General features: G+C 61.3%; 96 protein-coding genes and 1 pseudogene (1 of these 97 running past the window's edge). 38 read left to right on the top strand and 59 right to left on the bottom strand.

Features of this window, described 5'->3' with window-relative positions:
* Positions 1-191, bottom strand: a pseudogene (locus tag DK870_RS13865) (ribonucleotide-diphosphate reductase subunit beta); the annotation flags it as partial.
* 301 nt (positions 192-492) lie between these two features.
* Here DK870_RS13865 and fae point away from each other — a divergent pair.
* The 4 genes from fae to DK870_RS13885 all read left to right on the top strand — a co-directional run bounded on the left by fae (position 493) and on the right by DK870_RS13885 (position 4923).
* Positions 493-1005, top strand: coding sequence for a formaldehyde-activating enzyme (fae, locus tag DK870_RS13870; protein WP_060752763.1), 513 nt, complete (start codon positions 493-495; stop codon positions 1003-1005).
* 10 nt (positions 1006-1015) lie between these two features.
* A complete protein-coding gene (locus DK870_RS13875) occupies positions 1016-2050 on the top strand; it encodes an aldo/keto reductase (RefSeq protein WP_060752764.1) in 1035 nt (344 codons plus the stop codon).
* Positions 2047-3480 (top strand): NAD-dependent succinate-semialdehyde dehydrogenase, encoded by a 1434-nt coding sequence (locus DK870_RS13880; RefSeq protein ID WP_090371327.1) that lies wholly within the window; start codon positions 2047-2049, stop codon positions 3478-3480. Before DK870_RS13875 ends, DK870_RS13880 begins: the two co-directional genes overlap by 4 nt.
* Positions 3481-3552: 72 nt before the next feature.
* Positions 3553-4923, top strand: a complete 1371-nt coding sequence (locus tag DK870_RS13885; RefSeq protein WP_161548885.1) for an MFS transporter — start codon at positions 3553-3555, stop codon at positions 4921-4923.
* A gap of 26 nt (positions 4924-4949) precedes the next feature.
* Here the strand turns inward: DK870_RS13885 and DK870_RS13890 are convergent, their stop codons facing one another.
* The 8 genes from DK870_RS13890 to DK870_RS13925 all read right to left on the bottom strand — a co-directional run bounded on the left by DK870_RS13890 (position 4950) and on the right by DK870_RS13925 (position 14791).
* A complete protein-coding gene (locus DK870_RS13890; protein WP_161548886.1) occupies positions 4950-5825 on the bottom strand; it encodes a LysR substrate-binding domain-containing protein in 876 nt (291 codons plus the stop codon).
* 140 nt (positions 5826-5965) lie between these two features.
* Positions 5966-7135 carry a hypothetical protein gene (locus tag DK870_RS13895; RefSeq protein ID WP_161548887.1) on the bottom strand — a complete coding sequence of 390 codons (1170 nt, stop codon included), beginning with the start codon at positions 7133-7135 and terminating at the stop codon, positions 5966-5968.
* An 85-nt stretch (positions 7136-7220) separates the two neighbouring features.
* Positions 7221-8858, bottom strand: coding sequence for an ABC transporter ATP-binding protein (locus tag DK870_RS13900; RefSeq protein WP_161548888.1), 1638 nt, complete (start codon positions 8856-8858; stop codon positions 7221-7223).
* 2 nt (positions 8859-8860) lie between these two features.
* On the bottom strand, positions 8861-9697 hold the full coding sequence (locus DK870_RS13905; RefSeq protein WP_104993526.1) for an ABC transporter permease: 837 nt from the start codon (positions 9695-9697) through the stop codon (positions 8861-8863).
* Positions 9694-10647, bottom strand: coding sequence for an ABC transporter permease (locus DK870_RS13910; protein ID WP_161548889.1), 954 nt, complete (start codon positions 10645-10647; stop codon positions 9694-9696). The genes DK870_RS13905 and DK870_RS13910 overlap by 4 nt, the downstream gene beginning before the upstream one ends.
* 57 nt (positions 10648-10704) lie before the next feature.
* Positions 10705-12339 carry an ABC transporter substrate-binding protein gene (locus DK870_RS13915; protein ID WP_161548890.1) on the bottom strand — a complete coding sequence of 545 codons (1635 nt, stop codon included), beginning with the start codon at positions 12337-12339 and terminating at the stop codon, positions 10705-10707.
* A gap of 293 nt (positions 12340-12632) precedes the next feature.
* Positions 12633-13859 (bottom strand): Xaa-Pro peptidase family protein, encoded by a 1227-nt coding sequence (locus tag DK870_RS13920; RefSeq protein WP_090371311.1) that lies wholly within the window; start codon positions 13857-13859, stop codon positions 12633-12635.
* 50 nt (positions 13860-13909) lie between these two features.
* Positions 13910-14791 carry a phytanoyl-CoA dioxygenase family protein gene (locus DK870_RS13925; RefSeq protein WP_161548891.1) on the bottom strand — a complete coding sequence of 294 codons (882 nt, stop codon included), beginning with the start codon at positions 14789-14791 and terminating at the stop codon, positions 13910-13912.
* Positions 14792-14896: 105 nt separating this feature from the next.
* Between DK870_RS13925 and DK870_RS13930 the strand changes: the two genes are divergently transcribed.
* The gene (locus DK870_RS13930) at positions 14897-15811 is read left to right on the top strand and encodes a LysR family transcriptional regulator (protein WP_090371308.1); all 915 of its coding nucleotides are present in this window, start codon (positions 14897-14899) and stop codon (positions 15809-15811) included.
* Here DK870_RS13930 and DK870_RS13935 read toward each other — a convergent pair.
* Positions 15749-16981 (bottom strand): MFS transporter, encoded by a 1233-nt coding sequence (locus DK870_RS13935; protein ID WP_161548892.1) that lies wholly within the window; start codon positions 16979-16981, stop codon positions 15749-15751. The two genes, DK870_RS13930 and DK870_RS13935, sit on opposite strands and share 63 nt — an antisense overlap.
* Before the next feature lie 284 nt (positions 16982-17265).
* Between DK870_RS13935 and DK870_RS13940 the strand changes: the two genes are divergently transcribed.
* The 5 genes from DK870_RS13940 (at position 17266) to DK870_RS13960 (ending at position 23976) form a co-directional block, all read left to right on the top strand.
* On the top strand, positions 17266-18195 hold the full coding sequence (locus tag DK870_RS13940) for a LysR substrate-binding domain-containing protein (RefSeq protein WP_161548893.1): 930 nt from the start codon (positions 17266-17268) through the stop codon (positions 18193-18195).
* 115 nt (positions 18196-18310) lie between these two features.
* A complete protein-coding gene (gene aldA, locus DK870_RS13945) occupies positions 18311-19735 on the top strand; it encodes an aldehyde dehydrogenase (RefSeq protein ID WP_161549041.1) in 1425 nt (474 codons plus the stop codon).
* Between the two features lie 75 nt (positions 19736-19810).
* Positions 19811-21121, top strand: coding sequence for a nitrate/nitrite transporter (locus tag DK870_RS13950; protein WP_104993530.1), 1311 nt, complete (start codon positions 19811-19813; stop codon positions 21119-21121).
* 1 nt (position 21122) lies between these two features.
* Entirely contained in the window at positions 21123-22340 is a 1218-nt protein-coding gene (locus DK870_RS13955) for a mandelate racemase/muconate lactonizing enzyme family protein (RefSeq protein WP_161548894.1), read from the top strand.
* Between the two features lie 25 nt (positions 22341-22365).
* A complete protein-coding gene (locus DK870_RS13960) occupies positions 22366-23976 on the top strand; it encodes a GMC family oxidoreductase (protein ID WP_161548895.1) in 1611 nt (536 codons plus the stop codon).
* A 98-nt stretch (positions 23977-24074) separates the two neighbouring features.
* On the opposite strand, the gene DK870_RS13965 is transcribed toward DK870_RS13960, so the two are convergent.
* The 3 genes from DK870_RS13965 to DK870_RS13975 are packed head-to-tail and all read right to left on the bottom strand — an operon-like array spanning position 24075 to position 26582.
* A complete protein-coding gene (locus tag DK870_RS13965; protein ID WP_218580522.1) occupies positions 24075-24767 on the bottom strand; it encodes an ABC transporter ATP-binding protein in 693 nt (230 codons plus the stop codon).
* A 20-nt stretch (positions 24768-24787) separates the two neighbouring features.
* Positions 24788-25615 carry an ABC transporter permease gene (locus DK870_RS13970; protein WP_090371297.1) on the bottom strand — a complete coding sequence of 276 codons (828 nt, stop codon included), beginning with the start codon at positions 25613-25615 and terminating at the stop codon, positions 24788-24790.
* A gap of 10 nt (positions 25616-25625) precedes the next feature.
* Positions 25626-26582: an aliphatic sulfonate ABC transporter substrate-binding protein gene (locus DK870_RS13975; RefSeq protein ID WP_161548896.1), complete on the bottom strand. Its 957-nt coding sequence runs from the start codon at positions 26580-26582 to the stop codon at positions 25626-25628.
* 317 nt (positions 26583-26899) lie between these two features.
* On the opposite strand from DK870_RS13975, the gene DK870_RS13980 reads away from it, so the two are divergent.
* Positions 26900-27115, top strand: coding sequence for a molybdopterin-binding protein (locus DK870_RS13980; protein WP_060752785.1), 216 nt, complete (start codon positions 26900-26902; stop codon positions 27113-27115).
* Between the two features lie 50 nt (positions 27116-27165).
* Here DK870_RS13980 and DK870_RS13985 read toward each other — a convergent pair whose 3' ends face one another.
* Genes DK870_RS13985 through DK870_RS14000 form a run of 4 tightly spaced genes read right to left on the bottom strand, consistent with a single transcriptional unit; the run spans position 27166 to position 29869 of the window.
* A complete protein-coding gene (locus DK870_RS13985; protein WP_161548897.1) occupies positions 27166-28311 on the bottom strand; it encodes a MalY/PatB family protein in 1146 nt (381 codons plus the stop codon).
* Between the two features lie 58 nt (positions 28312-28369).
* Positions 28370-28963, bottom strand: coding sequence for an FMN-dependent NADH-azoreductase (locus DK870_RS13990; RefSeq protein WP_104993536.1), 594 nt, complete (start codon positions 28961-28963; stop codon positions 28370-28372).
* A complete protein-coding gene (locus DK870_RS13995; RefSeq protein WP_161548898.1) occupies positions 28960-29400 on the bottom strand; it encodes a GNAT family N-acetyltransferase in 441 nt (146 codons plus the stop codon). Before DK870_RS13995 ends, DK870_RS13990 begins: the two co-directional genes overlap by 4 nt.
* Positions 29393-29869 (bottom strand): carboxymuconolactone decarboxylase family protein, encoded by a 477-nt coding sequence (locus DK870_RS14000; RefSeq protein ID WP_060752789.1) that lies wholly within the window; start codon positions 29867-29869, stop codon positions 29393-29395. The genes DK870_RS13995 and DK870_RS14000 overlap by 8 nt, the downstream gene beginning before the upstream one ends.
* Positions 29870-30000: 131 nt before the next feature.
* On the opposite strand from DK870_RS14000, the gene DK870_RS14005 reads away from it, so the two are divergent.
* Positions 30001-31386, top strand: coding sequence for a PLP-dependent aminotransferase family protein (locus DK870_RS14005; RefSeq protein WP_161549042.1), 1386 nt, complete (start codon positions 30001-30003; stop codon positions 31384-31386).
* Between the two features lie 76 nt (positions 31387-31462).
* Entirely contained in the window at positions 31463-33187 is a 1725-nt protein-coding gene (gene ggt, locus DK870_RS14010; RefSeq protein ID WP_161548899.1) for a gamma-glutamyltransferase, read from the top strand.
* A gap of 193 nt (positions 33188-33380) precedes the next feature.
* On the opposite strand, the gene DK870_RS14015 is transcribed toward ggt, so the two are convergent.
* The 3 genes from DK870_RS14015 to DK870_RS14025 all read right to left on the bottom strand — a co-directional run bounded on the left by DK870_RS14015 (position 33381) and on the right by DK870_RS14025 (position 36254).
* Positions 33381-33899, bottom strand: a complete 519-nt coding sequence (locus DK870_RS14015; protein ID WP_161549043.1) for an AAA family ATPase — start codon at positions 33897-33899, stop codon at positions 33381-33383.
* The gene (pnuC, locus tag DK870_RS14020; protein ID WP_060752793.1) at positions 33896-34459 is read right to left on the bottom strand and encodes a nicotinamide riboside transporter PnuC; all 564 of its coding nucleotides are present in this window, start codon (positions 34457-34459) and stop codon (positions 33896-33898) included. Before pnuC ends, DK870_RS14015 begins: the two co-directional genes overlap by 4 nt.
* 160 nt (positions 34460-34619) lie before the next feature.
* The gene (locus DK870_RS14025; RefSeq protein WP_060752794.1) at positions 34620-36254 is read right to left on the bottom strand and encodes a methyl-accepting chemotaxis protein; all 1635 of its coding nucleotides are present in this window, start codon (positions 36252-36254) and stop codon (positions 34620-34622) included.
* Between the two features lie 228 nt (positions 36255-36482).
* On the opposite strand from DK870_RS14025, the gene DK870_RS14030 reads away from it, so the two are divergent.
* Both DK870_RS14030 and DK870_RS14035 read left to right on the top strand, forming a co-directional pair.
* Positions 36483-37313: an undecaprenyl-diphosphate phosphatase gene (locus DK870_RS14030; RefSeq protein ID WP_161548900.1), complete on the top strand. Its 831-nt coding sequence runs from the start codon at positions 36483-36485 to the stop codon at positions 37311-37313.
* A complete protein-coding gene (locus DK870_RS14035; RefSeq protein WP_161548901.1) occupies positions 37310-37693 on the top strand; it encodes a DUF1294 domain-containing protein in 384 nt (127 codons plus the stop codon). Before DK870_RS14030 ends, DK870_RS14035 begins: the two co-directional genes overlap by 4 nt.
* Here DK870_RS14035 and DK870_RS14040 read toward each other — a convergent pair.
* Genes DK870_RS14040 through DK870_RS14050 form a run of 3 tightly spaced genes read right to left on the bottom strand, consistent with a single transcriptional unit; the run spans position 37682 to position 40382 of the window.
* Positions 37682-38038: an MmcQ/YjbR family DNA-binding protein gene (locus DK870_RS14040; RefSeq protein WP_060752797.1), complete on the bottom strand. Its 357-nt coding sequence runs from the start codon at positions 38036-38038 to the stop codon at positions 37682-37684. The genes DK870_RS14035 and DK870_RS14040 overlap by 12 nt on opposite strands.
* Positions 38035-38943, bottom strand: a complete 909-nt coding sequence (locus tag DK870_RS14045; protein WP_060752900.1) for a LysR substrate-binding domain-containing protein — start codon at positions 38941-38943, stop codon at positions 38035-38037. Before DK870_RS14045 ends, DK870_RS14040 begins: the two co-directional genes overlap by 4 nt.
* A 59-nt stretch (positions 38944-39002) precedes the next feature.
* Positions 39003-40382, bottom strand: coding sequence for an NAD-dependent succinate-semialdehyde dehydrogenase (locus DK870_RS14050; RefSeq protein WP_161548902.1), 1380 nt, complete (start codon positions 40380-40382; stop codon positions 39003-39005).
* A gap of 159 nt (positions 40383-40541) precedes the next feature.
* On the opposite strand from DK870_RS14050, the gene DK870_RS14055 reads away from it, so the two are divergent.
* The 3 genes from DK870_RS14055 to DK870_RS14065 all read left to right on the top strand — a co-directional run bounded on the left by DK870_RS14055 (position 40542) and on the right by DK870_RS14065 (position 43440).
* Positions 40542-41468 carry an AraC family transcriptional regulator gene (locus DK870_RS14055; RefSeq protein WP_161548903.1) on the top strand — a complete coding sequence of 309 codons (927 nt, stop codon included), beginning with the start codon at positions 40542-40544 and terminating at the stop codon, positions 41466-41468.
* A gap of 104 nt (positions 41469-41572) precedes the next feature.
* Positions 41573-42184 (top strand): FMN-dependent NADH-azoreductase, encoded by a 612-nt coding sequence (locus tag DK870_RS14060; protein ID WP_090371274.1) that lies wholly within the window; start codon positions 41573-41575, stop codon positions 42182-42184.
* A 206-nt stretch (positions 42185-42390) separates the two neighbouring features.
* Positions 42391-43440, top strand: a complete 1050-nt coding sequence (locus tag DK870_RS14065; protein ID WP_090371272.1) for a dienelactone hydrolase — start codon at positions 42391-42393, stop codon at positions 43438-43440.
* Here DK870_RS14065 and DK870_RS14070 read toward each other — a convergent pair.
* The 3 genes from DK870_RS14070 to DK870_RS14080 all read right to left on the bottom strand — a co-directional run bounded on the left by DK870_RS14070 (position 43434) and on the right by DK870_RS14080 (position 47864).
* Positions 43434-44609, bottom strand: coding sequence for an MFS transporter (locus DK870_RS14070; protein WP_161548904.1), 1176 nt, complete (start codon positions 44607-44609; stop codon positions 43434-43436). The two genes, DK870_RS14065 and DK870_RS14070, sit on opposite strands and share 7 nt — an antisense overlap.
* 287 nt (positions 44610-44896) lie before the next feature.
* Positions 44897-46483, bottom strand: a complete 1587-nt coding sequence (locus DK870_RS14075; protein ID WP_081086944.1) for an ABC-F family ATPase — start codon at positions 46481-46483, stop codon at positions 44897-44899.
* A gap of 142 nt (positions 46484-46625) precedes the next feature.
* The gene (locus DK870_RS14080) at positions 46626-47864 is read right to left on the bottom strand and encodes an MFS transporter (protein WP_104996121.1); all 1239 of its coding nucleotides are present in this window, start codon (positions 47862-47864) and stop codon (positions 46626-46628) included.
* 152 nt (positions 47865-48016) lie between these two features.
* On the opposite strand from DK870_RS14080, the gene DK870_RS14085 reads away from it, so the two are divergent.
* Positions 48017-48829 (top strand): bifunctional 2-polyprenyl-6-hydroxyphenol methylase/3-demethylubiquinol 3-O-methyltransferase UbiG, encoded by an 813-nt coding sequence (locus tag DK870_RS14085; RefSeq protein ID WP_104993542.1) that lies wholly within the window; start codon positions 48017-48019, stop codon positions 48827-48829.
* 134 nt (positions 48830-48963) lie between these two features.
* On the opposite strand, the gene DK870_RS14090 is transcribed toward DK870_RS14085, so the two are convergent.
* Positions 48964-49350, bottom strand: a complete 387-nt coding sequence (locus DK870_RS14090; RefSeq protein ID WP_104993543.1) for a TIGR03067 domain-containing protein — start codon at positions 49348-49350, stop codon at positions 48964-48966.
* A 336-nt stretch (positions 49351-49686) separates the two neighbouring features.
* Between DK870_RS14090 and DK870_RS14095 the strand changes: the two genes are divergently transcribed.
* Positions 49687-51030, top strand: coding sequence for a Wzz/FepE/Etk N-terminal domain-containing protein (locus tag DK870_RS14095; protein WP_161548905.1), 1344 nt, complete (start codon positions 49687-49689; stop codon positions 51028-51030).
* A gap of 256 nt (positions 51031-51286) precedes the next feature.
* Positions 51287-52186, top strand: coding sequence for a lipid A hydroxylase LpxO (gene lpxO, locus DK870_RS14100; protein ID WP_060752807.1), 900 nt, complete (start codon positions 51287-51289; stop codon positions 52184-52186).
* A gap of 19 nt (positions 52187-52205) precedes the next feature.
* Here the strand turns inward: lpxO and ligD are convergent, their stop codons facing one another.
* Together ligD and DK870_RS14110 are read right to left on the bottom strand one after the other, a co-directional pair.
* Entirely contained in the window at positions 52206-53741 is a 1536-nt protein-coding gene (gene ligD, locus DK870_RS14105; protein WP_161548906.1) for a DNA ligase D, read from the bottom strand.
* Between the two features lie 23 nt (positions 53742-53764).
* Positions 53765-54598 (bottom strand): Ku protein, encoded by an 834-nt coding sequence (locus DK870_RS14110; RefSeq protein WP_161548907.1) that lies wholly within the window; start codon positions 54596-54598, stop codon positions 53765-53767.
* 184 nt (positions 54599-54782) lie between these two features.
* Here DK870_RS14110 and DK870_RS14115 point away from each other — a divergent pair, with 184 nt between their 5' ends.
* Both DK870_RS14115 and DK870_RS14120 read left to right on the top strand, forming a co-directional pair.
* The gene (locus DK870_RS14115; RefSeq protein WP_060752810.1) at positions 54783-55097 is read left to right on the top strand and encodes a hypothetical protein; all 315 of its coding nucleotides are present in this window, start codon (positions 54783-54785) and stop codon (positions 55095-55097) included.
* Between the two features lie 12 nt (positions 55098-55109).
* Positions 55110-56267, top strand: coding sequence for a PQQ-dependent sugar dehydrogenase (locus DK870_RS14120; protein ID WP_104993546.1), 1158 nt, complete (start codon positions 55110-55112; stop codon positions 56265-56267).
* A 179-nt stretch (positions 56268-56446) separates the two neighbouring features.
* Here DK870_RS14120 and DK870_RS14125 read toward each other — a convergent pair whose 3' ends face one another.
* Together DK870_RS14125 and DK870_RS14130 are read right to left on the bottom strand one after the other, a co-directional pair.
* Positions 56447-56926, bottom strand: a complete 480-nt coding sequence (locus DK870_RS14125) for a nuclear transport factor 2 family protein (RefSeq protein ID WP_060752812.1) — start codon at positions 56924-56926, stop codon at positions 56447-56449.
* A 45-nt stretch (positions 56927-56971) separates the two neighbouring features.
* Positions 56972-57544, bottom strand: coding sequence for a TetR/AcrR family transcriptional regulator (locus DK870_RS14130; RefSeq protein ID WP_060752813.1), 573 nt, complete (start codon positions 57542-57544; stop codon positions 56972-56974).
* A gap of 124 nt (positions 57545-57668) precedes the next feature.
* On the opposite strand from DK870_RS14130, the gene pssA reads away from it, so the two are divergent.
* Together pssA and DK870_RS14140 are read left to right on the top strand one after the other, a co-directional pair.
* Positions 57669-59012 carry a CDP-diacylglycerol--serine O-phosphatidyltransferase gene (gene pssA, locus DK870_RS14135; RefSeq protein WP_060752814.1) on the top strand — a complete coding sequence of 448 codons (1344 nt, stop codon included), beginning with the start codon at positions 57669-57671 and terminating at the stop codon, positions 59010-59012.
* 152 nt (positions 59013-59164) lie between these two features.
* Positions 59165-62836 (top strand): hypothetical protein, encoded by a 3672-nt coding sequence (locus DK870_RS14140; RefSeq protein WP_256679853.1) that lies wholly within the window; start codon positions 59165-59167, stop codon positions 62834-62836.
* Positions 62837-62883: 47 nt separating this feature from the next.
* Here DK870_RS14140 and efeO (DK870_RS14145) read toward each other — a convergent pair whose 3' ends face one another.
* Genes efeO (DK870_RS14145) through efeU form a run of 4 tightly spaced genes read right to left on the bottom strand, consistent with a single transcriptional unit; the run spans position 62884 to position 67105 of the window.
* Positions 62884-63702, bottom strand: coding sequence for an iron uptake system protein EfeO (gene efeO, locus DK870_RS14145; RefSeq protein WP_104993549.1), 819 nt, complete (start codon positions 63700-63702; stop codon positions 62884-62886).
* Between the two features lie 25 nt (positions 63703-63727).
* Positions 63728-65032: an iron uptake transporter deferrochelatase/peroxidase subunit gene (gene efeB, locus DK870_RS14150; RefSeq protein WP_161548908.1), complete on the bottom strand. Its 1305-nt coding sequence runs from the start codon at positions 65030-65032 to the stop codon at positions 63728-63730.
* Positions 65033-65046: 14 nt separating this feature from the next.
* Entirely contained in the window at positions 65047-66249 is a 1203-nt protein-coding gene (gene efeO, locus DK870_RS14155; protein WP_161548909.1) for an iron uptake system protein EfeO, read from the bottom strand.
* Positions 66250-66259: 10 nt separating this feature from the next.
* Complete coding sequence (efeU, locus tag DK870_RS14160) at positions 66260-67105, bottom strand: iron uptake transporter permease EfeU (protein ID WP_161548910.1); 846 nt, start codon at positions 67103-67105, stop codon at positions 66260-66262.
* A 169-nt stretch (positions 67106-67274) separates the two neighbouring features.
* Between efeU and DK870_RS14165 the strand changes: the two genes are divergently transcribed.
* Both DK870_RS14165 and DK870_RS14170 read left to right on the top strand, forming a co-directional pair.
* Positions 67275-68297: an AraC family transcriptional regulator gene (locus tag DK870_RS14165; RefSeq protein WP_161548911.1), complete on the top strand. Its 1023-nt coding sequence runs from the start codon at positions 67275-67277 to the stop codon at positions 68295-68297.
* Between the two features lie 212 nt (positions 68298-68509).
* The gene (locus tag DK870_RS14170; RefSeq protein ID WP_161548912.1) at positions 68510-68890 is read left to right on the top strand and encodes a hypothetical protein; all 381 of its coding nucleotides are present in this window, start codon (positions 68510-68512) and stop codon (positions 68888-68890) included.
* A gap of 60 nt (positions 68891-68950) precedes the next feature.
* Here DK870_RS14170 and DK870_RS14175 read toward each other — a convergent pair whose 3' ends face one another.
* From DK870_RS14175 to DK870_RS14200, 6 genes are all read right to left on the bottom strand, one after another.
* A complete protein-coding gene (locus tag DK870_RS14175) occupies positions 68951-69475 on the bottom strand; it encodes a hypothetical protein (protein WP_161548913.1) in 525 nt (174 codons plus the stop codon).
* Between the two features lie 457 nt (positions 69476-69932).
* A complete protein-coding gene (locus DK870_RS14180; protein ID WP_161548914.1) occupies positions 69933-71348 on the bottom strand; it encodes an efflux transporter outer membrane subunit in 1416 nt (471 codons plus the stop codon).
* On the bottom strand, positions 71345-74524 hold the full coding sequence (locus DK870_RS14185; RefSeq protein WP_060752821.1) for an efflux RND transporter permease subunit: 3180 nt from the start codon (positions 74522-74524) through the stop codon (positions 71345-71347). The genes DK870_RS14180 and DK870_RS14185 overlap by 4 nt, the downstream gene beginning before the upstream one ends.
* 15 nt (positions 74525-74539) lie before the next feature.
* A complete protein-coding gene (gene mexE / locus DK870_RS14190) occupies positions 74540-75781 on the bottom strand; it encodes a multidrug efflux RND transporter periplasmic adaptor subunit MexE (protein WP_060752822.1) in 1242 nt (413 codons plus the stop codon).
* A gap of 238 nt (positions 75782-76019) precedes the next feature.
* Positions 76020-76547, bottom strand: a complete 528-nt coding sequence (locus DK870_RS14195; protein ID WP_161548915.1) for an ester cyclase — start codon at positions 76545-76547, stop codon at positions 76020-76022.
* Positions 76548-76581: 34 nt separating this feature from the next.
* Positions 76582-77604 carry a polysaccharide deacetylase family protein gene (locus tag DK870_RS14200; protein WP_060752824.1) on the bottom strand — a complete coding sequence of 341 codons (1023 nt, stop codon included), beginning with the start codon at positions 77602-77604 and terminating at the stop codon, positions 76582-76584.
* Positions 77605-77757: 153 nt separating this feature from the next.
* Between DK870_RS14200 and DK870_RS14205 the strand changes: the two genes are divergently transcribed.
* Both DK870_RS14205 and DK870_RS14210 read left to right on the top strand, forming a co-directional pair.
* Positions 77758-78657, top strand: coding sequence for a LysR family transcriptional regulator (locus DK870_RS14205; RefSeq protein ID WP_161548916.1), 900 nt, complete (start codon positions 77758-77760; stop codon positions 78655-78657).
* Between the two features lie 121 nt (positions 78658-78778).
* Positions 78779-80476 carry a hypothetical protein gene (locus DK870_RS14210; RefSeq protein ID WP_161548917.1) on the top strand — a complete coding sequence of 566 codons (1698 nt, stop codon included), beginning with the start codon at positions 78779-78781 and terminating at the stop codon, positions 80474-80476.
* 45 nt (positions 80477-80521) lie between these two features.
* Here DK870_RS14210 and DK870_RS14215 read toward each other — a convergent pair whose 3' ends face one another.
* The 14 genes from DK870_RS14215 to DK870_RS14280 all read right to left on the bottom strand — a co-directional run bounded on the left by DK870_RS14215 (position 80522) and on the right by DK870_RS14280 (position 99590).
* Positions 80522-81049 (bottom strand): sterol desaturase family protein, encoded by a 528-nt coding sequence (locus DK870_RS14215; RefSeq protein WP_161548918.1) that lies wholly within the window; start codon positions 81047-81049, stop codon positions 80522-80524.
* Positions 81050-81485: 436 nt separating this feature from the next.
* Entirely contained in the window at positions 81486-83108 is a 1623-nt protein-coding gene (locus DK870_RS14220) for an ABC transporter ATP-binding protein (protein WP_161548919.1), read from the bottom strand.
* Positions 83105-84004, bottom strand: coding sequence for an ABC transporter permease (locus tag DK870_RS14225; RefSeq protein WP_060752829.1), 900 nt, complete (start codon positions 84002-84004; stop codon positions 83105-83107). Before DK870_RS14225 ends, DK870_RS14220 begins: the two co-directional genes overlap by 4 nt.
* A 3-nt stretch (positions 84005-84007) precedes the next feature.
* Positions 84008-84958: an ABC transporter permease gene (locus DK870_RS14230; protein WP_161548920.1), complete on the bottom strand. Its 951-nt coding sequence runs from the start codon at positions 84956-84958 to the stop codon at positions 84008-84010.
* Positions 84955-86565, bottom strand: coding sequence for an ABC transporter substrate-binding protein (locus DK870_RS14235; RefSeq protein WP_161549045.1), 1611 nt, complete (start codon positions 86563-86565; stop codon positions 84955-84957). Before DK870_RS14235 ends, DK870_RS14230 begins: the two co-directional genes overlap by 4 nt.
* 62 nt (positions 86566-86627) lie before the next feature.
* Positions 86628-89042: a TonB-dependent siderophore receptor gene (locus DK870_RS14240; RefSeq protein WP_161548921.1), complete on the bottom strand. Its 2415-nt coding sequence runs from the start codon at positions 89040-89042 to the stop codon at positions 86628-86630.
* Between the two features lie 376 nt (positions 89043-89418).
* Positions 89419-90831: an aldehyde dehydrogenase family protein gene (locus DK870_RS14245; protein ID WP_161548922.1), complete on the bottom strand. Its 1413-nt coding sequence runs from the start codon at positions 90829-90831 to the stop codon at positions 89419-89421.
* A 4-nt stretch (positions 90832-90835) separates the two neighbouring features.
* The gene (locus tag DK870_RS14250) at positions 90836-91885 is read right to left on the bottom strand and encodes a homoserine dehydrogenase (RefSeq protein WP_161548923.1); all 1050 of its coding nucleotides are present in this window, start codon (positions 91883-91885) and stop codon (positions 90836-90838) included.
* Positions 91886-92062: 177 nt separating this feature from the next.
* Positions 92063-92500, bottom strand: a complete 438-nt coding sequence (locus DK870_RS14255) for an Lrp/AsnC family transcriptional regulator (RefSeq protein WP_060752834.1) — start codon at positions 92498-92500, stop codon at positions 92063-92065.
* Positions 92501-92522: 22 nt separating this feature from the next.
* The gene (gene thrC / locus DK870_RS14260; RefSeq protein WP_161548924.1) at positions 92523-93902 is read right to left on the bottom strand and encodes a threonine synthase; all 1380 of its coding nucleotides are present in this window, start codon (positions 93900-93902) and stop codon (positions 92523-92525) included.
* Between the two features lie 16 nt (positions 93903-93918).
* On the bottom strand, positions 93919-94809 hold the full coding sequence (locus DK870_RS14265) for a LysR substrate-binding domain-containing protein (RefSeq protein WP_060752836.1): 891 nt from the start codon (positions 94807-94809) through the stop codon (positions 93919-93921).
* Between the two features lie 56 nt (positions 94810-94865).
* Entirely contained in the window at positions 94866-96296 is a 1431-nt protein-coding gene (locus tag DK870_RS14270; protein WP_161548925.1) for an amino acid permease, read from the bottom strand.
* Between the two features lie 111 nt (positions 96297-96407).
* Complete coding sequence (locus DK870_RS14275; protein ID WP_161548926.1) at positions 96408-97664, bottom strand: cystathionine gamma-synthase family protein; 1257 nt, start codon at positions 97662-97664, stop codon at positions 96408-96410.
* Between the two features lie 168 nt (positions 97665-97832).
* Positions 97833-99590, bottom strand: coding sequence for a sigma-54-dependent Fis family transcriptional regulator (locus DK870_RS14280; RefSeq protein ID WP_161548927.1), 1758 nt, complete (start codon positions 99588-99590; stop codon positions 97833-97835).
* A 269-nt stretch (positions 99591-99859) separates the two neighbouring features.
* Between DK870_RS14280 and DK870_RS14285 the strand changes: the two genes are divergently transcribed.
* The 3 genes from DK870_RS14285 (at position 99860) to DK870_RS14295 (ending at position 103176) form a co-directional block, all read left to right on the top strand.
* Positions 99860-101335, top strand: a complete 1476-nt coding sequence (locus DK870_RS14285; protein ID WP_090371226.1) for a benzaldehyde dehydrogenase — start codon at positions 99860-99862, stop codon at positions 101333-101335.
* A gap of 44 nt (positions 101336-101379) precedes the next feature.
* Complete coding sequence (locus tag DK870_RS14290; RefSeq protein ID WP_161548928.1) at positions 101380-102147, top strand: coniferyl-alcohol dehydrogenase; 768 nt, start codon at positions 101380-101382, stop codon at positions 102145-102147.
* Between the two features lie 81 nt (positions 102148-102228).
* Entirely contained in the window at positions 102229-103176 is a 948-nt protein-coding gene (locus DK870_RS14295) for a transporter (RefSeq protein WP_104993566.1), read from the top strand.
* On the opposite strand, the gene mhpT is transcribed toward DK870_RS14295, so the two are convergent.
* Entirely contained in the window at positions 103154-104386 is a 1233-nt protein-coding gene (gene mhpT, locus DK870_RS14300) for a 3-(3-hydroxy-phenyl)propionate transporter MhpT (protein WP_161548929.1), read from the bottom strand. The genes DK870_RS14295 and mhpT overlap by 23 nt on opposite strands.
* A 305-nt stretch (positions 104387-104691) precedes the next feature.
* Between mhpT and DK870_RS14305 the strand changes: the two genes are divergently transcribed.
* Complete coding sequence (locus DK870_RS14305; protein ID WP_161548930.1) at positions 104692-106008, top strand: OprD family porin; 1317 nt, start codon at positions 104692-104694, stop codon at positions 106006-106008.
* A gap of 1 nt (position 106009) precedes the next feature.
* Here DK870_RS14305 and DK870_RS14310 read toward each other — a convergent pair whose 3' ends face one another.
* Positions 106010-106501 (bottom strand): MarR family winged helix-turn-helix transcriptional regulator, encoded by a 492-nt coding sequence (locus DK870_RS14310; RefSeq protein WP_104993569.1) that lies wholly within the window; start codon positions 106499-106501, stop codon positions 106010-106012.
* A 213-nt stretch (positions 106502-106714) separates the two neighbouring features.
* Here DK870_RS14310 and DK870_RS14315 point away from each other — a divergent pair, with 213 nt between their 5' ends.
* The 5 genes from DK870_RS14315 (at position 106715) to DK870_RS14335 (ending at position 113567) form a co-directional block, all read left to right on the top strand.
* On the top strand, positions 106715-107545 hold the full coding sequence (locus DK870_RS14315) for a p-hydroxycinnamoyl CoA hydratase/lyase (RefSeq protein WP_060752846.1): 831 nt from the start codon (positions 106715-106717) through the stop codon (positions 107543-107545).
* A gap of 77 nt (positions 107546-107622) precedes the next feature.
* On the top strand, positions 107623-109071 hold the full coding sequence (locus tag DK870_RS14320) for an aldehyde dehydrogenase (RefSeq protein WP_161548931.1): 1449 nt from the start codon (positions 107623-107625) through the stop codon (positions 109069-109071).
* Positions 109072-109133: 62 nt separating this feature from the next.
* The gene (locus DK870_RS14325; RefSeq protein ID WP_161548932.1) at positions 109134-111017 is read left to right on the top strand and encodes a feruloyl-CoA synthase; all 1884 of its coding nucleotides are present in this window, start codon (positions 109134-109136) and stop codon (positions 111015-111017) included.
* Positions 111018-111026: 9 nt separating this feature from the next.
* Positions 111027-112769: an acyl-CoA dehydrogenase gene (locus DK870_RS14330; RefSeq protein WP_161548933.1), complete on the top strand. Its 1743-nt coding sequence runs from the start codon at positions 111027-111029 to the stop codon at positions 112767-112769.
* 84 nt (positions 112770-112853) lie between these two features.
* Entirely contained in the window at positions 112854-113567 is a 714-nt protein-coding gene (locus DK870_RS14335; protein WP_104993573.1) for a GntR family transcriptional regulator, read from the top strand.
* A gap of 6 nt (positions 113568-113573) precedes the next feature.
* On the opposite strand, the gene DK870_RS14340 is transcribed toward DK870_RS14335, so the two are convergent.
* Both DK870_RS14340 and DK870_RS14345 read right to left on the bottom strand, forming a co-directional pair.
* A complete protein-coding gene (locus tag DK870_RS14340) occupies positions 113574-114524 on the bottom strand; it encodes a PDR/VanB family oxidoreductase (RefSeq protein WP_161548934.1) in 951 nt (316 codons plus the stop codon).
* A gap of 27 nt (positions 114525-114551) precedes the next feature.
* Positions 114552-115343 carry the 3' portion of an aromatic ring-hydroxylating dioxygenase subunit alpha gene (locus tag DK870_RS14345; protein WP_161548935.1) on the bottom strand. 270 nt of this gene lie beyond the right edge of the window, so the window shows 792 of its 1062 coding nt (coding positions 271-1062); its start codon lies beyond the right edge, outside the window; its stop codon occupies positions 114552-114554.

A 115343-nucleotide genomic window follows, 5' to 3' on the forward strand; every position in this document is an offset into this window, starting at 1 on the left:
TTGTCGAGGGCGGCCTTGGCGCGCACGATGGCGGCGGAGTCACTGGCGGTGACGGCGCGGGCTTCAACCGCGGCGGCGGCGCCGGCGCCGTCGAGGCGGTCCATGTTGGCTTCGGTGGCGTGGCCGGCGTTGGCGCCCCTGATCACCGCTGCACCGGTGTCTTCGTTGTCGACTTCATCCCAACTCAGCATTGAAATTCTCCTTCCTGGTGCTCGAAAAAATAGGGGGTTGCAGGCTTCATGGCATTGAAATACTGCGCAGAGTGTGGTGGGGAAATTCCAATTCTGCACACTATATAGTGGTCCGTTCTGTTTGTGGGCACACTATATGGTGTGTGGCAGTCGGGGTCAACGCGCAGGAATGCGCGCAGGGGTCGCAGGGCTATGAGAAAAACTCACACCCCCATGACTTTTAATGGTTACGGCCGCTTCGAAGCTCAATGCTAAAAATTCGCCAACAAGCTCCCCATAACAACAATGAGCGTTTGCGAAAATGAAAGCACTTGATCTGTACATCGGCGAAGGCTTCGAAGGCCCAGGCGTCAATGCTGCCCATATCAACATTCTCATCGGCCCACGCAATGGCCCGGCCGGCCAGGCGTTCGCCAACAGCCTCGCGTCGCCAAGCCAGGGCCATTGCCCGTTCATGGTGATCGCCCAGCCGAACATCCCGGTCAAACCCATGACCCTCTACGTCAACAAAGCCGCCATCGGTAGCGACCTGCACGGCAATGCCACCTGGGGTGCCTCCCAGGCCGGGATCGCCAAAGCGGTGCTTGAAGCGTTGCTGGACGGTACCTTGCCGGCCGAGGCCGAAGACGAATGGGCGATTGTCACCGCCAACTGGGTCAACCCGGCCTGCGATGATCTGGACGCCGTCTACCTGAACAACTACAACGCCTGTCGCACCGCGATCCGCGCCGCCCTGAATGGCACGCCGTACACCGCGCAGTTGGCCGATGTGGTCAATCACATCAGCAATCCTTTCTACACGCCGAAAGCCTGAGGAGACTGCCATGCAATACATCCGTTTGGGCAACTCCGGCCTGCAAGTCTCACGCCTGTGCCTGGGCACCATGAACATGGGCACCCCGGACTGGAAACCGTGGATTTTCGACGAAAAGCAAAGCGAGCCGATCGTCGCCCATGCCCTGGCCAACGGCGTCAACTTCATTGACCTGGCCGACTTCTACTCCGCCGGTGTCGGCGAAGAAGTGGTGGGGCGCATCCTCAAGCGCGTGGCGCGCCGTGACGAGATCGTGGTCACCACCAAGGTCGGCTACGGCACCCGCAGCGGTATCAACGCCAGTGGCCACTCGCGCAAGCACATCATGGACAGCATCGACGCGTCCCTGAGCCGTCTGGGCATGGATTACGTCGATGTGTTCATGCTGCATTACTTTGACGTGAACACCCCGGTGGAAGAGACGATGTGTGCGCTCAACGACATCGTGCGCTCCGGCAAGGCCCGCTACATTGGCGTGTCGACCATGCTCACGGGGCAGCTTGCCAAAATACTGATGGCCTGCGAGCGCAACGGTTGGGTCAAGCCGATCAACATGCAGTTGCAACTGAATTGCGCCTACCGCGAAGAAGAGCGCGAGATGATCCCGTTCTGCCGAGACCAGGGCCTGGGCGTCTCGGTGTTCAGCCCGCTGGCGCGTGGTTTGCTCACGGGTGAGGTGCAATCGACGCGCAACCAGACCGATTTCTTTACCCAGCAGATGTACAGCGACCAGGCCTCGTTCGATATCGCCCATTCGGTACAGCGTGTGGCCCGTGCCCGTGGCGTGTCCAACGCGCAGATCGCGCAGGCGTGGGTCGCCAACCATCCTGGCGTCGACGTCATGCTGGTCGGCGCCGATACCACCGCGCAATTCGACAGTGCGCTGGCGGCCCTCGACACCCGCCTGGATGCCGAAGAACTGCACGAACTGGAGCGCAACTACACCCCGTGCGATGTGATCAATGACTACACCGCCGGCAAGCGCATCCTGCGTGAGGCCCGCCCGGGCCTGGACCGTTTCAACCTGACCGAGGCCGTGGCATGAACCCGCTGATCCGTACTGGCAACTACATCGATGGCCAATGGTCCAGCGGTGGCCCCACCTATCCGGTACTCAACCCGGCCAATGGCGCGCTGATCGTTGATGTGCAGCGCGCCGCCGCTGAAGAAACCCAGCTGGCCATCGATGCTGCCCACCGTGCCTTGCCGGCCTGGCGCAAGCTCACCGCCAAGGAGCGCAGCCAGCGCCTCAAGCGTTGGAGCGAGCTGATGCTGGGCAACCAGAAAGACCTGGCTCAGTTGCTCAGCCTGGAACAGGGCAAACCCCTGGCCGAAGCCATGGGCGAAGTGGTCTACGCGGCAAGCTTCCTGGAGTGGTTCGCCGAAGAAGCCAAGCGCGCCTATGGCGATGTGATCCCGACCCACAAGGCTGATGCACGCATTATCGTGACCAAGGAAGCGATTGGTGTCGTGGCTGCGATCACGCCGTGGAATTTTCCCCTGGCGATGGTCACCCGCAAAGTCGGCCCGGCACTGGCGGCCGGTTGCACGATGATCCTCAAACCGTCGGAAGAAACGCCGTTGTCGGCTTTTGCCTTGGCGGTGCTGGCCGAGCAGGCGGGTATTCCAGCCGGTGTATTCAACATCGTTTCGGGTGACGCCGTCGCCATTGGTGGAGCGCTGCAAGCGTCTGGCGTTGTGCGCAAGCTGTCGTTCACCGGGTCCACCCGCACCGGCAAACTGCTGATGCGCCAGGCCGCCGACACGCTGAAAAAAGTCTCGCTGGAACTGGGCGGCAATGCGCCGTTTATCGTGTTCGACGACGCTGACCTGGACGCCGCCGTCAAAGGTGCCATGGCCTCCAAGTTCCGTAACACCGGGCAGACCTGCGTGTGCGTCAACCGCTTCTATATCCAGGACGGCGTGTACGAGGCCTTTACCCGTAAATTGGCCGAAGCGGTCAGCGCCATGCGTGTGGGCAGTGCGTTGGACGGCGACACCGAGCAAGGCCCGCTGATCAACGCAGCCGCCTTGGCCAAGGTCGAAGCCCATGTGGGCGACGCGTTGGAGAAGGGCGCCAAGCTGCTCTGCGGCGGCCGTCGCCATGCGCTGGGCGGCACCTTCTTTGAGCCGACGATTCTCACTGAAGCCAACGGCGACATGTTGATCGCCCAGGAAGAAACCTTCGGACCCGTGGCGGCGTGCTTTCGTTTCACGGACGAAGCCGAGGTGCTGCAACGGGCCAATGACACGCCGTTCGGCTTGTCCGCCTACTTCTACAGCCGCGATATCGGCCGCGTCTGGCGCATGGCCGAGGGCTTGGAGGCGGGCATGGTCGGCATCAACGAAGGGATCATTTCCACTGAAGTCGCGCCGTTTGGCGGTATTAAGGAGTCGGGCCTCGGCCGTGAGGGTTCCAAGTACGGCCTGGAGGATTATCTGGAGATCAAATACCTGTTGATGGGAGGCCTGTAGCCTCTGATTTGAACCGGTGCCCGCAGGGGCACCGGCTGTTACTCCGTCAAAAACAACAATATGGAGAACACCATGACTGTACAACCCGTCAAAATCGACGATCTGCCGATCGGTCGGTTTCACCTCAAGATTGCCGGCCTGACCTTCGGCGCGCATTTCACCGACGGCTATATTCTTGGCCTGATCGGTATCGCTTTCACCTTGCTCAGCCCACAAATGCAACTCGACGCCTTCTGGCAAGGCTTGATCGGTGCTTCGGCCCTGATCGGTCTGTTTTTGGGCAGCCTGTTTTTCGGCTGGATCTCCGACACCCTCGGCCGGCAGAAAATCTTCCTGGTCAGCTTCGTACTGATCACCGTAGCGTCGGTGATGCAGTTCTTTGTTGAAACGGCCATAAGCCTGTTGCTGTGTCGTATCTTGATCGGCATCGGCCTGGGCGGCGATTTCAGCGTGGGCCACGCCATGCTTGCCGAGTTTTCACCGAAGAAACACCGCGGTGTGCTGCTCGGCTCGTTCAGTGTGATCTGGACCTTCGGCTATGTGGCCGCGACCTTTGTCGGCACCGCTATGCTCAGCCTCGGCGACGACGCCTGGCGCTGGATGCTGGCGTCTTCGGCGATCCCCGCCGGGTTGATCCTGCTCGCCCGCATCGGCACCCCGGAATCGCCGCGCTGGCTGGTCAATCGTGGGCGCATCGCCGAAGCCCGCGCCATTGTCAAAAAACACCTGGGCGAGCACGTGCTGCTGGATGAAGAACCGTCCGCGCAGATCCGCTCCGGCTATGGCGTGTTGTTCAGCCGTGAATACCGCAAGCGCACGGCGTTCAACTGCCTGTTCTTCGTGTGCATCGTGATGCCGTACTTTGCGATCTACACGTTCTTGCCATCGATCCTGCAGAAGATGGGGTTGTCCCAGGGATTCGGCACTGAGTTGCTGCTCAACTTATTGCTGATTGTCGGCGCGCTGCTCGGTATCTGGTGCACGGTGAAGTTCTCGCGCCGTGGCTTTCTGATCAACTCGTTCATCATCCTCGCAGCAGCACTGTTCCTGCTGGCGGTATTGCCGGGTAGCCTGGCGTGGTTGATGGTGCTGACGTTTGGCGTGTTTACGCTGGTGTTGTCGGCGGTCAGCAATCTGGTGGGTGTGTTTCCGGCGGAAAGCTTTCCCACCGAGGTACGTGCCAGCGGCATCGGTCTGGCGACGGCGGTCAGCCGTTTGGGCTCGGCGATCAGTACGTTTCTGTTGCCGGTCAGCGTGGCCGGGATCGGCTTGAGCCCGACCATGGGCATTCTGGCGGCGATCCTGGTGTTCGGCGCAATCATTTCCTGGGCCTGGGCCCCCGAAACCAAAGCGCTGACGCTGAGCCAGGCGTGCAAGGCGCAGAGCCCGGTCGATCAGCACGCGGCGGTCGGCGTGAAAAGGGCGAATGCTGTCAGGGTGTAGGTGTGTCCGGGGTGGGTGAGTGCCTGTCAGGGATTGCTCACACGCCCCAACCACTCAGTAAACAGACCAACCTTGGATAACCCCAGCTTGTCCGCTGCCACATCCAGCCAATAGCCATACGGCCCGATCACCTCCACCGGGGTGATCGGCAGCAAACTGCCGTTGGCCAGTTCGCGCTCGATCATTTGCCGGTCGATCACCGCCAGCCCACCGCCGGCCAGGGCGGTGTGGATCACTTGGTCCAGGGTGCTGAATTCCAGGCCCCGGCCCGCATCGATATCGTCTCGGCCCACCGCCGCCAGCCAGTTTTCCCAGACTTTCAAACGCTTGCCGTCGTGCAGGATATGCAGCAGCAGGAAGCGTCGCAGGTCGGGCGGTTGACCGTCGATAAACAGCTCCGGGCTGGCTACGGCGATATGGCGCTCCATCACCAATAACTCACTGTGCCAATGCGGGTCTGCGTCCAGACCAAAGCGAATGCGGCAGTCGATCTCGGCCAGGCTCTCCTGGTGGCTCTGGTGGGTGACGCTGAGGTTGATATCCGGATAGTGCTCACAGAACCCGCGCAAGCGCGCCGACAGCCAGCGCGTGGCCCAGGTCGGTGGTGCAACGACACGCAGGCGCTGGCGCAGGTTGGGTACGCGCACGGCCTGCAGGGCGCGTTCGATATGGTCGAAGGCGTCGCTCAGGTGTGGCGACAAGGCGAAGCCGGCCTCGGTCAGGGACAGGCCCTGGGGCGTGCGGACGAACAGGGCTACGCCCAGGTAGTCTTCCAGCTGCTTGATCTGGCGGCTGACTGCGCCTTGGGTGACATTGAGGCCCACGGCGGCCTGGCTGAAGCTGCGGTGGCGAGCGACTTCTTCGAAGACGCGGAGCATGTTGAGGGCAGGGAGGTGGCGCATGGTTCGGGTTCCACACATAGTTTTTATAGTGTTTTCACTGGCCTCATCGCAGGCAAGCCAGCTCCCACATTTTTGACCGCGCCGCCGATCAAATGTGGGAGGGGGCTTGCCCCCGATGGCGTGAGTGCTGACGCCGCCTATTAGAAGTAGTAACCGATGTTCATGTACAGCTGATTTTCCCACTGGTTACTGCCCCCTGCGCCCAGGCTCTGGGTGTAGCTGCTGCCACCGATGTAGGGGTCGTTCTTGCCGATCAACCACTCCGTGGCGATCCACAACTTGCTGAACGAAAACGAGGTACCGAGGATCACTCGTTGCGAGGTCTTGAAGGCATCGTCGGATTTGTCGAAAGCGCTGTAGTTGGCATACAGCTTCACGCCGCTGATCTGGTCGAACAGGTATTTACCGGCCACGTCATAACTCAGGTCCGCCACATACAGATTGCCGCGGCTGGCGACGTTGAAGGTGCCGTCATAACCGCCCAGTGTGACCACGCCATTGGTGCCCTCGTTGCGCGGTGACATCTGTTGGCGCGCCGCCTGCAACTGCAAGCCCCATGGACCGTTTTTGCCCAGGTAGTGGATGGCTACGGCGTTGCGTCGGCCGTCATTACCGGTGTCCTTGTTTTCCAGGGTCGAGGTCAGGCCCGACAGGCCGACTTCGGATTTCCAGCCGCCCAGGTCCATGGCTTTGGCGACGCGCACCACCACGGTGTTGCGCTCCTGGTTATTGCTGCCGTCGGCGACATAACTGTCGGCTTCGGAAATCACGCTGGAATAGGTCACGCCCTTGCTGGTGCCTTTGCCTTGCCACGCCGGGCGCAGGTAATAACCGGCCTGGATGTTCCAGTCGCCACTTTGCTGGATGTACTTGGTGCCGACCTGTTGCACATCTTCCAGGCCGATCACGTTGCCCAGGGTTTCATAGAAGGTACTGCCGAAATACGGCTGCAAGCCGAACGGCACGGTGTTCAAGCCCACTTGCACTTGCTGGTCCGGGTTGAACTTGTAGCCTACCCAGGCGAATTTGGCGAACTGGATGTCGCCGTAATTCTTGGTGTACTGGTAAGGGTAAGAGCGCCCATAAAATCGGTACTGTGCCTCACCAATCCAGGTGTCGGAGTTGTACTTGGCGCTGAGAAACACGGTGTCGAGCCCGAACTTTTGAATATCGCGGTCCGGATCATAGTCCCAGCGCGCACGCACGGCGCCGCCAAGGTCGAGGTTGTCGGTGACCTGATAGGCCATGGCCGGTGCCGCCAGGGCGCCGAGTACCGGGATGAGGGTGAAGTAGCGTGTCGTTGGTCGCATGGTTTTACTCTCGTTTTTAGTTTTTTTTGGGCAACAGCAGCCCGTTGCCGCAGCGCATGCTGCGACGCAGGGAAAAGGCTTGGACTCAGTGCGCGTTGGGGTGGATCAGCCTCAAGGGCGGCCCGGCGGCGGGTAACTCGGAGGCGCCGGGTGCCGCCGCGAGAAGGGCCTGGGTGTAGCTGTTCTGTGGCCTGAGCAGTACCTGTTCGGCGCTGCCGTATTCCACCACTTCGCCTTGCCGCATCACCGCAATGTGGTCGCTGATCTGCGCCGCTACGCGCAGGTCGTGGGTGATAAACAGGATGCTCAGGTTCAATTGCTTCTGCAGTTCGGCCAGCAACTCCAGCACTTGCTTTTGCACCGACACATCCAGTGCCGACACACTTTCGTCGGCGATCAGCACTTCCGGGCGCATGGCCAGGGCCCGGGCGATGCCGATGCGTTGGCGCTGGCCCCCGGAAAACTGCCGGGGCTTGCGCTTGAGGGCGTCACGCTTGAGGCCGACCTGTTCGAGCAAGTCACCGGCTTCGGTCCACGCATCTTTGGCGGACAACCCTCGCAGTCGCGCGGCGCGGGCAATGATGTCGCCCACCCGGTGGCGCGGATTGAGCGAGCCGTACGGGTCCTGGAAAATCATCTGGATGCGGCGCCGATTGGCCGCCAGGGCCGAGCCGCGCAAGGCCAGGAAGTCGCTATCGCCGACCCACACATGCCCACTGTCGCTGTCTACCAGGCGGATTGCCGCCTTGACCAGGGTGCTTTTGCCTGAGCCGGACTCACCGACGATCGCCAGTGTCTTGCCCCGTGGCAGGTTCAGCGACACATTGCGCAGCGCCGCCACCGAGCTGCCGCCGACGTTATAGGTTTTGGTCAGGCGCTCGATACGCAGCGCCATTTCGCCGTCGGCACAAGGTGTGCGCAGTTCGGGATGCAGCGCCGGTACCGCGGCAATCAGCTTGCGTGTATAGGCGTGGGCGGGGGCATTCAACACCTGGTCCCGTTCGCCGATTTCCACCAGGCGGCCACCTTCCATGACGGCGATGCGATCGGCAATCTGCGCGACTACCCCGAAGTCGTGGGTAATAAACAGAATGCCGTGTTGGCCGCGCCCTCGCAGGTCGCGCACCAATTTCAACACCTGGGCCTGGGTGGTCACGTCGAGGGCCGTGGTCGGTTCGTCAGCGATCAACAAGTCCGGTTTCATCGCCAGGGCCATGGCGATCACGACCCGTTGGCATTGGCCGCCGGACAGCTGGTGGGGGAAACTGTTGGCGATGCGCGGCGGGTCGGGCAGTTGGGTGGATTCGAGCAGCGCGAGCATGCGTTCCTGGCGTTCGCGCTGAGGCATCTGTGGCGCATGGATATCAAAGATTTCCTCGACTTGTTTGCCGATGCGAATCGCGGGGTTCAACGCAGCCATGGGTTCCTGGAAAATCATCGCGATGCGGTTACCGCGCAGTGCGCGCAAACGGCTTTCATCCAGGCTGCAGATGTCGTCACCGAGAAAGTCGATCACCCCACCGGCATGCCGCAGACCCTTGGCGTAGTCGCCCATGATCGCCGCCGACAGGACCGACTTGCCTGAACCGGACTCGCCTATCACGCAGAGGATTTCGCCCTTGCGCACCTCCAGGCTGATGCCGTGCACGGCGTGGCGGCGGTCGGCGCCGGTGGGCAGTTCAATCGTCAGGTCCTGCACACGCAATACGGGTTCTGGGTTCATGTTCAACTCCTTGCGCCTTGCTGGGCGTGTTCATCCAGGCCGTCCGCGAGCAGGCTCAGGCCCAGCATCAGCGTGGAGATGGCGATGCACGGAAAGATCACCAGGTGCGGAAAGGCGATGGCCATGGCGCGGCCGTCGTTGATCATGCCGCCCCAGTCCGGGGTCGGCGGCGGCAGGCCGAGGCCGAGAAAACCCAAGGCGCCGATCATGATCGCGGTGTAGCCGATGCGCAGGCAGAAATCGACTATCAAGGGCCCGCCGCAATTGGGCAGGATCTCCACCAACATGATGCGCAATGAACCTTCGCCTTGGGTGATGGCGCTGAGTACGTAGTCGCGCGAACGAATGTCGATGGTTAATGCGCGCATGATCCGGAAGATTGCCGGGGCACTGGTGAAGGTCACCGCAATCAGGATGTTCACGGCCGAGGCGCCGAGGGCGATGATGATCACGATGTACAACACCAGCACCGGGAACGACAGCACGGTGTCGGCCACATACGACAGCACCGCGTCGACCCAGCCATTGAAGTAACCGGCACACAGGCCCATGGCAATGCCGACGGCGAACGCGGTGAGGGTGGCGAGGATCGACCAGAACAGCACCGTGCGCGTGCCCCAGATCAACCGCGAGAGAATGTCTCGGCCGATCATGTCGGTGCCCAGCAGGAAGCTCTGGCCGTTTTCGCCTACGGTCATTGGCGTGAGCAGCGGTGTGAAGCTTTCCAGCGGATCATGCGGCGCGAGCCACGGCGCCAGCAACGCGGTCACTACCCAACTACCGACCAGCAGCAGGCCGAGCAACGCCAAGGGGTGCTTGAAGGCTTGAAGACGGTTCATCGGGTACCTCCGCCGAGACTGCGCAGGGTGATGCGCGGGTTGAGCCAGGTGTAGGCCAGGTCCGAGAAGATCTTGGTGATGCCCACGACCACCGCACTGACCATCGCGCAGGCTTCGATCAGGTACACGTCATGGTTCAGGGATGCGGTGTAGAGCAGCGAGCCGAAGCCCTTGTAGGCGAAGAACACCTCGACCACGATGACGTTGGACAGCAGCCACGGGATGTACAACATGATCACGGTGATGGGGGCGATCAGCACATTACGCAGGGCATGGCGCATCACGATGCGTGCGGTCGAGGCGCCTTTGAGGCGCGCCGTGCGGATGTAAGGTGACTGCATCACTTCGACCATCGACGCCCGGGTAATGCGCGCCAGGTAGCCGATGCCGAACAGGCACAGCACCATCAACGGCAGGACCAGTTGCACCGCGCTGAAGCCCTCGCTCATGCTGCTGACGCCGGGGAGCCAGTTGAGCCAGAACACAAAGAGTGCCGAGACGAACACCGCGCTGGCGAAGTCGGGAATCGACGTGGTGACGATCGACAGGAACGACACCAACCGGTCAAGCAGCGAGCCCTGGCGAATGCCGGCCAGCACGCCCAGGGTCAGCGCCACGGGCACCATCACCAGCAGGGCCAGCCCGGCGAGGGTCAGGGTCTGCGCCAGGTTGGGCAGCAGCAGTTTGATCACCGACTCACGAAAGTACACCGAGGTGCCCCAGTCGCCGCTGGCAAAATCCTTGAGCCACAGCAGGTAGCGCCACACAAAGGGTTGGTTGTAGCCGTGTTCCACCAGCCACGCCGTGCGTTGGTCGGCGGCGGAGTAGGGGCCGAGGACGTTGATTGCGACGTCTTCGATGTTCAGTTCCAGGGCCAGGAACACGATCAGTGACACCGATAACAGGGTTGCCACCAGCGCCAATAATTTACGCAACAGAAAATGAGCCATGGGCGCATGCTCCGACGGATGATGGGAGGTCTGCCCGCCTGTGCGGGCAGTGTTGACTCAAGCGCTCAGCCAGACGTTACCCATGGGATAGAAGTCAGAGGGGTGTACCTGGAAACCCTGGACCTTTTTGCTCACCGCCGTGAACTTGTCGCCCCAGAACGGCTGCACGATCACGCAGGCGTCTTGCAGGATCTGCTCGACGCTTTGCATGGCCACCGCCCGTTGCTGCGGGTCGATGATGCCCATGGCCTTGTCCAGCGCGGCATCGAAAGCCGGGTCGCTGTAGTGGCTTTCGTTCCAGGCGCCGCCGCCGCGATAAGCCAGTTCCAATGACATCACTCCGAGCGGGCGATGGGCCCAGTAGGTTAGGCTGAACGCGGCCTTGTCCCAGATCGGCCAGTACTGAGCGGCGGGCACCACTTTGAGGTTGATGCGTATCCCGGCTTCCAGGCAATTCTGCTGCAGGATCTGTGCGCAGTCCTGCTCATAGCGCCCCTGGGTATTGCCGACGATCAGGTCGATGTCCAGGCCATTGGGAAAGCCGGCTTCGGCGAGCAATTTCCTGGCGGTGGCCACGTCGCGGTTGCGCTTGGGCAGCGGGAAATATTCAGGATGGGAGGGCGCTACATGGTGGTCCTCGCCCAGGGTGCCCATGCCACGGTAGGCGATCTTCAGCATCTGCGCGTTGTCGGCGCACAGCACCACGGCTTTGCGGATGCGCAGGTCGGTGAACGGTTTCTGGTCGCAGGCCATGCGCATCACGACGGTTTGCGCGGATTTGCAACTGAGCAACTGTGCGCCGGGCAGGCGCTTGGCCAGGTCCAGTTCGGCCACGGTCACCCGGTACAACACGTCAACCTGGCCGGCCTGCAAGGCCGCAAGGTGAGTGGACACGTCGGTGCCCATGTCGATGTAGCGCAGTTCGTCGAGGTTGGCGGGCTTGCCCCAGTAATCGGCACGCTTGGCGAAGGTGGCCTGTTTGTTCACCGCGAATGAGACCAGCTTGAACGGCCCGGTGGCCAGCGGGTTTTTCGCCCAGTCATCACCCGCCTTGAAGCTGCGGTGCACAATGGCGCAGGTGAAGGCGTTGAGCATCTCCGGGATCGCCAGAATGGGCCGCTTGAGGTGCAGGCGGAACTGGTAGTCCCCGACTTTTTCGAAGGCTTTGATGTCCTGGAACGCAGTGCGGTTGACCGACTTGGAGTCGGCGGCAATCCAGCGTTCGATGTTGTGTTGCACGTCGTCGACGTTGAAACGCTCGCCGTTGCTCCACGTCACGTCCTGGCGCAGGTTGAAGGTCCAGGTGGTGAGGTCCTCGGACGGGCTCCAGCTTTCGGCGAGGTAAGGGTGGGTGATGTTGTCGGCGTCGACCCAGGTCAGGTATTCCAGGGAATTGCGCAGCAGGTTCGAAGCTTCGATCCAGGTGATCAGCATCGGGTCCTGGATTTCCTGGATCGCACAGGCAAAGCGCAGGCTGCCGCCTTGGCGCGCGGGCGTGGCATCAGCGGCCTGAGCCTCGTTGCCCAACAGGGCCGAGCCCAGGAAGGTGCTGGCGCTGGCGACGGTAACGCCCAGCAGTGCGGCGGTACGCAAAAATTGGCGGCGGTTTATCTCACCGCTTTTGACTTGGACACACAGGTCGTCAACGGCTGGATGCGGCAGGGTGCCGCCCAGGGTAGTCAGGTCTTTCATAAGCCTCTCCGGTACTTGCGAATATGCGTTTTTGTTGAACCGCAAGGGTCAGTGGCAGGCGCAGCAACGGCGCAGCACGGACCTCTGTGAAGCCGGCAGAAGAACAAGGCAAAACGAAGTCAGGAGGCGGGCAATGGGATAGGACATAGGGCAGCTCTCATGTTGTTTTTATTAGAGATGCCCGCAGTTTTGTCATTTGCGCAACGATGGACAAACGACAAATTCTGCGCAGTAACCTTCTATAAATGCATGTTACAGATCCGTCCCAGGGCCGCCTGTATTGCTGGATCGGTTCAGCGTGGCAACAGGCGCGCATCGAAGGGGTAATCGGAGAGCAGCTCGATGCCGTGCTCGTGAATGTAGATCTGTTCTTCGAGCTTCACGCCTTCGCCGCCGTCGTCGTGGCCAATGTAGCTCTCCACGCAGATGGTCATGCCGGCTTCGAACACTCCGTCGTAACCCAGCGCATCGATGTCCTCACGGTGCACCACATAAGGGTATTCACCGGTCATGCCAACCCCGTGCACCAGCGCGAAATAACGATTGTTCTTGTAATGCTCGGGAATCTTCCAGGCCATCTCCGCATATTCCTTGAAGCTGCGTCCGGCCTTGAGCATTTCAACGTTGGTTTGCACCTGCTCATAGGCGAGTTTGTACAGCTCCTGCTGTTTGGCGGTGGCCGCCTGGTCGCCGCACAGGAAGGTGCGGGAAAAGTCCGCGTAATAACCGAAGCGCCCAACCACATCGGTGTCCAGCGCCACCAGGTCACCGGCTTCGATCGGCCGCGTGCTGCATTCCTGGAACCATGGGTTGGTTCGTGGGCCGGATGACAGCAGGCGTGTTTCCACATAGTCGCCGTCGGTGGCGATGACATGCTGGTGCAGGTGCGACCACAACTGGTTTTCGGTGATGCCGGGCACCAATCGGCTTTCCATCAGGCGCACTCCGGCTTCGGTGGCGCGCAGGCTGGCGCGGATCATCTTCAGCTCATTGGGCACCTTGATGCAGCGTGCTCGCTCCAGCGGCTCCTGGGCGTCGAACACTTGATAGCCGAGGCGTTGCAGTTCGAATGCGGCGGCCGAAGTGGCACTTTCAATCGCAATGCGTTTACCGCCACCGCACTGTCGCACCAGCTCATCAATCTCGGCGGCCCAGTCGGCGGTGACGTTGCTCAGGAAGCTGTCGCAAAAATAGTAGGAAATCGCTTTGGCCGGGCGGACTTCATCGACGGTGTTCAGGTTTTCGGCCAAGTGCAGGCAACCGCCGAACTCGAAGACCACCACCGGGCCTTCCGCCGGGATAAACGCATAACGCGCCGGGTTGCGGGCCGAGTACACCTGCATGTTGCGCGAGCCGGTGGCGTAGCGCATGTGGGTCGGGTCGAACAGCACACAGGCGGCGTAGTCGCGTTTTTTCAGTTCGTTGCGTACCCGTTGCAGGCGGTCCAGCTGGATCTGCTGGATCTCGTCATAGGTGGGTTCACAGTCGGCGGGGTTGCGGTTCGGGCCGGACAGACTCATGGGGATTCCTCGCAGGGCAAATACGGTTTTTTGAGTTTTTAGAAGGTCAATCAGTCGAGCAACTGGTCGCTGCGTACCAGGTTGCGTTCGGCTTGCAGATGCGCTTCGGACAGGCGTCCGTAAAGCTGTTTGGTGCGTTGGGCGCGGCCGATGATCCCGGGCTTTTCCGAGTAGGCGAAAATCGCCGTGTTGCGTTCGATGGTGCCTTCCACGCGGGTCACGCGGTGCACCGAGAAGCGGCCCTTGAAGATCTGCAAGTCGCCGGGGTTGAGCTCCAGTTCCTGCACGCGCGAGCGGTCTTCACCGCGCACCACTTTGCCGACGGCGCCGAGGTTTTCCTGGCTGCGCGAGCGGATCATCGGCGCGTACTCGAACCGGCCGCCGGCCTCGGGCTTCTGGGTCATCATGCTGACGATGAATTCGTTGGTGTCGAAGTGCCAAGGCTGTTCGGTGCCCTCGGGCATGACGTTGATCACCAGCCCGGCGAAAGGGTCTGCGTATTCGAAAATCTCCGGTTCATCCAGGCAGGCGCCGATAAAGCGTTTCATCATGGGGGAGACGTACAGCCGGTGAATGATCGCGTCAGGAGCGATCATGTCGCGGGTCACAAAGCCGCTGGTGCGCTCCATGAATGTGCGACGCGGATCATCCTGGGGCAGGCTGGGGTCATCCTCGGTGAAGTAGGCGTTGACTTTGCGCACCGAATAAAAGGTCTTGCCCGCCAGCGCCTGGCCTTCCTGGCGCGCCTGCTCCAGCACTTGTGGGCGCAGGAAGTTCTTCAGCAGGCAGCAACCGTCCTCAGCCAGTTCGGCGCGGGCGTGTTCAATGAGTGCGCGTAATTGAACATGGCCCGAATCATGTATGGGATAGAGTTCGGTATTAACGATGTCGCTGATATCGCCGGTTTCGGCATCGGCAAGTTTAAGACTCATACACGGCTCCTGAAGTCGGTGGTGGTGTTGAGTCGATAGTTGCGTAAAGCGGTTTGAAGTGGAAATTACAAGTTGTGATCGAATCCATCGGCAGGGGCGATAGTTATGTCAGGCGAACTGGATGGCAGCTTACTTAAAGTGTTTGTGGCAATTATCGAGTGCCAGGGATTTTCGGCTGCTGCCGAGCGCCTGCATAAAACCCAGTCCACCGTCAGCCAGAGTTTGCAACGACTCGAAGAGATTGTCGGCGCGCCACTGATCCATCGCACCAGCCGCTCCATTGGCCTCACGCCAAGCGGGGAAACCTTTCTGATCTATGCCCGGCAAATCCTCAAGCTGCACGTCGAGGCGATCAGTGCCGCGCAATTGCCCAACGAGCAGGTGTGTATTCACTTGGGCATGCCCGAGGATTACGCCGAATACTGCCTGGGCGGGATGCTCAAGGATTTCCAGGCACAGTTTGCCCAGGTGCGTCCGGATGTCTGCTGCGAAATGTCGACTGCGCTGGTTGGCCGCTTGCTGCGCGGCGAGCTGGACCTGGTGCTAGGCGTCGAGCATGCCGGCTTGCAGCCTGGGGAATACCTGTGCGATGAGCCGCTGGCGTGGGTCGCAGCACCGAGCTGGAGCGGTGTGGGGCGCCAGTCGGTACCGCTTGCGGTGTACGCCGAGGGCTGCGCATTCAGGGCCAATGCCGTGCAGGCGCTGGCCCACGCGGGGCGCTCTTGGCAAGTGGTCTACACCAGCCAGAGCCCGCGCGGGATTGCGATTGCCATCGAGCAAGGATTATCCGTGGGCGTCATGGCGCGGCGTTTAGTGCCGCAAGGCTGGCAAATTCTGGACGAGCGCCAGGGCTTTCCGCCGATTGCCCCGGCGCGCCTGATGTTCTGGCGCTCAACCGGTTGCCAGGTACCGGAAGTGGACGCACTGGTGCAGATTCTACAACGTCAGTTAGGCGATTCAGGGAGCCGGCAGCACCGGCACTTCGACAGCCTTCGCACGAGCCATGCGCTTGAGCAATAGCAGGCTGGCCAGCACCCAGCCGGTGATCCAGGCATGCACCACGGCAAACTCGCCGCTGACCTGCAACAACCCGCCGCACAGCGCATTGGCCGCGGCGCTGGCCAGGCCATAGCTGACCATGCTCAGGCTCACCACCTGCAGGCTGTGCACCGGGTTCAGGCGGGCACTGAGGTAGGCCGCCATCAAGCCCCAGGACGGGAAATAAAACAGAGCGAACAAGGCGGCTGCCCACACACTGAGCAGCAGGCTGGGATGGCCCAGCAGGCCGAGCATGGCCAGGCCGAAGGCACCGATACTCAGCGCCATGACCCTCAGCGCGCCCCAGCGATCGGCCAGCGCCCCGAGCAGCAGCCCGCCGACGGCGCCTCCGATGCCGATCAGCGTCCACAGCGTACCGGTCACGGTGGCGCTGGCCTGCAATTGATCGCTGGCAAACGCCGATAGAAAATTGAGAAACGGCCCACTGATCGCGCCGATAAACCCGCTGAGCAGCACAATCTGCAGGGCCACCGGTTGCTCAAGGCACAGGCGCAGCCACTGCCTGGCGACCTCGCTGAAGGTGGGCGGCGTCGCGGAGCGGGGCGCCTGCTCTGCGGGGGGCGCCAAGGCCCAGAGCGTCAGCAGGGTGACCAGCAGCGTCAAACCGGCGCAAATCAACCAGAATTGGCGCAAGGTCAAGCCCTGCAAGCCTGCAATCAGCAGCCCGTTCAAGCAGATTGCAAAGGCCGCTCCCGACGATGCCAACCCTAATACACGGCTACGGTGGCTGGCGGGGATCACCTCACGGGCCAAGGCTGCAATCGCGTTCCAGTTCGACACCGCGCACGCCGACACCAGTGCCAGGCACAGTGCAAACGGCAGCACCCACGGCGTGGCGACGGCCAGCGCCAGCAGGACCGGGCTCAATACGATCGTCAGGCGCACCATGGTGCGCGGGCTTACCCACGCGGCGGCGATGCCGCTGGCAATCGAAGCGCCCATGTAGAACAGTTGCAGCAGCGCGGCAATCAGCGCGGCCTGACTGTAGCTCAACTCAAATAACTCACGGATCTGCGGCAATAACGCCGAATACAGGAAAATACTGAAACCGTGGGTGGTTGCATTGCAGGCGGTGAACACAAGTGCCAGCAGCCCGATACTTCGTCGCGATGAGAAAGTTGTTGTCGACATGCTGCGGCCCGAAGTTAATAAGTGAGTAAGTTTTCAGCCAGACTAACTTTTGTGGCAGGTCAGTCACCAATGCTTAATTGTCTTAGTGTGCATGCGTAATACGCGTGCTATTTATTCGATAACGACGCTAACCGTCGAAAAACGACGCGGGAGATTAAAGCCGAGTGTTTTTCAGCGATGCTGGGTGCTACCGCTGAACTGATACAAAAAGGTATGTTGTGTGAAAATTTTCCTGCGGTGCCGTGGGAATTCGCTCCCTTGTCAGTTGCTGTCGAGTGCCCTCCATGAAACGTAAAATGCCCGGTCTCAATGCCCTCAAAGCCTTCGAAGTCGCCGGCAGCACCGGCAGCTTTACCCGGGCGGCGGAACTGTTGAACGTGACCCAGAGCGCAGTCAGCCGCCAGGTGCGCCAGCTTGAAGAACAATTGGGCGAGAGTCTGCTGGAGCGTCGCCATCATCACCTCGAACTCACCAGCGCCGGGCGCGTGCTGCTGCGCGCGCTGCACCAGTCCTTCGACAAGATCGAGCTGACGGTGCGTAGCATCCAGCAGAAAACCCACTCCAACCGCCTGCACATCAACGCACCGCCGACGTTCACCAGTCGCTGGTTGATGCCGCGCCTGGGGCGCTTGCATGAGGCGCACCCGGAGTTGGAACTGAGCATTACCACGTGCTTGCAGGACAGCCTGGCGCAGACCAGTACGCTCGATTGCGCGATTCGGTTTGGCAATGGTGAGTGGGACGGGCTGGACAGTTCCTTGTTGATCCAGGAGCGGCATATCGCGGTGTGCGCGCCCTCGCTGTACGCCCGCGAATGCAGCGATGGCGTGGATCTGAATCGCATGACCTTGCTGCATGTGCTGGCCAATGAGGACCAGCGTTACCTGACCTGGAAGCACTGGCTGGATGCGGCGCGGATTCATGGGGTGGATACGCAGGGCGGGTATGAATTCGACCTGCTGGACCTGGCGATCCGGGCGGCGACGGATGGGTTGGGGATTACCATCGCGGATTGGCATATGGTCGCGGCGGAACTGGCCAGTGGGCAGTTGACGCAGGTGTTGAATGTGCATGTGGAGGGGCATCAGTCGTATTGGCTGGTGACCCGACCCGAGCAGACGGATATGCCGCAGTTGCAGGTGTTCGAGCGATGGTTGCAGGAGGAGATCTGGTTGGCGCAGCGGCAGTTGGAGCCGTCTACGGCGGCGGGTTGATTACCCCTAACCTGCATTTTTCGCATGTTACCCCACCTAATAAGTCGTTTGCCCGCCCTCCATACAACGACAAAACTGCATGTCACTCGCAAAACAACAACGTTGGGCAAACCACATGCAATTCGAGCGCAATTTCTACAACGGCCAGTTCGTCGAACCGGCCAGCGATGCCCTGATCGCCGTCTACAACCCTGCCGATGAAACCCTCGCCGGTCACGTCAGTGCCGCCAGCGCCGACGAGGCCATCGCTGCCGTCGACGCGGCTGCCGTCGCCCAGAAGACTTGGGGCAAGCTCACCAGCATCGAGCGCGCCGAGCACCTTCGCGCCTTGGCCGATGCCCTGGACAGCCACGCCGTAGCCATCGGCACGGCCCTGGCCAGGGAGTCCGGTAAAAGCGTCAGTGACGCGAGCAACGAAGCACGCTACGCCGCGCAGATCACCCGTTACCATGCCGAATGGGCGCGCCGTATCGAAGGCGAGATCATCCCCAGCGACACGCCGGACGAAAACCTGTTCCTGCAACGCGAACCGATTGGCGTGGTGGCTTGCCTGATTCCGTTCAACTATCCGGTGTATACCTTGCTGCGCAAGATCGCCCCGGCGTTGATCGCCGGTAACACGGTGGTGGTGCGCCCGAGCAACAACACACCGCTGTCGGCGTTTGAAATCGCCAGAGCGGTGGTCAATGCCGGGATTCCAGCCGGTGTGATCAACATCCTCACCATGGACCACGCCACCGCAGCCAGCGTCTGCACCCACAAGGCGGTCGGCCTGATTACCCTCACCGGCAGCGTGAATGCCGGGCGTATCGTGCTCGATTACTGCAAGGCCAACATCGCCAAGCCGTCCCTGGAACTGGGCGGCAAGACGCCGGCGATCATCGAAGCCGATGCCGACCTGGAAAAGGCCGCCAGCGCCATCGTCGCGTCCAAGACCACGCACTGCGGCCAGCTGTGTACGGCGGTGGAGCGGGTGTATGTGCACGAGGCGGTCCATGACACCTTCCTCGCACTGCTGAAAACCAAAATCAGCGCAGTGAAGTTCGGCGATCGTGCCAACGACGAAGGCCTGATGGGCCCGCTGGCCAACGCCAGTTCCCGCAAGAATATTCACGCCATGGTCGAGCGCGCCGTTGCCGCCGGTGCTGTACTGGAAACAGGCGGCGTGCTGCCCGACGGCCCTGGGCATTTCTATCCGCCGACCTTGCTCAGCCATTGCCGCCAGGACATGGAAATCATCCAGGAAGAAATCTTCGGCCCGGTGCTGCCGGTGCTCAAGTACCGCGACATCGATGAGGCGCTGGCGATGGCCAACGACCACCAGTTCGGTCTGTCGTCGGTGCTTTACACCGAGAACTACCGCACGGCAATGAAAGTGGCGAATGCGATCGAGGCCGGCGAGTTGTATGTCAATCGGACCCCGGCGGACCCCTACCAGGGTTTCCACGCCGGATGGAAACGCTCAGGGCTGGGCGGCGACGACGGCAAGCACGGGATGCTGGAGTTCACCCAGACCCGCTTGGTGGTCATGAAGTACTGAGCCACGCACACCGCTGCACCTTTAATAAAAACAATTATCAGGGCACCCGCGCATCGGGCGCCCGAGGTCTACACGATGTCCAAGCCTGCACCTGTTGCCCAGGGTTCCGTTGCCGTGTCCGTGGCAAGCAGCGACAAAGCCAGTCGCTATTTCCAACTGCTATTACTGGTACTGGCGGCGGGGGCGATCTACCCGATCCTCTACCTGCGTCAGGTCTACCAGACCACCATGCTCGATGTGTTCCAGATCAACCACAGCGAGCTGGGTTACCTGTACTCCATGCTCGGCACGGTTTTTTTGCTCAGCTATTTGCCCAGCGGTTGGCTGGCCGACCGTTTGCCGCCGCGCTTTTTGATCTTCTTCTCGCTGGTCGCGACCGGTGCATTGGGCTGGTGGTACGCCAGCGTGCCGTCGATGACCGGCTTGATGATCATCTTCGCTTGCTGGGGGCTGACCACAGGCCTGACCTTTTGGGCCTCGGTGCTCAAGCGCGTGAAGATGATTGCGCACCCCTCTGAGCAGGGCCGTTTCTTCGGCATTCTCGACGGCGGGCGCGGCCTGGTGGAAGCCTTGTTGGCGACCGTGGCCCTGGGTCTGTTTGCCTATGCCACCGAAACGCAAAGCCGGTCGGCGGCTGAAGGTTTCAAGCAGGTGGTGTACCTGTACTCGTTTATCTGCATCGCCATCGGCTGCGGATTGGTGTTGCTCAAAGACCCCAAGTCCCTGGCCGAAACGGCAGCGGTGGAGAAGGGCAAGTTCAACCTGATAACCGACCTGACGACATTGGTGAAGATCCCTGAACTGTGGCTGGTGACCGCCATCGTGTTCTGCGGTTACCACATGTTCTGGGCCACCTACAGTTTTTCCGACTACCTGCAAGGCAGCGGCATGACCGCCGTGATGGCCGGCACCATCACGACCATCAAGCTGTGGATGCGCCCCATCGGCGGCATCGGTGGCGGTTGGCTGGGGGACAAGTTCTCGAACATTTCGGTGCTGATTGTCGCGCTGGTGCTGGTGACCCTGGCCATGCTCGGGCTGATCGTCTTCCCTGCGTTCAACAGCCTGGGGCTGCTGATCGGCACGGTGATCTTTATCGGACTGATGACCTACGCGATTCGCGGCCTGTACTGGGCGATCCTCGACAGCTGCGACATCCCGCTACGCATCACCGGCTTGGCCATCGGCATTGTGTCGGTGGTGGGTTACTTGCCCGACACCTTTATCCCCTTGATCAACGGCTACTTGACCGAGACCTACCCGGGCAAGGCCGGCTACACCCTGTATTTCGGCTACATCGCCTTTATCGGCGTGCTCGGGACCCTGGCGGCCCTGACCTTGCGCGCCCGGATCAACCGTAAAAAATTCAACCGGACAGGTGCCTGAGATGAAAATCGTCGCCCTTGAAACCCATATCGTTGCCGTACCACCGCCGCACATTGGCGGAATGTACTGGCTGTTCGTCAAGCTCAAGACCGACTGTGGCATTGAAGGCGTCGGCGAGATTTACGCCGCCACCTTCGGCCCCAAGGCCATGCTGCCGATCATTGAGGATGTGTTCGAGCGCTACCTGCTCAACCATGACCCGCACCACATCGAGCGGTTTTTCCGTCAAGCCTATTCCAGCGGCTTCACCCAGCGCCCGGACCTGACCATGATGGGCGTGGTCAGCGGCCTGGAAATGGCCTGCTGGGACATCATCGGCAAGGCCGCCAACAAGCCGGTCTACGAGTTGCTGGGCGGCAAGGTCAACGAGCGCCTGCGTTCCTACACCTACTTGTACCCGGTCAACAGCAAGGGCGAGTACGACTACGACGACCCGGACCTGGCCGCCGAGTGCGCCATCGAGAACATGAAAAAGGGCTTCACGGCGGTGAAATTCGACCCGGCCGGGCCGTACACCGCGTACTCCGGCCACCAGATCTCCCTGGAAGTGCTGGAACGCTGCGAGACGTTCTGCCGCAAGATCCGCGAAGCGGTGGGCGACAAGTGTGACCTGCTGTTCGGCACTCACGGGCAGATGGTGCCTTCGTCGGCGATCCGCCTGGCCAAGCGCCTGGAGAAATACGACCCACTGTGGTTCGAAGAGCCGGTGCCGCCAGGCCAGGAAGAGGCCATGGCCCAGGTCGCGGCCAAGACCAGCATCCCGATTGCCACCGGTGAGCGGCTGACCACCAAATATGAGTTCTTCAAGCTGCTGCAAGCCGGCGGTGCATCGATCCTGCAAATGAACGTGGCGCGCTGCGGCGGGCTGCTGGAGGCCAAGAAGATCGCGAGCATGGCCGAAGCCTACTACGCACAGATCGCGCCGCACCTGTACAACGGGCCGATTGGCGCGGCAGCGAGCTTCCAATTGGCGACCTGCACGCCGAACTTCCTGATCCAGGAAAGCATCATGACCTGGGGTGGTTTCCACGCCGAGGTGCTGACCAGGCCGCTGCACTGGGAAGACGGCTACATCATCCCGTCCACCGAACCCGGGCTTGGCGTGGAGCTGAATATGGACGTGGTGCGCAAGCACACGCCGTATACCGGCGAACGCCTGCACCTGCAAATGGCGCCAACCCCGGCTGACGTCAAAGACACTTCGCCCGCCAAGGGCTAAAAAACGACTTACGCGGTAACCGTGAATGACATATGACTACATCATCGCCGGTGCTGGCGCCGCAGGCTGTGTCCTGGCCAACCGGCTGTCCGCTTCGGGCAAATACTCCGTGTTGCTGCTCGAAGCCGGCGGCAAGGACAGTTCCTGGTGGTTCAAGATCCCGGTCGGTTTCGCCAAGATGTATTACAACCCGACCTTCAACTGGATGTACTACAGCCAGCCGCAAAAGCAGTTGGCCGATCGGGCTATCTATGCACCTCGCGGCAAGGTACAGGGTGGCTCGGGCTCGATCAACGCAATGATCTACGTGCGCGGCCAGGCCCATGACTTCAATGACTGGGCGGCGAATGGCAACGACGGCTGGAGTTTTGCGGACGTGCTGCCGTACTTTCGCAAGCTGGAAAACCACCCCTTGGGTGACACCGAGTATCACGGTGGCAGTGGCCCCATCAGCATCACACCGATGAAGGGCCATACCCACCCGATTTGCGACGTGTTTCTCAAGGGCTGCGAGCAACTCGGTTATGGCTTGAGCGATGACTTCAACGGCCCGAACTTTGAAGGCGCGGGCCTGTATGACGTCAACACGCGCAATGGCGAGCGCTGCTCCAGCAGTTTTGCGCACCTGCATCCGGCGCTCGGCCGTACCAATTTGACGGTGGAACTGCACGCATTGGTCGACCGCGTGCTGTTCGACGACCAGCAGCGCGCCACGGGCATCAGCGTGACCCAGCACGGCGTGGCCCGCACCTTTACCGCACGCAAGGAGGTCATCCTGTGTGCCGGTGCGGTGGACACGCCGAAAATCCTGCAATTGTCCGGTGTGGCGGATCAACAACTGCTCGCTGAACACAATATCCCACTGGTCAAGCACCTGCCGGCCGTGGGCGAAAACCTGCAGGACCACCTGTGCGTCAGCTACTACTACAAGGCCAATATCCCGACGCTGAACGACCAACTCAGCTCGCTGTTCGGCCAACTGAAGCTGGGCCTCAAGTACCTGTTCACGCGAAAGGGCGCGCTGGCGATGAGCGTCAACCAGGCCGGCGGGTTCTTCCGTGGAAACGCCGAGCAGGCTGACCCTAACCTGCAGCTGTACTTCAACCCGCTGTCCTACCAGATCCCGAAAAACAACAAGGCCAGCCTCAAGCCCGAGCCGTATTCCGGATTCCTGCTGTGCTTCAATCCGTGTCGGCCCACCAGTCGCGGCACCATCCGCATAGCCTCGAAAAACCCGCGTGATGCAGCGCTGATCGACCCCAACTACCTGAGCACCCAGAAGGACATCGATGAGGTGATCCAGGGCAGTCGATTGATGCGCAAGATCATGCAGGCGCCTGCGCTCAAGGGCATCACGGTGGCCGAGGTTCTACCGGGCGCGGCGGTGCAGAGCGATGAGCAGATGCTGCAATACTTTCGCGAAAACAGCGGCTCGATCTACCACCTCTGCGGCTCCTGCACCATGGGCTCGGACCCGCGTACATCGGTGGTGGACAAGCGCTTGAAGGTGCATGGACTGGACGGATTGCGCATTGTCGATGCGTCGATCTTCCCGAATGTGACTTCGGGCAATACCCATGCGGCGGTGTTGATGGTGGCGGAGAAGGGCGCGGATCTGATTTTGCAGGATGCTTGAGGCATTCCCGACACCGATGCACCAGGGGCAATGCCAGCCACAGTGACAGCGTTGCGCCTCGCCTGGCTGGCATTAGGGCCCGACCGCCAGCTACTGGATCAGATCACGTGCGCTCGCTGCAATTGCGTCAGGGACAACGCTTTGAGCTGCGCCAGCATTGGATCACGGCGGTCTCTGGGGTGCGGCAGGTCCACCGCCAATGCCTGGCGAATGCTGCTTGGCCGGTTGCCCATCACCAGCACCCGATCACTCAAATACAGCGCCTCGTCCACATCGTGGGTGACCAACAGCAACGCGATGGCGTGGTGCTCGGCCAGTTGCAGCAGCAAGTCCTGCAGCTTCATGCGGGTAAACGCATCCACCGCGCTGAACGGCTCATCCAGCAGCAAGACCTGCGGTCGCGAATACAGGCCACGGGCGATGGCCACTCGTTGCGCCATGCCCCCGGACAATGCCTTGGGCAGCGCCTGGGCAAAGCCCTTGAGGCCGACCTCCTCGATCAATTGCGTGACCCAGGCTTTATCGTAGTGGTTATCGTCGCTGAAACCGATGTTCTGCTCCACCGTCAGCCAGGGCATCAGGCGCGGTTCCTGGAACACAAATGCGACTTCTCCATCCGGGCTGCGCAGTTCTCCCTGATAGTCCTTGTCCAGCCCGGCGACGATACGCAACAGCGTACTTTTGCCACAGCCGCTTGGCCCCAGCAGGCTCACGGTTTCGCGAGGTTGCAAGACCAGACTCACGTCGCTCAACACCACGGTGTCGCTGAAGCTCTTTCGCTCCACGCGCATATCCAATAACGGCGATGCAGTCACTGCTCCGCTCCTTGACCGTTGAAGGTATCGCGCCACGCCAGGCAGCGCTTTTCCAGCGCCGCGAGCAGGCCATCGCTGACCTTCCCCAACAGCGCCAATACGATGATCGCCGCCAGCACGATGTCCGGCCGTGAGGTTTCGCGCCCATCGCTGAGCAGGTAGCCCAAGCCCTTGGTGGCTGCGATCAGTTCAGCCGCCACCAGAAACATCCACGCCAGGCTCAAGCCGCTGCGCAAACCGGTAAACAAGCCGGGCAGGGCGGCGGGCAGGAGGATGCGGCGTACCAATCGGCGTCGACTGAAGCCATACATTTGGCCCACTTCCACCAGCTTGCGATCGATATCGCGAATGGCCGCGACGCCATTGAGGTACACCGGGAAGAACGCGCCAATCGCGATCAGCACAATCTTCGAGGTTTCATCGATACCTAGCCACAACAGCAACAGCGGTACCCAGGCCAAGCTCGGGATCGAACGCAACCCGGCGAACGTCGGCTCCAGGTAAGCTTCGGCCTCACGGCTCAACCCTACCCAGGCGGCAAATACCAGGGCCAGCCCGGCGCCGATGGCAAAGCCCAGCAGCACCCGGCCCAGGCTGGCGCTGATGTGCTTCCACAGCGCGCCCTCGGCCAGCTGCGTCAGGGTCACGGCAATTTCGCTGGGCGCCGGCATCTGGTACGACGGCAACCAACCCACCCGCACGACCCCTTCCAGGATCAGCAGGATCAGCACCGGCAACACCAGGCCCTTGAGCCTGCGTGGCCAGGCGCTGCGGTTGATCACCTGCGGTGCCGTCAGCGGCAAAATCTGGGTCTTGCTGGTCATCCCGCGCCCCTTATTGACTGAACGAGGTGTCGATCAACTGGTCGATCACCTGGTCCACGTTCACCCCGCGCCGCACCAGTTCTTCAGACACCAGGATCGGCGCCGCGGCCTTGGATGACACGACATCCTGGCTGCTCAGGAACGGTGTGCTCAAGTCGGTGCGCGACAGTTGCAACTTGGCCACTTCCAACGGCAAACCCGACTCGTCGGCCAGCAGCTTGGCGAATTCATCCGGGTGCTTCACGGCCCAGTCGCGGGCTTTCTCGTAGGCGCCGAGCACTTTGGTGATGGTCTGCGGATGCTCCTTGGCGAACGTCTCGGTAACGCTGACCACGCCATAACTGTTGAAGTCCTTGTTGCGATAGAGCAGGCGCGAACCGGCCTGGATTTCACTGGCGGCCATATGCGGATCGAGACCGGCCCAGGCGTCGACGTCGCCTTTCTCCAGGGCGGTGCGGCCATCCGGATGTTGCAGGTGCACCAATTCCACATCGTCCTTGTTCAGCCCGGCCTTTTGCAGGCTGCGCAGGGTGAACAGGTACGGGTCGGTACCCTTGGTGGCGGCGATTTTCTTGCCCTTGAGGTCGGTGAGATTTTTAAGCGGCGAGTCCTTGCGCACCACCAGGGCCGTCCATTCGGCGCGACTGTATACGTACACCGATTTGATCGGGCTGCCATTGGCGCGGCTCAACACCGCAGACAGGCTGGCGGAAGACGCGAAGTCGACGCCGCCGCTGTTGAGGTACTCCAGGGACCGGTTGCTACCCTGGCTCAATACCCAGCCGACCTTGGAGTTCGGCAAGGCCTGCTCCAGCCAGCCGAAATGCTTGAGCACCAGGCTGACGGGCGAATAGTAGGCGTAGTCGAGGTTGACTTGGGCCGGATCTGTCTCGGCGGCAAAGGCCTGGGGTTGCAGGCACAGCGCGAGGGCGAAGACGCCCAATAAGCGTTGGGTAATGGGTTTCATGGAACCGCTCCGAAAGGCATGGGAAGGAGATTTTCTTATGCTTAGAAAATTAGTCGGCATGTTCCATCATGCTTTTCGGGAATATGCAGTCTCTGTGCCAGCGGGTTCGGCAGCGTATTGGCGGGGGGGGGGGGCGGGATGATTGCTGTGGTGAGAGGGGCAGATTGTTGAATCACTGTTTGCTGGGCAACACCTCTTCATATGTCTAAGTGGAATAAATAAATAGTTATATATTCCTTTTGTGTTTTTCTCCGCTGCTGCATCTTGAGGGCCTGCGCATTCGTGCGGATTGACCCAACAGCTGAAGGAAAGCCGACATGACCATTAAAGCGATCAACGTGCGCAACCAGTTCAAGGGCGTGATCAAGGAAATACTGCAGGGCGAAGTGGTGTCCGAAATCGACGTGCAGACCGCATCCGGCATCGTCACTTCGGTGATCACCACCCGTTCGGTGCGTGATCTGGAATTGAAGGTGGGCAGTGAGGTCATCGCTTTTGTGAAGTCGACGGAAGTGTCGATCGCCAAGCTCTGACCGCGCGTTCCCACGCCTTGCGTGGGAACACCGCCCAGGCGCTCTGCGTGTCAGCGATGACGCAGGGCGCGCTCCATGCGTTGCACGCCTTCTTCCAGCATCGACCGTGGGCAACCGAAGTTAAGGCGCACGAATTGTTGGCTGTCATCGCCGAATTCGATCCCCGCACTCAAGCCGACCTTGGCCTGTTCCAGGAAGAATTGCTGCGGGTCGTCCAGGCCCAGGGCGCTGCAATCCAGCCACGCCAGGAAGGTGCCTTGCGGGGCATGCATCACCACGCCTGGCAGGCGGGTTTGCACGGCGTCGAGCAAGTAGTCACGGTTGGCTTGCAAGTACTTGACCAAGGCTTCCAGCCATTCTGCGCATTCGCTGTAGGCGGCGCGGGTGGCTTCCAGGCCCAGGGGGCTGACGCTATCGACCATGCCGCAACGCGCGTTGTTGAAGCGTTCGCGGATCTCGGCGTTCTGCACCACGGCAAAACAGGTCTTCAGGCCGGCCACGTTGTAGGCTTTGCTCGCCGACATCAACGTGATGGTGCGCTGGGCAATCTCAGGGCTGAGGCTGGCGGTGGGGATGTGGCGGCGGCCGTCGAAGCACAGCTCGGCGTGGATTTCATCGCTGATGATCAACGCGCCATTTTCCAGGCAGGCGTTGGCCACGGCCAGCAGTTCTTCGCGGGGGAAGACTTTGCCGATCGGGTTATGCGGGTTGCTCAACAGCAGCGCGCCGGCACCGTTCAGTGCCTTTTGCAGGGTCGCCAGCGGGGTGAGGTATTCAGCGCCGACCCGTTCAAACGGTACTTCGATGCGTGGCAGGTTCCAGTGGCCGGGTGCCAGGCGAATCGGGCGGTAGTTCGGGGTCTGCAGCACCACCGGCTGGCCCGGTTGCACAAAGGCGTGCAGCGCCATATTGAAGCCGGGTTCGACGCCGGGCAGGAACAACAATTCGTCCGGCTGCACCCGCCAGGCGTACTTGGCCCACAGGTCGGCCACGATGGCTTCGCGCACATCCGGGCCGGCCACGCTGTAGCCCAGAACCTGCTGGTCCAGGCGCTGGTGCAAGGCTTGCAGCACGGCCGGTGGTGCGGCGATATCCATGTCGGCGATCCACATCGGCAACACGTCAGACGGGTAACGGTTCCACTTGGTGCTGCCGGTGCCGAGGCGTGGGTGGATCGTGTCGAAATCAAAGCTCATGGGCGGCTCGTATCAGGAAGGCGGGCAAACAATGGCGCCGATTCTAGCGCCATTAATTTTATAGGCCAGTGCTGATTGCCGCAGACAGTTGTTGGTGGGCCTGTTCCAGGGCGTGATTGACCGCTGCTTCACCGCGCACCATGGCCGGCAGGTAGGCAAAGTCCACCGAGCGAATGCCGATCGTCGCCAGGACGGTGGTCAGGTACGGCGTGAGAAAGTCCGGCTCGTGGCCTTTGCGCGCATTGCCGGAGCTGACCAGCACAAAGGTGCGCCGGTCGTGCAACAGGCCGACCTTTTCAAACTGCGGGCTGACCGTGAAGCTGCGATGGATGCGCACCACATGGTCGATCCAGGCCTTGAGCGCTGCCGGCACGGTGAAGTTGTGTACCGGGGTGCACAGGATCAGCAGGTCGCAGGCTTCCAGTTCAACAATCAGCTGTTCCGACATTGCCGTCGCGTCGCCATTCAGGCCGCCAGGCGTGGTCAGGGCATCGGCGTATTCGCGGGTCAGCGGCGGCAACGCCTGGCCGCCGTAGTCGCGTTCGGTGACCTCGGCCTGCGGCAGCAGGTCGCGCAGCAGGGCGCGGCCCAGTTTGAAGCCGTGTGCGGCTTTGCCATGGGGGCTGAAGCTGAGTAACAAGGCACGGGTCATGGGTTCAGATCCTGGGAGAAGTGCATGCCAAGCGGTAACAGGCCCTGGCGGAAGTAGAAGCGCTGGGCCAGGGCCATGTGCATGCCGGTGTCCAATACCAGGTAACGATAGCCGCGTGCGCGGGTTTCTTCGCGCACGCGGTCCAGCAATTGTTCGCCGAGGCGACGACGTTGCAAGGCGGCATCGACGACCAGATCGTCGACATAGATGAAGCGGCCATACAAGGTGTTTTCCGTCAGCCGGTAACCGATCAGGCCGATCACCGTACCTTGTTCTCGGGCGGCCAGCAGGTGGTAGCCGTCCTGCTGTTGGCGTTGGACCTGCTCGGCAAAGGTGACGGCATCCGTCAGGTGCGGGCGCAGTTGCTGCATTACCGCAAAGCTTGCGATGCAGTCGGCTTCAGTCTGCATCGGCACAAATTCGACCTGTTCATTCATGATCTTGATTCACCAGATGGGCTTTGACGGCGGCCGGCACCTTGCGAAAGCTGATGGCGACGCGGTTCAAGGCGTTCATCAGGGCGATCGCCAGGGTCAGGTCGGCCACTTCCTTGTCATTGAACAGCGCCGAGACCCTGGTGTAATCGGCGTCCGGCACCTGGGTCTGCGCCACCTGGGTGACCACCTCGGCCCAGGCCAGGGCCGCACATTCACGCGGCGTGAACAGCGGCGAGGCCTCATGCCAGGCGGCGACCAGCATCAGCTTCTCCAGATCGATGCCCTGTTTGAGCAGGTCGCGGGAGTGGGAGTCCAGGCAATAGGCACAGCCGTTGAGTTGGGAAACCCGCAGGTACACCAGGTCAATCAACTCTTTCTCCAGGCCGCAGCCGTGGATGTAGCGGTGCACTGAACCGAGGGCACTGTAGCCCGCAGGAGCGGCTTGGGCGTAATCGAGTCGGTGTTTCATGGGGGATCCTGTGTGGAGTAAGTGATGCGTCATTTTCAGTGGCTGACGGATCGCTCGACAGGGGCATGATTGGACAAGTGGGTTGGGACATGATCAGACTTCGCCGTGTATCCCTGTCGAGCCCGCCCGTGATGTCAGCCTTGCCCAAGTACCAGGAAATCTACCGGCGTTTTCGCTTGGCCATTGACCAGGGCCAGTTCGGCCCCGGTGACCGCGTGCCGTCCGTGCGCAGCTTGGCGCTGGAGCTCAAGGTGGCGCGAGGCACGGTGGAGACGGCCTATCAACTGCTGGTCAGCGAAGGTTTTTTTGAGGCCCGCGGTCAGGCGGGCACGGTGATCGCCGCGTCGCTGCCGACGGTGTCGGTCAAGCCGTTGCCGGTGGTTGAGCCTGTGGTACGCAGCCCCCTGGCCTTGCAGATGGGCCTGCCGGCCCTCGATGCCTTCCCGCGTAAGCTGTGGGCGCGGCTGGTGACCCAACAAGTGCGCCGCACCGATGCCGACAGCCTGGCGATGGGTGACGTGCGCGGCGCCCAGGCGCTGCGTGTGGCCATCGCCAACTACCTGGCGTTGTACCGCGGCGTGCAGTGCGCGCCACAGCAGGTATTTGTCTGCGCCGGTTATGCCGGATGCCTGACGCTGCTGTGCGATGCGCTGCAGATGACAGGGCAACGCTGCTGGTTCGAAGACCCTGGCTACTTGCATGGGCGCCAACTGTTGACCCATTGCGGCGTGGAATTGGTGCCGGTGCCGGTCGACCGTGATGGCCTGGACGTAGCGCAGGGCATTCGACTCGACATGCAGGCGCGGCTGGCAGTGGTCACCCCGGCGCATCAAAGCCCGTTGGGTGTGGCCTTGAGCCGGGAGCGGCGGCAGGCCTTGCTGGCATGGGCCGGGGAGCAGGGCAGTTGGGTGGTCGAGGATGATTACGACAGTGAATTTCGCTACCGGGGCCAACCGCTGGCGGCGCTCAAGAGCCAGGATCACGATGACCGGGTCATCCATGCCGGGAGTTTCAGCAAGATGCTGTTTCCCGGGCTGCGCCTCGGCTACCTGGTGGTGCCCACCGCCCTGGTGGCGGCATTTGAGCGCAGTGCCCAGGCGTTGCAGCAACGCAGCGCGCAATTATTGCAACTGACCACGGCAGACTTCCTGGAGCAGGGACATTTCACCCGGCATTTGAAGAAGATGCGCCAGTTATATGCGCAGCGGCATGGGTTGCTGGTCAATGCGTTGGCAACGCATTGCGCGGGTCTTTTGCGGGTGGATGAGCAAGCAGGGGGGATTAATCTGCTGGTGCGCCTGGAGGTGGCGGTATCGGACCAGGCCGTGGCTGAGGCGGCGAACGCGGCGGGCCTGGCGGTACAGGCGCTGTCGGTGTGGACCCTGGGGGCACATCGCGAGCAGGGCTTGTTGATGGGGTTCACGAATGTCGCCACGGCGCAACAAGCGTCGGAGCTGGCCTTGTTGCTGCGCGGCGTGATCGAGTCGTCATCGTTCTGTGACCGACAAGTTCTGTAATAAAAACGCCATTGCGCTGGGGATTAAAACCGGGAAGGGCTATTTTGGTGCACCTCAATAACTAGAGTAGCCATGGATGAAATACCAACCCTTCAGCCGTACTTTGATTGCTACTGCACTGGTGTTGACCGTCAGCGGTGTGCAAGCTGCGTCCCAGGCTCCGGTGGCCGGTGAAAATGGCATGGTGGTCACCGCCCAGCATTTGGCCACTCATGTGGGCGTGGATGTGCTCAAGGCTGGCGGCAACGCGGTGGATGCGGCCGTTGCGGTCGGCTATGCGCTGGCGGTGGTGTACCCGGCGGCGGGCAATCTCGGCGGCGGCGGTTTCATGACCGTGCAACTGGCCGACGGGCGCAAGACCTTCCTCGACTTCCGCGAAAAAGCCCCCCTGGCGGCGACCGCCGACATGTACCTGGACAAAGATGGCAAGGTCATCGATGGCCTCAGTGCCAAGGGCCATTTGGCGGTCGGGGTCCCCGGCACCGTGTCCGGCATGGAGCTGGCGCTGATCAAATACGGGACCCTCAAGCGCGCCCAGGTGATTGCCCCGGCGATCAAACTGGCCGAAAACGGCTTCGAATTGGAGCAGGGGGATATCGACCTGCTGCACACGGCCACCGGTGAATTCGAAAAAGACTCGGACCTGCGCGGGATCTTCCTGCACAACGGCCAGCCGATGCAGGTCGGCCAGAAGCTGGTGCAGAAAGACCTGGCCAAGACCCTCAAGGAAATTTCCGCCAAAGGGAGCGACGGTTTCTATAAAGGCTGGGTCGCCAAGGCGCTGGTGGATTCCAGCCAGGCCGGCAAGGGCATCATCACCCAGGCCGACCTGGACAAATACAAGACCCGTGAACTGGCGCCCATCGAGTGCGATTACCGGGGTTACCACGTCGTCTCGGCGCCGCCGCCAAGCTCGGGGGGCGTGGTGATCTGCCAGATCATGAACATTCTCGAAGGCTACCCGATGGCCGACCTCGGCTATCACTCGGCCCAGGGCCTGCACTACCAGATTGAAGCCATGCGCCACGCCTACGTGGACCGTAACAGCTACCTCGGCGACCCGGACTTCGTGAAGAACCCGATCGCCCACCTGCTGGACAAGGACTACGCCGCCAAGCTGCGCGCCGCCATCGACCCGCAGAAAGCCGGCGACTCCCAGGCGATCAAACCGGGCGTCTCGCCCCATGAAGGCAACAACACCACGCACTATTCGATTGTCGACAAGTGGGGCAACGCAGTCTCGGTCACCTATACCCTCAACGACTGGTTTGGTGCCGGCGTGATGGCGAGCAAAACCGGGGTGATCCTCAACGATGAAATGGACGACTTCACCGTCAAGGTCGGCGTGCCGAACATGTACGGCCTGGTCCAGGGCGAAGCCAACGCCATCGCGCCGGGCAAGGCGCCGCTGTCGTCGATGAGCCCGACCATCGTGACCAAGGATGGCAAGGCGGTGATGGTGGTGGGCACGCCGGGTGGCAGCCGTATCATCACGGCCACCTTGCTGACCATTCTCAATGTCATCGACTACAAGATGAACATTCAGGAGGCGGTGGATGCGCCACGTTTCCACCAGCAGTGGATGCCGCCAGCCACCAACCTGGAACGGTTTGCCGTAAGCCCCGATACCCAGAAGATCCTGGAAAGCTGGGGCCATCAGTTTGCGGGCCCTCAGGATGCCAACCACTTGGCGGCGATTCTGGTCGGCGCGCCTTCACTGGAGGGTAAGCCGGTGGGTAATAACCGCTTCTATGGGGCGAATGATCCGCGTCGCAATACTGGCTTGTCATTGGGCTACTGATCACGTCGCAACACCTGCCTGTCACTGGGCTGCTAATGACGTCGCAACACCTGCCCGTCACTGGGCTGTAGTGAGCGGGCTTGCCCCGCGCTGGGTGGCGCAGCCGCCCCAACAGGACGCCTCGGTTTTTCAGGAAGACTGCGGTGCCTGGATTGGGGCGGCTGCGCCACCCAGCGCGGGGCAAGCCCGCTCACTACAAGAGCTGTTTGACGGCTTTGAGTGCGGCGAGTCGGCGTTCTTGCCAATTTCCCTGGATGACGACGAAGGGCTGTTGATGCGCTTGCATCCACGCCAGGCTGTCCTGGAAAAATGCCCGTCGATCCGCCAGCTCGGGTTGGCAGCGTTGCCCGTCGGCGGTCCATTCCACATGCTCAGGCGAGAGCAGCAGGTGCAAGTCGTAGTGCCGGGCCAGCAGCTCAGTGTCGAGCCATGCCGGATAGTCGCCGAACAGGGTCTGGCTCCACAACCGGTTGGTCAGCAAGTGGGTGTCGAGGATCAGCAAGTCGGGCTGTCGGGCGCGGGCGGCGTCTTCCCAGGCCAGTTGGCCGCGGGCAATGGCGGGAATATCGGCCAGGGTCGTGTCGCGCTGGTGATGGTCGATGAAGTCGCGCACGTATTCGCCCACCATCAGCCCGCCAAAATGCGCTTGCAGCTCGGCGGCCAGCCAGCTTTTGCCACTGGATTCGGGGCCTGCCAATACCACCACCTTCATGCGTGCAACGCCGGGTCGGCGCGCCATTCACGCCAGCCTTGCACGGCGATCACGGTGAACAGCGCATAAAGCGCGGCGGTGAGGTACAGGCCTTTGTAGAGGAAAAGGCCGACAAAGATCACGTCCACGGCGATCCACAAGGGCCAGCATTGTACGCGTTTCTGTGCCATCCACATTTGCGCCACCAGGCTGAAGCCGGTGAGGGCCGCGTCGAGCCAGGGTTGGGCGGCGTCGGTCCAGTGGGCCATGGCGGCGCCCAGCAACAGGCTGAACAGCGCACCGACCGCCAGGCTGGTCATGATCGCGGGCCAGCCCAGGCTGGTCACCTGGCGGCCTTGCTTGACCTCTCCGGCGCGGGTCCATTGCCACCAGCCGTAGAGTTGCAGGGCGGCGTAGACCACCTGCAGCAGCATGTCGGAATAGAGCTTCACATCGAAGAATACCCAGGTGTAGAGCAGCACCATCACCAAGCCGATGGGCCAGCACCAGGGGTTTTGCTTGACCGTCAGCCAGACAGCGATCACCCCCAGGGCGGCGGCGAACAATTCAAGCCCGGACATGGCGGTTCCTTGGGAGAGTCGAAGAGGGCGGGGATTGTAACGTCAAAATGAACACCGACCAATGTGGGGGGCTTGCTCCCAATAGCGGTTCACCGGTCACTGACTTTTCAGCTGACCCACCGCCATCGGGAGCAAGCCCCCTCCCACAGGTTGAAACGAGCTAGACCTTGAACTGGCGCAGCAGGCCGTCGAGTTGTTCGCTCAAGGCGCGCAAATGTTCGCTGGCCGCGCTGGACTGTTGCGCCGCCAATGCGGTGCTGTGGGACAAGCCGGCCGCCTCGGTGACGTTCTGGTTGATGTCTTCCACGACATGCGCCTGTTGCAGGGTGGCGCTGGCGATTGAAGCGTTCAGCCCGTTGAGGTTGTGCAGCGCCTGGCCGATCGCCGTGAGGCTGGCCCCGGCCTGGCCGGCTTGTTCAATCGTCAGTTGCGAGGCGCTGTGGCTGTCGCTGATAACCTTGACCGCCGCTTCCGAATGGCCTTGCAGACGCTCGATCATGACCTGGATTTCAGCAGTGGATTTCTGCGTACGCTGGGCCAGCAGGCGGACTTCATCGGCCACCACCGCAAAGCCTCGGCCTTGCTCGCCGGCACGCGCGGCTTCAATGGCCGCGTTGAGTGCCAACAGGTTGGTCTGGTCGGCGATGGAACGGATCACCTCAAGCACGCTACCGATCTGCGTGCTTTCGCTGGACAGCGTGCGGATCACTTCGACGGCCTGGCCGATGGTGCCGGAGAGTTGGTCGATCTGTTGCAGGCTGCCGTCGATATTCACCTGGCCCTGTTGTGCCTGCGCCTGCGCGTCGCGCATTTCGCTGGCGGCGTGCTCGGCGTTTTTCGCCACATCCTGCACGCCATAGGTGACTTCGTTGATGGCGGTCGCCACCAGTTCCATCTGCTGCGACTGTTGCTGGCTGCGGTCATGGGCCTGGCTGGCATTGGTGCCAAGCTCTATGGACGACTGGCCCAGGGCGTTGGCGCACGCCTGCAGTTGGCCGACCACCTGGCTCAGTTTTCGCGTGAAAGCATTGAAGTGCTGGGACAGTTGGGTGACTTCGTCGCGCCCGTGGGTGTCGAGGCTGCGGGTCAGGTCGCTTTCGCCACTGGCGATATTGGCCATGGCGTTCACGGCCTGTTGCAACGGGTTCACGATGCTGCGGGCGATCAGCAGCACCAGCAGCGCCATCACCAGGGCGATCGCCAAGCAGATGAACGAGGCTTTCCACACCTGCACCTTGAATTCGGCCTGGACGTCATCCACGTAGACGCCGGAGCCAATGATCCAGCCCCACGGCTCGAACAGTTGGATATACGAGGTTTTCTCCACCGGGGCTTCGGCGCCGGGCTTCGGCCAGCGATAACTGACGATACCCGCACCCTTGGCCTTGGCCAGGCTCACGAACTCGTTGAACACCGCAAACCCGTCCGGGTCGCGAATCGCCGACAGGTTCTGGCCATCCAGCTTGGGGTTGGCCGGGTGCATGATCATCACGGGCGTGAGGTCGTTGATCCAGAAATAATCATCGTGGTCATAACGCAACCCGCGCACCGCGCTCAGGGCTTGCTGCTGCGCCGCTTCGCGGGTCAGCACGCCGGTTTTTTCAAGATTCTGGTAATACGCCAGTACGCCGCTGGCGGTCTGGACCACATGCTCGGTCTGTTGGCGCTTGGCCTGGTAGAGATCGCCATGGATCTGCTTGAGCATCAGCAGGCCCAAGGTCAGCAGCATCAGCACGGCGACTATCAGGATCAGCCAGAGGCGGCGGCTGATCGACATGTTGCGCAAACTGTTCATCGTCCTGTCACTCCATGCTTCTTATAGTTGTAGCGCTGCTTCGCCATTTACGGCGTGTCTGATAGGCTTTCGGCCCGTAATCGGAAAACCTGAGTACTGCCTGATTTTTCACGCAATTTTTGCAGCCCGGCGTGGATGATCCAACGCTTGGCCGCAAGCTCACTCAACATCATTGAATCACTGGAAAAGACAACGGGGTGTGCCTCGCGCATGACCTTTGGGGGAAATATGGATTTTTGGACCGCCATACAGGCATTGATACTGGGCGTGGTGGAGGGGCTGACGGAGTTCCTGCCGATCTCCAGCACCGGTCACCAGATTATCGTAGCCGACCTGATCGGTTTTGGTGGCGAGCGTTTTGAGGCGTTCAACATCATCATTCAGTTGGGCGCGATCCTGGCGGTGGTGTGGGAGTTCCGGCGCAAGATCCTGGACGTGGTGATCGGTTTGCCGACGCAGCGCAATGCCCAGCGCTTTACCGTCAACCTGATGATCGCCGTGCTGCCGGCCGTGGTGTTGGGGGTGATTTTCGCCGACCTGATCAAGCACTACCTGTTCAACCCGATCACCGTGGCCACCGCGCTGGTGATCGGCGGCGTGATCATGTTGTGGGCCGAACGTCGCCAGCATGCCGTGCATGCGCACAGTGTGGATGACATCACCTGGAAGGAAGCGCTCAAGGTGGGCCTGGCCCAATGCCTGGCGATGATCCCGGGCACGTCGCGTTCCGGTGCGACCATCATCGGCGGCCTGTTGTTCGGTTTGTCGCGCAAGACCGCCACCGAGTTCTCGTTCTTCCTGGCCATGCCGACCATGGTCGGTGCGGCGGGGTATTCGGGCTACAAGTACCGTCACCTGTTCCAGCCGGATGACCTGCCGGTATTCGCGATTGGTTTCGTCACCTCGTTCATCTTCGCGATGATCGCGGTCAAGGCGTTGCTCAAGTTCATCGCCAGCCACAGCTATGCGGCTTTTGCCTGGTACCGGATCGCGTTCGGCCTGGTGATCCTGGCGACCTGGCAGTTCGGTTGGATCGACTGGTCCGCGGTCAAGCCATGAGCCTGCAGCACCCACGCTTGAAGGCGGCGATCTTTGCACTACTGTGCGCCGCGCCGCTGTTGGGAGCGGCGCTGCTGGGGTATCGCGGCGAGACCCTGATCCCGCTGGTCGCCTATGGGGTGGTCAGCATGGTGGCGTTTTTCCTGTACTGGAGCGACAAGCGCAAGGCGCAAACCGATGCGCGCCGCATCCCGGAAAACATCCTGCACGCTGTCGAGCTGGCAGGCGGTTGGCCGGGCGCGTTGATCGCCCAGCAGGTGTTTCGCCACAAAACCCGCAAAGTGTCCTATCAGGTGCTGTTCTGGGTGATCGTGCTGTTGCACCAGGTGTTCTGGCTGGACCAGCTGTTCCTGGGCGGTACCTTGTTGTCAGTCCTCTAGCCGCAGCCCGACCTGCGTGCGCTTGGGCAGTTTGCTGACCACCAGTTGATGGGAACGCTGCAACAAGCCACGCAGTTCATCAGCGCCCAGCGGGTAGGGCGTATCCATGATGATCCACTGCGCGCGGGCCAGGTACGGCGCCGGGTGGATACCCGGGCGATCGACATGGCCCAGGAACAATTCCTTGTCGACCTTGAAGGCCAGCGACGCACCCCGCAGGTTTTGCACGGCGAACATCTTGTTGCCGGCGATCGAGAACACCCGCACGCCACCCCATTTATAGTCTTCCCGTGCTCCGGGCAGGCCCAGGCAAAACGTCGCGACTTGTTCTTCGTTCATCTTCATAGCAGTCGATCTCCGCAACCTCTGAAGCCTTCTTCGAGGTAATCAATCCAGGCCCGAATGGCCGGCAGTACGCCACGCCGATGCGGGTACACCGCCTGCAACCAACCCCCCGGCAGCGACCACTCGGGCAGCAGTTGCACCAGGCGGCCGCTGGCCAGCTCCTCTTCGCAATACATCATCGGCAGTACGGTAAAACCCAGGCCCATGATGGCACTGGCCTTGCGCACGACGAAGTCGTCGATGCCCAATCGAGCCTCCATCACCAGCTCGTGGGGTTGCCCTTGTGGGTCAAGAATGCGCTGATGCACCATGCGGTCCGCCTCGAGGGCGCCCAGTATCGGCAGTTGCTTGAGGTCTTCAAGGGTGTTGATCTGCCTGCCCTGGATAAACGCCGGGCTGGCCACCAGCACCGTCTGGGCCTGGCGCAGGCGCTTGGTGACCAGCAGCGGGTCTTCATCGCCGTGTTCGCGCACGCGCAGGGCTACGTCGATACCTTCAGCCACCAGGTCGACACGGCGATTGACCAGGGTCATTTCCAGTTGTACCAGTGGGTGGGCGGCGAGAAATCCGGCGACCATGTCCGGCAGCATGTGCTGGGCCATGCCCACCGGGCAACTGACCCGCAGGCGGCCACGGGGTTCGCTGGACATGCTGGCCACGGCCTCATCGGCCATTTCCGCTTCGAGGAGCATGGCCTGGCAATGGCGCAGGTAGCGTTCACCCACGGCAGTGAGGGTCAGTTGCCGGGTGGTGCGCTGCAGCAGGCGCGCGCCCAGGCGTTCTTCCAGCTCGGCGATGCGCCGCGACAGGCGTGATTTGGGAATGCCCAGCACACGGCCTGCCGCCGCGAAACCGCCGGATTCGACGACTTTGGCGAAATAGTAAAGGTCGTTGAGGTCTTGCATGATCAACCTGTTGTCCTGTCAGTGGGACGAACTATCCGCGTCTGGTGCAGGCAAATCCACTAAAAATGTGCACCCGCCATCAGCACATACTTCACATGCACATACTCTTCGATCCCGTAATAGCTGCCTTCGCGCCCGTAACCGGATTGCTTGATGCCGCCAAATGGCACCGACGCGGTGCCCACCGAACCGGAGTTCAAGATGACCATGCCGGCCTCAAGCCCGCTCGAGAGTCGCAGTGAGCGACCCAATGCGCGGGTGTAGGCGTATGCCACCAGGCCGAATTCGGTCTGGTTGGCGCGCCTGATGGCTTCCTCTTCATCCTCGAACGCATAGATGGCGAAGACCGGGCCGAAAATTTCCTCGGTGGCCAGCGGTGAATCATCCTGCAACCCCGTCAAGATCGTGGGTTCGTAGAACAGGCCGCCCTTGGCGTGGGGCTTGCCACCCATCAGTACTTCGGCGCCGGCGGCCTTGGCCTGCTCCACCAGGTGCGCCACTTTGTCGAACCCCGCCTGGTTGACCAGCGGCCCGACCACAAACCCCTCACGCAGGCCCTGATCCACTTCGATATCGGCCACCGCCGCCTGCACCCGCCGCAGGAACGTTTGCAGGATGCTGCGTTGCACAAAAATCCGGTTCGGCGAAATACACACCTGGCCGCAATTGCGCAGTTTGGCGCTGACCAGACCTTTGACCGCTTCATCCAGATTGGCGTCTTCGAACACGATAAACGGCGCGTTGCCGCCCAGTTCCAGGGTCATCTTCTTGACCGTCGCGGCGCATTGCGCGGCGAGCAGTTTGCCGACCGCGGTAGAGCCGGTGAACGAGATCTTGCGAATGCGCGGGTCGCCGGTGAGGATCAGGCCGATGGCCTTGGGATCGCCGACCACCACTTCCAGCACGCCTTCAGGGATACCGGCCTTGCGCGCGTACTCCAGCAGTTTCAGCGCCGTCAGCGGGGTGTCTTCGGCGGGCTTGATCACCATGGTGCAGCCGGCGGCCAGGGCCGTGGCCACCTTGCGGGTGATCATCATGAACGGGAAGTTCCACGGGGTAATGGCGGCGACCGGGCCGACGGCTTCCTTGGTCACCACCACCTGGGCGTTGCGATCGTGGGTGGGCAGGGTGTCGCCGTAGACGCGTTTGGCTTCTTCGGCATACCACTCGATAAAGCCCAGGCCGTAGTCGATTTCACCACGGGCTTCGCTCAGGCATTTGCCGTTTTCGCGGCACAGCAGTTCGGCGAAGGCTTCCTTGTCGGCTTTAACGCTGTCGTGCCAACGGCGCAGGATGTCGCTGCGTTCGCTGGCAAGCCTGGCTGACCAGGCGGGGAAGGCCGCGCAGACGCGGTCGAGCGCAGCCTTGACTTCGTCCGTGGAATGCGTGGCGACGCGACCGATTTCTTCTGCGGTGGCAGGGTTGTAGACGATGAGCATGGGGCAATCTCCGAGGGCTGAAAGGGCTGTTTCAGGCTACGCAAGGGAGTGCGTTGGGCGAATATCCATTCCAATGTGCTGATTGCCTATTCCTATGAGCGTGTAGCCAGGCTGCCGTTTGCGCAGTACCTTGCGGTTTTCCCCCAGGAGCCTCAGCCCATGGGCCGTACACAGAAAATCATCGAGCTGATGGGCCGCCTGGCGCCTGTTGAAGGCTATAACCTCAGCGTGCTGGATGACGTGCGCTTCCTGCGCTCCAACCGGCCGCTGCATCGGGTGCCGGTGCTGTATGACCCCGGCATCGTGATCGTTTGCCAGGGCTCCAAGCGCGGTTATCTGGGCGGTGAGATTTACCGGTATGACGCCCAGCACTATCTGGTGGTCTCGGTGCCGGTGCCGTTCACCATGGAAACCGAGGCCAGTGAAGAAGAACCGATGCTGGCGGTGTACCTGAGGCTGGACTTCACCCTGGCGGCACAATTGATGCTGGCGTTGGCGGACTTTCCCGCACTGCTGGAGGCCGAGCCCCGGGGCATGTACTCATCGCCCATGGATGACCCGCTGAGCGATTCATTACTGCGTTTTCTCGAAGCGATGAGCGCGCCGATGGACGCGAAAATCCTCGGCCCCATGCTGATGCGCGAGATCTACTACCGGATCCTCACCGGCGAGCAGGGCGGTTCGATGCGTGCGGCGCTCAATCGTCAGGGCCAGTTCGGCAAGGTGGCGCGGGCGATCCGCAAGATCCATGGGGGTTATCACCAGCACCTGGACGTGGCGGCGCTGGCGCAAGAGGCGATGATGAGCGTGCCGAGTTTTCACGCGCACTTTCGCACCGTGACTGACACGTCGCCGATGCAGTACCTCAAGTCCACGCGCCTGCACCAGGCGCGGTTGTTGATGCTGCGCAGCGACATCACCGCCGCCACGGCCTGCGCCCAGGTCGGCTACGAAAGCGCCTCGCAATTCAGTCGTGAGTTCAAGCGCTTCTTCGGGCGCACGCCCCAGGAAGAGATCCAATGGATGAAGCGCACCTATGCATTGCCGGCGCCCACCTCGGCTTCGATTTACGTATCGTCCCATTAATAGGACGAACAATCGCATTTGTACCATCTAATCGAGTATTGGCTTCATGTGTAGGATTAACCTCACTTGGTCGCCCCACCGCGATCCTCACTTGGAGATTCCGCATGAAACTGTTGCATATCGATTCCAGCATCCTCGGCGACAACTCGGCCTCCCGTCAGCTCAGTGCTGCCGTGGTCAAGGCGTGGCAAGCGGCTGAACCCGGTGTGGAAGTGACTTACCGTGACCTGGCCAGCGAAGGGATCAACCATTTTTCCGGCGCCACCCTGGGTGCACTGGGCACACCTGACGATCAGCGCAGTGCCGCACAAAAGCAGGAAGCCGACCTCAGTGCTTCCACCCTGGCCGAGTTCCTGGCAGCCGATGCCATTGTCCTGGCGGCGCCGATGTACAACTTCACTATTCCGACCCAGTTGAAAGCCTGGATCGACCGTATCGCGGTGGCCGGCCAGACTTTCCGCTACACCGAAGCCGGCCCTGAAGGCCTGTGCGGCAACAAGAAAGTCATCATCGTGTCCACCTCGGGCGGCCTGCATGTCGGCCAGGCCACGGGTGTTGCTCACGAAGACTATCTGAAAGTGCTGCTGGGCTTCCTGGGCATCACTGACATTGAATTCGTTCGCGCCCACGGCCTGGCCTACGGTGACGAGTTCCGGACCAAGTCCCTGAACGACGCCAACGTAGTCATCAACGAACAATTGTTCGCCGCCGCGTAAGGCTTGTGTAAATTTGCCGCTTGCTCGGTTTCAATCTGAATCCGGGCGCCTAAACTCTGTACTCTGATCGTGCGAAAACGATGGAGTACGGAGTTTTTTCGTTTTGCCGATGTCACTCATTTGGCCCAGGTTATGCATTCGTGGGTTTATCACCTGGACTTTTAATTCGACATGTCGGTTCTCATGCAGCAAAGGTGGACATCCCCATGATGCGTCTTTGTGCTGTTTTGGTTCTTTCTCTGCTCGGCGGCCTGGTTTCAGTGCACGCCGCGCCTGCACCGCACCCGCATTGGAGTGTGGGCTTTCATCGCATGACGTTTCTCGATCCGCTGGATTCGCAGCCGATGAAGGCTATCGCGTTCTATCCCTCCAGCGGCCCAGCCCTGGGCGTTGAACATATCACTCGGCTGGGGCCGTATGACGTTGCCGCCACTGAGGACGCGCGGGTTGCCATCGGCCGTTTCCCGATGCTGATGCTGTCCCATGGCAATACCGGCACACCGCTGGCCCTGCATGACCTCGCCACGTCTCTGGCGCGCAAAGGTTTTGTGGTGGTGGCGGTGCTGCATCCCGGCGACAACTACAAGGATCACAGCCGACTGGGCACCGTGAGCAATTTGTATGGCCGGCCTATCCAGATTTCTGCGGCGATTACGGCGACCTTGAACGAACCGATGCTGTCGCCGTTCGTCAATGTCGATCAGGTGGGTGTCATCGGTTACTCGGCCGGGGGCGAGACGGCGTTGATCCTCGCCGGTGCCAAGCCCGACTTCGATCGCCTGCGCCGCTATTGCCAGGAGCGTCCGGAGGACCGTGATGCCTGCACCACCAAAGGTGAGCTGGTGGTGGACCGTGACGACCTGCAACCGCAAGCCGACCCGCGTATTCATGCGTTAATGCTGATGGCCCCGCTGAGCCTGATGTTTGGCCGTCACACGCTGGCGGACGTGCATGTGCCGGTGCTGCTCTATAGCGGCGATGGCGACAAACTGGTGGCCGTGGACAAGAATGCTGCCGCCCTGGCGCGCAAACTGCCGCAACCACCGGATTTCAAACTATTGGCCGGGGCAGGGCACTTCGTCTTCATGGCGCCGTGCGACAGCGATCAACAGATGGCGATGCCGGCCGTCTGCACCGATGCGGATGGCGTCGACCGCGAAGGGATTCACCGCAACCTGATTTCCGAGGCGGGGCGCTTTTTCACGAACACCCTTGGCCAGGCGACCCGCGCCGGTTTGCAGACCGCCGATCAGTAGGCGCGGCGCTTGAGCTGCAAGGTCACGGCCAATGCCGTGATCGATAGCAGCGCGGCGCAGAAGAAGATCCAGCCGTAGCCGAGATTCAGCGCTACGGCCCCCATCAGCGGGCCGGCAATCGCCAGGGCCAGGTCAAAAAATACCGCATACGCGCTCAAGCCTGCGCCACGGCTGCTGTTGGGCACTTGCTTGATGGCTTCCACGCCCAGCGCCGGGTACACCAGCGACAAACCGAAACCGGTCAGCCCTGCGCCAATCAAGGCGACACCGGTGGACGGCGCGAGCCACAGCAGTGTCAGCCCCAGCGTCTCGATGGTCATGCAGGCGATGGCCGCCCGAAAGCCGCCGAAGCGGCTGATGGCGGAGATAAACACCAGGCGCGACAGGATAAAGCACACGCCAAACACGGTGAGGCAGTAGGCCGCGCCCGCCCAGCCGCGGTTGAGGTAGTACAGGGTGATAAAGGTGGTGAGCGTGCCGTAGCCGATCGATGCCAGGCACAGGCTCGCGCCAAACGGTGCGATACGACCGAACACCGCCCAGAACGGTAATCGCTCGCCGCGCACCACGGGCACTGAAGGTTTATTGCGAATCAGCCAAAGCCCCAGCGCCGCCAGCACCGACAAGGCGACGCCCAGGCTGGCATAGCCATAATCGGCCACCATCACCACACCCAACGGCGCACCGATAGCAATTGCGCCATAGGACGCGATCCCATTCCAGGAAATCGAACGGGCCGTATGCTCGGCGCCTACTGCCCCCATGCACCAGCTGATGGTGCCCACGCCGATCAGACCTTGGGCCACGCCCAGCAACAGCCGGCCGGCGATCAGAATGCCCAGGCTCAGGGCGGGCATGCTCTGCACCCATGTGGCAACAAGCGTCAACACGCCACTGACGAAAATGCCGGCCAGCCCCAGCACAATGGCGCGTTTGGTGCCCACGTTATCCGACATACGCCCGGCCATGGGGCGGCTGAGCAGGGTGGCCAGGTACTGCGAGCCGATGGTGATACCGGCGACGACTGCGCTGAAGTCCAGTTGTTCATGCACATAGCCAGGGATCACCGCGATCGGCAGGCCGATGCAGATAAACGCGATAAAGGTGTAGAAGACGATGGAGACGATCTGCAAGGTGATCGACAGGGAGGAAGGGGCGGTGTCGGACATGGGCACTCGTTCGCGGGCGGGCGGTGAATGCATCATGGCAAGGGCCCGGGACAAAAGAAAGCACCCTATCTATTCTTCAGCCCTGCGGTGAGCGGGCTCATCCCAATAAAAAAAACGCCGCATTCTGTCTGAAAGAATACGGCGCCTGTTGTAGTGAGCGGGCTTGCCCCGCGCTGGGTGGCGCAGCCGCCCTAAATCCAGACACCTCGGTCCTCCTGAAAGACCGAGGCGTCCCAGATGGGGCGGCTTCGCCACCCAGCGCGGGGCAAGCCCGCTCGCTACGCGGGTTAAAACACCACGCCCTGGCTGCGCAGGTAGTCGTCATAGGTGCCGCTGAAGTCGATGACGCCAGTGGCGCTCAACTCGATGATGCGGGTGGCCAGGGACGATACGAATTCACGGTCGTGGCTGACGAAGATCAGCGTGCCCGGGTAGTTTTCCAGCGCCAGGTTCAGCGCTTCGATGGATTCCATGTCCAGGTGGTTGGTCGGTTCGTCCATGATCAACACGTTCGGCTTTTGCAGGATCAGCTTGCCGAACAGCATGCGACCTTGCTCACCACCGGAAATCACCTTCACCGACTTCTGGATCTCGTCGTTGGAGAACAGCATGCGGCCCAAGGTGCCACGGATCATTTGCTCGCCCTGAGTCCACTGGCCCATCCAGTCGAACAGCGTGACGTCGTCTTCGAAATCATGGGCATGGTCCTGGGCGTAGTAGCCCAGCTCCGCTGCGTCGGTCCACTTGATGCTGCCGGCATCCGGCGTCAGTTCGTTGACCAGGGTACGCAGCAGGGTGGTCTTGCCGATACCGTTCGGGCCGATGATCGCGACGCGCTCGCCCGCTTCAACCTGGAAGCTGAAGTCCTTGAACAGCGGCTTGCCGTCGAAGCCTTTGGCCATGTTTTCGACGATGACCGCCTGGCGGTGCAGCTTTTTGTTTTGCTCGAAACGAATGAACGGGCTCACACGGCTCGACGGCTTGACCTCGGCCAGTTGGATCTTGTCGATCGCCTTGGCGCGGGACGTGGCCTGCTTGGCTTTCGAGGCGTTGGCCGAGAAGCGGCTGACGAAGGATTGCAGTTCGGAGATCTGCGCCTTCTTCTTGGCGTTATCCGACAGCAGTTGCTCGCGGGACTGGGTGGCCACCGTCATGTACTCGTCGTAGTTGCCCGGGAACAGGCGCAGCTCGCCGTAGTCCAGGTCAGCCATGTGCGTGCACACGCTGTTCAGGAAGTGACGGTCGTGAGAGATGATGATCATCAGGCTGGAGCGCTGGGTCAGGATGTTCTCCAGCCAGCGGATGGTGTTGATGTCCAGGTGGTTGGTCGGTTCGTCGAGCAGCAGCACTTCCGGATCGGAGAACAGCGCCTGGGCCAGCAACACCCGCAGTTTCCAGCCTGGCGATACTTCGCTCATCGGGCCGAAGTGCTGTTCCAGGGGAATCCCCAGGCCCAGCAGCAGTTCACCGGCGCGGGATTCGGCGGTGTAGCCGTCCATCTCGGCGAATTCGGTTTCCAGCTCGGCCACGGCCATGCCGTCTTCTTCGCTCATTTCCGGCAGCGAGTAGATGCGGTCACGTTCGGCCTTGACCTTCCACAGTTCCTCGTGGCCCATGATCACGGTGTCGAGCACGGTGAATTCTTCATAGGCGAACTGGTCCTGGCGCAGCTTACCCAGGCGTACGTTCGGCTCCAGCATGACCTGGCCACCGGACGGATCGAGGTCGCCGCCGAGGATTTTCATGAAGGTCGACTTGCCGCAACCGTTGGCACCGATCAAACCATAACGGTTGCCGGCGCCGAATTTGACCGAGACGTTCTCGAAGAGCGGCTTGGCGCCGAACTGCATGGTGATGTTAGCTGTGGAGATCAATTACTTTACCTATCAATGAGTTGCAAGCATTGCGGCAGGAGCCTTCAGGCATGCATCAACAGCGACATCAAGGCGCGAAACCCGGTCGCTGAGCAGAAAATGGGGGATGTGTGTTGGAATTTGGCGCGCATTGTCGCATATGTCAGGCGACAGTTGTATGGCACTCGAAAGATGGTTTTGCCAGGGTCTCCGGCATCGCGAGCCAGAGCAGCACCAGTGCAGCTGCGGCGACAAACGCCAGGGTCAGGAACGCAGCATTGTAGCCGGCCTGCTGGACCACGAAGCCGGCAAGGCTGCTGCTTAACGCCGCGCCCAGGCCGAATACCGTGGACAGTGCGCCCAGGCTGACGTTGAAGCGCCCGGTGCCTTGGGTCAGGTCTTTGACGATCACCGGGAACAGCGCACCGAAAATACCTGCGCCGATGCCGTCGAGCATTTGTACCGCCACCAGCCAATAGGGATCGTTGGACAGTGTGTACAGCACACCGCGCAACGGCAGGATCAGGAACCCCGCCAGCAGTAACGGCTTGCGGCCCCACACATCGGCTTTCAGGCCCACCAGCCAGGCCATTGGCACCATCACCAACTGTGCGGCGACGATACAGGCCGAGGTCAGGGGCGTCGCCATTTGCAGGTTGATCTGGGCCAGCTTCTGGCTGACGAGTGGCAGCATGGCGGCATTGGCCAAGTGAAACAGCGCGCAGCAAACGGCGAACAGCAACAGCGGACGGTTGGCCAGTAATACTTTCCAGCCGGATGGCGCTTCGTGGTCCTGCGCGTGGGCTGGGTCGAAACCCCGGGCCACTTCGTGATCGATCGCCGTGGGTGATACGCAACTCACGGCTACCAGGCTGGCTATCGCCATAAAAGCCATCAGGTAGAACACCACGACAGGGCCGAACAGGTAGGCCAGGCCGCCCGCCAGCATGGCCGCCACGGCATTGCCGGCATGGTTGAACGTTTCGTTGCGCCCGGTGCGACGGGTAAAGGCGCGTGGCCCGGTGATCCCCAGGGAAATCGCGGAAATCGCCGGGGCGAATACGGAGGCCGCCACCGCGCTGGCCGCCTGGGTCAGCGCCACCCAGCCGAACGAGCTGACAAAAGGCAATATCAGGCAACTCGCGGTCACGAGGATGGCGGCGATCGCAATCACCGCGCGTTTGCTATGCGTGCGGTCAACCAGCGCACCCGCCGGGCCTTGGGTGATCAGAGCGGCGATACCCGCCAGGGTCATGACGATACCGATACTGGCCGGGTCCCATTTATGCACCGCTAACAGATAGATCGCCAGATACGGCCCAAGCCCATCACGCACGTCTGCCAGGAAGAAGTTCAGGCTGTCCAGAGAGAGGGTGGTACGCAGGTCGGTGTGATGAGCCACGATGAATTCTTCAGCGGCAGTGCGCAGGGGTTGAGCACTCATTGGGCTAATGACCTGTAGCCATCGAGATTAGTTCGGCATGTCCAGGGGTTTTATCTGACATGAAACTGGCTTACTTTCCGAACCTCGCCGCACTGACTTCTGGAGACGCAATGGATATGCCATCGGCCGAGCAGGCTATCAAGAGCAATAGGCAAGCCTGGGATGAATCCGCCCGGCTGCATAAAGACACCGCCACCTGGAAGGCGACGCTGGCAGCGGTTGCTCGCGCCGACTTTTCCTGCCTTGACCCAACGATTACCCAGCTGCTGCAAGAGGTCGGCGTTGCCGGCAAGGACGTGGTGCAGCTTTGCTGTAATAATGGCCGCGAGTGCCTGTCGTTATTTGGCCTGGGGGCTCGTTCGGTGGTGGGGGTCGATCAATCCCGCGAGTTTCTCCAGCAGGCCCGGGAACTGGCCGATGTTTCGCCCCACTGTCCGCAGTTCATTGAGAGCGACATCCACCATTTGCCTGAAGCGCTGATGGGGCAGTTCGATGTAGCGCTGGTGACCATCGGTGTATTGGGCTGGATGCCGGATGTGGCGCTGTTCATGCGCCATGCTGCGAGTGTACTCAAGCCAGGCGGTGTTCTGGTGATGTATGAAACCCATCCGTTCCTTGAAGTATTCGATCCCGCGGCCGCCAACCCAATGTTGCCGGCCAGTTCGTATTTCCAGCGCGATCCCTTTGTATTGCAGGAATCCATCGTTTATGAGGGGCGAGGCGCCCTTGAGGGTCCGACGTCGTACTGGTTTGTGCACACATTGGGAAGCGTGGTGAGCGGCGCGATTGCTGCGCGCCTGCAGATAGGCCATTTGCAGGAGTACCCGCACTCCAATCGTGAAGAGCTGTACGATCAATACGAGAATCAACGTGCGCAATTGCCGCTGTGCTTCACCCTGACCGCGACCCGGCGTCCCGCCTGAGCCGGCTTGCCGAAGGCAAAAAAAGCCCGCGCGAGGCGGGCCAAGGGATTCACTGGAGTAGGTAAGCGTCAACGTATCGCTTGGGAAGTGAAGGCTATGTGAAAAAGCTGTCGAGCATTCGGATGTACGCTCATTCAACCGCGCCGCACAAACGTTCGCATGGTTTGCCCCGGGCCGGTGCTGAACACCGTCGGCCTGGGCATGCCTTCATCAGCCGCGATAAAGACGAAATGATCGCCGTCGAGCCGGTAGCTGGCGGGTAGCTGCTTGCCCGCATCCTCGCCGATGGAGTCCACCCAGGTAATGCTTTTGGGGTGGGTGCTGGCGTCCAGGGAAAACCGGCCGGCCAGTAGGACATCGCCATCGACCGTCGTCACTTGGAAGCTGTCCCCTGTAATAGTGGTAATGGCACCTGGCGCACTGTGGGCGTCGGCGGGGTTGAGCACGCCGCTGTCTTCAAGGGCGGTCTGTTCCCAGGCACCTTGGAGGGCCTGATAGTCGGAGTGGGGATGGGAGGGCATGCAAATTCCTTTTCTGCGCGTGGAAGAGCCAGTTATATCGGATAAAAAACGATAATCCAGACGACGTGTGGGAATTTTTCTTTAGAAGACAGCGATTTGACAGCTTTTTCATGTTGTATTGGCTACGCTTCCAAGTGCATTGACCCTACATGAATGTTGTAGTTGATGTTTGCTTATATAAGACAGAAATAAACGCCAGCTTCGTAGGATCTTTCATCAGACTCAGTGGTCACATTGCCATCAGTCTGTAGTGCCAGGGCGTTGTCCCTGATTTTTAAAGTCATAGGGCTTTGAAGAGTGATGGCATTTTAGTGTCAATTTTGAGGTGTTCTTATTTTGAATCGTACTTCCCAGCTTCCGCCCGCTGTCGCTTCCGATGAAATCGATCTATTTGAATTGTTCCAGGGTATTTGGCGGCAAAAAAAGCTGATCGTGGGTTGTACGCTTCTGGTGGGTGTCTTGGGAGCGGGTTATGCCTTCCTGGCGCCGAAGACTTATGAAGTCAGCAGTGTGCTCAGGCCTGCGGCCATCAACGAATTGGACGCCTTGAACCGCTCTGAGGTCTACAAACTCCCGCCCGCCGATGCTCTATTGAAAGTCGGGTCTCAGTTGGATTCGTACGAAGCCCGCCTGGGTTTTTTCAAGGAGCATGAAGAGCTGTTCAAGGCTTTCAAGAAGCCTGGGCAAACCCTGGAACAGAGCTTTGAGGATTTCAACCGCAACTCTGTCAACCTGATCCTGCCGGACCCAAAGAAAGCAGACTCGCTGAGCAACTATATTCGCCTGGAGTTGCAGTACCCGACGGATGTTGACGGTGTGAGCATTCTCAACGGCTTCGTCGATTACGCCATCGCAGCCGAACGTGAGCAAGTCGGCGCAGACCTCAAGGTCATTGTTAATAACCGTTTGACTGAACTCAAGGGCAAGATCGACGCAGCCCGCGCCAACTACGATACCGAAAAGGAATCCAAGATCGCCAAGCTGCTTGAGGCTGATCGACTCAAGCGTGCGCAATTGCAGGATGAGCTAGGTGCCTTGCGTCTGCAGTTGAAGATGGAGCGCACCAATCGCCTGGCCGAACTGGCCGAGGCCATCTCCATTGCCAAGTCCATGGGGATCAAGACACCGACCACGCCATCCTCCATGGCCGATGACTCGCGTGGCGGTTCGAGTCAGGTCATGCGTACCGAGGTCAACAATCAGAAGATCCCGCTGTATTTCATGGGTACCGAAGCCCTGGAAGCAGAGCGCTCCGCATTGCAGCAGCGAACCAGTGATGATTTCACCAACCCTCGTATTGCGGAAATCGGCAAGGAACTTCAGATGCTCGAGTCCAACCGGGAAGTCGAGATCCTGAAAAAGCGTGGGAATGAAGATATTTTCCTGAAGGACGTCGAGCCGCTACGCGCTGAAGTTGCGCGTTTGCGAGGTCTTAACATCGATATGAGTAACCTCAAGTTGGTCACGGTCGACCGCCGCGCCCAGGAGCCATTGGCACCGGTCAAGCCCAAAAAAGCCTTGGTCATTGCGTTTAGCCTGGTGGGTGGCCTGTTGCTAGGGTTGGTGATTGCGCTGATCCGCTACCTCATGCTCAGCCGTCAAGGCGCCATAGCCTACGCGGCACTGGAAGACAGTAGTTTCTCCCGCCGCGAACGCAAAGACGATCAACCCTTGGCGTAAAGACCTGCGTGAGTGGGCGGGCGCGAGCGCCTGCCCACAAATTCTCCAGCACATTCAGTCGACAGCTTTTCACAATTCTTAGTTAACCTTTGGTTACAAACTGTGGCTAAATACCGGCCAATGGTCACACGTCGCAGGAGCTTGCGTGCCGTGTGCCACTTGTACGTGAATTGTGATTTCAGGTGCTGCCTTTTCATCCTTGGCTGATATGGGCCACAGGAGCAGCCTGTTCTCTCCCTGACTTGTGACGAATCCCTTGAAACTCATCATTGTTCTTCTCTACGTTGCCTCTATTGCGTATGTCCACCTGCGTGGCCGGGTGCGGCACAAGCTGGGCCGCCAACTCAGCGATCACTCGACGTTCCTGGCGCCGATCAACTGCTTTCTTTATCTGTTCTCCAAGCAGCCAAGCCGTCCTTTTCTGTCAGCCAGTGACTTTCCGGACCTGAGCCCTTTGCAGGAGCATTGGGAGGAGATCCGCAAGGAAGGTCAGAACCTGATGCAGGCAGGGGCGATCAAACGCTCGGATCAATACAACGACGTGGGTTTCAACTCGTTCTTCAAGTCGGGTTGGAAGCGCTTCTACCTCAAGTGGTACGGCGACAGCCACCCATCGGCGATGAAGCTGTGCCCGCGTACCACGGAGTTGGTGCAGAGCATCGGCTCGATCAAGGCCGCCATGTTCGCCGAGCTGCCACCGGGGTCCAAGCTGGTGCGTCACCGCGACCCCTACGCGGGTTCCTACCGCTACCACTTGGGCCTGGATACACCCAACGATCCAGCGTGCTACATCAATGTGGACGGTGAAAGCTATTACTGGCGCGATGGCGAGCCAGTCATGTTTGACGAGACTTACATTCACTACGCGGAAAACGCTACGCAGCAGAACCGCATCATTCTGTTCTGTGATATCGAGCGCCCGATGAAGTATCGCTGGGCGGCCGCGTTCAACCGTTGGTTCAGCCGCAATGTGATGGCCGCTGCAGGTTCGCCCAATGACGACGGCGACAAGACCGGTGGCTTGAACCGTGCCTTTACCCGCCTGTACAAGATTCGCCTACGTGGCAAAGAGCTTAAAAAGCGCAATCGTGCGCGTTACTACCTGGAAAAGTGGGCAATTTTTGCAGGTTTGGCGCTGATCTTCATTCTCATCTGAAACCTGGCGGCGGCGCGAATCACTGCGGTGGTTGCGCGCCCAGCCTGTCCCACATCTTTTTGCTGATCCGCTGCCGGTTGGCATAACCGGCCCATGGGTCGTTCTTCAAACCTTGCAGGCGTTCCTGCAGGTTCGCCACCGTCCACTGCTGGGCGCCTTGCAATCCCTTCAATTCATCCCGACTGATCGGCACCGACACGGGCAGGCCAGGTCGTGCGCGGGCTGAATAGGCGGCAACGGTACTGGCGCCACGGGCGTTGCGCAGGTAATCGACAAAGATCTTGCCGACCCGGTTTTTCGGGCCGCTGGTGGCCGTGAAGCGTTCAGGCAGTGACCGGGTCATGAACTGTGCGATGGCCTTGGCGAACGCTTTGACGGTGTCCCAGCCGTCCCTGCGTGCCAATGGCACGATCAGGTGCAAACCTTTGCCGCCGCTGGTCTTGACGAATGCGTCGAGCCCCAGCTCATCGAGTACCGACAGCGTCAGTTGCGCCGCCTCCAGCATGTTTTTCCAAGGCAGCGCCGGGTCCGGGTCAAGGTCGAGTACGAATTGGTCCGGTGTTTCGATCTTGTCCGTGGTGGCGCCCCAGGTGTGCAGTTCGATTGTGCCCATCTGCACAGCGCCGATCAGCGCGTCGGTGGTGCGGATCTCCATCAGGCGCGCATGGCCTGGGTCCAGCGCAGGTTCCAGGTGCTTGATATGTGGAATGGCCAGGCGCTCTGAGTGCTTCTGGAAGAACTGTTCGCCCTCAATGCCTTCTGGCGCCCTGAGCAGCGACACCGGCCGGTGCCGCAGGAACGGCAGGATCCAATCACTGATCTGTGCATAGAACTGCGCCAATTGCTGCTTTTGCGTGCCGCTCTGCGGGTCTATGACGCGGTCGGCATGGGTGATGTTCAGCTGACTACGCGGGGCGCGCTTTTGCGCGGAGCGTTGTGCCGGGACGGCGACAGGCGCGTGAGAAGGCTGGGTTCGCGCTGTGTGTTTACCCACCGAAGCGTTGCTGATAACGCTGTTCGGTTCGGCCTCGACGATATCGTAGTCGGTGGCCGGGCGTGCCTGCGGGTCCTTTTCCTTGATCAGCAGCCATTGTTCCTTGGCGCCACTGCCCTGGAGGCGGGTACGCACCAAGGCCCAGTCGCCGGAGAGCTTTTCACCGACCAGGGTGAATTTCAGCCTGCCGGCGCGATAGGCTTTGTGCGGGTCATCGTGGGGCTGCCAGATGCCCCGGTCCCAGACGATCACATCGCCGGCACCGTATTGACCGGCCGGGATACTGCCTTCGAAGGTCCCGTAGCTCAGCGGATGGTCTTCGACATGCACCGCCAGGCGTTTCTGGCTCGGGTCCAGGCTGGGGCCTTTGGGCACAGCCCAGCTTATGAGTACGCCGTCCAACTCCAGGCGAAAGTCATAGTGCAGGTTGCGTGCGGCGTGCTTCTGGATGACAAACGACAGGGCGCCTGCCTCTCGCGTGTTGCCTGGCGCACTGCCGGAGGGCTCTGCGGTGATCTCGAAGTCGCGTTTACGGTTGTATTCGCTCAGGGGCTTGGGCATGGCAAGGGGCTCCTTTGGTCGGTTCAGGAAGCTTTGCGCGGTTTTTTGGGGGCGGCTTTTTTCGCCGGTTTACCGGCCAGGCTGCGTTTGAGCAATTCCGTGAGGTCAATCACGTCGGCGGTCTTACGTTCCTCGCTGCCTTCGCTGGATTCCACGTCTTCGATCTTGCCGGCCTTGGCCTTCTTCGCGACCAGCGCCATGATCTTGTCCTGGAAGCTGTCGCGATAATCGTCCGGTTGCCAGTTGGCGGTCATGTCCTCCACCAAGCGCTTGGCCATCTCCAGCTCGCCCTTGGCCAGGCTGGGCTTGATGACGTCGCTGGGCAATTCCAGTTCGTCCAGGCTGCGCACTTCGGCGGGCCAACGCAGCATGACCAGCACCAGGGCCGATTCCAGTGGCATCAGCGCCGCCAGGTGCTGCTTGGTATGCAGCACGACATTGGCCAGGGCGACCTTGCCGGTTTTCTTCAGGGTTTCGCGCAGCAGCGCATAGACTTTGCCGCCGCGTTTGTCAGGGGCCAGGAAGTAGGGCGTGTCAATGTTTTGCAGGGGGATCTGGTCGCTGGCGACAAAGGCGATGATTTCGATGGTCTGGGTCGACTTGGGGTGAGCTGAGCGGATTTCTTCTTCGCTGAGCACCACGTAGCGACCCTTTTCATAGGCCACTCCCTTGACGATGTTCTCTTTGGTGACCTCCTTGCCGGTGGTCTTGTTGATGCGTTTGTAACCCACCGGGTCCATGCTGCGTTTGTCCAGCCAATCAAAATCGACGCCTTGTGAAGACGTCGCCGAGACCAGGGAGACAGGGATGTGGACCAGTCCGAAACTGATGGCGCCTTTCCAGATTGCTCGTGGCATAAGTGCGATTCCTTGAGAAGTGCCGGTCTTCTGGTGACTGGCCGGCTCGGGAAAAAGTTTCGACGGAGGGATGCACGGACAGATCGTGTTACACCTGATCAGAAAGTATTTAGTTACGAATGCCGAACCCTAGGCGTAGCGTGTTATCGAAAGCACGTGTTGTCCGCTTCAGAGAGGCATAGTCATGAACCGTTGTGTACGTCATTTCGCTGCATTGGCGTTGGGCCTGGCGCTGGTGCCCTTGGCCCAGGCGCAAAATCTGCCCGGCCACTTTGATACCAACAACAGCCCTATTCATCGGGCCAACCCCAACAGCATGCAGGGTACGGTGCCCAATGCGCCGCCCACTCGGGGTATCCCGGCCGTTCCCAGCGGCCCCGCGCCGACCCTGGAAAACGGCGGTATCGGCAATCGCTATCCCCAGCGCGACAGCGCCCCCAGCCGGCCCGCGACCGAAACCAAAGCACCCACCTATGATGCCAACGGCAATCGCCGGTAAGGACGACGTCTTATGTTTCTACGCAAAACCCTGCTAGCCGCGATGTGTGCAACCACGCTACTTCCATTGACGGCCGTGTTTGCGGCGCAGGCTCGACAGTTTCCCAGCGAGCAGGGCAGCATCAGCGTCACGCCCGTCGCCAAGGGGCTGGAGCATCCATGGGCCGTGGCGTTCCTGCCGGATAAACAAGGTTTCCTGGTGACTGAGCGTCCTGGCCACCTGCGGTTCGTCAGCCCGGACGGCAAACTGTCGGCACCGCTGACCGGCGTACCTCAGGTGTGGGCCAAAGGGCAGGGGGGCTTGCTTGACGTCGTGCTGTCACCGGACTTCAAGCAGGACCGCCTGGTGTATCTGTCCTACGCCGAAGGCGGTGGCGAGGGGGGCAAGGCCGGTACCGCCGTCGGGCGTGGGCGCCTGGCCGATGACTTGAGCGGCTTGAAGGACTTCAAGGTCATCCTGCGCCAGGAACCCAAGTTGTCGACCGGTAACCACTTCGGCTCGCGCCTGGCTTTCGACCGTGATGGCTACCTGTTTGTGACCTTGGGTGAAAACAACGATCGCCCGACGGCCCAGGACCTGGACAAGCTGCAAGGCAAGGTGGTGCGCATCTTCCCGGATGGCCGGGTGCCGGAGGACAACCCCTTTGTCGGCCAGCAGGGCGTACGCCCCGAAATCTGGTCGTATGGCCAGCGTAACCCGCAGGGTCTGGCAATGAACCCGTGGAGCGGCACGATCTGGGAAAACGAACATGGGCCTCGCGGTGGTGATGAAATCAACATCATCGAGCGTGGCAAGAATTACGGTTGGCCGCTGGCGACTCACGGCATCGACTATTCGTTGACGCCGATCCCGGAGGCCAAGGGCAAGGAAGTGGAAGGCACCGTGGCGCCCCATCACGTCTGGGAGAAATCACCGGGCATCAGTGGCATGGCGTTTTACGATGCTGATCGTTTCAAACCCTGGCAGCACAACGTGTTCATCGGTGCCTTGGCCAGCCAGGAACTGATACGCCTGCAGTTCGATGGCGACAAGGTGATCCATGAGGAGCGTTTGCTCGGCGGCTTGAAAGCCCGCATCCGCGATGTACGGCAGGGCCCGGATGGCTATCTGTATGTGCTCACGGATGAGGATGACGGCGTGTTGTATCGGGTTGGCCTGAACTCGGACTGAGTGGGTTGCGGTGCAATGCCAGTCAGTCAGGGCTTGCTGCTGTCACTGTGGCGAGGGAGCTTGCTCCCGTTGGGCCGCGAAGCGGCCCCAGCTTTTGGTTTGAAAAGACTGGGCCTGCTACGCAGTCCAACGGGAGCAAGCTCCCTCGCCACAGGTTATCCGTCGTCCGCTCTAAATGTTTAGAGCCCCAGTTCGGACAGCCCCGGATGATCATCCGGGCGTCGGCCCAGCGGCCAGTGGAATTTGCGCTCGCTTTCCTGGATCGGCAGGTCATTGATGCAGGCAAAGCGGTTCGCCATCAGGCCGTTTTCGTCGAACTCCCAGTTCTCGTTACCGTAGGAACGGAACCAGTTGCCGGAGTCATCGTGCCATTCATAGGCATACCGCACCGCAATCCGGTTATCGGTAAACGCCCATAATTCCTTGATCAGCCGATAGTCCAGCTCCTTGGCCCATTTACGGGTGAGGAAGCCCTTGGCTTCTTCGCGGTTGTGGGCAAATTCGGCGCGGTTACGCCATTGCGTATCCAGGGTGTAGGCCAGCGACACTCGCTGTGGGTCGCGGGAGTTCCAGCCGTCTTCGGCCAGGCGAACTTTTTCGATCGCCGACTCGCGGGTAAAGGGCGGCAAAGGCGGGCGTGTTTCCGGGAGAGATGACATTGGGCAGTTCCTTGACACAATAAGGGTTATCGAGAGTTGCCGGATTTACGCGTTCTCAAGTCCTAATAACGTTCGCGCCATGCATTGCGCATTATCAGCGGCTGTTGAATCGCCCATCACCAAGGCAACGGTTATCGCACCATCGATCAATATCAGCAGTTGCGCGGCCTGCTGTTGCGGGTCGGGGGTGCCATGTGCTTCACACAGTTCAAGTGCGTACTCGAACAGTTTCTGTTTATGGGCTTTGGCCAACAGCCGCACCGGGTCTTGCGCGTCACCGGTTTCGCCGCTGGTGTTGATGAAGGCGCAGCCACGAAAGTCCGCCGACGCAAACCAGGTTTTCAGCGCACTGAACAGCGCCAGCAGGCGCTCGCCGCTGCTTTCGCTGCGTTCCACTTCTGCGCGCAGCCACTGCATCCAGCGCTCATCGCGGCGTTGCAGGGCGGCGATCACCAACTCGTCCTTGTTGGCGAAGTAGCGATAAATACTTTTTCTCGACACACCGGCGGTTTTCACCAAAAAATCCATGCCGGTGGCGGCGATGCCGTGGCGATAGATCAACTTCTCGGTGACGTCGAGGATAATGTCGCGGGTTTCACTGGGAGTCATGTCGTTCATGCGGCTAACAGTAGAACGATCGTTCTTCTTGGTCAACCAACTTTTTCAATGCGTGACTGCGAGACCTGAGCGCACCCATGGTGTAAGCTCGTGACCTCTTCGGATTCGACCCATTGCGAGCCTTATGCCGTCGTTCTTCAAACGCTCCCTGTTGCCCAAACTTCGCGGTTTTCCAATCACCCCCGAGGCCATTGACGTGCTGTCCGGCGCCGAGGCGTTCCGGCGTTGCCTGCTGGAAAAGATTCCCCAGGCCACTCGGCGCATCTACATCGTTGCGCTGTATTTGCAGCACGACGAAGCGGGGCAGGAGATTTACGACGCGTTACATGCCGCCAAGGCCGCACGGCCGGAGCTGGACATTGTGGTCGTGGTCGACTCGCTGCGTGCACAACGGGGCCTGATCGGCGCCGGCAAGCAACCCGGCAACAGCGCCTGGTACCAGGCCATGACCCAAAGCCATGCCAGCGAAGTGCCGGTGTACGGCGTGCCGGTGCAAACCCGCGAACTGTTCGGCGTGCTGCATCTCAAGGGCTTCGTGATCGACGACAGCGTGTTGTATAGCGGCGCGAGCCTGAACAACGTGTACCTGCACAAGTTCGACAAGTACCGTTATGACCGCTACCACTTGATCCACAGCCAGCCGCTGGCCGACTCCATGCAGCATCTGGTGGAGCATGGCCTGGTCGCTTCCAAGGCGGTGCATCGCCTGGACCTGCCTAACCCGCCCACCACCCGCAGCCTGCGCAACGACATCGGCGACCTGCGCAGCCGCCTGAAACATGCGGCCTACGACACCACCGCCGGGCAGTTGCCCAATAACCACCTGGCCGTCAGCCCGTTGCTGGGCGTGGGCAAGAACAACCCGCTGAACCGGGTCGTCCTAGAACTGATCGCCAGCGCCCAGCATCAGCTGACCATCTGCACCCCCTATTTCAACCTGCCACTGCCTGTGACTCGGGAGCTCAACCGTGCCCTGGCGCGAGGCGTGAAGGTCGACATCATCGTCGGTGACAAAACCGCCAATGATTTCTATATCCCGCCCAGCGAGCCGTTCAAGGTGATCGCAGCGTTGCCGTACCTCTACGAAATCAGCCTGCGCCGCTTCGCCAAGCGGCATCAGCCGGTGATCGACAGTGGCCAGTTGAACCTGCACCTGTGGCGCGACGGCGACAACACCTACCACCTCAAGGGCATGTGGGTCGACCAACGCTACACCTTGCTCACGGGCAATAACCTCAACCCGCGAGCGTTCCGCCTCGACCTGGAAAACGGTTTGCTGATCGATGACCCCCAGGGCCAATGGCTGGCGCCGCGACGTGCGGAGCTCGCGCAAATTTTCCAGCACACCACGCGTATTGCCGGCTATCAACAGTTGCAGTCCCTGGTGGACTACCCCCCGGCCGTAGGCAAGTTTTTACGGCGGGTCAGTCGGGTGCGGATTGAGCGGTTGTTGTACCGGATTCTGTAAGCGCTGAGCGTCACAAGATAATTCCCGGTTTCTGCCTGCATCTTTTTGGGACTTGGCTTACGAAAGAGCCCAATTGCGACTTGTAGATTTCCTCTCGACAGTTCTTACGGACGAGAACTCTCACCATTCTGACTGGTAGAGAGGAAATAGAAATGTCGCTTATCCAGGTAAACCCTTACAACCGGTTCTCCCACCTGCCTCCTGCGTCGGATGGGGCGGTGTCGAACCCGTCAACGCGAGACAAGCGTGGCGCCACGGCTGCCGTAGCTGAAGCGCCACGTCGATTCCCCTCCGAAGAAAACGCGCCCAAAGGCGATGCAACCCTGCAGACCAAGGTGGGGCGCTGGCTGAGTTCAGGGGTTGCCCCTGAGCCGCTTATCCCGCGAAATGCCTCGATTGGGCCGTTTATCAGTCAATACCAACAGGCACTCAGCGAGCCGCCAGTGCAGGACTGGTTTCGCGCCAAGGGCTTGAAGATCTCTACGGTGCGCGTGTTCAGCGACAGTGTGGTGGGCGTGGTCAGTCGCGATGGAAAAGACACCTTCGTACGGTTTACCACCACCGATGGTTCCGGCTGGTGGGAGGCCAGCGGCAAGCTTCGCAAGGTGCAAAAAATACTCTCGCCGAGTGACTTGGGGATTCCCGCCAACATGCCCTCCGAGCCGATCCCGCGGGATATCATCCTGGATTTTTATGGGGTGCAACCTGCGAAGAACGAGCAGGCGGCACCCGCGCTGGGGGCACAGCTCAAGCGTAATGGCTGGCCGCCCATCAGCGTTGAGAAGCGCCAGCAGTGGCGCGACGCTTTTACCCGCACAGTGACGGCGAACAGCGATGCAACCGCTCGCAGCGGTTTGGCCGAACAACTTCGCCAGCGCTTGCGAGGCCTGAAGGAGGGCGAGGCTCTGCGGTTGGATGAGCAAGCCTATGTGGCGCCACCGGGCTCTTCTCTGGAGCGCAACAGCCAATTGCCACGCCAAGCCTTTGTCGAGCTGCTCGCCTCACCGGCGTTTCGGGACTTTCTTGAGAAAATCGGCCTGGACAGCGTCGGTGACCGTTTCAGAATCAGTCAGGGCGAGCTTCAACAGTGTGATGCCAAGGGCACGTGGCGGTCCCTGCAAGCCTACTTCGATGACGAAGTTGGCAAGAATCCCGACCCTGGCGTGCAGGCAATGAAGAGGCGGTTACAAGCCTTGGTCGAGCAAAGTCAGAAAACCGGCAACGCCCTGTACTCCACCGATACTTGGGATATGCGCCAGGCACTGGATTTCTTTGGCCTGAGTTCGCCCACGACGCTCGAGCAAGGCCGCGACGTGCAGGCTTGGCTCGACACGCGATGGCCTGAGCCGCCGCTGACCGCTGACTACGCAGCTTTGACCCCCTACACCTGGACACCGGGCGCATTGACGGCGGCTGACTGTGAAGTGCTAAAGACTGGCGCGGCGAGCGTCGCCGGTTTGTTCGATAGCTTCCTGGCCACCCCGGACCCCTGGCAGGCGTTGTCTGCAGACCCTGACCGGCGGTTGACCGCCTTTTTCGATTCGCCCGCTGCCGTGACCCAGGCCGAAGCCTTGGCCAAGGAACTCAAGCTTTTCGACGTGGCTGATGGTCAGCCGTTACCCAGGGCGCAGCGTCATGCGTTGCTCGCTACGGCGCTCAAGCTCAACCTTCAGGGCAGCCTGCCGGGCAAACCAGGAGAAGTAGCCGGCTACGCGATTTATCAGCCTGCCAATTTCGGACGCACGCAAAAAGAAGTGCGTGCCGACATCGAGCGGCACCTGCGGGAAAAAGGCGCCAGCGCTGAAAGTGCGCCGTTTCTGGCGCATATGTTCCTGGCACAGGCTGCGCCGGAAATGCTGCTCAAGCCCGACCCACAACTGCCTGCCTCAATACCCCAAGTACTCAAGCAAAGCCCCGATGACGTGCGGATGGGTTCCCCGGCATGGCTCGCCATGCGTCTGGGCTGTGGGATCGCCGAAGCGCTCGCCGGGCCAGGCAGTTCGCGGGCGATGAACGCAACGCAGGTCAATGCCCTGGCACGCTTGCAACCGCAAAACCCGGAGCAGGAGGCGTTGATCAAAGGTGTGGGCACCCTGCCTTTGTTGGAGTGGGCCGTGATGGCCGGCGTGTTTCCCAAGCCGTTGGACGGCAAATACACCGCGCAAAACTACCAGGCGGCTGCACAAGCCTTCACCGAGCAGCAAAACAGCCTCCGCGACGCCTTCCAGACGCTGACGGCCGAGCCGCCCTCGATGACCCGCCTGCTTGTCGAGCAATTGACGCTGCTGTTTCCCGAGATGAGCGAAGATGAAATCCGTGGCTTCACTTTGCGCCGGGTGGCGGATCCCAGGCAGCACGGCCAACCCCCTGAGGTTTTGTTGACTGAGTTTCTTCTGGCGGAACAAGACTCGCCGGGTGCGCTGGTCGCGTTCAACACGTGGCTGAACGAATACCGCGCCGGTAAAGCGAAGTACAAGTTCGAACATCCACGCATTTCCCAGGCGGATTTTGATGAGCGGATCAAAAAACTGCCGAAAATCGCACCGCTGGTAGCGCCCGCCATCGAGCGCTACGTGGCTGATTGTCGTGCGGCGCAGGCCACGGTACTCAAACTCATGTTTGCGCAGTTGCCGCTGGAAGACCGTAAGGCCCTTGAAGTGGGGCAAATCGAATTCTTCAGTTTGCGCGAGGCGACCGGCGACGCCATTGAGGACGACGAAGGCGCCGATTCCAAGGTGGCCGAACACAAGGGCACGCATGGCACGTTGATCCGTTACGAGACCGGCGCCGTCGAGCCTCGGTTCGGGTATTTCGAGGTGTTTCCCGGCGCCATGCGCATCGTCAAGCGCACCGACTTGAGCTACACGCTGCCGCTGGGCGGGCAGGTCGAGGTGGGGCAGAAACCCCATGGCCCCTTTGCCTATGTGCGGCGGGAGTTCCGACACACAACACCTGCCAGCTTTGATTTCGCGGCGTATAAAACTGGCAGCGAGCCGAAAGCCGGCGTGCAGTCATCGGTCATCATCGAAAAGGCCGCGACCGACCTGCCTGCCACGTTGATGCCCGGCCATCCAAAGCACGCACAGCTGCCGGTGCCCACGACGTTCAGCAGCGAAAAAACCGGCCGCATTGTCGAGGGCGTACTGAGTAACAGCTTTACCATGCCACGTGAGCCTTTGCTCCGCTATGCCAACCAGCCCACCGACTATCAACGTCGCCGGGCATTCCCGTTTGGCTCCGAGGACGTTTTCGGCCCTGAAAACCTGCGGATGGTCTTGGGCCTGCTGCCCTTTGTCGGCGCCTTCGCCGATGTCGCGGAGGGCAAGACGGCGCAAGGGGTACGCGGGATATTGATCGATTTCGCCTCGTTCGCAGTGACCGGTGGGTTAGCGGGTGTGAAGAGCTTCTACAAAGGGCTCAAAGTGGTATTGCCATTTAATGGCAGGGCATTTTCCATGCAGGGGTTCGCGGGGGTATCACCGTTTTTTCGCAGCGTGCTCAACCCGTTGGATGGCGCCATTGGGGTATTGAAAACGGGGCAGAAGGTGGCGGCTTTCGGTAAAAACTTCATGCGCGGAGAGTTGCGCGCCCTGGGTGCGGACATCTACCTGCCTGCAACCGTGTTTGAAAAGTGTCGCTGGGGGGCAGGCGTGTACTCCAGCGTCAACGCAGAATCCGGTCAGCCTGCCGGCAGTCGCGCCGGCACCTGTGCCGGACGCCCGTTGTATGCCGTGCAGAAAAACAACCTGTGGTATGCGATCAACCCGCACACCTTCAAGCCTGAAGGGGCGCCACTACAGGGCTTTCAGCCGTCGGCCGCCTGACGTCACAGACGCCTTCGCCGCGACAGCGGCGAAGGCGCCCGCAAAGGTCAGTTCAAGCCCAACTTGCCGCGCAGGGTCGACAGGTCTTCGGCCAAGGTATTGACCGGGCCGACCAGGGCCTTGCGGTCGTTTTCCTTGACCTTGTCGTAGGTCTCAAAACCGCCATCCTTGGTTTTGTACTTGGCCAGGATCTTGTCCACGGTGGCGAAGTTCTTGTCGACTTTGGCCAGGAACGCCTTGTCCTGCTTCTCGATCTGGCCACGGAACAGATCGACGATTTTCTTCGCGCCGTCGACGTTGCCCTGGAAGTCATACAGGTCCGTGTGGCTGTAGCGATCTTCTTCGCCGGAGATCTTGGTGGCCGCGACCTCTTCGAGCAGCGCAGCGGCACCGCCAACGACTTTCTCGGGCGGGAAGGTCAGGCCTTCGACGCGGGTCTGCAGGTCCTTGACGTCGCCGTTCAGCTTATCGGCCAGGGCGCCCAGGCCCTCGGTGGTGTTCTTGGAGAACAGCGCGTATTCGATCCGGTGGAAGCCGGTGAAGTCTTCGGCTTCAACGCCTTTCTCGTGATCGTCGACACGCGAGTCGATAGACGCGTCGAGGTCGCTGAACAACTCGGCGATCGGCTCAATCGACTCGTAGTGCACGCGGGTCGGCGCATAGAGCTTCTTGGCGGTGGCCAGGTCGCCTTTTTTCACGGCGTCGGTGAACGCCTGGGTCTGGGTGACCAGTTCACCGATTTCTTCGGTGACGTAGATCTTGTAGTCCGACACCGGGCCTACCAGGTCCAGCGGCGCAGTGGCGGCGAAGGCGGCCAGCGGCGAAAGGCTCATTAACAACGACAACGCGATAGACGACTTCTTCATGGGACGTATCCGCTCTGGGTTTGTTTTAGGTATTGGCAGTGGTTTGAGGGTGCGAGGCCGCGAGCAGCGTACGCCCGAGGAAGTCCTTGGGCCCCGTGACGCCCGGCAAGGTGAAGAAGTACCCGCCGCCGACCGGCTTGAGGTATTCCTCCAGGGGCTCGCCGTTGAGCCGGGTTTGCACGCTGATAAAGCCTTTCTCCAGGTCAGCCTGGTAGCAGATGAACAACAGCCCCATGTCCAGCTGACCGTTTTTATTGACGCCGTTGGAGTAGTTGAACGGCCGACGCAGGATCAGGTTGGCCTGGGTCTGCTGCGTACGCGGGTTGGCCAGGCGGATGTGGGCATCGAGCTTGGTCAACTTGCCTTCCGGGTCTTTGCTGTAGTCCGGCACCTGGCTTTCGTGCTGGCCATCCATGGGCGCGCCCGTGGGTTTGACCCGACCGATGATGCTTTCCTGTTCCTGCAGTGGGGTACGGTCCCAGCGCTCGACGAAATTGCGGATGATCCGCACCGCCTGATAGCTGCCGTTGGCGGCCCAGGCCGGTTCATCGCTGCTCGGTTGCACCCAGACGATCTGGTCCATGGCTTTGTCGTCGTTGGAATTCGGGTTGGCCGAACCATCGCGAAAACCGAGGAAGTTGCGCGCGCTCTGGGCCGGTTCGCCGGGCTTGGCCGGGGCCTGGGGCGGAACGCTGCCTTCCTGTTTCCAGCGCACCAGCAGCAGGTCCGGCAGGTTTTTCACGATGTCGCGCAGGGCGTGGATATTGGTGTCGGTGGTGTTGGAGGAAAATTGCAGGCTCAAGTCGCCATGGCACTGCGCCGGTTCCAATGCATCATTGGGGAAGCCGACCATGCGGATCAGGCGCTTGGGCTTGACCGCCGACAGGCCGAAGCGCTCATCGAACAGCGATTCACCCACCGATACGGTGATGGTCAGGTTGTCCGGCGTCACCACCGGTCCGAGAATGCCGGAGTCGGTCGGCGGCAGTTTCGGGTCGACTTGCGGCACGGGGCCGCCGGTCATCAGGAAATGGATGCGTTCGTTCAGGGTACGGAACAGACGCTCCAGGTCTTCGCGGTCGCTGGCCAGTACGTCGAACGCCACCACCATGCCGCAGGCCGGGCGCGGGGTGACGATGCCGGTCTGGTGTTTGCCGAAGAAATCCTGGTGGTCCTGGGTCTTGTCGCTGCGCGGTGCGGTGGTGACTTGCTCGGCTGCGGCGGCCATGGCCGGGCAGGTCAGGGCACTGCCGGCAATCGCCGCGCCGGTGGCCGCCATGCCCAACAGGACACGGCGACGTTGGAGGTTGGTGTGTTCAGAATCACTCATGTGTGCGGTCGTCTTCACTGCAGGCCGGAAAGGCCAAGGGCGGGGTCGATTCCATCGAGTGCAACGGCCAGAGCCTTGGCCTTGTCGGCGATCTGCTTGCGCTGATCGGCCGTAACGCTGTCGTAGCGGCTGAATTGACCGTCGACTTTGAAACCATTGAGTTCAGCATCGAACGCGTCGAGTGCGCTGTCGACCTTGGGCAACAGGTCGGCAGCGGATTGGGTCAACAGTGGGCGCATCAGGTCGACCACCTTGCGTGCCACCGCAATGTTGGCGGCAAAGCCGTTCAAGTCGACGTGGCTGTAGCGTTCTTCTTCACCGCTGATAGCACGCGTGTCCGCCAGGCTGTTGAGGTTGCGTACCACGATGCCGACCAGTTGTTCCGGTGGCAGCGACTGCGTCAGCAATTGTTGCTTGAGCTGGGTGACATCGCTGACCAGGCGTTGGGCAACCGGTGCCAGGCCGTCCAGGTTGTGCTGCTGGAACAGGCTGTATTCCAGGCGGTGGAAGCCACTGAACGCGGGGTCTTGCTCGCGCTTTTCAAAGTAGTCGGCACGCGCGTTGATGGCGTTGTCCAGTTCGGCCAGGCGCTGGGAGGCGGGCGCCAGCCGTTGGTAGGCTTCGCGGGCCGGCACATACAGCGCCTGCGCCTGGGCCAGGTCACCGGCGTCAATGGCTTGCTGCAGGGCGGTCACGGCCTTGACCAGCGCGCTGCCCTGGCTGCTCAGGTACACCCGGAACTCCGACAGTGGGCCGATAAACGCCACCATCGACGGTTTGGCCTTGGCCTGCGCGTCGGACTCGGCAGTCGGCGTCACATGCAGGGTGCCGCGTGGGTTGCTCAGCAGGCCGCAGGTGATGGCGTAGTCGCCGGGCAACAGGTTGGCGTTGATCACCTGGCTCAAGCCGGGCGCGATGTTCTCGCGCTCTTCGACCACCAGCACACCGTCGAGGATTTCCCATTCCACCGCACGGTCGGAGCGGTTGATGATACGAAAACTGGCACGCCCGGCAGGCACGGTCAGCGCGTTGGGTTCGCAGGCGTGGCTGTGGATGGTCACGGCGATTTCATTGTGGTTGCTCTGGCGTTTGGCCGCGGCCAACTGCGAGGCGTAGTAGAACAAGCCACCGGCGGCGATCATCACGATCACCGAGCCGGCCACGGCCCAGCGCAGGGCGCGGGACGGTGGGGCCGGTTGAGGGGTTGGGTTGGACAAGAGGCGGTCCTTACTGGCTGGAAACGGAAGAAGATTTGGCAATCGGCTTGGCGGGCGCCGAAGGCAGGAAGAACATCACCAGGGCCACCACCAGATAAATCAGATAAGCGCCCAGGGTGCTGACGGTGGGCGCTTCCTGGTAACCGAACATACCGGCCAGCACCGAGCCCAGCGGGCTGTCCATGGGCAGCGCGGCGCTGAAGTCAAACAGCACGGTTTGCAGGTGGTTCCACACGCCGGCTTCATGCAAGGCCTGCACTGAGTTGGCGAGGATGCCGGCGGCGACCACCAGAATGAACAGGCCGGTCCAGCGGAAGAACGCGCCGAGGTTCAAGCGCATGCTGCCGGAATAGATCAGCAAGCCGACCACAATCGCCAGGATCAGGCCGAGCAGGGCACCGATCGGCGCGCCGGGGCCTTCGCTCTGTTGGAACACGGCCAGCAGGAAGAACACCGTCTCCAACCCCTCACGGGCCACGGCGAAAAACACCATGGCGATCAGCGCGAACACTTGATGTTTTGAACCAGCCAGGGCGTGGTCGAGGGACTCATGCAGGCTGTGCTTGATGGAGCGTGCGACCTTGCGCATCCAGAACACCATGGAACTGAGGACGCCCACGGCGATCAACCCTACGACGCCTTCGAAGAGCTCCTGTTGTTTCTGCGGGAACTCAGCGCTGACCAGCTCCAGGCCACCGCCTACCAGCAGGGCAAGGGCGGCGGCGAGAAATACGCCGATCCACACGGCGGGCATCCATTGGCCACGGCCGGTCTGTTGCAGGTAACTGGCGATGATGCCAACGATCAATGCGGCTTCAATGCCTTCGCGCAGCATGATTAAAAAAGGAACAAGCATTCGGCACCGCAATCATGACTGGATGAGATGGCAATTTGTAACATAATGATACTCATTGCTAAACAAGAAATATTGACTTTCGCTGAACCGAGGCTGAACGGTGGTGGCGAATCGCAAGCGCCTTTATGATGCAGGCCTTGCTTATGCGCCGTTGAAAAGCCCATTCCCCATGGCGGAAAAAGACACCATCTCCATCCATCTTGTGCGTGAGGCGCTGCTGCAGAGCTGTGCGTGCGACATGGCGATTGCCGAAGTACTGAGTAAGGCCGGTATCGACCCGGCGGCGTTGGAGCAGGGCGACGCCCGTGTGCCGGCGACGGCGTATGCGCGGTTGTGGCGTTTGTTGGCGCGGCGCATGGACGATGAATTTTTCGGAATGGACCCGCGCAAGCTCAAATCCGGCAGCCTGGCGTTTCTCTGCCGCGCCGCCATCGCGCAACCGACCCTGGCCGACGGCCTGGAAACCGCGCTGGGGTTTCTGTCGCTGATGCTCGAGCGGTTGCCCGCGCAACTGGTCCGCCAGCAGAGTCTGGCGGAAATCGTGTTGGTGGAACCCGAGGCGCAACCCAATCGGGCATTCACCTATTTTACGTATTGGATGATTGTCCACGGCGTGACGTGTTGGCTGGCGGGGCGACGAATTCCGATCCTGGCCATCGAGCTGCGTTGCGCGCAGCCGGACTTTTGCGACGATTACCAAGTGATGTTTTCCGACAACCTGCGTTTTGATCGGCCACGCACGCGCATGATCTTTTCCGCAGACTGCCTCGACCTGCCGATCAAGCGCAGTAACGAGGAACTCAAGCGCTTCCTGGCCCACGCACCGGCCAACATCCTGGTCAAATACCGCGACCCTGATAGCCTCGCCAATCGCCTCAAACACGACCTGCGCCAAATGCCCCCCGAGACCTGGCCGGAAACCGAGGGCCTGGCGACCCGCCTATGCATTTCCGCCTCCACCCTGCGCCGCCGTCTGGCGGAAGAAGGGCAGACCTACCAGGGCCTCAAGGACAGCGTGCGCAAGGAACTGGCAATCGTCTGGCTGGCCGAACCGCAGATCAGCTTCGCTGAAATTGCGGCGCGGCTGGGGTTTGCCGATGCAAGTTCATTTTATAAGGCATTTCGTAAGTGGTCGGGGTCCAATCCTGGGCATTATCGAAGTCTGATTCTGAATGAACACAGCCGGTTTTAGTTGCCGCCCTGCGGGACTAGGAAATAGCTGACCAAGACTTTCTCCTGGGTATGACAGAGTTGGCTTATTTGATGATAGGACGCGTCTGGCATATTCAGGGTTATAAAACGTGCATTGTAGGTGGGTGATTCCTACCTGTAGTTCTGTCTGAGGGGTTGGGGGATAGGTAGGTCACTTGATCAACCTGTCGTTCAACTGTGAGGATGGAAATCATGAAAAGGTTTATCACCTTTGTCGTTTTGATGTCGGCTTTTGTGTCCTTTCAAGCGTTTGCTGGGTGTTGGTCTATTACGGACACCTATACGGGAATACTGGAAGGAGAAAGCGAAAAAGTGGCCTACGGACCCTTTACCATAACCTCCGCGAATGGGTGCCTGAATGCGAACATTGATGCAACCATTACTGCGGTAGACCGCGGAAGGCCACCTCAGCTATCGATACATAAGGAAATAGGTTCGTCGTGGGCTCAGGTGGCAGGAAATACGGGTAGTAATGTTTTGTATAGCGGTTCATTTGGTACTTATCGGGTGATGATAAAAAATCCTGATGCTGCACCTAAAGTCTACTTGGGAACTGTCAAGTACGGTCGCTGAAGAGAGTGTCAACAGTGAGCCCAAGCTGTTGATGGGCTCACTGCTGGCTAAGCGTCGCAATCATGCCTGATCATCCACAGAAAGCTTAGGGTTGGATGAGTTGGCGAAGTGCATGAGGGCACCGATAGCATGATTGGCTGCGACCATCGCCTGTTTCCATCTCAGATTATCCTGTGTAGCGTGAACGGGGTATTCCTCGAGAAATTTAGCATACTCTTCTAACTTCTCATTGAATAACGCGATAGCGTTAAATTTAACGTGCGTATTTGCCTGATTGCCCTTGGCATCGAACTCTCCATTTCCGCTTATGAACATTCCAAATGTCATTACGTCAATCGCTCCGCTATCGTAAAGTTCTCTGCCTACTTTCTTTAGTTCGCGTGTACTGATCGATGCCATATCGTAAGTTTTCAAAAAATCCTTTAACTCGGCAACCTTCTTGTTGTCGCTGGTTTTCAGTATCTCGGCTGCCTTGGCATCGTCCGTTATAGAAAATGCGTTTTTGACTTCTTTAGGGTTTTTGATGAGATAAGCGCTGGTGGCCTTTGACCGTTGTGCGAGTTCAATCGTGGGTACAATTGCCATGGTGATGACCTCCGCTGTTGCTCAGAAATATTTGCGGTGCAGCGTAATGCTAGAACCAATCACTTTAATATTTACAGGTTTACTAGGCTGTGAAGAATATTTTGGAAGTTGCTTACAAAATCCTACAATCGGTTCTGACGGCTTGATCCGTCACCGGCTTTCTGGGGTCGGACGCAGCCAGTTGAGTGGAGCTTCAGAGAGTTTGAATAATCAATTTTTGTAGTTCTATGTGTCGTCGCACTCGAGCCATAAAAATAATGCTTGCAATAAATACCCTTTAATCCTAAATGCCAAACACAGCACGGCATTAGGTCCTTACTTACAAAAGACTTCTTATCCGACCTACAGAACTAACCTTCAACATTTTAGGACCCCCAAAACAAAAAAAGCCCCACGACCGAATGGACCGCAGGGCTAAAAATTGGCTGGATGCGACCAACCAAAGGAGCGCTTTACATCATTTGGCGCTGGCGACCACCGTGTCCGGCTGCCAGCCGCCACCCAGGGCCTTGTAGATCGCGACAATCCCGCGATACAAGTCGACTTCCGCCTGGGCCTGGGCGTCTTCGGCGGCCAGGCGTTCGCGTTGGGCGTCGAGCAGGACCAGGAAGTCCACAGTGCCTTCGCGGTAGCGGATCGCTGCGAGGTCGGCCGCGGCGCGGCTGGATTCGCTTTGACGGATCAGCGAAACCAGGCGCTGTTGGCGTTTGCCGTAGTCACTGAAGGCATTTTCCGACTCTTCCAGCGCCAGCAGCACTTGCTGCTCATACGTTGCCAGGGCGCCATCGGCTTCGGCGTTGGCGCCGCGCAAGCGGGCACGCACGCTGCCGAGGTCAAAGGCGGCCCAGGTAATGCTCGGGCCGAGGGACCAGGCGTTGGCGGCCGCTGAACCGATCTGCGAACCGCGTCCGGCGGTAAAGCCGAGGAAGCCGCTGAGGCTGACCCGTGGGAACAGGTCGGCCTTGGCCACGCCGATACGCGCGGTGGCGGCGGCCAGTTTGCGTTCGGCACTGAGGATGTCCGGGCGACGTTGCAGCAACTGCCCTGGATCGCCGATCGGCAATGCCTTGGCGATCGCCGGTAGGTCTTTCGGGCTCAGGTCCACGCTCAGCTTGTCGGGGCGCTGGCCGAGGAGGGTGGCGATGCGGTTGCGCTCGCGCACTTGTTCGGCCTGCAGTTGCGGCACGCTGGCCTCAACCGCCGCCAGGCGGGCGTCGGCGCGTTCCACATCGAGCTGATCGCCGACACCGGCATCACGCAGGCTGACGGTGATGGCGCGCGATTCCTGCTGGTTCTTCAGGTTGTCCAGGGCAATGCGTTCACGCAATTGAGCGCCGCGCAGTTGGCCGTAGGCGTCCACCAGTTCGGCAATCATGGTGACTTGCAGTTGGTACAGGTCGGCTTCGGCCACTTGCTGGTCGGCGTCGCTGGCCTCCAGGTTGCGGCGGATGCGGCCGAACAAGTCGACTTCCCAGGCCATGTCCAGCCCCAGGTCGTAACGCTCGCTGTTGACACGCTTGGTGGTCTGGCCCGGGATCTGGCCTTTGCCCACGTCACTGCTGGCCCGCGAGGTCACCACCGGCATGATGTCGGTGGCCACGTCATCGCGAATGGCCCGCGCCGCCCGCAGACGGGCGAAGGCGACGCGCAAGTCACGGTTACCGCTCAGTGACTGGGTGACCAGTTGGTTGAGGGTCGGATCGTCGAACTGCTGCCACCAGATGCCTTCGTATTTGGCATGGTCATAGCTTTTGGTGTCGGCGGCGGCCGTGATATCGGCCGCCTCCAGCTTCTCGGTTTTGTAGTCCGGGCCTACCGCACACGCGCTCAGTGCGAGTACCAGCAGGCTCGGCAAAAATACTTTCACACTCATTGCTGTGTCTCCAGCTTCAAGGCCTTGGCCGCTTTGCGCGTTTCGCTGCGCTCTACATAGCGACGGATCAGTACGTAGAACACTGGCGTCAGCAACAGCCCGAAGAAGGTCACCCCGATCATCCCGGAGAACACCGCCACGCCCATGGCATGGCGCATCTCGGCACCGGCACCGCTGGACAACACCAGGGGCACCACACCCATGATGAAGGCGAACGAGGTCATCAGGATCGGCCGCAGACGCAGACGGCAGGCTTCCAGTACCGCGGCGAGCGGGTCGAGGCCTTCCTGCTGTTTATCCTTGGCGAACTCGACGATCAGAATCGCGTTCTTACAGGCCAGGCCCACCAGTACGATCAAGCCGATCTGGGTGAAGATGTTGTTGTCGCCACCCGAGATGATCACCCCGGTAATGGCCGACAGCAGCGTCATCGGTACGATCAGGATCACCGCCAGCGGCAGGCTCCAGCTTTCGTATTGGGCGGCCAGTACCAGGAACGCCAACAGTACGCAGAGCGGGAATACGAACAGCGCGGTATTGCCCGAGAGGATTTGCTGATAAGTCAGGTCGGTCCACTCGTAGGTCATGCCGTTGGGCAGTTCTTCTTTCAGCAGTTTTTCAATTGCCGCCTGGGCCTGGCCGGAGCTGTAGCCCGGTGCGGCGTTGCCGTTGATTTCAGCGGTGATAAAACCGTTGTAGTGCATTACACGGTCCGGGCCCGAGGTGTCGCTGACCTTGATGAAGGTCGCCAGCGGGATCATCTCGCCTTTGTTGTTACGCACTTTCAACTGGCCGATCTGGTCTTCATCCAGGCGGAACTGCTGGTCAGCCTGCACGTTGACCTGGTAGGTACGGCCAAAGCGGTTGAAGTCGTTGGCATACAACGAACCCAGGTAGATCTGCAGGGTGTCGAAGATGTCGCTGATCGCCACGCCATGGGTCTTGGCTTTTTCGCGATCGATGGCGGCATCGACCTGCGGTACGTTGACGGTGTAGCTGGTGAACAGGCCAAACAACTCCGGCACGTTATGGCTCTTGGCAATGATGTTCTGGGTTTCTTTGTACAGCTCGTCATAACCCAGGTTGCCACGGTCTTCGATCTGCAGGCGGAAGCCGCCAATTGTCCCCAGGCCCTGTACCGGCGGCGGTGGGAAGATCGCCATGTAGGCTTCCTGGATGCTGCTGTACTTGCCGTTCAGCGCGCCGGCAATCGCACCGGCCGACATGCTTGGGTCTTTACGTTCGTCGAACGGCTTCAAGGTCACGAACACGATGCCGCTGTTCGGGCTGTTGGTGAAACCGTTGATCGATAGGCCCGGGAACGCCACCGCCGCTTCCACGCCCGGTTGTTTCAGGGCGATATCGGACATGCGCTTGATCACGTCTTCGGTGCGGTCCAGGCTCGCGGCGTCCGGCAATTGCGCGAAGGCCACCAGGTATTGCTTGTCCTGGGCCGGTACGAAACCGGTTGGGGTGTGGGCAAAGCCCAGCCAGGTCAGGACGATCAAGCCGGCGTACAGGAACAGCGCGATACCACTGCCACGGATCACGCGGCGCACGGTGCCGACGTAACCATGGCTGGCCTTGTCGAAGAAACGGTTGAACGGTTTGAACAACCAGCCGCCGAGCAATTTGTCGAGGAACCGGGAGAAGCCGTCTTTCGGTGCGTCATGCCCTTTGAGCAGTACCGCAGCCAGCGCCGGCGACAAGGTCAGCGAGTTGAACGCCGAGATCACCGTGGAGATCGCAATGGTCAGCGCGAACTGCTTGTAGAACTGCCCGGTCAAGCCGCTGATAAAGGCCGCCGGCACGAACACCGCGCACAGTACCAACGCGGTCGCGATGATCGGGCCGGTTACTTCGCTCATGGCTTTTTCGGTCGCCGGGAACGGGTCCAGGCCCAGCTCGATGTTCCGTTCGACGTTTTCCACCACCACGATGGCGTCGTCCACCACGATACCGATGGCCAATACCAGGCCGAACAGCGACAACGCGTTAAGCGAGAAGCCGAACAGGTGCATCACCGCAAAGGTACCGATCAAGGAGACCGGCACGGCCACCAACGGGATGATCGAGGCGCGCCAGGTCTGCAGGAACAGGATCACCACCAGCACCACCAGAATCAGTGCTTCGAACAGCGTGTGTACCACCGCTTCAATCGAGCCGCGCACGAAGATGGTCGGGTCATAGACGATGCTGAAGTCCATGCCTTGCGGGAAGTTCTGCTTGAGTTCCGCCATCTTGGCGCGGACTTCGTTGGAGATTTCGATCGCGTTCGAGCCCGGACGCTGGAAGATCGGGATCGCCACCGCCGGCTGGTTGTCGAGCAACGAGCGCAGGGCATATTGGCTGGAACCCAGTTCCACCCGTGCGATGTCTTTCAGGCGCGTGATTTCACCGTTTTCGCCCGAGCGAATGACGATGTTCTCGAACTCTTCCTCGGTTACCAGGCGGCCCTGAGTGTTCACCGACAACTGGAAGCTGGTGGCATTCGGAGCCGGTTGCGCACCCAGTGCACCCGCGGCCACTTGGCGGTTCTGCTCGCGAATCGCGGTGACCACATCGGTCGCGGTCAGGTTGCGCGAAGCGGTCTTGTTCGGGTCCAGCCAGACGCGCAGGGAATAGTCGCCCATGCCGAACAACTGCACGTCACCCACGCCGCCCAGGCGTGCCAGCTCATCCTTCACATTGAGCAAGGCGTAGTTGGACAGGTAGAGCATGTCGTAACGCTTGTCCGGGGAGGTCAAGTGCACAACCATGGTCAGGTCGGGAGAGGCCTTGTCCACGGTGATACCGATGCGCGTCACTTCCTCAGGCAGCTTCGGCTGAGTCCGGGTCACACGGTTCTGTACCTGTACCTGCGCGTTGTCCAAGTCGGTGCCCAGGGCAAAGGTGATGGTCAGGGTCAGCTTGCCGTCGGCGGTCGACTGCGAGGACATGTACAGCATGTTCTCGACGCCGGTGATGGCTTGCTCCAACGGAGCGGCCACGGTTTCACCGATGACTTTGGGGTTGGCGCCGGGAAAGTTGGCGCGTACCACGACGGTCGGCGGCACCACTTCCGGGTATTCGCTGATCGGCAGTTGGAACAGCGAGATCGCACCGGCGATCAGGATCAACAGCGAGAGCACCGCTGCGAAGATCGGCCGCGAAATGAAGAACTTGGAAAAATTCATCTTGAGTCGTATCCCTTAACCGCGTGGAGTCGCGACGGCTGCGAGCTTGGGCGCGGCTTTATCCGGCGCCACTTGCTCCAGGTTGCTGGCTTCAAGCGCTTGTCGTTGTTGTGCCAAGGCGGCGAGGGTTTCCTTGCTGGCCATCGGGATGGTTTCCGGCGCTACCGGCGACCCCGGGCGAATGCGCTGCAAGCCCTTCACGACGATGGTGTCGTCCTTGTTCAGGCCGCTGCGCACGATGCGCAAGCCTTCGATCTTCGGCCCCAGTTCCACCGCACGATAGGCCGGCTTGTCGCCGTCCATCACCAGCACGAACTTCTTGCCCAGGTCGGTGCCGACCGCCTCGTCGTTGATCAACACGGCGGAGTAGGTGCCGCTGCCGACCAGCTTCAGGCGGGCATACAGGCCAGGGGTGTATTCGCCCTTGCTGTTATCGAACACGGCGCGACCGCGGATGGTGCCGGTGGCCGGGTTGACCTGGTTGTCGACAAAGTTCATCTGCCCCAGGTGCGGGTTGCCGGCTTCGTTGGACAGGCCCAGGTACACCGGGGTGGTTGCGCCACGACGGCCTTCGCGGGCCAACTCGGTGTACTTGAGGTACACGCGTTCATCGGCGTCGAAGTAGGCATAGACCTTGTCGGTGGAGACCACGCTGGTCAGTGCGGTGACATCGGCGGTCACCAGGTTGCCGGCGGTGATTTCGGCACGGCTGACGCGGCCGCTGATCGGTGCGGTCACGCGGGTGAAGCTCAGGTTCAACTTGGCCAGGTCCAACTGCGCCTGGATGCCGGCTACGGCGGCGCGAGCTTCCTGGGCGGCGGTGGTGCGCGAGTCGGCCAGTTCGGCGGAAATCGCATTGCTCTGACGCAGGCGTTCGCCACGTTGCGCTTCATTATCGCTGCGGGTGGCGGCGGCTTTGGTTTGGGCCAACTGGGCTTCAAGGCGGCGCACTTCGGCCTGGAACGGACGCGGGTCGATCTGGAACAACAGGTCGCCTTTCTTCACCAAGGCGCCTTCGGTGAACGCCACCTGATCGATCTGGCCCGAGACTCGCGGACGGATCTGCACGGTTTCCGGGGCTTCCAGGCGACCAGTGAACTCGTCCCACTCGTTGACCGGTTGTTCCAGCACCTTGGCCACGCTGATTTTGGCAGGGGGCATGGCGGCCGCTTGTTCCGGGGTTTTGCCGCATGCGCTCATCACCACCACGGCCAGGATCGCCAAGGGGAAGCGCAAATGTTTGAGTGACTGTTCCATGAGGTGCATCCGCCAATGTATTTGAGATGGGCGGATCATGCGCGGCGATGTGCTATGTCACGAATCGAATGAAGCAAAGGTAACTATCATTCGGAATGATATAAGCGCGAGATTAGCCCTCTAGCATGGGGGTTTCGTTAGGGTGCTATCAATAGGCGTGATGACAAAAGACTTTTGCACGCTGCGCAATCAGTCTACGCAGCGCACATTTCTGGCGGTGTGGCAGGGTGTGTTTTGGCTAAAGTGCGCCCAACTGCTTCATCAGTGTGAGGTTGTCTTCGATGTGCCAGTTGGCGGTGATCTTGCCGTCTTCGATCTGGTAGATATCGGTGGCGATGAAATCCACCGACTGGCCCTTGCCCTTGATCTCGCCAAAGGTGCCGGTGAAGTGCCCGCGAAAATGCAGGTGCACCACGACCCGGTCACCGGCGATGATCATTTGTTCGATCTCACAGCTCAGGTCGGGCACCGCGCCACGAAAAGCCCGGGAAGCCAGCAGGGGGCCTTGGGGCCCTTGTTTGCGCCCTGGCGGTGGGGTCTTGTCGATGAAGTGATCGGCCAACGCTGCGCGGGCCAGGGTTTCATCGCCGGTATGCCAGAACGTGTCGTAGCGCCGGGCGACGTTTTCCATGGTCTCGCGTTGGCTGGTGGTGAGGCTTTTGTCGACCACAAGGGTTCCGGGTTTGACCAGCTCGGTGTTAGCGGCGACGGCCGCACCCGACAGGGCCAAACCCAAGGCCAGGGCAGTGATTCGATAGTGTTTCATTGGGCTGTTTCCTTGAATGCAAAAGGGGGAGGCTTCAAATCGTCTCGGTTTCCCGCAGGCTGAGCGGACTCTTGAGGGTGTAGTCGGCGATGGCGTCCTTGCGCATGAAGGCCACGCCCGGATGACTGCTGGCGTAGCGCAGGAACTCGTCCCACACCCGCACCATCTGGGGTGTGCCGCTGATACGGTCGTGGGCACTGATGGACATCATCCGGCGTCGGCTGCCTGCTTCGGCGTACAGCTGGTCAAACTCCAGCTTCACCTGTTCCAGGAACTGGGAGGGTGAGTAGTTGCGCCCCTCAATCAGCACGATGTCGTTGTTGCGCAAGGTGTAGGGCACGACGACAAAGTCCTTGCCGTTGACCTTCTCGATAAAGGGCTCGTCCCGGCTCACATCATCGATGTGATAGACGTAACCCAACTCTTGCAGAAGCGACAGGGTATTGGGGCCTCGGCGCAGCCAATTGCAGTTGTAGCCGGTGACCGGCTGGCCGGTCACGTCTTGCAGCACGCTGGCCGCCTGGCGCAGGAACGTGCGTTCGTCATCGCGGCTCATGGCGAATTGCGAACTCCAGTGGGGCCCGTGACCCGAGGCTTCATGACCGCGTGCGACAATCTCGCGGGCCAGCGCGGGGTTGCGCTTTACCGCGTCGCCGATCATGTGGCACGTGACTTTCACCGCGTGTCGGTCCCACAGGTCAAGCATCCGCGTAATGCCCTCGCGGTAGCCGTAGGCAAACCAGGTCGTGGTGGCCAGGTCCGCTGGAACACTGTCGGGGAAGTGCACTTTCGGAAAAGGGCTGTCAGTGCCTTTGAGCGGTTGGCCACCGGCTTCGAACTGCATCGAGATCGACACCACCAGCCGCGTGTCGCCTGGCCAGAACCGGCCGTTTGGCGGGCTTTGGGCCGGGGCAGGCGAGGAGGCTGGCGCCGTATGGGCGCGGGCCGGATTGAGTAATGCGCCTGCGGCAAGTACGGCTGCGCCTGCACCGGCCTGGGCCAGGAAGGTGCGCCGCTGAGGGTCAGGTGGCGCAAGCGGGTTGCGGGGGGCATTCATCGGGGCCATCCCGGATTGAATGATAGGTACTGTCGGGTCACTGGAAGGCATCGCTTCACTCCACGCTGTAAACGGATGGATGCAACCCTATGCCTTTAGGTTTATTTTGATAATCGGGCAAAAATCAAAAACCATCTTCGGAAATACCGAACAATGCTGCTAAAGAACCTTGAACTGTTTTTGCTGATCGTCGAGAAAGGCGGGTTATCGGCAGCCGGCAGGGAGCTGGGGCTTTCGCCCGCGTCCGTCTCCGAGCGGCTGGCGCAGTTGGAAGGTTTCTACGGTGCCAGCCTGCTGAACCGCACCACGCGTGCGATCAACCTGACCGACGAGGGCCGACTGCTGGTCGAGGGCGCGCGCCAGTTGCTGGCGCAAGCCGATGAACTGCACAGCAGTATTCGCCTGGGGGTGCACCAGGTCTGCGGGCCGATCCGCCTCAGCGCTCCCGTAGACCTCGGGCGCCAACTCATTGAGCCGATCCTGGCGCAGTTCATGGAGGAGCATCCGCAAGTCAGCATCGACCTCAACCTGAGCGACGGCTACGTCGATCTCGTCAGCCAGGGCATCGACTTTGCCGTGCGTTATGGGGCGTTGGCCGACAGCACGTTGCACGCCAGGTCGATGGGTGAGAACCGCCGCGTCGTATGCGCCTCGCCACAGTACCTGGAACGCAATGGCACGCCGCTGCACCCCGAAGACCTGACCCGCCACGAATGCCTGGTAATGCGCTTTGGTAGCAATATTTCGCGCGAGTGGACCTTCAAGCGTCACGGGCACACCCATCGGGTCCTGGTGCGCGGCCGCAGGGTGGCCAACGACGGCGCGTTGGTGCGGCAGTGGTGCCTGGCCGGTCACGGCATCTGCCTGAAATCGGTATGGGACGTCAGCGCCGACCTCGCTGCCGGGCGCCTGGTTGAGCTGCTCAAGGACTACGACCTGGGCAGTACCGCGTTGAACATCGTCTATCCGCCGAGCCGCGTTCAGCCGCAGCGGGTGCGGATGTTGATCGAACGGATCGTGGCGCGCTTGTCGAGCGTCGATGCGACGGGCTGACGGCGAGTGTCAGAGGGCAGTGCGCTTGTGATGCCGTGCGCCGCCGCGGCACAATCCATAGGCTGTTGTTATCGCGCCATGGCGCATCCAATTGTTGCTGCAACTGACCAGGAAGTCATTGATGACCACGCTACACAATCTAGACCGTCGCACTGTCGCCGCGCTCGGGCGCGAGTTGTCTGCATTTATCTCCAGAACCCTCAATGACTACTCTGAACGTCGGACTCGGACGCAGGCACAGATCACTCAAATTGATGACCTGAAGATGCGTGATGGCGTCAAAGAGCGCAACGATGCATTGTCGAACACCCTGCAGCAGTTGGAGAGCAGCCAGCAACAGCACGACGACCAAAAGAAAAAAGGTTATGGCTTTGGCGCGTTTGTCGCTCCATTCAGCAAGACGAATAGCCAACTCACAGAAGCCAAAGAAAAGCATGCGCAAGCCATCCGTGCCTATGATGATCCCAGCAGCAAGGCACTGCGTGACAGCCAGATAGCCGCACACAACCAATACGTCACCGATAAGCGTCAAGAGCAGGCCAAACTTAAAGTTGAGTTGCATAACCTCACTCAAGATCATCACAACCTGAGCGACTTTCTCAAGGACGCAACACAAGCCTTGACTGCCGCTTGTGGCAAAGTCTGGCTGGCTGCTGATTTCGGTGCACACCTGGCGGGTGTCAATGCCGCGATCATGCAAGGCGACATGGCGTCGGCACGCGAACATCTGGCGCGACTGGTGTTCCAGAAGCGCCCGCATGATAGCGTCTACGCCGACCTGCAAAAGCAGGCACTGGAGCTGCGCAAACGCGCCTATTCCGCGCATCACGGCGTGCCGGTCACGGGCGGTTTCGCCAACATTGTTGAAGCCAGCGCCCAACTGGCAGCTGCGAATATGAAGGAGCCTTGCGCAAGCCAATTGCTGGCCGACCTGCACAGCTCGGATCAATGGCAATTGCTGACCAGGCTGGTGGCATCGCCTCAAAACCTGCACGTTGATGTGCTGTGGTCCATCTATTGGGGGATGTTCCGTTGCCAACAGAAAATGGCTGATGTGCTTAACCGCGCGGTGTCGACCGAAGACCCCCTGAATGGTCGGTTCAGTCAGTGTGTCGAAGATGGGCTTTCGGAGTGGGCCTCCAAGTACATTCCGCTATTTGGTTACCCCATGTCCCAGTCTTACCTGGGCATGCTGCAATTGGCCAACACTGAGGAAGAGACTCGCGTGGGAGCCGATATCGGTGTGATCATTGCCTTGAACATTGGCGGGCTGGTCTGCCGCAAAGCTGTGTTGTTGCAGGCAAAACGCGCAAAAGACTGGGAGGCTGACGTAGGCAGCAAGAAGGGTCAATTGCCCAAGCTTTCCAGGTTGCCCCGCGGTGGGTATTACCTGTTCTATCACGAATCGCCCCAACTGCGATTCGACTCGCCGGTTCCGACAGTCAGCTCGGCGCAGGCGTTGAAGCAGTTGATACTCGATGCAAACAGAAACCCCAATGCGGCCAAGCTTAAGCTGGATGTTCGCAGCAGTGGTTGGGACTGGGCCAGCTTCATCAGCTTTGGCCTGTGTGATGCGGCCTCTGACATTGGAGAAGTTTTCGACAGCGTTGATGACGCCATGCAGATTTTAGGCAGTGGCGAGACCGGAGACCTTCCTCTGCACCTATTCCTGCTGGCGATTGAAGACGAGCCCTTTACGCTTGAGCTGACGAAGCGGCTGCGAGATCAATACCAGCGTGCGGAGCCCCAACAGAGCCGATCAATGAGCAAAGCGTCAAAAAAGGACCTCGACAGGGAGGGCGCTGATCTCGAGCGGTGATGTTCGAGTAGGCCATGGCGGATGTACCGCCAGGCCGTTGCGTGCCTACTCGTACCGGTTGAGGGTTTCAGCCCGCACATAGGTGCGCAACACGTGATCCCACAGCGGCGACGACACCCCGAAGTTCTTTTCGACACCCTGGCGATGGTGCAGATCATGATTGGCCACCAGCCCTGGAATAAAACGGTAGGCCCAATGCTCGGGGCGGTGCATCACGTAGTGCACCGAGATGTAAATGAAGTATCCGCTCACCGCCCCCACAAAAACCGAGGTCAGGCCGGTGAACCAGCCCAGCAGCAACAGCGCGGCAAAGGTTGAGCTGGTTTTCCAGCTCGACACGCCGATGTAGGCGAGTACGTCGACGTGATGGGTCCAGTGCTCGCGGCGGTACAGCGAATGGAACAGGAAGCGGTGGGCCGAGTACTCCACGAGTGTCCAGGCCAACCAGCCGGCCAGTGCCAGGCCGAGGTCAAAAGGCGCGAGATAGAGGGCAAGGAGGATGAAGAGGGGAATGGTGAAGAAGTCGAGGTAATAAGCGACTGACGACATCAGCCATTTATTGGAAGCAGCCATGTGCAGAATATCCCTGTAGTGCCCGATGGAAGAGGCGGATTCTGAAGGGCTGCGCTATGACTGGCAACTGCGTCATGAACGCAGCGTCACATCTTCAGAATGTTGCAAACGACTGACGTTCACGTGTGGCAAGGAGTCCGTATTGACGCTGTTTGCAGTGAAGCGGTTTGTGGATTAAAACAGCCCCCGGACTGTTTACTTCAAGGAGATCTGATGTCCGCAGCAACCGCTTCAACGTTCCAGGTATTTTTTCGCAGAGGGTTCAAGCACCTGCTTGAACACTGGACACCGCATGCCCCCGCAGATGAACCTCCATGCGCCGCCCACGGCAGAGTCGATCTGGACCAGGGCAGCAGCTCAACGCTTGAACTGGGAGAGGGTTCGGATCAACCTCACGTCCAGGATCAGTTTGCTGCGTGACAGCTCAGGTGGCTGATTACGCGGCTGTCGCCGTGACCTGTCGACCGGGTATGGCTGCAATCAATTCACGCGTGTAATCGCTGGCCGGCCGATTGAATATCCGCTCCACCGAGCCCTGTTCAACCACCCGGCCATTGCGTAAAACCAGCACCTCATGGGCAAAGTTAGCCACCACCGAAAGGTCGTGGGACACCAGCACATAGGCAATACCTGTCTCCCGTTGCAGCTCTTCCAGAAGCTCAAGAATGTGCGCCTGCACCGATACATCGAGCGCGCTGACTGGCTCGTCCAGCAGCAGCAAGTCAGGTTTGAGCGCCAGGGCACGGGCGATAGCGACGCGCTGGCATTGGCCGCCGGACAGTTCGCGAGGCAGGCGATCGAGGTAGCTGACGGGCAGGTGTACGCGTGCGATCAACTCCCGCGCCGCCTGCTCCAGGGCCGGGCCCTTGAGCAAGCCGAATGACACCAGCGGCTCGACAATGCTCTCGAACACTGTGAAGCGTGGGTCCAGGGCGGCAAACGGGTTCTGTTGCACCAACTGCAGGCGCTGGCGCAGGGGGCGAAAGTCGCGCCAGCTCAGGTCGGTGACGTCCTGTTGCTCGAACCAGACCCGACCCTGGGTCGGTTTTTCCAGGCCCAGGGCAATGCGTAGCGCGGTGCTCTTGCCCGAGCCGGACTCGCCAACAATGGCCAGCGTCTGGCCGGGATAAACTTGCAGGTTGAGACCTTCAAGGGCCAGGAACGTCGAGTCCTCACCCTTGACCTTGGGCAGCGCAAATGTTTTGCCCACGTTTTGCAAACTCAGGATGGGAGGCTGCGCGGGATCGATGCGGGTCAAGGGCGCGCGACGTTTGGCGAGCGCGGGGGCGGCACCAATCAGAGCGCGGGTGTAGTCGTGCTGTGGCGCGCCGAGGATCTGGCGTGGTGGCCCCTGCTCGACGAGCTCGCCGTGTTGCATCACCAGGATCCGGTCGGCGCGGTCGGCGGCCACACCCAGGTCATGGGTGATGATCAGCAGCGAAATCCCGCGCTCGCTGACCAGGCGCTGCAAGTGGTCGAGGATCTTGCGCTGTACGGTGACGTCCAGGGCGCTGGTGGGCTCGTCAGCGATGATCAAGCGCGGGTTGCCGGCCAGGGCAATGGCGATCAGCACGCGTTGGCGCATCCCACCGGAAAGTTCATGGGGATACTGACGTGCGCGCAGCACGGGTTGGTCGATGCCCACCTGTTGCAGCAGCTCGACAATGTCGGCATCCACCGCAGGGTAGCGTTTACCCTTGGCCAGGATCAGCGCCTCGGCAATTTGCTGGCCGACGCGTAGGGTCGGGTTGAGGCTGACCATTGGGTCCTGAGGCACCAGGCCGACGGTGCGGCCGCGCAAGCTGCGTTTCTGGCGCTCATTGGCGTGAGTCAGGTCGTTGCCGTCCACCCATAACTGCCCGGCGTTGATCTGTGCGTTGTCCGGTAGTAGGCCGAGGATGGCATTGGCCAGGGTCGACTTGCCCGAGCCGGACTCGCCGACAATCGCCACTGTTTCGCCCTGGGCGATGGCGAATGACAGCGTGCGCACCGCTTGATTGACTTGCCCGCCGGAACGGTAGGTGACGCTGAGTTGGCGAACCTCCACTAGAGCGTTCATCGCTGGTTCTCCTCGAAGGTGCGGGCGATATGGTTGAGACTGAACACCACGGCGACCAGGAACAGACCTGGCAGCAGTGACACCCACGGGGCGGTGATCAGAAAGTGCCGACCGTTGGCGATCAAGGTGCCCCATTCCGCGGCCGGTGGTGCGGCGCCGAAACCGAGAAAACTCAGGCCGGCAGTGGCCAGGATCGCGGCGCCGAAATCCAGGGTCGCCAGCACTGCCACCGGCCCCCAGGCGTTGGGCAGAATATGCCGCAGCAAGGTCCGCCCCCAACTGGCGCCGCCCAGGCGTGCGGCTTCGACGTAGGGCAAGGTCTTGACCCGCAGCACCTCGGCGCGGGTGGTGCGGGCGAACCCGGGGATGATCCCGACACCTACTGCGATAGCGACCGGTACAGTGCCGAAGCCGATCGCGGTGACGATAGCCAGCGCCAGCAACAGGCCGGGCAAGGCCAGCAGCACATCGACAACGCGCATGATCAGCGCATCGATGCGTCCCCCGGCAAAGCCCGACAAAATGCCCAGCCCCAAGCCGCCCAGCAGTGCGATTCCCACCGCCAGGGAGGCAGCCAGCACTGACAAGCGGGCGCCGTATACCACGCGGGTGAACAGATCGCGGCCCAGTTCGTCGGTGCCGAACCAGTGGGTCAGGTTGGGCGCGCGGAGCTTGTCGGCCGGCGCGGTGGCGTAGGGATCGTAGCTGCTGAGCCCATGCGGCCACACCGCCGCGATCAACGCAAACACCAGTACCAGCAACGCCAGGCTGAACCCCGGACGGCGCAGCAACTGCAGCACCACTGTCGTTGTGCGTTGCAGGCGGCTGCGACGTTGCCACAGGTCAGGGCTGGCCGGGGCAGCTTTACCGCGCAGGTTCTGCTCAAGCATGGTCATGGTCTAGGACACCTTTGGCGTGTGGGAAATACGTGGGTCGAGCCAGGGATAGAGCAGGTCCACCAACAGGTTCACCAGCACAAACGCGGCCGCCGACACGGCGACAATCGCCAGCACCACGGGAATGTCTTGCCGCAGCACGGCCTCCTGGGCCAGGCGGCCGATGCCGGAGCGGGCAAAAATGGTTTCCACCAGCACCGCGCCCGACACCGTATTGCCCACCTGCAGGCCGATCAGGGTCAGGATCGGCAGCGCTGCATTCTTGAAACCATGACGTGCTTGCACCTGGCCCCGGCTCAAGCCCTTGGCATAGGCGGTGACGATGTAGCGCTCTTGCCATACGCCTTGGAAACTGCGTTGCAACACTTGGGCGTACACCGCCGCACTGGGAATCGCCAGGGTGATTGCCGGCAGTACCAGGCTTTCAACACCGCGACTGCCGGTGGCGGGAAACCAGCCAAGGCCGAAGGCAAACACCTGGATCAGCAACAGGCCCATCCAGAACACCGGCACTGAAAACCCCAGGGATGGCAGACGGGCCAGGGCTTTTTTCAATGGCTGCCAGCGAATGTAGGCGCTCAGGTAGGCCAGGCCGATGCCGCCGAGTAACGACAGCACGATGGCGAATCCGGCCAGGGACAGTGTTTGAGGCAAGCGCTCGGCGAGCAGCTCGGCGACCGGACGATTGAGCGAGAGGGATTGCCCGAAGTCACCGTGCAGCGCGCCCATCAGCAGGTCGAAATACTGCTCGAACAAGCCTTTATCCAGGCCGTAATACGCCCGTGCCTTGGCCAGGTCGTCCACCGACAGCGAATCGGCCTCCATGCCTGCGGCGCTGAGCATGATCGACAGCGTATCGCCGGGCAGCAGATAAAGGATGAAGTAGGCGACGCTATAGGCACCCCACAGTACCAGCAGCGCCTGGCCGACACGGCCGATCAGGTAGCGGCTCATGGTGTGCCGATCTCGATATCACCCAGTAGCGCGAAACCCTCGGCGGTCCAGCGGAAGTTTTTCACTTTGGATGACGTGGCGGCCTGCCAGACTCGCTCGTATATCGGGAATGCCGAGCTTTCATCGATCAGCAGGTCCTGCAGGTCGCCATAGGCCGCCGCGCGCTGTGGGCTTTGGGTAGCGGTGATGCCGGCATCGAATAAAGCCTTGGCTTGATCCAGCACGGCGGGTGAGTAAAGGTTGGTAGCCAGGGTCGAGCTGTTGGCGGTGCGTGGATCAAGAATGGTTTGCAGGATGATCGGGTCGGCGCGGGTCATGTAGGTGCTGGTCAGGTCGTAGTTACCGGCCGAATTGTTGGCGACCCATTCGGCACGTGTCACCACGCTGAGTTTCAACTCGATACCGACCTTGCGCAGTTGGTCCTGGATCAGCACGTCGCCTGCGGTTTCAGCCGGGGTGAGGTTGTAGCTCAGGCTCAAGCGCTTGCCGTTTTTCTGGCGATAGCCGTCTGCGCTCTTGGCCCAGCCGGCTTGTTCCAGCAGTTGTTCGGCGCCGGCCGGGTCATAGGCCAGTTTGGACGCCTGGCTTTTGAAATAGGGCGTGGTCACATCGAAGAGGCCGCTCACCACCGGGAATTCGGCGTTGTACACGGTGCTGGCGTAGCTCTTGCGGTCGATGGATTTCTGCACGGCCAGGCGCACTTGTTTGTCGGCCAGCGCCCGTTCACCACGGGTGTTGGGGTACAGGTTCAAAGCAGGTCCCGGCAGCGAGCGGCTCTGGATGGTTGCGCCCTTGGATTGGAGCAGTTTGAGGTCCACTTCCGAGAACGGATTACGCGGCCACAGAATGTCAGCCTTGCCCTGCAGGAATAGACCGTTGCGCACGCTTTCTTCGGGGATGTAGCTGATGTCTACCGCGTCCAGATGTGCTTCGCCCTGGTTGTTCATATTGGCCGAGGCCCACGCATAGCCCTTGCGTTTAGTCAGGTGCGCACCGACTTCCGGGGTGTAGCTGGCCAGGACGAACGGGCCGGTGCCGATGATTTTGCCCAGGGACCGTTCCTTGACACTGAGGGCGTAGGAAGCGGGTGCAAGGATCGCCAGGTTAGTGGTGGAAGTGGCTTGCAGAAACCCGGCATTCGGCTTGGCCAGCACCAGCTTGATGGTGAGGGCGTCGACCACTTCGGCATGGTCATAGCCCGCCAGATAAGTCGCGCCGAAGGTCGCCGGCAACTCGGTGGCCAGGGCCTTGTCGCTGTCGAACGCGGTTTTCACCGCCTTGGCATCAAAGCGCTCACCGTTGCTGAAGGTGACGTTGTCGCGCAGATGGAAGGTGTAGGTCAGCGCATCGTCACTGACTTCCCAGCGTGTGGCCAGCCACGGAATGATCTTGCCGGTAGCCGGGTCTTGGTCGGTGAGGGACTCGGCGACATTGCGCAGCAGTACCCGATGCTCAAGCCAATAGACCTGGAACGGGTCGACGCTGACCAGCGTGGTGTTGTCGCCGAAGAAAGCGATGTTCAGGGTCTTGCCCGTCTGGGTGTCATTCCCCGGTGAGCAAGCGACCAGGCTCAATGCCAATGCGCCAGGGGCCAGCAGACGGCTCATCAAGTTGGAGGTATTCAATGGGTTGCCCTCGTGTGGCGTTTCGGGTGCGTGCAAGGTGCGGATCAGAAGTCGTAGGCCAGCTTGGTGTACCAGTAGCCGCCTCCCGGGTAGAACGGCGGGTTGCCGTAGGGCGCCAGGCCCAGGTTGCTGTAGACGGCATGCCGGTCGGGGCGCACGTCAAAGATGTTGGTACCGCCGAGGCTGACGGTGAGGTGGTCGACGAAGGTGTAGCTCACGTCCAGGTCCGTGATCCATTTGGCGCCAAAGCTGCGATCACCTGTGGGGTTCACTGCCAGGGTCTTGACCGCGCCGTAGCGACTGGTTTGCAGGGTGACGGCCAGGTCCTCGACTTTCCAGTTGGCCCCCAGGATCCATTTGGTCTTGGGTGTGGCATCGGTGAGGTCGCCTTCGCGATCGCGGCCCACCAGGGTCACGCCGGAGTTGGCCAGCGCGCCGGGCGTGTCGCGGGCGCCTTCGATGGTGGTCTTGTTCCAGTTGAAACCCAGGCTCCAGCGCACATCGCCCCAGGCATCCAGCGGCGTGGTGTGATCGGCGACTACATCCAGGCCACGGGTGCGGGTGTCGAAGGCGTTGGTGTAGTAGTTGACCCAGGTGCCGGTGGGAACGCCCTGGGCTTTGAGGATCGCGTTGATCGCGCCATTGCCGCGGTCGTAGATATTGCTGGTCAGGGCGATGCGGTCATCGATGTCGATCAGGTAGGCATCGGCCGTGATGCTGGTACGCGGCGCCGGTTGCCAGGTCAGGCCGAGGCCGAGGTTGCGCGACTTTTCCGGTTTGAGGTCATCGCCACCCAGGGCTTTGGCCAGGTTGCTGCCGGCCGGGGTCAGTCGGGTCACGGCGGGCACCACGTTGCCATTCGCGTCGGTGGCCACTCGGTTGTCCGCCACGGTGTAGCCGATTTGCGTCAGCGACGGCGCCCGAAAGCCGGTGCCAACGGTGCCGCGCACGGCCACGGTATCGGTCAGATCAAAGCGTGAGTTCACCTTCAGGCCGAAGGTGTTGCCCGAATCATCGTCGTAATGCTCAACCCGCCCAGCCACGTCGAGGAACCAACGCTCGGTCAAGTCAAAGCCCAAGTCCAGGTAGCCGGCATAGTTGTTACGGATCAGGCTGACTTCATCTTCCGGTCGGATCGTCACCGCCGCCTGCGCACCTGAAGCGGCCGGGTAGGTGCCTGTGATATACGCGGCAGGTTCGCCGGCGAAGGTACTGAAATGTTCCCAGCGATGCTCAAGGCCAGCTGACACCTGCACCGGCGGGGTCAGGCTGAACAGGCTGTCGTAGCGTCGGGTGACGTCAAGATTGTTGACCCATTGCTCGAAACGGAAGGTCGCCAGGTTGTCGAATCGGGTCGGTGACGCAGTACCCAGCGACGGGTTGATATTCAGGTCGCTGGCGTGGTGGACGTTGTTGCGCCCGTAGGTGGTGCTCAGGTCCCAGTTCCACTCGGCCAGCTGGCCCTTGCCCCCGAACAGTAACTGGTAGTCGCGGTCCTTGATGTTGTTGAGCGGGTAGTAGCCGTTGGGGAATACTTCAGGCACGGCTGCGGCGCCGGTGGGCAGGCGAAAATAGTTGGCCGCCTCGGCATCGCGCTCGCCATAGGTGGAGAACGAATACAGCGTCAAGTCTTCCAGGGGCAGTTCGGCGTTGTAGGCCAGGTTGAACGCGTTGAGGTCGGGATCGCCGTTCTTGATTGCCACGCGATCCCAGGCCGCTTCCTTGGCCTGATCGTTGAATGCCCTGACGCTGCTGTCTGCCTTGTCGTTCCACGCGGCGCTACCGCGTTTGCGAGCATCTGCGGATAAGTGGAAAAAGCCGCCGTCACCGAGTTTGAAACCCTGATCGCCGGCCACCTTGATAGTTTCACCCTGCCCGGAAAACAACTGGCCGTAGCTGGTTTCCAAGTGCCCGCCGTTGTCGGTGGCCTTGAGGATGATATTGATCACCCCAGCCACTGCATCCGAACCGTACTGAGCGGCTGCGCTGTCTTTGAGCACCTCGATATGGTCCACCGCGCTGACCGGGATCAGGTCGATGTCCACGGCATTCGCACCGCTGTTGTCGATAGAACCACGCTGGCCGGTGGCGCCGTTGTGCCGGCGTTTGCCGTTGACCAGCACCAGGGTGTAAGCCGGTCCCAGGCTACGGTTGCTCAGGGGGCGCGTCACCGAGTTGTAGCCGGCGATGTTGGTGCCGAAATTGAACGAGGGCAGCAGCTTGGCAATCGCCTCCGACAGTTCGGCGCGACCGGTCTTGAGCAACTGTTCGTTGTTGATCACATCAATCGGTGCCGGGCTGTCCGCCACCGTTCGCGCCTGGCCGCGCAGGCCGGTGGAAATCACGGTGACGGTATCGAGTTTGGCCTCCTCGGCGAAGGAGGGCGCGGCTGCCAGCAGGAGGGAACTGGTCAACAATGACAGGTGGAACTTGGGAATGGGAAAGACAATGTCCGGCATATCGAGCGAGGTCCCTTGAGCCTGGTTCAGGCTCCCGATGGTCGAAGGTACGTCCTCCACCAGGTATGGGGTCGGTCTGTGATATGAAGATATTCCTATAAAAAAGCTCAGTGAAAGTCTTTTTTAGAATAAGCTAATTATTAGATATTGTTATTTTGAGATTTTTTAAGATTCTCTATTTTTATGATGTTGCGGCGGTCTCGGTCACGTTGTTGCTGCTGCTTGGACCGTTCGTGGGGTGGGCCTCGTCTCATGAGGCGTCGGAACGAGGTGCCCGGATCGATTGTTGTCTGGGGCGCTGGCCAGATAACCGCATTGGGCGGGCGACCAGCTCCGCCCAATGCCTCACCACCCGATTGGGCTGTGCTTGAAGCGATCAAGCCAGCGTGTTCAAGCACACCACCTTGGGCTGGGTCATTTCTTCATAGGCGAAACGCACCCCCTCGCGGCCCAGGCTGCCGTATTTGGAGCCGCCAAACGGCATCGCATCGAAGCGATAGTCGGAAGAGTCATTGATCATCACGCCACCGGCTTCGATCCGACGTGCGGCGCTCATGGCCGTGGCCAGGTCGCGGGTAAAGATCCCGGCGTGGAGGCTGTACTCGGGTTCGTTGGCCAGCGCGATGGCTTCATCGAAGGATTCAAAACGCTGCAACACCACCACCGGCGCGAAGACCTCGTTGCGCCAGAGCTGGCTGGCGTGATCGACGTTTTCCAGGACGGTGGCGGCGTAGCAGGCGCCCTGGCGTCGATGCCCGCAAAGCAACGTAGCGCCTTGGGCCAATGCTTCAGCGACCACACGCTCGGCATTCTGCGCGGCTTGTTGAGTGATCATCGGGCCAATATCGGTGTTGGCGAGCATTGGGTCGCCGACCACCAAGGCTTCGGTTTGGCTGACGAAACGCGCGCGGAACGCTGCGTAAATGGACGCATGCACCAACAGCCGCTGGGTGCCGATGCAGTTCTGTCCCGCGGCCCAGAACGCGCCGGACACACAACTCGCCACGGTGGCCTCAAGGTCGCAGTCAGCCATGACGATCACCGGTGCATTGCCGCCCAGGTCCATTGCGAGTTTCTTCAAGCCTGCAGTGCGGGCAATCTGCTCGCCGGTGACAAAGCCTCCGGTAAAGGAAATCATGCGCACCTCTCGCGCCGCCACCAGCGCCTTGCCCAGCTCCGCGCCGCCGGTGGCCAGCGTGACCACGGATTCGGGCAAGCCGGCTTCGACCAGGTACGATACCAGTTTGATCGCCGATAACGGCGCCAGCTCCGAGGGTTTGAGAATCACCGCATTGCCGCCGGCAATGGCCGGGCCGAGCTTATGTGCCACGAGATTCAATGGGTCGTTGTACGGCGTGATTGCGACGATTAAACCGAGCGGCTCACGGGAGAACCAGCCCTGGCGCGACGCCGAGCCTTCATAGGCATCAAAGGGGATCACCTCGCCGGCATTACGCTTGGCTTCTTCGGCGGACAGCTTGAGGGTGTTGACGCAGCGCTTGACCTCTTTTTCGGCCTGCTTGAGGGTCTTGCCGGCTTCCTCGACGATCAGTCGGGCAAATGCCTGAGCATCGCGCTCCACGTGCAAGGCGGCCTGTTCGAGAATCTGCGCACGGCGATAACGCGGCAACCCCGTGCACGCCTGCACGCCGTCGCGGCCCTGCGCCAGCAGCTGCGGTACCTGCGAGGCACACACCTCGGCGACGCTGTCGATCAGCGCACCGTTGTAAGGGTTGAGGACTTGGATCTGCGGTGCCACGACGGCCCGGGCCAGGTTCGATACGTTCATGCGCTTACTCCCGGTTCTGTGCCGCAGCCTGATGCAGGCTGATGATGTCTGACAGCAGCGCGAAGGCGGTTTCCGTACGCCCGGCGCCAGGTCCCGACACTGTCACCGTGCCGATCAGGTCGGTGTTGAACGACACCGCGTTGGTGGCTCCGCCGATGCTGGCCAACGGATGCGCGTTGTCCAGCAGGCGCGGTTCGACGCTGGCACTGACCGAACCGTCGGCCTGGCGTGTGGCGGCGCCGATCAACTTCCAGCGTGCATTGTTCTGGCGGGCCTGGTCGATGTCGTCCAGCGTGAGGGTACTGATACCGCGGCAGCGCACATCGCTGACATTGAGCTTGGCATCCAGCAGTTCGTTGGCGAGGATCACCACTTTGAGGCGCACGTCATGGCCCTCGACATCCGCCGTCGGGTCGGCTTCGGCATACCCCAGCGCCTGGGCCTGCTCGACCGCTTCGGTAAAACCCAGGCCACTCTCCATGCGGGTCAGGACGAAGTTGGACGTGCCGTTGAGAATGCCCTCGAAACCGTTGATCGTGCTGCCCGCCAGCAACTGCCTGGCCAGGCGGATCACCGGGGTGCCACTCATGACCGAGCCTTCATATTCAAAGGCCACGTGATTGCGCTGGGCCAGGGCTTTCAATTGAGCACCGTGCAGGGCAATCGGCCCTTTGTTGGTGGTCACTACGTGCTTGCCGCTTTCCAACGCCCAGCGACAGAAGGACGTCGCCGGTTCGCCATCCACCGGGTTGGTGAATGTCGCCTCCGCGATGATGTCCGCGCCGGAGTCCTTGATCACCACCTCGTTGAGCGCCAAGGCGCTGCCACCCGGCAGTTGCGCCAGGGCGCCCTTGACCGCCGGCAGACCTGCCAACAAGGCCGCATCCAGCCCTTGACGATTGATCAGCGAACCGAGGAACAGGTCGGTGACGCCGACGATTTTCAGGCTGAAGCCCAGTTCGGTTTTCCAGCGTTCATTGCGCTCGGCAATCAATTGCGCCAGCGCACGATTGACGCCGCCAAAGCCGACCAGCGCGAGTTTATATTCAGTCATTTTTTTATTGCCCTTGATCTGGGTGAGGTGGGGTAGGGCTCTAGATTAGGGGCGCGCCCAGGGCAGTGAAATATGCCGATTTGCTCTATTTCATGGGCGTTTTGACCAAGGCATGGCGCGCACGACCGGCATAAAAAAAGCCAACCGCAGTTGACTTTTTTCCAGGCAAAAAACGGCTCAGACGACTGAGGATAAAACGAACGAAGTCACTGTGTTTTCCACGCCCGCCAGTGCCGAAATCTGATTCCACACCTGATGCACCCGCTGCGGGCTGGTTGCGCTGACGCGCAGCATCAGGTCGAACTCGCCGCTCATGACATCGCACTGGGTCACTTCAGGGATCGCGCGCAGGGCCTGCAAGACGTCTTCCCCGCGCATACGGTCATAGCGATAGACGAAAATCACTGCGTTGATCTGTGAGGCGGCGTGTCGTCCATCGCCCGTGAGGACGGTATAGCCGAGGATCGCACCGTCGCGTTCCAACCGTTCGATCCGTTGGCGCACGGCGTTGCGCGACAGGTTGACCTTGGCCGCCAGCTCGGCGTGGGCCGCCCGTGCGTTAAGCCGCAGCTCGGCGATGATGCGCTCATCGAGAGGGTCCAGGATGCGCTTCATGGGGCCTCCACTGGCCACGCGTTCAAAGCGTGTCGAGCACGTTAAGAAGGGGGGTGATGTCATCGGGGGCGACCCGATGGCACGGTGGGTGTACCGGTGGCTCGCCCTGGCTGGCCGACTGCGGGAGGCCGATCCCCAGTTCGGCGAGCAACGCCGCCGATTTGACCGGGGAAATTTCCCCCAGCGTGACCATCGGCGCCACCAGGCTGCGACGGTACAGGCGAGCGGCAATCACGCCGGTAGCCGTGTGCGGGTCGACAACGTAGCCGGTGTCGCGATGCAGTGCGGTCATCTCATTCAGGGTTTCCTCATCGCTGACGGCGTAGGAGTCAATGATCATCCGTGCACGTAACCAGCATTCGTTGGCGAGGGTGATCTCGCCGTGGGTTTCCAGCTCGAGCATCAACGCGCTGACCGCCTGATGGTCATGCTCATACACTTCCCAGAGGAACCGCTCCAGGTTGGAGAACGTCGACAGGTCCATCGCCGGTGACCGGGTCTTGTTGGCGCGCAGCCTGGAATAATGGTTTTTCAGGAACAACTGGTGCAGGGCATCGTTGGTATTGGTGGCGACGATAATCTGAGTGATGGGCAAGCCCATTTTCTGCGCCACGTAGCCTGCATAGACTTCGGCGAAACTCGCCGCCGGCACGCTGAAACCGATCGGCCGCTGACCGCCGCCCAATTGCAGCACCGCGTGGAAATACATCACCAGTTGCGCCAGCACATTGACCCAGTTGCTGGAGTTGAAACTGATCGCCTCGTACTGGGGGCACGGCCACTGGCTGAACAGCCGGCTCACAATGCCCTGGCACTCGTCGAAGCTGCCGTCGACCGCAAACAGATGCACATCGGGCCGTGCCGCCGCCCACAGTGCGTGCAACTGATGCGGCGGCACCCCGCGCTCCGGGTAAAGCACTACCAGATGGGCCTCGTCACAATCGTTGAACGCCTCGATCGCCGCCAGGCCGGTATCGCCGTTGGTGGCGCCGAGCACCACTGCACGTCGGGCGCGGCGTTGCAGAAAGTACTGCACCAATTGCGCCTGCAATTGCGCGGCAAAATCCTTCGAGGAGCGGGTCGGGCCGTGGAACAGCTCCAATACCCATTCATTGCGGTCGACCTGATGCAAAGGCGCGACGGCCCGGTGCTGGAAACGGCGGCTGGCGTGTTTGAGCAGGCGCTTGAGATCCGGCTCGGGAATGGCGTCCCCAATGAACGGACGCAAGATCCGATACGCCAATTCGTCATAGGGCAAGGTTGACCAGTTCGCGATGTCCTGGGTTTCGAATTGCGGCAGGTCCAGGGGGACGAACAGCCCGCCGTCGTCGGCAATACCGGACAATACGACCCTTTCGAAGTCGACCCGTACGGCGGCGTTTCGGGTACTCACATAGTGCATGCTTGGGCTCCGGCCACTATTTGTATCGGTGTGCCTGCTCGACCAGCCAGGTGGAAAACATCACGGCGTCGGGATGCTCGTCGGCGCCTGAACCGCGTACCAGATAAAACGATTCGCTGGCTTCGATACGCTGGTCGAAGGGTGCGACCAGGCGCCCGTCCTCAAGCATTTCGTCGACCATCGAGGAGCGTGCCAGGGCGATCCCTTGCCCCAGCTCCGCCATGCGCAAGGTCGAGATCAGCGTGTCGAACTGCAGGCCGCACGACGAATCGACGGCGTCCGCGCCGACCATCTTCAACCAGTAGCCCCAACCTTCTTCGTAGCCCAGCACATGCAGCAGTGTGTGCTGGGCCACGTCCTCGGCCGCATTCAGCGGTGAACGTGCGATCAGGGCGGGCGAGCACACTGGAAACAAGGTGTCCCAGGTCAGGCGCTGCGAAACCAGGCCGGGCCATTGACCATGGCCCCAGCGAATCTCCATATCGTCCTCGCCATCCAGCTCCTTGACCCAGATATTGCTGATGTAGCGGATATCCACCTGCGGATGGTCCTGACGAAAACCCACCAGCTTGGGCGCCAGCCAGTGCACGAAAAACGCCAGGCTGCCGCGCACTTTGATTGGCCGGCGTTTGTGCTGGCCAAAAATCTCATTGGTGCCGACGGCCAGGCGGGTGATCGCATCCTGTACCACCGGCAGGTAGGCCTGGCCTTCTTCGGTCAGGCCCAGGCCACGTGGTAACCGCTTGAACAGCGCCACCCCCAGATGGCTTTCCAACTGCCGGATCTGCTGGCTGACGGCACCCTGGGTCAAGCACAGTTCGTCAGCGGCGTGAGTGAAGTTCAGGCATCGAGCGGACACCTCGAAGGCCCGCAGCCAATTCAACGGCGGGAGTGGCTTTTGCTTCATGATCTGTCCCTTATCGACGCTGTGCCGAGCACGCTGGACCACACCGTCGAGCGTGCCTAGAACGCATCGGACGGTCGAACCGTGGAGGCGAGCGACAGGCGTCGCTCGCGGCTATTGCGGGTAATGTAATACACGAAGTAGCACCAGGCGATGAAGGGCACGCCGAAGTACAGCGCGACCCGCTGCTCGGGGTCGAACGCGATGCCTACACACGCCAGCGCGCAGCACACCAACGCGCCCAGCGGAACCCAGGGGTAACCGCGCACTCGGAACTTGAGGTCGCGCACATCGCCGCCGTTGGCCACATACTGGCGGCGAAAGGCGATCTGGCTCGCGGCAATGCTCATCCACACCACCACAACCGCCAACCCGGAGATGGAAACCAGCGCCAGGTACACGGTGTCGGCTGCGAACACACTGCTGAGCAGTGAGGCGCCGCCACCGACCATGCTCAACACAATCGCATTCAAGGGCGTGCCCATGCGGGTCAGCTGGGAGAACTGCTTGGGCAGATGGCCCTGGTCGCTCAAGGTCCAGAGCATCCGCGAGGCGGCGTACAGCCCGGAGTTGGCGGCCGACAACAGCGCAGTGATGATCACAAAGTTCATGATGTCGGCGGAGTAGGGGATGCCGATATAGGTGAATACGGTCACGAAGGGGCTTTCCACCAAGCCGGCCTGTTCGCGGGGCAGCAGGGTTGCCAGGACGAAAATCGTGCCGACGAAAAAGATCGCCAGGCGCAGCACGGTGGTGCGGATGGCCCGTGGCACATTGCGTTGGGGGTCTTTGGTTTCACCGGCGGCGATACCGATCAGCTCGGTGCCCGAGAAGGCGAACGACACGGCCAGCAAGGTCATGGCAATCGAAATGAAACCGGTCGGGAACAGGCCCTCACGGGTGAAGTTACCCAGGCCGATGCTGTGGGCCTGATCGATATTGAGCAGGCCGAGAATGGCGCCGCCGCCGATCACAAGAAACACCACCACCGTCACGACTTTGATCAGCGACAACCAGAACTCGGTTTCGGCAAACAAACGCACCGACACCACGTTGGTGAAAAACACCGCGCCGGCGAACAGCGCACTCCAGATCCATACCGGCGTGTCGGGGAACCAGCGCGTCATCAGGATACCGGCAGCGGTGAATTCCGAACCGATGGCCACGGTCCACGTCAGCCAATACAGCCATGCCACGGTATAGCCGGTGCCCGGGCCGAGAAACCGCGTCGAGTAACTGCTGAACGAGCCGGTTTCAGGCATCTGCACCGCCAATTCGCCCAGGCACATCATCACCATGTAGACCATGAGCGCACCAATGACGTAGGCGATGACCGCGCCGAGGGGACCTGCCTGGTTAACGGTATATCCAGAGGTCAGGAACAGCCCGGTGCCGATCACGCCACCGAGTGCGAGCATGACGATATGGCGGGTCTGCATTTCCTGTTTGAAGCCGGCACGCGTGTTGAGTTTTTCTTCTTTTGTGGACATGGTTGTTCTCATGAAAGTTGTTAGGGCAGGTCGGAACGTTGCCGCTAAGTCTTATTATTATTCCTCTTCATGAAACGCCTCACAGACGGCCCTGTCGTGAGGTTTGAAACGTCAGCTCGCGACTTCGGCGCAGTTGCTCTGTGGGCTGTTTTTCTCGCGCAGGCCGCGCACAAAGGCGAACGCCTGCTTCAAATCATCCAGCAGGTCGTCGGTGTCCTCGATACCGACCGAGACCCGCACCAACCCTTCCGAAATCCCCAGGGCCAGCCGTTCCTCCAGCGTGTTTTCCACATGACTGGTGGTGCGGGCCGGGCCGTAAATGGTTTCCACCGCACCGAGGTTGCCGGCGCAATGCGCAAAGCGCAGGCGTGGCAATAGCAGCTTGACCGTGTCCATGCCGCCGACCAGTACAAAACTGACGATGGCGCCGAAGCCAGCCATTTGCGCGCAGGCCACTGCGTGGTTCGGGTGCCCGGGCAGGCCGGGATAATTGACGGATGACACCAAGGGTTCGGTGCACAAGAACTCCGCCAGGGCACGAGCGCTGCGTTGCTGCTGGCGCATGCGCAGTACCAGGGTTTTCATGCCGCGAATGATCAGGTAGGCCGAGAACGGGTCGAGTGACGCACCGTTGATTTCGCGGTAATGCCGAACCTTGGCCATTAACGATTTCTGGCCGCAGACCAGGCCGCCCAGCACATCACCGTGACCGCTTAGGAACTTGGTGGCGCTGTGAATGACCATGTCCACCCCCAGCGCCAGCGGGCTCTGATTCAGTGGCGTGGCGAAGGTGTTGTCGGCCACGACCAGGGCGCCGACGCGCTTGGCCGCCGCGACCAGCCGTTGGATATCGAGGATTTTCAGGGTCGGGTTGGTGGGCGTTTCCAGGTACACCACCTGACAGCCTTTGGCGATTTCGCGCTCGATCTGCTCATGATCGAACGTCTCGCACAGCGTGACCGCCACGCCCATGCGCGGCAGGAACTCTTCGAAAATCTTGTTGGTGCCGCCATAGCTGTCCTTGGTGGAGACCACGCGGTCGCCATGAGCCAGGAAGGTGTAAAGCACGCTGCTGATCGCCGCCATACCGCTGCTGAAGGCAACGGCGGATTCGGCCATTTCCAACTCGCCGATCTTGGCTTCGAGGGTCTCGACCGTCGGGTTGCTCATGCGGCTGTAGATGAAGCCCTGGGCTTTGCCCAATGCTACGTCATACCACACATCGATGTCGTCGTAGCCATACGCGGCGCTGGCCACGATCGGGGTTTGGGTAGCGTTGTAGGGGTGCCTGACTTGCTCCCCGCCCCAGACCGCCCGGGTCCCGGCGCCCGCATTATCAAGTGCTGTGCTGTCAGGTTTTTTGTTCATTGAGATACTCGCACTGAGGGGTGAACGTTGAGTCATTCACACAGATAGTGCGGGCCAATATAGGGATTGGCGGCGTCCCCGAGAAACGATGTTATCGGTGCCAAAGGGCTGCTTTTTTTAATGGGTGAAGCTGGAACAGTTCGATAATTCTGAGGTTGGCCTGCGGGCTCACGGGGTTTGCCGCTGATGTTTCTTCAACCGATAGGCAAATTGGGCACGGCTGAGCCCAACGCGTCTGGCCGCCGCGGCCAGGTTGCCGGCGTTCTGTTGCAGCGCCTCCCTGATCAGGCGTGCTTCGAGCCCTTCGATGGAAAACCCCTGGTCGAGTTGGCCCAGGGTGTCCAGCAGCACAGGGGGGCTGACCGGCGCAGTGTTTGACAGGCTGCCGTGGTGGTCCAGGCCATAGGCATCCGCCGGCAGCGGTTCGTTGCGAAACAGATGCACCAGATCAATCGCTTGGCACTCGTCACTGGCGATCAGGCCGCGCTCGATCAGGTTTTGCAGCTCACGCACATTGCCCGCGAAATCGTAGCGCAGCAGCACCTTCAGCGCGCGCATGGTCAGGCCGGCGGGTGTACGCGCGTATTCCTGGCAGAAGCGCGTCAGGAACGCATTGATCAACAGCGGGATGTCATCCCGGCGCTCACGCAGCGGCGGCAGGGCGATGGGGTAGACATTCAGGCGGTAGAACAGGTCTTCACGAAACGAGCCGTCGGCGACCGCCTTGCGCAAGTCGATATTGGTCGCGGCCACCACCCGCACGTTCACCGTGATGCCGCGCACGCCGCCGACCCGTTCGATCTCGCGCTCCTGCAACGCCCGTAGCAGTTTGCTTTGCCCCGCCAGGCTGAGGCTGGTGATTTCATCCAGGAACAGGGTGCCGCCCTGGGCCCGCTCGAAACGCCCGGGACGCGAGTGGGTGGCGCCGGTGTAGGCGCCACGCTCGACCCCGAAGAGTTCGGCTTCGATCAGGTTATCCGGGATGGCCGCGCAATTGAGCGCGACGAATGGGCTGTCACGGCGGCCGCTGAGTTGGTGCAGCTGGCGTGCGAACATCTCCTTGCCGACGCCGGACTCACCGCTGATCAGCACCGTGGCGGGGGTCAGCGCGACGCGTTGCAAGGCTTGCATCGCGGCGTTGAACGCTGCACTGGCACCCACCAGCGGTTGTGCCTGGCTGACCCCGGCAGGGCTGCCTGCCGGGCTATGGCGCAGCGGGGCGGCGGCGGGGCTGGTGACGGCCTGGGACACATTCAGGTAGCGCAAGTCCTGCTCGGCGTCGCCCCATTGCTCGACCGTCTTGCCGAGCACCCTGCAACTGCGGTGGCCCATGCCACGGCACTCGACTTCACGGAATACCACCAGTTGCCCGAACAGGCCACTGACGAAGCCCGTGGCATACCCGGTCTCCGTCCAGCACACCGGATCCTGGCCGACACCGTAGGCGCGCACATGCTCGTCGGCCTCGCAGGAGTGGTGCCAGAGAAACTCGCCTTCATAGAACCCCGAGTCGGCGTCGAACTTGAAGTACAGGGGTTCGACCTTGGTCATGCCTTCCAGGGTGTGCAAGTGCGTCCCGGCCCGGAACACGGCGGCGGCATCGGCCTGTGGCCAGCGCTCGCGTATCAGGCGCGCATCGCGCGCGCCGCAGGCATAACCGGTGCGGGTAAACAGGCCGCGCGCCTGCTCCAGCCCCAGGCGCTCGATGACTTCCCCGCGCAGGGCGCCGAAGGCGGAGCTGTGCAGCAGCAACATGCGTTGGTCGTTGAGCCAGATCCGCCCGTCTTCGGGAGAGAAAAACAGGCAGTCGGTCAGCTCCGCAGGCGTGGGTGAGCTGCTGTCGCTGAGTTGGCGGCTGTCGCCGCGCGGATGATAGTGCGCGGCGCTCGCGCGGTTGTCGGGCTGCGCGCTTTGGGGGTTAGTCATTGTTATGCCCCTGCAAGGCGAATGATCGATATGAGTCACTGCTCAGATAGTTATTAAACATAACCTTATCAATTGAACAAGTGGCGCGATGGTGGTTTTTGCAGTTGAGCGGTGGAGCACCGCAACGCGGCGCGTGAAAGGCCCCGATCCAGAGCCTTCGACGGTTTATGTCAGCGGGGTCTCGTGCAAGCGGCACAGCCTTTGCTCAAGGCTTGATGCGGCGTCTGCACCCGTGCAGGCGATGACAATTACAAGAACCGGGAGTTGCCATGTCAGTGTCTGAAACCACCCACCTGTTACAACGGGCCATCGAGTCCGAATGCCTGTTCAACGGCGATTGGGAGCCCGCTTCGGGAGCCGTGATCCCCGTGATCGAACCTGCCACCGGCGAACCGCTGATGAACTGCGCCATGGCCAGCCCGGCCGACATCGCCGTGGCCAGCCGCAGCGCGGCCCTGGCCCAGCCGGCATGGGCCGCGCTCGGCCCACGGGAGCGCGCCGAGGTGTTTCGCAAGGCGGCCGAGGTGGCCCGACAGTCATTCGCCGAACTGGCGCTGTATGTCGCCCGGGAAACCGGCGCCGCGCTGTTCAAGGGCGAGCACGAAGTGCGCGAAGCGATCGTGCTGCTGCATCAGGCGGCGGGCTTGCTGTCCCAACCCCACGGCGTGGTACTGCCCAGCGCGGCGGGGCGCTTGTCCTATGCTCGGCGCCAGCCCCATGGCGTGGTCGGGGTGATTTCCCCGTTCAACTTTCCTTTGGTGCTGTCGCTGCGTTCGGTGGCACCGGCCCTGGCGGCGGGCAATGCGGTGGTGCTCAAGCCCGATCCGCAGACCCCGGTCAGCGGTGGTTTTCTGATCGCCCGGCTGTTCGAAGAAGCGGGCTTGCCCAAGGGTTTGCTGCATGTGTTGCCCGGCGCCGCAGCGGCAGGTGAGGCGCTGTGCCGCGACCCCAACGTGCGGATGATCGCGTTTACCGGCTCCACGGCAGCGGGGCGCAAAGTCGCCGAGGTGGCTGGCCGGCACCTGAAAAAAGTCGCGCTGGAACTGGGCGGCAAGAACCCGTTGATCATTCTCGAAGACGCCGACCTCGACCTGGCCGCCAGCAACGCCGCCTGGGGAGCATGGCTGCACCAGGGGCAAATCTGCATGGCGACCGGGTTGGTGCTGGTGCATGAGTCCATCGCCGCCAGCCTGACGCGCAAGTTGGTGGACAAGGCCCGTGCGCTGACCGTGGGCAACGCTGCGCGCGGTGAAGCAGCGCTCGGCCCCTTGATCAACCTGCGCCAATTGCAGCGCGTGCGCGAGATCGTCAACGACAGCCTGCAGGCGGGCGCAAAGCTGGAGGCGGGCGGCGATTATGACCAGCTGTTTTACCAACCCACGGTGCTCAGTGGCGTACGGCCGGGTATGCGCGCCTTTGAAGACGAAATTTTCGGCCCGGTGGCGACGGTGGTCAGCTTTGCCACGGATGAGGAGGCCATCGAGCTGGCCAACCGCACCGAGTACGGGCTTTCGGCGGCCATCCTCTCGCCCTCGGTGGGGCGCGCCATGGCCATCGGCGAGCGGCTGGACTGCGGCCTGCTGCATATCAACGACCAGACCGTGGCGGATGAGTGCATCAACCCTTTCGGTGGGCGCGGCGCATCGGGCAATGGCGGCAGCGTTGGCGGGCCGGCTGACTGGGACGAATACAGCCAATGGCAATGGGTCACGGTGAAAAACACGCCGCCGGCCTATCCCTTCTGAGCCTTGGCTCGCACCTGCCTAAACAACAATAAGAGGGCTTGAACATGCACCTGTACAACAAAACCTTGATCGTCACCGGCGTCGCGTCGGGCATTGGAGCGGAAGTGGCGCGATTGGCGCGCTTCCAGGGCGCCACGGTACTGGGCGTCGATCGCCATGAACCCCAATTGACGCTGGCTGGATTTTTCCAGGCTGACCTGAGCGATCCCGCGAGCATCGACGCGCTGGTGGCGCGCTTGCCGACGCGGGTTGACGCGCTGTGCAATATTGCCGGTGTGCCCGGTACGGCGCCGGTGCAAACGGTGGCGGAGGTCAACTACCTGGGGTTGCGCCATCTCACCCAAGCGCTGCTGCCACGCATGCCGGCGGGCGGCAGCATCGTCAACGTCGCCTCGGTGCTCGGCGCGCAGTGGCCGCAGCGCTTGGCGCTGCACAAAGCGCTGGCCGCGACTGAGAGCTTCAGGGCCGGGCAGCAGTGGCTGGCGGCCAATCCGGTGGAGCAGGGCAGCTGCTATCAGTACTTCAAGGAAGCGCTGATCGTCTGGAGCGCACAGCAATCCCAAGCCTGGTTTCGCGATCACGCGGTGCGTATCAACTGTGTCGCGCCAGGGCCGGTGTTCACCCCGATTCTGGGGGATTTCGTCAGCATGCTCGGGCCAGAGCGGGTGGCCGAGGACAGCCAGCGCATGACCCGCCCGGCCTTGGCTGATGAGGTGGCCTCAGTGATCGCGTTCCTTTGCTCGGACGCGGCGCGTTGGGTCAACGGGGTCAATCTGCCGGTGGATGGCGGGTTGGCCGCCACTTACCTTTAGGCATTGCCACAGCGTTGCACCCCGGTGCGGCAGCGCCGTGCCGGGGGTCTTGAACAACAACAAAAATACAGGACATACAAGATGCTCAAGCCTATCTTGCGGCCGGTTGCGGCCGTGACATGGGTCGCGTTGTCAGCGACCGCTCATGCTTACGACTTACCCGGCCTGAACCTTGGGACCACCAGCTTCTATGACGGCTCACCCGCGCCTGCCGGACCTGGTTGGTACCTGGAGGAATACCTCACGTACTCGCGTGCGAGCCGCTTCAATGATGCCCATGGCAACAAGCTCGCGTTGCCCCGGCAGGACCTGGAAGTGGTGGCGCCCACCACGCAGATCATCTACGTCGGCCAGCCCCTGGCCAATGGCGCGATGCCAGGATTTACCCTGATCAATACCTCCCTGGCCCATGTGTCGGTGGAGGATGGCTTGAACAACGCGGCACTCAGTTCCCGGGCCGGGTTTGGCGATGTCACGCTGGGCGCGTTCCTGCAACTGCCGACAGTGACCCGAGCCGATGGCAGCCCGTGGTTGACCCAGCGGGTCGAGGCGGATGTGACGGTGCCGGTGGGCGCTTACGACCGCAATCGCTCGATCAACCCCGGCAGCCATTTCTGGTCATTCAACCCCTACTACGCGGCGACATACTGGTTCAGCCCCAAGTGGTCGGCGAGTGGGCGTTTCATGTACCTGTGGAATGGCAAGAATGATCAGCCGCAGGCAGGCTTTGGAGATGCCTCCAGCACCCAGGCCGGGCAGGCACTGCATGCCAACCTGACGCTGCAGTACGCCATCGACGCGCAATTGAGCCTGGGCTTGAATGGCTACTGGTTGAAGCAGATCACCGACACCAAGGTGGATGGGCATGCGGTGAGTGGGCGTCGAGAAAAGGTCTGGGCCATCGGCCCGGGCATGATGTACGCGTTCAACAAGGAAAATATCCTGTCGGTGAACGCGTACTTCGAGCAACAGGCGCAAAACCGCACCCAGGGCAACAAGCTGGTGTTTAACTGGCTGCACCGGTTTTAGCGGCGGGGGTGCCAGGCAGGCCCGGTGGCGCCGCACGTAGCATCACGCTGATGATGGTGAGTGCGGCGATCACCACGCCGGGGGACGTCGCCAACAGCACGCCGGGAGTGCCGGCGCCTGCCGCGAGGAGTTGCCCGGCCGCCAGCGGCCCGGCCACCGAGCCCAGCCGGCCGATGGCCACGGCCGCCCCCACGCCGGTCGCACGCACGGCGGTGGGGTAGGCGGGTGGGGCGCTGGCATACAGCACCAATTGGGCGGCCATCACGAACAACCCGGCGGCAAAGCCGGCAATGGCCATGGGCACAATCCCCACCGACAGGCCGACCCCGGCCAGTGCGGCGAGCAACCCGGTGTACACGCACAGCACCACTTTCAGCGCGTTGCAGCGGTCCAGCAGCACCCCGCCCAGCAACGAGCCGAGGGCGCCGCCGATATTGAAGAGCATCTGCACCAAGCCCGCCTGGGGTTTGCTGAAGCCCTGTTCCATCAGCAACGAAGGCAGCCAGTTGAGCAGCATGTACATCACGGTCAGGGTGAAGAAGTAACTGAGCCATAACGCCAGGGTCGTGCGTGCGCGCCCTTCGCCGAACAGTGCCTCGCCGGTGGAGGGGCGCAGGCTGCGGGCTTGCCCGGACTGTTGGCGAAAGGCATTGGATTCAGGCAGCAGCCAGATCATCAGCGGCGCGGCCAGCAAGGGCGCCAGGCCACCGATGATAAACGTGGTTTGCCAGTGTTCACTGGAAAACATCGCGACCACGGCGGCCAGTGCGCCGCCCAGTGGCACGCCGCAGTACATGACGCTGATCGCAGTGCCACGCTTGCCTTCGCTGACCGCCTCGGCACACAGCGCGATCAGGTTGGGCAGCGCGGCGCCCAGGCCCAGGCCGGTAAGAAAGCGCACCAGCAACAGGCTCCAATAGCTTTCGACAAACGCAGTACTCAGGGAAAACAGCCCGAACAGCAGTACGGCACTGACCAGGATTTTCTTGCGGCCGATGCGGTCGGCGACCCAGCCACCGAAGAACGCCCCCGGCAGCAAGCCAATGATGCCGACGCTGAAGACCCAGCCGAGCATTTTCGGGTCCAGCGCAAAACTCTGCCGCAACCCGGCGGCAGCGGTGCCGGCGGCCTGCAGATCGAAACCCTCGATCAGCGCAACGATAAAGCACAACGCGATAGTCAGCGTCGAACGACGCGATGGACTGTCCATGGGCAAACCTCATTGTTGTTTTTGTTGTGGTGCGAGCCGGTAGGCTGCTGGTAATCAAGATAACAAATATAACTAAAAAAACTACGACGGCGAGCTTGCCACGGGTATCGACAAGCAAGCCCTCTATCTCAATCGTTTGCGCTGAGAACGCGTGGGGAGAATGAAATTAGATAGTTTTATTAACGTTCGATTATCGGTCAGTCGCGGTTGACGAGTGCTGCCAGCTGTTTCCATTCTCTGTTGGCGAAGCCGGTTGGCCGAGCGCGTGTCACCCCAAAAACAACAACAAAAAATGGACATCGAACATGCAAAAACTCCCCACGGGCGCTGTCGCGGCGGCCTGCCGTGTGTCGAACCGCACGCCACGCCTGATCAGTGCGCTGCTGCTGTTGAGTGTTCTGCCCACCTCGTCGTGGGCGGCGGGGTTTATCGACGACAGTCATGCCACCCTGACGCTACGCAACTACTACCTGGACCGTGACTACAAGGACGACGGCGCCAAGACCGCCGCTCGCGAATGGGCGCAGGCGTTTATCCTCAACCTGGAATCGGGGTACACCCCAGGTATCGTGGGCTTTGGCCTGGATATGCGCGGGCTGATGGGGGTCAAGCTCGACTCTTCGCCAGACCGCAGCGGCACTGAGTTATTACCGGTATCGGCCAGCGACAAGCGTGCCGCCGATGAATATTCGCGGCTGGCGCCGACCGCCAAGTTGCGGTTTGCCCAAACCACGGTGAAGGCCGGCGACGTGTCGATCTTTCTGCCATTCGCCTTTGCCAGCCCGTCGCGCCTGCTGCCGCAGACCTTTCGCGGCACGACCTTGAGTTCCAAGGATATCGACGGGCTGACCCTGAATACCGGCTACATCGACCGTATCAACAAGCGCGATTCCACCGACTACCAGGCCATGACGATCGCCTCGCCCAACCGTCGGTTCAACGCCACCGCAACCACCTCGCACCTGGCCTATCTGGGCGGTGATTACCAGGTCAATAAAGACCTCAGCCTGCGGATTTATCACGCGCAAGTGGCGGACCTCTACCAGCAGGACACCTTCGCGCTGCTGCATAACCTGCCAGTGGGCGACGGGGTACTGACCAGCGACCTGCGCAGTTTTTTCAGCCGCGAAGACGGCAGCGCCAAGGCCGGTAAGGTGGACAACCGCAACCTCTCGGCGCTGTTCGGCTATCGCCTCGGCGGGCATCGTTTCAGCTTGGGCTACATGCACGCCAGCGGCGACACGGCCACGCCCTATATCTCGGGGACCGAGCTGATGGGCATGAGCGAACTGACCATGAGTTCGGACTTTCTCAACGCCAAGGAGCGCACCTGGCAGGCGATCTACGACTATGACTTCGCGGCCTCAGGCTTGCCGGGCCTGAAGAGCCGGTTGCGGTATGTGCGTGGCGACAATATCGAATTGACGGCCTTCAACGCCCAGGACCGCAAGGAGCGTGAGTTCCAGATGGAACTGGGCTACGTGATCCAGAGTGGCCCGTTGAAGAACGTCGGGCTGATGGCGCGCAAGTCGATCTACCGCAACGACTTCCCCGGTGGCGCCGCGTTTCGCGATGAAAACCAGACACGCTTCCTGGTGCTCTACACCGTGGCGCTCTGGTAGGTCAGCCGTCCTGGTACACCTTCTTGAGCAGGCGCAGCAACTCTGCCCGCTCTTCGGCGTCGAGGGCGGCGGTGGCGTCCAGGTCGCTCTGGGCGGCGATGTCCTTGAGTTCCTTGAGCAGGACTTCGCCAGGCTTGCTCAAGAAAATCCCATAGGAGCGCTTGTCCGGTTTGCAGCGCACGCGCACGGCCAGGGCGCGGCTTTCCAGCTTGTTCAGCAAGGGCACCACCTGCGGTGGCTCGATGGCCAGGGCGCGTGCCAGGTCGGCCTGCATCAGCCCGGGGTTCTGCTCGATGATCGCCAGGGCCGAGAACTGGGCGGGGCGCAGGTCATGCTCGGACAGCCGGCCGATCAGGTTCTGAAACAGCTTGAGCTGGGCGCGGCGCATGGCATAACCGATCAGATCGTCCAGGGCTGAATCCAGCGGCGGCCGTGCCTCGTCGTTGTCGGGCGGGGCCTGGCGGGCGGCGGCGAGGGTGGAGGGCTTGGCCATTGGCAGTGCAATCCTCAGGAAATGGAGGTTAAGAAGGCTATCTAGTTTGCCGGGGTTGACGCGCCCTGGCTACGACAGCTTTTCAAGTCGTAGGAAAAAACGCTGGTCACACCTTGAGAAATATTGGTTATTAAAATTAATAGTTAATTGACATAACCATATTTGCGGTTTAATTTCGAATCCATCTTCACACCAGAACAAGAGCATACCGCCATGAGCAATTACGAAGGCCGTTGGACCACTGTCAAGGTTGAGATCGAGCAAGGCATCGCCTGGGTCATTCTCAATCGCCCGGAAAAACGCAACGCGATGAGCCCGACCCTCAACCGGGAAATGATCGACGTGCTGGAAACCCTGGAGCAGGACCCGGCCGCCGGTGTGCTGGTGCTGACGGGCGCCGGTGAAGCCTGGACCGCAGGCATGGACCTCAAGGAATACTTTCGCGAAGTGGATGCCGGCCCGGAAATCCTCCAGGAAAAAATCCGCCGTGAAGCCTCGCAATGGCAATGGAAGCTGCTGCGCATGTACGCCAAACCGACCATCGCCATGGTCAACGGCTGGTGCTTCGGCGGTGGCTTCAGCCCGCTGGTGGCCTGCGATCTGGCTATCTGCGCCGATGAAGCGACCTTCGGTCTCTCGGAAATCAACTGGGGCATCCCACCGGGCAACCTGGTCAGCAAGGCCATGGCCGACACCGTGGGCCATCGTCAATCGCTGTACTACATCATGACCGGCAAGACCTTCGGCGGGCAGAAAGCCGCTGAAATGGGCCTGGTCAACGAGAGCGTGCCGCTGGCGCAACTGCGCGAAGTCACCATTGAACTGGCGCGCAACCTGTTGGAGAAAAACCCGGTGGTGCTGCGCGCGGCCAAGCATGGTTTCAAGCGTTGCCGCGAACTGACCTGGGAGCAGAACGAAGATTACCTCTACGCCAAGCTCGATCAGTCACGCTTGCTCGACACCGAAGGCGGACGCGAGCAGGGCATGAAGCAATTCCTCGACGACAAGAGCATCAAGCCGGGCCTGCAGGCGTATAAACGCTGAGGTGTGCGGCCTGCGGGCCGCATTGTCGTCACCCTGCTTGAACGTATTCCCGATAAAGATAATAAAGAGGAATCACCATGCTGGACGTGCCCCTATTGATTGGCGGCCAGTCGTGCCCCGCCCGCGACGGTCGAACCTTCGAGCGTTGCAACCCGGTGACCGGTGCTGTGGTTTCGCGGGTGGCCGCCGCCACCCTGGAAGATGCCGACGCCGCCGTGGCGGCGGCCCAGGCCGCGTTTCCCGTCTGGGCCGCGCTGGCGCCCAACGAACGTCGCACCCGCCTGCTCAAGGCCGCCGAGCAATTGCAGGCGCGTAGCGCTGAATTTATCGCCGCGGCCGGTGAGACCGGCGCCATGGCTAACTGGTATGGCTTTAACGTGCGCCTGGCGGCCAACATCCTGCGCGAAGCCGCGTCGATGACCACCCAGATCACCGGCGAAGTCATCCCCTCCGATGTGCCTGGCAGCTTTGCCATGGCCCTGCGCCAACCGTGCGGCGTGGTGCTGGGTATCGCGCCCTGGAATGCTCCGGTGATACTGGCCACCCGTGCCATTGCCATGCCGTTGGCGTGCGGCAACAGCGTGGTGCTCAAGGCTTCCGAGTTAAGCCCGGCGGTACACCGGCTGATCGGCCAGGTGTTGCAGGACGCCGGCCTGGGCGATGGCGTGGTCAATGTCATCAGCAATGCGCCGGCAGATGCGGCCGCGATTGTCGAGCGGCTGATCGCCAACCCGGCGGTGCGGCGAGTCAATTTCACCGGTTCGACCCATGTCGGGCGGATTGTCGGCGAACTCTGCGCTCGCCATCTCAAGCCGGCGCTGCTGGAACTGGGCGGCAAGGCGCCGTTGCTGGTGCTCGATGACGCCGACCTGGACGCTGCGGTAGCGGCCGCGGCCTTCGGCGCGTATTTCAATCAGGGGCAGATCTGCATGTCCACCGAACGCCTGATTGTCGATGCCAAGGTCGCCGATGCCTTTACCGCCAAGCTGGCGGCCAAGCTCGCAACCCTGCGCGCCGGTGACCCTGCCGCGCCGGATTCGGTGCTGGGTTCGCTGGTGGATGCCGGCGCCGGCACGCGCATCAAGGCGCTGATCGATGATGCCCTGAGCCAGGGCGCACGCCTGGTGGCCGGCGGGCAATTGGACGGCAGCATCCTGCAGCCGACCCTGATCGAGGGTGTCTCCGAACACATGCGGCTCTACCGCGAAGAGTCCTTCGGCCCGGTGGCGGTATTGCTGCGCGCTGACGGTGACGAAGCGCTGCTGCGCCTGGCCAACGATTCCGAGTTCGGTTTGTCGGCGGCCATCTTCAGCCGCGACACCGGACGCGCCCTGGCGCTTGCGCAACGGGTGGAATCCGGCATTTGCCATATCAACGGCCCGACGGTGCATGACGAGGCGCAGATGCCTTTTGGCGGCGTCAAGTCCAGCGGTTATGGCAGCTTTGGCGGCAAAGCCTCCATCGAACACTTCACGCAATTGCGCTGGGTGACGTTGCAGAACGGGCCACGGCACTACCCGATCTGAGTCCGTTGCGCGACATAACAATAAAGGCGGGCGTTTGATCCGCCTTGATGGAGGGCATCCTTGTGAGTTCCGAATTCAGACCGCAACCTCAGTCCGAGCCGCACCCGCCGCAGTACCGCGCGGTGTCCATCGGCCATGCGCCGGTCGAGGTCACTGAAGAACAGGGCGTGCTGCATATGCGTTCCCTGGAGCCATTGGCCGAGCTGCCGAGGCGCTTGCTGGATCGTCTGGTGCATTGGGCCGAGGTACGGCCTGAGCAGACGTTTATCGCCGCGCGCCAGGCCGACGGTGAATGGCGCCGAGTCAGCTATGGGCAGATGTTCGACAGCGTGCGAGCCATCGCCCAGAGCCTGTTGGGCTTCGGGCTGTCGGCGCACAAGCCCTTGGCGCTGCTGTCGGGCAACGATATCGAACATTTGCAGATCGCCCTTGGCGCGATGTACGCCGGCATTCCCTACTGCCCGATTTCGCCGGCGTACTCATTGTTGTCTCAGGATTTCGCCAAGCTGCGGCATGTATGCGACCTGCTGCAACCGGGGCTGGTGTTTGTCAGCGATGCGCCGGCGTATCAGCGAGCTATCGATGCGGTAGTGCCGGCCGACACACCGCTGATCAGTGTGCGCGGCGAGGTGCCGGGGCGTACCCACGTCAGCTTTGCGCGCCTGCTGCAAACACCCGGCGGTGCCGAGGCCGAGGCGGCGTTCAACGCCACCGGCCCCGACACCATCGCCAAATTCCTCTTCACCTCGGGCTCGACCAAGTTGCCCAAGGCGGTGATCACCACCCAGCGCATGCTGTGCGCCAATCAGCAAATGTTGTTGCAGACGTTTCCGGTGTTTGGCGAGGAGCCGCCGGTGCTGGTGGACTGGCTGCCGTGGAACCACACTTTTGGCGGCAGCCACAACGTGGGCATCGTGCTTTACAACGGCGGCACCTTTTACCTGGACGACGGCAAACCCACGGCCCAAGGCTTCGCCCAGACCCTGCGCAACCTCAAGGAGATCTCACCCACGGCGTACCTGACGGTGCCCAAGGGCTGGGAAGAACTGGTCAATGCGCTGGAACAGGACGCCGAGTTGCGCGAGTGCTTTTTTGCCCGCATGAAGCTGTTCTTCTTCGCTGCCGCCGGCCTGTCGCAAAGTGTCTGGGATCGGCTTGACCGGGTGGCCGAGCGGCACTGCGGCGAGCGCATCCGCATGATGGCGGGGCTGGGCATGACCGAAGCCGCGCCATCCTGCACCTTCACCACCGGGCCGTTGTCGATGGCCGGTTACATCGGCTTGCCCGCCCCGGGTTGCGAGGTGCGGCTGGTGCCGGTGGACGGTAAGTTCGAAGGGCGCTTTCGCGGGCCGCACATCATGCCCGGGTACTGGCGGGCGCCGGAGCAAACCGCCGAGGCGTTCGATGAGCAGGGTTATTACTGTTCCGGGGATGCGCTCAAGCTCGCTGACCCCCGGCAACCGCAATGGGGGTTGATGTTCGACGGGCGGATCGCCGAAGACTTCAAGCTGTCTTCCGGGGTATTTGTCAGCGTCGGCCCGCTGCGCAATCGCGCCGTGCTTGAAGGCTCGCCCTATGTGCAGGATGTGGTGATTGCCGCACCGGACCGTGAGTGCCTGGGTGCCCTGGTGTTCGCCAGGCTCTACGAATGCCGCAGGCTGGCGGGCCTGAGCGCCGAGGCCAGCGACACTGAAGTGTTGGCCAGTGCGCCGGTGCGCCAGTGGTTCGCCGACTGGTTGCAGCGACTCAATCGCGAGGCCACCGGCAATGCCAGTCGCCTGGAGTGGATTGCGCTGCTCGACGAGCCGGCGTCCATCGACCGCGGTGAAATTACCGACAAGGGTTCGATCAACCAGCGTGCGGTATTGCAGTGGCGTGCGGCGAAAGTCGAGGCGCTGTATCGCGGTGAAGACCCCACGCTGCTGCGTGCAGGGCACACACGATGAGGTCCGCCGATGCCCCGCTATGAGGCGCCCCTGCGCGATATGCAATTTGTGCTCGAGCATTGGCTGCAGGCGCCTGATGCGTGGCGCCGCAACCCGAGGTTCGAGGCGTTGGACCTGCCGCTGGCGCTGCAAGTGCTGGAGGAGGCCGCGCGCTTCAGCCAGGACGTGCTGGCGCCTTTGAACGCCCTGGGTGATCGTCAGGGCTGCCGCTGGCAGACGGGCCAGGTGAGCACCCCGGACGGCTTTGCCCAGGCGTATCAAGCCTATGTCGACGGCGGCTGGCCGGCGCTGGCCTGTGCTGAGGCGCTGGGCGGGCAGGGCTTGCCGCAGGTGCTCGACGCCGCCGTGCAAGAGATGCTCTATGCCAGCAACCACGCCTGGGCCATGTACACCGGCATTGCCCACGGCGCCTACCTGTGCCTCAAGACCCATGCGGCGCCGTGGTTGCAGGCGCGTTATCTGCCCGAGATCATCAGCGGCCATAGCTTGCCGACCATGTGCCTGACCGAGCCGCAGGCCGGCAGCGACGTCGGTTTGCTGCGCTGTCGCGCCGAACCCCAGGGGGATGGCAGCTATCGCCTGAACGGCAGCAAACTGTTTATTTCCGGCGGTGAGCACGACTTCACCGCCAATATCCTGCACCTGGTGTTGGCGCGCCTGCCCGATGCGCCGCCCGGCAGCCGCGGTATTTCGTTGTTCCTGGTGCCCAAGTGCCTGGACGATGGCCAGGCCAATGGCGTGCGCTGTGAGGGCATCGAGCACAAGATGGGCATCCAGGGCAGTGCCACCTGCTCGCTGGTGTTCGACGCCGCCCAGGGCTGGTTGATCGGCGAGCCCCATCGTGGCTTGGCAGCGATGTTCGTGATGATGAATTCGGCACGCCTGCATGTCGGCCTGCAAGGCTTGGGGCACGTCGACGCGGCTTGGCAGCACGCCTGGCAGTACGCCGCTGAGCGCGTGCAAATGCGCGCACCGTCACGGCCCGCGACAGTGGCCGCGCAAGCCGCTGACCCCATTCGTTATCACCCAGCCATGCGCCGCGTGTTGCTCGAGTTGCGCACCACCAGCGAAGGCCTGCGCGCCATCGGTTACTGGGCCGCGCACTTGCTCGATCAGGCTGAGCAGGGGGCGGACCCGGCAGCGGCCGCGTTGGCGTCGTTGCTGACCCCGATCATCAAGGCGTTTTTTACCGAACAGGGTTTCCGCCAGGCGAGCAACGCGTTGCAGGTCTTCGGCGGCTACGGTTATGTCACCGAGTTCGGTATCGAGCAAACCCTGCGTGACAGTCGCATTGCGATGATTTATGAGGGCAGCAATGAGATCCAGGCCAATGACCTGCTGCTGCGCAAAGTGCTGGGAGATGAGGGCCAGGCGTTTGGCTTGTTGCTGGCCGAGCTGCGCGCTGAAGCCGGGCAGGGCCGGCAGCATGCTGAGTGCGCAGGGTTTGCCGACGCGTTGGACAGTCTCTGCGCTGCCTTGGCCGGTGCGGTGAGCGCCATTCGCGAGCGGTCTGGCGAAGACCGCGAATACCCGTTTCGGGCCGCGCCGGACTTCCTACAGTTGTGTGGCGTAGCGCTGTTGGCCTTCGCCTGGGCACGGGCTGCGCGGGTCTCAAGGGCATTACCCGAAAGCGATCCGTTGCGTGACGCCAAGCTGCAAAGCGCCGGATTCTTTTTCGATTACCTGCCGTCACGGCTGGCCCAGCATCTGGGCGCAATCGAGGGGGCACGCGCGGCGATGGCGTTCGTCTGATTGCACTGACTTGCAGCACGACGACTTGCGATCCGACGACTTGCGATACTATGGGGCGACCCACGTTTTCTGGAAGTTGCCTGGATGAGCAAGCCCGGCCAATTGGTGCTGATTGCACTGCGCAAGATGATTGCCAGCGGAGAGTTGGCTGCGGGTGAGCGCCTGATGGAAATTCCCACGGCGCAGCGCTTCGGCGTTTCGCGCATGCCCGTACGCATGGCATTCCGTACCCTTGAACAGGAAGGCTTGCTGGTGCCGTTCGGCGGGCGTGGCTATCAGGTGCGGTCGGTCAGCCCCAGCGATATTGCCGGCGCGGTCGAAGTGCGCGGTGTGCTTGAGGGCCTGGCGGCGCGTCAAGCCGCCGAGCGCGGCTTGTCCGATGACGCGCGCAGGGCGCTTGAGCGCTGCCTGGTCGAAGGCGATCAACTGTTCGACAAGGGGTATGTCACCGAGGACGACCTTGAGGTCTATCACGATCTGAACATGCGCTTTCACCAGGTCATCGTTGAAGGTAGCCATAACCCGGCGATTGCCGATGCCCTGGCGCGCAATGACCACCTGCCATTCGCCTCGGTGACGGCACTGGCGGTGGACCGCGAGGACATGGTCCGCGAATACCGCCGCTTCAACTATGCGCACATGCAACACCACTCGGTGTTCGACGCCCTGGTCAATCGCCAGGGCGCACGGGCCGAAGCGCTGATGCGCGAACACGCCAATGCGACGTTGCGCTATGCTGACACCTTCAGCTCAGCCACCGCCGACGCGCGCATGAAGGTGATTTTGCCCGCCTCGTGACACGCCTCAGAGATCGAGCACCAGCATTGGGGTTTTCGAGCGCGAGCAGCACGGCGTGAACTGGTCATTGAGCGCCTGTTCCTGCTCGGTGAGGAACAGATCACGGTGCTCTGGTACGCCGTCCAGCACGCGAGTCAGGCAGGTGCCGCACACCCCCTGTTCACACGACACGGCAATCGTGATGCCGTGGCTCTCCAGCACCTGCACCACACTCTGGTCGACCGGTATCTCAAAGACCTTGCCAGAGCTGCCGATTTGCACCGAAAACCGCCCATCGAGGCGGCTGTCCACCGGCGCCGCCGAGAAGTATTCGCGATGCAGACAATTGTCCTGCCAGCCCAGCGCACGGGCACTGTCGAGCACATGCTGCATGAACCCGCCCGGGCCGCACACATACAGGTGGACGTCGTCTGCGGGGGCCGCCAGCACCTGGCCAATATCCAGGGCCGTGTCGGGCTGTTCGTCAAAATGCAGGAACACTCGCTCGGCAAATGGCGACGCCTTGAGGCGCTGCACAAACGCTGCGCGTTCGCTGGCACGGGCGCAGTAATGCAGTTCGAAGTCGGCACCTGCCTGGGCGAGGTGTTCGGCCATGCACAGGATCGGGGTGATACCAATACCCCCGGCAAACAACACACTGCGTCGGGCGTCGCACACCAGCGGGAACAGGTTGCGCGGTGCGCTGATGCTCAGGCGGGCGCCTGGTTGCAGCTGTTCGTGCAGGCTGCGCGAACCGCCTCGTGAGGCAGGGTCCTTGAGCACGCCGATCAGGTAGCGATGACGTTCTTCAGGGTGATTGCACAGCGAGTATTGACGGATCAGCCCGTCCGGCAAGTGCACATCAATGTGCGCGCCGGCACTGAAGGCCGGCAATGGGTTGCCATCGACACTGGCCAGTTCAAAGCTGCAAATGTCCTGGGCTTCGTTGTTACGCAATACCACCACCACATCGATCATGTTCAGTCCTTCCTGCGTTGGGGTTATTCAGGCAGTGGTTGTGTTGATCAGGTGAGGTTCGACCGTGCGTTCCCTGGCAATCAGGCGTTCGAGGATTTTGCGTGACTGCACGCCGCCGGCATCGATATTCAGCTTGAGCAAATTGCGCGTCGGGTGGGCAAGCAGGTTCTGTTGCTGGCGCTCGAGCATCTCCAGGTCTTCGCTGAAAATCTTGCCCTGACCTTCGCGGATGCTTGCGGTCAATGCCTCATCGTCGGGCTTGAAGTTGCGTGCCATGCCCCAGAAGTACCAGATCGAGGTGTCGGTCTGCGGGGTGATGAAGTCCACCACAATGCTCGCCGCCTTGTGCTCGGCGGCCGCGTGGTAGCCGCCTTTGCCGGCATGGGCCACGCCAACTTCGATCAATACATGGCTGGGCGGGGTGAAGCGGCAGATCTGCCAGCGGTCCACGGGCACATCATCGGCGAGGTTGTTACCGCGCAGGGCCATGCGCCAGAACGGCGGGGCCAGGATGTTTTCCATGTGCCGGGCGGTGATGACTTCGTCGCCTTCCACGCTGGTCACGGGCGCTGCTTCGTCGATTTCCTTCTGGCCGATACTGGAGGCATGCACGTAGGTTTCGTGGGTCAGGTCCATCAGGTTGTCGATCATCAGGCGGTAGTCACACTGGATCTCGAACAACCCGCCGCCATAGGCCCACTCATCACTCACGGCCCATTCCAGATGTGGGATCAGCGCGGGATCGGCCAGGGCCTGATCGCCCGGCCAGACCCAGATGAAACCGTAGCGCTCGACGGCCGCAAACGTCTTGTTGCAGGG

It is taken from the genome of Pseudomonas sp. Q1, from assembly GCF_009935975.1.
Taxonomy (GTDB): domain Bacteria; phylum Pseudomonadota; class Gammaproteobacteria; order Pseudomonadales; family Pseudomonadaceae; genus Aquipseudomonas; species Aquipseudomonas palleroniana.

Excerpts from the sequence above, each read along its gene's own strand:
- DK870_RS14265 (WP_060752836.1), bottom strand. The coding sequence starts at position 94,809 with ATGAAGCAAAAGCCACTCCCGCCGTTGAATTGGCTGCGGGCCTTCGAG.
- DK870_RS14050 (WP_161548902.1), bottom strand. The coding sequence starts at position 40,382 with ATGCTCATCGTCTACAACCCTGCCACCGCAGAAGAAATCGGTCGCGTC.
- efeB (WP_161548908.1), bottom strand. The coding sequence starts at position 65,032 with ATGAGTGATTCTGAACACACCAACCTCCAACGTCGCCGTGTCCTGTTG.
- DK870_RS14030 (WP_161548900.1), top strand. The coding sequence starts at position 36,483 with ATGGATTTTTGGACCGCCATACAGGCATTGATACTGGGCGTGGTGGAG.
- DK870_RS14340 (WP_161548934.1), bottom strand. The coding sequence starts at position 114,524 with ATGATCGATGTGGTGGTGGTATTGCGTAACAACGAAGCCCAGGACATT.
- DK870_RS14060 (WP_090371274.1), top strand. The coding sequence starts at position 41,573 with ATGAAACTGTTGCATATCGATTCCAGCATCCTCGGCGACAACTCGGCC.
- ligD (WP_161548906.1), bottom strand. The coding sequence starts at position 53,741 with ATGCCCAAGCCCCTGAGCGAATACAACCGTAAACGCGACTTCGAGATC.
- DK870_RS13965 (WP_218580522.1), bottom strand. The coding sequence starts at position 24,767 with ATGCGCGTGGAGCGAAAGAGCTTCAGCGACACCGTGGTGTTGAGCGAC.
- DK870_RS14130 (WP_060752813.1), bottom strand. The coding sequence starts at position 57,544 with ATGAACGACATGACTCCCAGTGAAACCCGCGACATTATCCTCGACGTC.
- DK870_RS14235 (WP_161549045.1), bottom strand. The coding sequence starts at position 86,565 with ATGAGCCGTCTGCTGGCCCCTGGCGCATTGGCATTGAGCCTGGTCGCT.
- DK870_RS14200 (WP_060752824.1), bottom strand. The coding sequence starts at position 77,604 with ATGAATGCCCCCCGCAACCCGCTTGCGCCACCTGACCCTCAGCGGCGC.
- DK870_RS14195 (WP_161548915.1), bottom strand. The coding sequence starts at position 76,547 with ATGAAACACTATCGAATCACTGCCCTGGCCTTGGGTTTGGCCCTGTCG.
- mexE (WP_060752822.1), bottom strand. The coding sequence starts at position 75,781 with ATGGAACAGTCACTCAAACATTTGCGCTTCCCCTTGGCGATCCTGGCC.
- DK870_RS13950 (WP_104993530.1), top strand. The coding sequence starts at position 19,811 with ATGTCCAAGCCTGCACCTGTTGCCCAGGGTTCCGTTGCCGTGTCCGTG.
- DK870_RS14305 (WP_161548930.1), top strand. The coding sequence starts at position 104,692 with ATGCAAAAACTCCCCACGGGCGCTGTCGCGGCGGCCTGCCGTGTGTCG.
- DK870_RS13890 (WP_161548886.1), bottom strand. The coding sequence starts at position 5,825 with ATGCGCCACCTCCCTGCCCTCAACATGCTCCGCGTCTTCGAAGAAGTC.
- DK870_RS14220 (WP_161548919.1), bottom strand. The coding sequence starts at position 83,108 with ATGAACGCTCTAGTGGAGGTTCGCCAACTCAGCGTCACCTACCGTTCC.
- efeU (WP_161548910.1), bottom strand. The coding sequence starts at position 67,105 with ATGCTTGTTCCTTTTTTAATCATGCTGCGCGAAGGCATTGAAGCCGCA.
- DK870_RS14015 (WP_161549043.1), bottom strand. The coding sequence starts at position 33,899 with ATGAAGGTGGTGGTATTGGCAGGCCCCGAATCCAGTGGCAAAAGCTGG.
- DK870_RS13875 (WP_060752764.1), top strand. The coding sequence starts at position 1,016 with ATGCAATACATCCGTTTGGGCAACTCCGGCCTGCAAGTCTCACGCCTG.
- DK870_RS14055 (WP_161548903.1), top strand. The coding sequence starts at position 40,542 with ATGGGCCGTACACAGAAAATCATCGAGCTGATGGGCCGCCTGGCGCCT.
- DK870_RS13995 (WP_161548898.1), bottom strand. The coding sequence starts at position 29,400 with ATGAATGAACAGGTCGAATTTGTGCCGATGCAGACTGAAGCCGACTGC.
- DK870_RS14210 (WP_161548917.1), top strand. The coding sequence starts at position 78,779 with ATGACCACGCTACACAATCTAGACCGTCGCACTGTCGCCGCGCTCGGG.
- DK870_RS14115 (WP_060752810.1), top strand. The coding sequence starts at position 54,783 with ATGAACCGTTGTGTACGTCATTTCGCTGCATTGGCGTTGGGCCTGGCG.
- DK870_RS13885 (WP_161548885.1), top strand. The coding sequence starts at position 3,553 with ATGACTGTACAACCCGTCAAAATCGACGATCTGCCGATCGGTCGGTTT.
- DK870_RS14255 (WP_060752834.1), bottom strand. The coding sequence starts at position 92,500 with ATGAAGCGCATCCTGGACCCTCTCGATGAGCGCATCATCGCCGAGCTG.
- DK870_RS14225 (WP_060752829.1), bottom strand. The coding sequence starts at position 84,004 with ATGACCATGCTTGAGCAGAACCTGCGCGGTAAAGCTGCCCCGGCCAGC.
- DK870_RS14175 (WP_161548913.1), bottom strand. The coding sequence starts at position 69,475 with ATGGCAATTGTACCCACGATTGAACTCGCACAACGGTCAAAGGCCACC.
- DK870_RS14025 (WP_060752794.1), bottom strand. The coding sequence starts at position 36,254 with ATGAACAGTTTGCGCAACATGTCGATCAGCCGCCGCCTCTGGCTGATC.
- DK870_RS14205 (WP_161548916.1), top strand. The coding sequence starts at position 77,758 with ATGCTGCTAAAGAACCTTGAACTGTTTTTGCTGATCGTCGAGAAAGGC.
- mhpT (WP_161548929.1), bottom strand. The coding sequence starts at position 104,386 with ATGGACAGTCCATCGCGTCGTTCGACGCTGACTATCGCGTTGTGCTTT.
- DK870_RS13880 (WP_090371327.1), top strand. The coding sequence starts at position 2,047 with ATGAACCCGCTGATCCGTACTGGCAACTACATCGATGGCCAATGGTCC.
- DK870_RS13925 (WP_161548891.1), bottom strand. The coding sequence starts at position 14,791 with ATGAGTCTTAAACTTGCCGATGCCGAAACCGGCGATATCAGCGACATC.
- DK870_RS14285 (WP_090371226.1), top strand. The coding sequence starts at position 99,860 with ATGTCAGTGTCTGAAACCACCCACCTGTTACAACGGGCCATCGAGTCC.
- DK870_RS13895 (WP_161548887.1), bottom strand. The coding sequence starts at position 7,135 with ATGCGACCAACGACACGCTACTTCACCCTCATCCCGGTACTCGGCGCC.
- DK870_RS14315 (WP_060752846.1), top strand. The coding sequence starts at position 106,715 with ATGAGCAATTACGAAGGCCGTTGGACCACTGTCAAGGTTGAGATCGAG.
- DK870_RS14295 (WP_104993566.1), top strand. The coding sequence starts at position 102,229 with ATGCTCAAGCCTATCTTGCGGCCGGTTGCGGCCGTGACATGGGTCGCG.
- DK870_RS14280 (WP_161548927.1), bottom strand. The coding sequence starts at position 99,590 with ATGACTAACCCCCAAAGCGCGCAGCCCGACAACCGCGCGAGCGCCGCG.
- DK870_RS14185 (WP_060752821.1), bottom strand. The coding sequence starts at position 74,524 with ATGAATTTTTCCAAGTTCTTCATTTCGCGGCCGATCTTCGCAGCGGTG.
- thrC (WP_161548924.1), bottom strand. The coding sequence starts at position 93,902 with ATGCACTATGTGAGTACCCGAAACGCCGCCGTACGGGTCGACTTCGAA.
- DK870_RS13920 (WP_090371311.1), bottom strand. The coding sequence starts at position 13,859 with ATGAGTCTGTCCGGCCCGAACCGCAACCCCGCCGACTGTGAACCCACC.
- efeO (WP_104993549.1), bottom strand. The coding sequence starts at position 63,702 with ATGAAGAAGTCGTCTATCGCGTTGTCGTTGTTAATGAGCCTTTCGCCG.
- DK870_RS14045 (WP_060752900.1), bottom strand. The coding sequence starts at position 38,943 with ATGCAAGACCTCAACGACCTTTACTATTTCGCCAAAGTCGTCGAATCC.
- DK870_RS13930 (WP_090371308.1), top strand. The coding sequence starts at position 14,897 with ATGTCAGGCGAACTGGATGGCAGCTTACTTAAAGTGTTTGTGGCAATT.
- pnuC (WP_060752793.1), bottom strand. The coding sequence starts at position 34,459 with ATGTCCGGGCTTGAATTGTTCGCCGCCGCCCTGGGGGTGATCGCTGTC.
- DK870_RS14180 (WP_161548914.1), bottom strand. The coding sequence starts at position 71,348 with ATGAGTGTGAAAGTATTTTTGCCGAGCCTGCTGGTACTCGCACTGAGC.
- fae (WP_060752763.1), top strand. The coding sequence starts at position 493 with ATGAAAGCACTTGATCTGTACATCGGCGAAGGCTTCGAAGGCCCAGGC.
- aldA (WP_161549041.1), top strand. The coding sequence starts at position 18,311 with ATGCAATTCGAGCGCAATTTCTACAACGGCCAGTTCGTCGAACCGGCC.
- DK870_RS14035 (WP_161548901.1), top strand. The coding sequence starts at position 37,310 with ATGAGCCTGCAGCACCCACGCTTGAAGGCGGCGATCTTTGCACTACTG.
- DK870_RS14250 (WP_161548923.1), bottom strand. The coding sequence starts at position 91,885 with ATGACTGAATATAAACTCGCGCTGGTCGGCTTTGGCGGCGTCAATCGT.
- DK870_RS14070 (WP_161548904.1), bottom strand. The coding sequence starts at position 44,609 with ATGTCCGACACCGCCCCTTCCTCCCTGTCGATCACCTTGCAGATCGTC.
- DK870_RS13985 (WP_161548897.1), bottom strand. The coding sequence starts at position 28,311 with ATGAGCTTTGATTTCGACACGATCCACCCACGCCTCGGCACCGGCAGC.
- DK870_RS13915 (WP_161548890.1), bottom strand. The coding sequence starts at position 12,339 with ATGAAAGACCTGACTACCCTGGGCGGCACCCTGCCGCATCCAGCCGTT.
- DK870_RS14120 (WP_104993546.1), top strand. The coding sequence starts at position 55,110 with ATGTTTCTACGCAAAACCCTGCTAGCCGCGATGTGTGCAACCACGCTA.
- DK870_RS14275 (WP_161548926.1), bottom strand. The coding sequence starts at position 97,664 with ATGAACAAAAAACCTGACAGCACAGCACTTGATAATGCGGGCGCCGGG.
- DK870_RS14240 (WP_161548921.1), bottom strand. The coding sequence starts at position 89,042 with ATGCCGGACATTGTCTTTCCCATTCCCAAGTTCCACCTGTCATTGTTG.
- DK870_RS14040 (WP_060752797.1), bottom strand. The coding sequence starts at position 38,038 with ATGAAGATGAACGAAGAACAAGTCGCGACGTTTTGCCTGGGCCTGCCC.
- DK870_RS14085 (WP_104993542.1), top strand. The coding sequence starts at position 48,017 with ATGGATATGCCATCGGCCGAGCAGGCTATCAAGAGCAATAGGCAAGCC.
- DK870_RS13910 (WP_161548889.1), bottom strand. The coding sequence starts at position 10,647 with ATGGCTCATTTTCTGTTGCGTAAATTATTGGCGCTGGTGGCAACCCTG.
- DK870_RS14330 (WP_161548933.1), top strand. The coding sequence starts at position 111,027 with ATGCCCCGCTATGAGGCGCCCCTGCGCGATATGCAATTTGTGCTCGAG.
- DK870_RS14090 (WP_104993543.1), bottom strand. The coding sequence starts at position 49,350 with ATGCCCTCCCATCCCCACTCCGACTATCAGGCCCTCCAAGGTGCCTGG.
- DK870_RS14270 (WP_161548925.1), bottom strand. The coding sequence starts at position 96,296 with ATGTCCACAAAAGAAGAAAAACTCAACACGCGTGCCGGCTTCAAACAG.
- DK870_RS13940 (WP_161548893.1), top strand. The coding sequence starts at position 17,266 with ATGAAACGTAAAATGCCCGGTCTCAATGCCCTCAAAGCCTTCGAAGTC.
- DK870_RS14005 (WP_161549042.1), top strand. The coding sequence starts at position 30,001 with ATGTCAGCCTTGCCCAAGTACCAGGAAATCTACCGGCGTTTTCGCTTG.
- DK870_RS14065 (WP_090371272.1), top strand. The coding sequence starts at position 42,391 with ATGATGCGTCTTTGTGCTGTTTTGGTTCTTTCTCTGCTCGGCGGCCTG.
- DK870_RS14000 (WP_060752789.1), bottom strand. The coding sequence starts at position 29,869 with ATGAAACACCGACTCGATTACGCCCAAGCCGCTCCTGCGGGCTACAGT.
- DK870_RS14140 (WP_256679853.1), top strand. The coding sequence starts at position 59,165 with ATGTCGCTTATCCAGGTAAACCCTTACAACCGGTTCTCCCACCTGCCT.
- DK870_RS13900 (WP_161548888.1), bottom strand. The coding sequence starts at position 8,858 with ATGAACCCAGAACCCGTATTGCGTGTGCAGGACCTGACGATTGAACTG.
- DK870_RS14230 (WP_161548920.1), bottom strand. The coding sequence starts at position 84,958 with ATGAGCCGCTACCTGATCGGCCGTGTCGGCCAGGCGCTGCTGGTACTG.
- pssA (WP_060752814.1), top strand. The coding sequence starts at position 57,669 with ATGCCGTCGTTCTTCAAACGCTCCCTGTTGCCCAAACTTCGCGGTTTT.
- DK870_RS14125 (WP_060752812.1), bottom strand. The coding sequence starts at position 56,926 with ATGTCATCTCTCCCGGAAACACGCCCGCCTTTGCCGCCCTTTACCCGC.
- DK870_RS14110 (WP_161548907.1), bottom strand. The coding sequence starts at position 54,598 with ATGCCACGAGCAATCTGGAAAGGCGCCATCAGTTTCGGACTGGTCCAC.
- DK870_RS13960 (WP_161548895.1), top strand. The coding sequence starts at position 22,366 with ATGACATATGACTACATCATCGCCGGTGCTGGCGCCGCAGGCTGTGTC.
- DK870_RS14215 (WP_161548918.1), bottom strand. The coding sequence starts at position 81,049 with ATGGCTGCTTCCAATAAATGGCTGATGTCGTCAGTCGCTTATTACCTC.
- DK870_RS14290 (WP_161548928.1), top strand. The coding sequence starts at position 101,380 with ATGCACCTGTACAACAAAACCTTGATCGTCACCGGCGTCGCGTCGGGC.
- DK870_RS14335 (WP_104993573.1), top strand. The coding sequence starts at position 112,854 with ATGAGCAAGCCCGGCCAATTGGTGCTGATTGCACTGCGCAAGATGATT.
- DK870_RS13955 (WP_161548894.1), top strand. The coding sequence starts at position 21,123 with ATGAAAATCGTCGCCCTTGAAACCCATATCGTTGCCGTACCACCGCCG.
- DK870_RS13970 (WP_090371297.1), bottom strand. The coding sequence starts at position 25,615 with ATGACCAGCAAGACCCAGATTTTGCCGCTGACGGCACCGCAGGTGATC.
- DK870_RS13935 (WP_161548892.1), bottom strand. The coding sequence starts at position 16,981 with ATGTCGACAACAACTTTCTCATCGCGACGAAGTATCGGGCTGCTGGCA.
- DK870_RS14310 (WP_104993569.1), bottom strand. The coding sequence starts at position 106,501 with ATGGCCAAGCCCTCCACCCTCGCCGCCGCCCGCCAGGCCCCGCCCGAC.
- DK870_RS13980 (WP_060752785.1), top strand. The coding sequence starts at position 26,900 with ATGACCATTAAAGCGATCAACGTGCGCAACCAGTTCAAGGGCGTGATC.
- DK870_RS14320 (WP_161548931.1), top strand. The coding sequence starts at position 107,623 with ATGCTGGACGTGCCCCTATTGATTGGCGGCCAGTCGTGCCCCGCCCGC.
- DK870_RS14245 (WP_161548922.1), bottom strand. The coding sequence starts at position 90,831 with ATGAACGTATCGAACCTGGCCCGGGCCGTCGTGGCACCGCAGATCCAA.
- DK870_RS13905 (WP_104993526.1), bottom strand. The coding sequence starts at position 9,697 with ATGAACCGTCTTCAAGCCTTCAAGCACCCCTTGGCGTTGCTCGGCCTG.
- DK870_RS13990 (WP_104993536.1), bottom strand. The coding sequence starts at position 28,963 with ATGACCCGTGCCTTGTTACTCAGCTTCAGCCCCCATGGCAAAGCCGCA.
- DK870_RS14170 (WP_161548912.1), top strand. The coding sequence starts at position 68,510 with ATGAAAAGGTTTATCACCTTTGTCGTTTTGATGTCGGCTTTTGTGTCC.
- DK870_RS13975 (WP_161548896.1), bottom strand. The coding sequence starts at position 26,582 with ATGAAACCCATTACCCAACGCTTATTGGGCGTCTTCGCCCTCGCGCTG.
- ggt (WP_161548899.1), top strand. The coding sequence starts at position 31,463 with ATGAAATACCAACCCTTCAGCCGTACTTTGATTGCTACTGCACTGGTG.
- DK870_RS14165 (WP_161548911.1), top strand. The coding sequence starts at position 67,275 with ATGGCGGAAAAAGACACCATCTCCATCCATCTTGTGCGTGAGGCGCTG.